Raw genomic sequence first — 83,004 nt, 5'->3', positions numbered from 1 at the left:
CGATGCTGCGAGCTTGGCAGAGTACCCCGATGCTGCGAGCTTGGCATAGTGTCCCGATGCTGCGAGCTGGGCAGAGTCTCCCGATGCTGCGAGCTGGGCAGAGTACCCCGATGCTGCCTGACTATTTCCGCCTTTTCCGCACTTTTCTTTCACATACTCCACGGCGAGCTTCACGAAATCGGCGAACTTCAGCTCCGCCTTGATGCGGATTTTAGAGGATGCTTGCTTGTGTCCGCCGTCCTCAATGTCGATTTTACCGGATTGCTCTACCTCGCAGAAGCGGGCAATGCTTCCGTCGCCATTGATAAAGTAATGGTTGAGGACATCCAACGGGTTCTCGCATGCGTGGAAGCCGCGGTTGCATACGGATATTTCACCGTCCATTTCATACTCCTTGCCTACTTCGTACTGGAAGTCTCTGCATTTCATTTCTTTGTCAAAAGCCTTGTAGGCTCTGATTGTTTTCTCGTTGCTCATGTCGTTGATTTGGTTGTTTTGTTATTTTTTTTTTTCGATTTTCTTTCTTTCTCTTTCAGATAAATCTATAATAATCGCCTTCTCCGCTGCCGCCTTCTCCGCTGCCGCCTTCTCCGCTGCCGCCTTCTCCGCTGCCGCCTTCTCCGCTGCCGCCTTCTCCGTGAGCAAAAAGCCACCTCCGAAGAGGCTCTTACCAATGGCCTTCAGGGCATCGAGATTCCGCACATAGAGACATTCGTCCTTTCTTATGGCAAAACGCTGGTTCTTAGTCAGCCTTCCAAGTAACGCTGAGGTCGTGATGTTGTCCGAGTACTGGTATTTCGGCAGTCTCTTTTTCTGCGACCTGTCCTTTTTGTCTTTCTTGCTCGCAGCTTCCAAGGCCTTGCGGAAATCGGCATCCACTACGATGCGGTTTCCGCTCGGAATATTTGTTACGAAAGATGTCTTTACCGTTGCGCCGTTTTCATAGACAACATCCGCGCCTATTACATAGAAGGTACAGTCCATGTCGTTGAAGAGCGTCAGGTGCGGGGCGAACAGGAAGAACTCGATGCCGACTCTGAGATAGTACCTGACTATTTCAGAGTAGATTGAAAACGGCGGGTTGTCTATGACGATGGCGTTGTCCGGATAGTCGAATCTTTTGTAGTCGCCGCCCGGATAGAACGGGCGGACGACAGCCCTACCGGAGAGGTCGGTAAGCCGCGACACATAGTCCACGACGCACCGATACACGGATTCCGGAGTATAGCAGTCGTCGGTGGTCTTCTTAGGCTTGAATTTTTCGACGAAACTATCATAGTCGGCGAAGATGGATGCTTTACGCACCCTGACCCTGTCCTGAATCTCGTCGGACGGGAAAAGATTGAGTTCTCTTGATTCCATTTTCTTTACTTTCAAACATATTGCACACCCTCGGAGCCTCGGCGACCTCGCGCTCGTAGCGGTAGGGGAGGAAGATGCCGTCCTCCCAGCGGCCGTCGGTGGTGGGGTGCACGGTGCAGAGGGCAACCGCGGGGTCGCTGCCATGGCGGACGATGTCCGCATGGGTGCAGCCCGCACAGCATACGACGGCGGCCCTCCTCCTCATACGCCCTCCTCCCTGAGCTCGAGCTCTATGCGCGGGTCGGCCTTGTCGATGAACTTCCGCGCCACGATCTTCACACACCGGTTGTCGTTCTTAATGACCCGGCAGGCCTGAAGGCAGTCGAGGACAATCTTCAGGGTGTTGTCGAGGTCGTGCGACTGGCTCGTGAAGTATACGTCGATGTGCATCTCGAAGTACCCCTGTATCATGCGGTCGCGCAGCGGGCACTGGATGAAGAATGCACGCTCGTACTCCTTGAGTACCTTCCTCTTGGCGAGGCTGCCATGCCCGTGCAGGGTAACTACATGGTAGGAGTTGCTCTTGCTCGGGCACTGGCCGTGTATAACCATCCTGTCCATGGTCAGAATGGTAGTCCGTCGCTCTCCACCGGCTGAGGCGCGCCGGTGGCCACCGTGTTACTACCGTCGGCCTGTGCCTCGTGCAGCTTGACGGAGCTGCCGTGGATGGTGGAGAACCACCTCTCCGCACCCTGCTGGGGCTGCCACGACCGGCTGTCGCACCATATCGTCATGTCGACGCGGCGACCGACGGCAAGCCCTTTGAGCTGGTCGATTTTCTGCTGCGAGAACTCGACGGCGTAGGTACGGGTACCCCATTCCTCGCCCGTCTCGGGGTCGTAGCGGTGCTGTTCCACCACGACCGTCTGCTTGTTAAACACTCCGTTCCTCCCCTGCAGCGTCTCCATGGGGAGGATGTCCTTGATGATTCCTGTTATAGTTTCCATTTTTGATGATCTTTATTTTTTTTTGTTTCTGAACCATTGAAAATCACACGCTATCCAGCCTGCCACGAAGGCATCGTAGAGTGCCTTGTTGCCGCGGGCATACCGCCGTGCGGCCTCGCTCATACTGACTGCCTCACCAGCGCGTTCCATACATCGTCTTTTTGTTTTGCCCAGTCGATAAATTCGCCGAGCAGCTCAACATTGTCCGCGTGCATGCGGTCGTAGCGCAGGCACTCGATGGCAGGGGTGTGCCGGTACAGGGTCAGCCCCCGCGCATCGTAGCCATGCTTGTCTATCTTATATCCGTCAAAGATGAACAGGTCGAAGAAGAACCTGTCGAGGCGGAAAAGGTCGAGGTAGAAACGCCACTGACAGCTGCCGGTGTAGTCGGCGTCGGAGAAGTAGCCGGAGAACTTGGTCTTGATGTCCCGGATGTCGAGGCCGTCCACCATGTCGGCGCAACCCGTTACAATAGCATCTCCGTAGTCCCCATAGGCACGCACCTCGTGCAGCGCATGGGGATGCTCGTCCCGGTACGCCAGAGCCGTGCGGCACTGCGCCGTGTCGAGGCGCACCAGGCATCCGTCGATGCTGAACTCGCGGCCGTCAGGAAGGACGCTGCATGTCGGCCTCCCCGTCTCCACGATGGCGTGGAAGGCGGTGCCGATACGGGTATAGGCGTTCCCATGGAACTCGCCCGTGATGGCGTCCACGACACCGTCCTCTGTCTCGAACTCGCTCACCGCGTCCATCCAACGGCGGAACTTCTCAAGCTGGGTTACCCTTACCGTCGGCCTCATCCTTCACGCCTTTCGTAAACTTACCGGACTTCTTGTCCCACTTGATTCCGAGCTTGTCGAACGCTGCCATCATCAGGCTGCTCATCGGAGCCTTCTCGCTCTCGGGCATGGTGGCGTACACCTCCTTGTAGAAGGCGTTCGCGTCCTTCTCGTCGGCAACCTCCTGAAGCCTGTCGCAGGCGGCCTGATATGCCACCATGGCGGTGGAATGCTGCTGGATGGCAAGCTTCGTGTCCGCGATGAGGCGCGACAGGAAGCCGCGGAAGGCGTCGTCGCCGACGGCGGGGACCTCCACCTCGCCGATGGCGGCGGTGTCCTTGCTGACCCAGTACTCGCCGGAGGCGAAGGTGATGACGCGGCGACCGCCGACGATGTGCATGTAGCCTTCCTGGTCCGCGATGCGGTTCAGCAGGTCGCGGCTCTGGCCGGTAACGCTCGGCGAGTGGGTAACATTACCGTTGTTGTCCATGCCCTCCTTGTCGTGGGCGATGAACACCACATCATGGCCGCCGTTGCGGAGGTCGGCGACGAACCTCTTGAACTCCTCGCCGACGGCACCGTAACGCTTCAGCTGGTTACGCTCGAGGCGCTTGTCCTGCTCTGCGACATACTGCCAGAGGTAGTCGTCGAGGACGCCCTTGGCGGTGTCCACGATAATCGTGGAGTAGCCGTTGAAGGTACCAACACTCAGCTCCTGCTGGATGTCCTCCCATTTCTCGGCGGTGATGACATCGCCGATATACCCGGCGCGGTCGAAGCCCTTGTCGGTGTCTATGAGCACCGCATTGTCGGCGCTGAACGCCATCGTAGTCTTGCCGCATCCCGGCACGCCGTACACGACCATCACGATAGGCCGTTGCGGGATGAACCCGCCTTTCTTAATCAATCCCATTTTCTTTCGTTTTTAAGTTTGTAAATATATTTTTTTTTATAAAGTCTCTTGCCGTAATATTCCTACGGGGGCTCGCTGAGCAGCAGGTCGCCCGTGCCCGGGTCGTAGCGTATCAGGTTCCCGGTGAAGTGCCGTATACAGGCGTCGGCCTTGCTCCTTCCCGTCCACCCGTAGTGCTGGTTGAGGAGGTATATCACCGTGGCGCGCGGCATGTTCCCGGTCTTGTTGTCGGCGAAGACGCCCCGGATGAACGCCGCGGCATCATGCTCCCGTTCGGCAGCCTCGGCACGCTCCTCCTCCCTGCCGTGCACGGTATAGCGTCCCATGGCACCGCCGTTCTCGATGGCGAAGGAGAAGTCCGCAATCTCGCTGTTGCGGCCGACATGCTTGACGGTGAAGCAGCGGTTTCCCTTGGCGACCTGAAATATGTCGTCGCACTTCTGGAGGAGGAAGGTGCCGAGGTGTCCGCGCATCTTCCCGTTGCCCTCGTTCTCGTGCAGCAGGGCGACGACGGTGATGCCGGCGGCCGACATGCGCATGAGCTCCGCGATGAGGCTCGCGCTGTCGGCGATGTCATTGAAGTCGTCCACCATGTCCACGATACCGTCTATGATGACGAGCTGCGGGCGCACCGTCTCCGCGGCGTACCCGAGGATGCCGCGACGCTCCTGGATCGTGGCGTCGCGCATGGAGTAGAGGTGGAGCCCGGTGTTGCGCAGCGGGGTGCGGATGTCGAGGCCTGCCGTGGCGAGCATGCGGCGGAACTTCAGCATGATGGCGTGCCTGGGCTGCTCGGTGTCGATGTACATGATGTTGTCAAGACGGCGCGTGGGGCGTATCGATGAGAATGTTCCCGGGGCTATCATCGACGAGAGCAGCAGCATCAGGAAGTTAGTCTTGCCCGCCTTGGCCTTGCCGGTAACGGCGACGATGGAACCCTCGGGGATTGTGCCCACACCGCCGATGGTGTACAGGTAGTCGGGCATCGCCACATCTTCCGAAGTATCGAACTCAAAACGGGAGTAGTCCGTGCCTGTCGCACGAGCGGACGGGTCGGCGATACGGGCGAGGCCATCCGTCCACGCCCGTATGTTGGCGATGGTCGCGGACACATCCTCGGACGGGTCCGCGAACGCCTCTACGGCACGCTGGCTGAGGACTGCTCCCTGACGATGGGCGTAGGCGTCCACGACATAGCGGCACAGCGTCTCCAGGGGTGCCGACGGGAGGAACCCCAGTATATCGACGAGTCTGTTAAAATCGAGGTCCGGCGTGGGATGCACGGAGAGGTACTGCTGCACATCGAACAGGGTGGCATGCCCACCGCGAGATGCATTGAGGAGCCCGATAACTCGGAACACACCGCGACAGGCCTTGTTATATAGCATCTCGGCCGTAACGCCACAGGCAAAGACACGGTCGACGGCCTCGCTACTGGACAGTACGGCACAGGTGAGCTCCTTCTCGACCCGCTCCGCAAAAGGCAGTATGCTGCGATCGTCCGTCTTCATCTGCCTACCTCACGAAAATAAAGGACTATCTCTCTTATACCCATAGCGATGCAGAAGACCGCCGAACAGAAGAATAATATCTCCATAGTTTATATTTTTTTTTGATTGTCAAATAACCTTTCCTCCGGCGATGAGCCGGTCGAGGTCTGCCTTGCGATAGAAGACGGCCTTGGCACCAACCTTGTAGAAGTGCAGCCGCCCGCTGTCCCGCATGTTCTTCAGGAACGCCTCGCCCATGCCGAGGTATGCACGCGCCTCCTTGGACGACAGCCATACCTTCTCCACCGCCGATACCCTGCCTCTCGTCATATCGCCTCCTTCATCATAGAGAGAAACTTGTTCACGAAGTAGACCTGTCCGCGTCCCGTTACCTTGGGCGTGATGGTGGTGTGGAGCACGCCGCCGCTGCCCGTTCGCACGCCCTTCTTCAGCTCGAAGAGCCCCATGTCGATGTACCGCTGGTTCGGGATGTTGTAACGCTCGCCGCGCGTCCCGAGGTAGCCGTTCTCGCGCAGCCACCGGAAGAGGCGTCGCTCGCCCATGGGATAGCCGTTCTGGTCGATGAGCTTCGCAAGCTCGCCTATCAGGCACGACGAGGCGGCACCCGTAACGGCTGCCGTGAAGGTCAGGGCGGGCTGCGCGGCCGTAAGGCGTTTTTCCTGCTCCTCGATGGTCTCCTGCTGCTTGGCTGCGAGCATCAATGCTTCTGAAAAAGACTGCGGAATCTGGAAGCCTCCGTTACGCTTCTGCGTCTCCAACTCTTCGAGACGATTGATAATCTTCTCACGCAATACAGGGTCGTAGCCACTTGCCAGAATCAAGCACCCCTTTGGAGTCAGATTGTAGCAAGGCACTTCCTTGTATCCGCCATTAGGTTGTGGCTGCTGATATGATGACAATCCAAAGTTGGATTGTGATACCCCTTGCTCTAAAAGACTACGGATATCACGCATCACATGAGCATGCTGTTTCCCGGTAACCTCCGCTATTTCCAGAGAGGTCATGCCGTCTTGATGATTGAATTTCTGAATCTCCTCCATACTGATACTTTTTTACTCGTTGACGAAGACAATGTCGTAAGTCTCCACGCCGCCGTACTCCTTCAGAGCCATCGAGCGGACGCGCTGCGCCGTCTCGGAATCCGAACGGTAGGCAAGGGCGTTCCATACCGTAGAGTCGGAACAGCCGAGCGCGCCCGCTATCATGCGGCGATGCTGGCCGTCCAGCTGAATTCTTTTCCTTTTCTTTGTTTTTTTCATATTTTCTTTTTATATTTGCCGGATAAACCGGTCATTAATGATGTTTAAAATTAATTTCAAAGGCAAAGATAGATAATTTATCGGTAAATTGCAAGGATTTTACAGAAAATTATCTGTGAAAGAGCGTTATTTATACACCGTCTAAATAAGAAAGTTATGGAACAGACTGTAAAACAGAGACTTATCTCATTTATGAAATACAAAGGGATTGGACAAGGAAAATTTGAACACGCCTGTGGGCTGTCCAATGGCTACATAAACAAGCTCCGACACGCCCCGGGTGCGGACAGGTTACAGAAGATACTCGGTACATATCCGGAAATCAACCGCACCTGGCTCCTGACGGGCACGGGGGAGATGCTCAACCAAGGACGGCAACCGGAGGAACCGGGAGACACCCCGGCGTCCGCCTACATGGTGCCGCTGCTCCCAGTCTCCGCACAGGCAGGGTCGCTGAACGACTTCGTCGTCTCCGTCAAGGCAAGCGACTGCGAGATGGTGGTGTCGCCCATCAAGGGCGCGGAGTGCGCCGTGCCCATAACGGGAGACAGCATGTCGCCGAACTACCCGCCCGGGGCACAGGTGATGGCGAAGCGCATCAACGAGAAGGCGTTCATAGAGTGGGGACGGGTGTATGTCCTCGACACATGCAACGGCATCGTCATCAAGCAGGTGTTCCCCGCCGACGACCCGGACAAGGTGCGGTGCGTGTCGATAAACACCACATACCCGCCGTTCGATGTCGCCTTCTCCGACATATACGGCATCTACAGGGTTCTGGCATGTATAGAGTTGATGTAGAAAAATATTATAATTCACTAAAAAACCAAACATTATGGACGATTACACTTTCTGGGCTCTCGTAGCGGTTTTCACCTTTGCCGGCCTCATGCTCGACATCATGTGGATGTACTGGATTTACATCTTCAATCAAAAGACAAGCCAGCACACCGAGGCGATACGGAAGATACTCGAGAGACTGGAGGAAGACCGGAAGAACTGCAAGCAGCCCCAGAGGCAGGACGGTAACACGCTGGAAACCAAGAAGTAAGGACTTCTACAAAACGGCTTCCCAAGCCTGGGAGGCGGGTTCGACTCCCGTATTCCGCTCACAAATTTAATGACGGGTCCTTTTCTTATATTTAAGAGGAGGGCTCGTTTTTTTGATGGGCGATTGCTTATTGCAGAATGTTTGACGGACAGGCAAATGAAATCTTTTAGCAGAAGTGTTGCCAGCGTAATTCTATTTCCTTTAACTCTTTTATATGTCCTTTTCATATTGATCCGCATAGCATATTCCGTATTTTAAAACAAATTGAAATATATCTCTGTCTGCGTTCTCTCAGGAATTCGAGCCTGGTTTGGCAGGCAAAAACAATACCAAATTTTAGCATGAAAAACTAAATTATCGTAAAATAAAGTGCATTTTTAAAAGAGAAATAGGGCAATATAAAAAAAATATTGTATCTTTGAAACTCGAAATGGGCTGATAGGTTTATATCGAAAATATACTCACGATATATGATATCGACGAGATTTTCAACCTATAGAACATTTCGGACAGGGCGCTATGTATACCCTGGGCAAGTAGAACAACAATAAACCTTTAAAACAAAATGAATATGAAGAAGTTAATGATCTTGGCTCTGATGATGCTTGGCACATCAGTAGCTTTTGCCGCTCAAAGTGATGCGTTGAAAGCCATTTTGAAGGCAAAAACCTTTGACGACGCTGAAGCCTTGGTTAAGTCAAGTCTCAATTCTCTTGTAGGCAACGAAGAGAAGGCCGCAGCCTATAATAAACTTGTCGACCTTGCCATGGAAAAGGTTTCAAAGGAGCAAGAGGCCATGCAGAATAACCAGATGGTTGAGCAGTTAAAGACGGGAAAGCTCGCTCCTGTTGATACCATCGGCTACGAGAAGGCTTGCTATGATGCGGTCTTGAATGGTCTTGAATGCGAGAAATACGATATTCTCCCAAATGTAAAGGGCAAGGTTAAGCCTAAGTTTCATGATGCGAATGCTAACCGCCTGTGGCCAATCCGCACACAGTTGATTATGTACGGTCAAGAGATTGGAGAAAAAGACAAAGACTTGGCATTAAAAGTCTTTAGTACATATGTGGATAGCAACAAGAGCAGCTTGTTCAGCGGTATCGATCGCTCGAAGCAGCCTGATGAGTATTTAGGCGAGGTGTCCCGTGTTGCGGCCGTTTATGCTTATCAGACAAAGAATATCGATTTGGCCAACAAGTATGTAGATATTGCGCTGGAGGACACTGCCACCTACAAACAGGCCCTGGACATGAAGATATTCTTTGCGTCTCAAGGCCTGAAAACCAAGGATGATTCATTGAAATTTGAGAAGACTTTGGAGGAGCTCTATGTGAAAAACCCTGGGAGTGATGTGGTATTTGGTCAACTGGCATCCCTCTACCAGTCTCTCGGTCAGCCGGAGCGGGGAGCGAAGATGATTGAAGATCGCCTTGCAAAAGACCCAAATAACTATACCGCACTGGCTCTGAAAGCCCAGACTGACATGAACGCCCAGAGGTATGACGAGGCTATTGCAGGGTTCAAGAAAGCCCTCTCCATAAAAGATGACGATCCACTCGTCTATGCGTATATGGGATTTTGTATAAACGCGAAGGCTGCTGCCAGCCAAAGCGTGCAGGATCAGAAGAAGTTATACACAGAAAGTCTGCCCTATTTGGAAAAATGCCGTCAGATAGATCCTGAGCGTCAGCATGCCAATTGGGCATATCCATTGCTTCAATGCTACTATTCCTTATATGGTGAAAACGATGCTCGCACAAAAGAGCTCGAGGCTTTAATTAAATAACTGGCATAAAGTGGTTTGATGGGGGAGCCTGTGTTCTTGGAATAAAGGCTTTCCCATTTTGAATTATAGGAAAGAAAAACGGTTTTCTGTCCGTATAATCTGAGTGCTGGGCAGAAAGTCATGTAGTTTGCCAATAAGGAGGCTCAAAAGTATCCCCAAGATAAAATTATATGGGAATTTAAGGGTAAGGTAGATATGCTTGAGACGGTAAGCGTTATCAGCCAAGCCATTAATAAAGCAATAGGAATCGAGAGATGAAGAGGATAATAAATATCGTTTTTTTACTTTTGACAGTATTGAGCATTACTGCCCAAAAAAAAGACATATCCAAGGCAAAAGACTATTTGAAGTCGGGCAAGAACTTTGAGCAGGCCGAGCAATTAATGCAAAAGCTATTAAACGATACCGCACATAGGGATAATAAGAAGATATGGGTAATACTTTTTGAGGCCCAGAGAAAACAGTATGAACAGGGAAATGAAAAACTTTACCTGAAGCAGCAATATGACACGGTGGCTTTGTTTACGATTGCAAGTAAGATGTTTGCGACTGCGGAAAGTTTGGACTCGCTCGAAATGAGACCTGACAAGAAAGGAAGAGTTGATATTGAGTATAGGAAAAAACATGCTGAATACTTAAATCAATATCGTCCGAATCTATATAATGGCGGAACCTTTTTTATAAACAAGCAGAAATACAAAGAAGCATACATGCTTTTTAACCAATATATAGAATGCGGGCGCGAGCCTCTTTTCAGTTCTTTCAAATATAACGAGACTGACACATTGATGCCAGTGGCTGCTTACTGGGCTGTCTATTGTGGCTATAAGATGCAGGACCCAAAACTTACCTTGCATCATACATATTTAGCATTGAAAGATGAGAAACATTATGAATTAATGCTGCAATACCTTGCCGAGACATATAAGCTTGAAAAGGATACGCTCCGCTATTTCCAGACCATCAAGGAAGGATTCCAAAAATATCCGAGATTCCCTTTCTTCTTTCCGCGTTTGATAGAATATTATTCAAACCATGGACAATGGGCTGAGGCGATGCAGGCATGTAATTATGCTTTGACGGCAGATTCTACAAGCCATCTGTTTCGTCTCGTGAAAAGTAGCATTTTACTTAACATGGGCAAATATGCAGAGTGTATTTCCATCTGCAACAAGCTTTTGGCAGAAGGAACCCATCTTGCCGATGTTCAACTCAATATGGGCCTGGCTTATTTCAATCAGGCCGTGGAATTGGACAAGACTACACAGCAGTCTCATTCACGAAGAATCAAGATAATAGAGCTTTACAAGAAATCGAAGCCATATTTAGAAGAATATCGCAAGAGAGCCCCTAATAAAAAAGAACGATGGGCAATTCCGCTATATACAATCTATTTAAACCTCAACATGGGAAAAGAGTTTGACGAAATCGACCACATGCTAAAGAAATGAAAGAAATAAGTGAAATATTAGAGAAGATGCATCTTGAGTCTCTCAATGAAATGCAACAAACTACATCTGATGTAATCCTCAATACCGACGATAATCTCATGATATTGTCGCCAACGGGTACAGGTAAGACTTTAGCATATCTCTTGCCTTTGTGTCAGAGACTGGATCCGGAGATAAATGCAGTACAGGTTATAGTTGTTGTTCCTGGGAGAGAGTTAGCCTTGCAGTCTTCTGCCGTCTTGAAAGATATGGGAACCGGACTTCGCAGCTGTGCTTGTTATGGGGGGCGTGCGACCATGGACGAGCATAGAGTTCTTCGCCAGGTGCAACCGCATATTATATTTGGAACGCCGGGAAGATTGAATGACCATTTGGATAAAGGCAATTTCCCGATAGACAATCTGGAGTATATCGTTATCGATGAATTTGACAAATGTCTGGAAATGGGCTTTCAGGTTGAAATGCAGAATCTTATATCTCGATTGCCTCAAGGCACTCGTCAGATACTTCTTTCGGCAACACCCGCAGAGGAGATGAAAGACCAGAGAATCTTCAATCCACGATTTACGACACTCAATTATATCTCCAACGCAGGGCAGATACCTAACAGGGTAGAGATTTATACTGTCCACAGCCCCGAGAAAGACAAGTTGACTACTCTGCGCAAACTACTGCTTCATCTTGGCGAAGCTCAGAGTATTGTGTTCTTGAATTACCGTGAAAGTGTAGAGCGGGTGTCCAAATATTTGCAAGAAGAGGGGTTTGGTATAAGTTGTTTCCATGGAGGATTAGAGCAAAGACAAAGAGAAGCTGCCCTATACAAGTTCTCAAATGGTTCTGCAAATATTCTTGTAAGCACCGATTTAGCTTCACGGGGTCTGGACATACCCAATATAGCTAATATCATTCACTATCATTTACCTGAGGCCGAAGAAAACTATATTCATCGGGTTGGCAGAAGTGCCCGCTGGGATGCTAAAGGGAACAGCTTCTTTATTTTAGGCCCAGAAGAGTCGCTTCCCGATTATGTGAATGCCGATGTAAGTCCGTTTGTAATCTTAGATAACAACAGGACGGTTCCTGTCCCCAAAATGTCTACATTATATATAGGTAAAGGGAAGAAAGACAAGCTGTCGAAAGGCGACATCGTTGGCTTTCTTTGTAAAAGGGCCAGACTGCAAGGAAGCGAGATCGGACATATAGATATAAAGGATTATTATAGTTATGTGGCTATTCCGAAAACTAAATTCAAGGAGGTCTTAAATCTGACAAATGGTCAGAAAATTAAGGGAATTAAGACGATTTTTGAGGAAGTTAGATAAATTTTTGCTTATAATTTTGTTTATTCAAATAAATAATGTAACTTAGCGGCATAGTTCTTAACATTTAAATTTTTAGCTATGAAGATGTATAATTTTAATGCAGGCCCCTCAATACTTCCGAGGGAAGTGATTGAAAACACGGCAAAACAGATTTTGGATTTTAATGGCACAGGGTTGTCCCTTATGGAAATCAGCCATCGCGCAAAGTATTTTCAGCCTGTAGTTGACGAAGCTGTTGCACTCATTAAGGAATTACTTGATGTTCCAGAGGGCTATTCTGTTATCTTCCTTGGTGGCGGTGCGTCATTGCAGTTTATGCAGATTCCTGCAAACTTCCTGATAAAGAAGGCTGCTTATCTTAACACGGGGACATGGGCTAAAAAGGCATTGAAAGAAGCAAAACTTTTTGGAGAAGTTATAGAAGTAGCTTCTTCTGCTGACGCAAACTATACTTTCTATCCACACGAGTATCATGTTCCAGGGGATGTGGATTATTTGCATATTACCACTAACAACACGATATATGGCACGGAGCTTCGTAAAGACCTTGATGTGAAAGTCCCAATAATAGCAGATATGTCCTCCGATATCATGTCGCGTCCGGTAGATGTCAGCAAATATACGGCAATTTATGCGGGTGCACAGAAAAACATGGCCATGGCAGGCGTAACGGTAGTAATCGTTAAAGATGATATGTTGGGAAAAGCTCCTCGTGAATTGCCTACAATGATAGACTATCGCACCCATGTAGACAAAGGTTCCATGTTTAACACTCCGCCTGTTGTGCCAATCTATAGCGTACTTGAAACTATGCGCTGGGTGAAGGCTCAGGGTGGTGTTAAGGAAATGGACCGCCGTGCATTGGAGCGTGCGAGGATACTTTATGATGAGATCGACCGTAACAAATTGTTCCATGGAACGGTAAAAGAAGAAGACCGATCTGTCATGAACATTTGCTTTGTAATGAATGATGAATACAAAGAACTGGAGAAGCCGTTCTTCGACTTTGCTACAGAGCGTGGCATGGTTGGCATCAAGGGTCATCGTTCAGTCGGCGGGTTCCGTGCTTCCTGCTACAATGCCCAGACTCTTGAAGGGGTAAACGCACTCGTTCAGGCCATGAAGGACTTTGAAGCTAAGTATTAATTTCCAACAATCATGGGGATGGACGCTCTCTGTCCCCATATAAATAAATAAGGTATGAAAGTTTTAGTTGCAACCGAAAAGCCTTTTGCTCCAAAGGCTGTGGAAGATATTAGGAAAGAGATAGAAGGGGCAGGCCATGAGTTAGTTCTGCTTGAGAAGTATACCGACAAGGCTCAACTGCTGGAAGCAGTACGAGACGCAGATGCTCTGATTGTCCGTTCAGACAAGGTTACTCCTGAAGTGCTTGATGCTGCAGAGAGCCTGAAAATCGTTGTTCGTGCAGGAGCTGGTTACGATTCCATAGATATTGCATATGCCAAGACGAAAGGCGTGGTCGTGGAGAATACTCCCGGCCAGAACTCAAATGCAGTTGCCGAATTGGTTTTCGGACTTTTGGTCTATGCTGTCCGTAATTTCTACAACGGCAAGAGCGGTACGGAGCTGAAGGGAAAGAAACTCGGTATCCTTGCTTTCGGTAATGTCGGGCGCAATGTTGCCCGGATAGCCAAAGGCTTTGGAATGGAAGTAAGTGCATACGACGCTTTTTGTCCCGCTGATGCTATAGAGACTGCCGGTGTGCATGCTTGCAACAGTCAGGACGAGCTGTTCCAGACCAACGACATCGTCTCCCTGCATATTCCTGCGACTCCAGAGACCATCCAGAGCATAGACTATCGCACTGTAAACCAGCTTGCCAAAGGCGGCATCTTGATTAATACAGCCCGAAAGGAAGTTATCAACGAACCAGAGCTGCTCAAGTTGCTTGCCGAACGCGAGGACTTGAAGTACATTACAGATATTAAACCTGATGCCGACGAAGACTTCAAGAAATTCGAAGGTCGCTATTTTTCCACTCCCAAGAAGATGGGGGCTCAGACTGCCGAGGCTAATATCAATGCAGGCATAGCTGCTGCCCGACAGATAAACGCTTTCTTTGCAGAAGGTTCAACCAAGTTTCAGGTAAATAAGTAGTTTCTTCTATGGCAACAATTAAACCGTTTAAGGGACTTCGCCCACCAAAGGAATTCGTGGAGGAAGTGGAGAGCCGCCCCTATGATGTCCTCGATTCTGACGAGGCACGGCAAGAGGCCGGTGATAACGAGAGAAGTCTTTATCATATCATAAAGCCTGAAATTAACTTTGCCCCCGGGACATCAGAGTATGACCCACGGGTCTACGAGTCTGCCGCCGAGCATTTCCAGATGTTCCAAGACAAAGGCTGGCTTGTACAGGATGCCGAAGACCACTATTATATCTACGCCCAGACCATGAACGGGAAGACCCAGTATGGCCTTGTCGTAGGTGCCTATGTGAATGACTATCTTACGGACGTGATCAAGAAGCACGAACTTACCCGCAGGGATAAGGAGGAAGACCGCATGAAGCATGTGCGTGTCTGCAATGCCAATATAGAGCCCGTTTTCTTTGCATACCCGGACAATGCCGTTCTCAACGAGCTTCTTCTGCGCTATGCCAGGACGGCTCCGGAATATGACTTCGTGGCTCCCATAGACGGTTTCCGTCATCAGTTCTGGGTTGTTTCCAATCAGAATGACATTGATACGATAACCGAAGAGTTCCGCAAGATGCCAAGCCTGTATATTGCTGACGGCCATCACCGCAGTGCGGCAGCCGCTCTGGTCGGGGCGGAGAAAGCCAAGCAGAATCCTAACCATACTGGGACGGAAGAATATAACTACTTCATGGCAGTCTGCTTCCAGGCTTCACAGTTGACAATACTTGACTATAACCGTGTGGTTAAAGATTTGCACGGCATGTCGTCTGAGGAATTTCTTTCCGCCTTGACTAAAAATTTCGTGGTCGAGCAGAAAGGGACAGCCAACTATAAGCCCGGCCACCTGCATGAATTCAGCCTCTATCTTGACGGCAAATGGTATAGTCTCACGGCCAAGGAAGGCACTTACGACGATGCAGATCCTATCGGGGTGTTGGATGTGGACATCTCCTCCCGCCTTATCCTGGACGAGCTTCTTGGAATCAAGGATTTGCGCTCAGACAAGCGGATAGACTTTGTGGGCGGACTCCGAGGCTTAGAGGAGCTCAAACGCAGGGTTGATTCCGGCGAGATGAGAATGGCCTTGGCTCTCTATCCTGTCAGCATGAAGCAGATAATGGACATAGCCGACAGCGGCAAGATTATGCCGCCCAAGGCTACATGGTTTGAGCCAAAGTTGCGTAGCGGATTGATAATTCACAAGTTGTCTTGACAGATTCATTTCAAACGATAACTAACAAAATAGGCGAAGGATTTTACTCCGAGAAGCGGAGTAAGTTCTTCGCCTTTGCGCATCATGTAACTTCTGTGGATGAAATAAAGACCATCATAGCCTCCTATCGCAGTAAATACTTTGATGCACGGCATGTCTGCTATGCTTACATGTTAGGCGCAGGGCGTCAGGATTTCCGCTCTAATGATGACGGTGAACCTTCCTCAACGGCGGGCAAGCCCATCCTCGGGCAGATCAATAGCCACGATCTTACCGACATTCTCATAGTGGTCGTCCGCTATTATGGGGGAGTAAACTTGGGAACAAGCGGCTTGATTGTTGCCTATAGGACTGCGGCGGCAGATGCGATAACGCATGCCCGGATAGTGGAGCAGGTGGTTGAAGAGCAGATTGTCTATGATTTCACCTATCCGATGATGAATGAAGTAATGCGAATAGTGAAAGATATGAATGCCCGAATCATAAGCCAGCATTTTGATAACACATGCTCGATAACGCTGGGTATCCGCGCGAGCGAGGCTGACAATCTTCGCCGCCGATTAGACAGGCTTTCTTTCTTATAGTAAAAGGCCGTCAGGAGCCTGACAAAATCACCGATTTTGTCGTACAATCTCGGCGACTTTGTCGGACGATTTCGCCGATTTTGTCAACCGGGAAGCAACCGACAGACAATCAAGGAGTATTCTGTTCTCTTACGATTTGCCTTTGTTAAATATTTAGAAAATAACCCTTGTTATTCTTTATTCTATCTGTTTTTCCTTATATTTGCAACATAAACAAACCATAAAAATACTTCGAAAAAATGAAAAAAGTCTCTATCCTTTTTGTATCTTCCTTGCTGATAGGCTTTGCTTCATGCAGCAATAAAGCGCCTAATACCGCAGAGAGCCAGGATTCAACGGCTGTATCTACGGCCATAGTAGATTCTACTTTCGCGAAAGTTGCTGCCGGCGACTACCTGAGCTATGACCTCCAGCGCACGATAACACTGAATGCCGACGGAACGATAACGACTAAAGGTGTAAGCCAGGAATATACGGGGTGGGAGCTTGCGTCGCAGCCCGCAGACAGCATGGCTGAAATCAGGGTTGACCGCAAGGGCATCGACGCTGTCGTAAAGGATCCCGGAGCCATTGACTTGAAGGACGGTCGGCTTCTCATAAAGGACGAAACCTACCGCAAACGAGTGCAAAAGAAAAAATGATAATCGTGCGGCATACCGGAAAGCAGCCGCAACCTCGAGGCCATAATATGCTCCCGTCTGATATTCCATATGCTGTAAGTTTACAGGGATAGGAGCTTTTTATCGCATTTTTCTTTGTCGTTATCAAAATAAGTATTACTTTTGCAGTACAAAAGTCAAGGAAGATTGGCAGAGTGACCGAATGCGCTGGACTCGAAATCCGGTATACCCTCTTTGGGTATCGGGGGTTTGAATCCCTCATCTTCCGCACAGACAGGGCTTCCCGACTATATGGGAAGCCCTGTCTTCTTTTTGTTTTTACATCCAGCACAGCTGATGGTAAGGACAGTTCTTACAGCGGTCTCGGTCATCGGTAGGCACGAATGCCGTCGTTGGATTGAATATTTCAGAGAGCAGCAGCTTCAGTTTAGCCATGAATTCATCCTTATATTCGGCGATGTTCTCTATCCTGTTTTTGCCTAAAGACAATGTCGGGTCTGCATTCTCACCCTGTGTGTGCTGAATATAGAGTAGGGAGGGTGCAACGGGAAGGTGCGTGGGATTCAATTCCTCATTGTCGTATACAAGCAGGGAGTACAGCATTGTCTGCAGGTGATAGTTGCTGTGGTTCTTGAGCAGGTTGGTACCGGCGAATATGTCCTCTATATTGTTGGTTTTCATGCTCGGTATATTTCCAGTCTTGTAATCGACTACGCGGATGCGGACACCTCCGTTTGCCGCAATCTGGTCAAGCCTGTCTATATTGCCCTTGACATATATGCTTCGATTTCCTTCGGCAGTAGGAAACCAGATTTCTTCTCTTATCGGCAATTCCAAACCTTTGATTTCAAAAGGAGTAAGCTGCTCGTCAATGCTCAACAGCTGTCTGAGATACCTGATGATGACGGAGCGGTTGATGAGTTGGATGCCGTTATACTCAGGCCTGAACGAGTCGCTCTCAATCTTGAAGACCTCTCTTTTGAAGGCTTTGTCTACGATGCGCTCTATTGTCTCCGGATGTTTCAGCAGTTCTTGCAGGTCGCTTGCGCGAATTACGGGATGGCCTTCCTTTAGTGCTTGATAGATGAGTTCTGCGCTGTAATGAAAGATATTGCCAAAAGTGCGGTTGTCCATCATGTCTTCATCATCCACATCCGGCTCCTTGATGCCCAGAATTATGTTGTAATAGAAATTGAGCTGGCAGCGGATATACCGATTCAGGGCAGTAGGAGAGATTTCCTCCATCGCCTTGAGTCTCCCTTGAATGAACTCGTTTCCCTTGTCTACTGCCGTAGGATATTTTACAGATGCAATCTGTCCCGGCTGGATCGAGAGACGCTTTATTTTGTGAGGACTCTCCACCATGAGCTGGAGCATGAAGCGGCTCATCTCTCCCGTGTGTCCCTCTTCCGTGGCATTGTTATACATGAGGGTTATATCCGTTGCCCTTTGTAACAGGGAATGGAAGTAATAGGCGTAGATGGCGACCTTATTGTCGATGGTCGTCAACCCAAAAGCCTTCCTTATGCTATAGGGGATGAACGAAGAATCACTAACTCCTTTAGGCATGTTTCCCTCATTGCAGGAAAGCACCAGCACATGGTCGAAGTCCAGATTGCGGGTCTCCAATACACCCATGATCTGTATTCCAACGGCAGGTTCACCATGAAAGGGAATGGAGGTAGACTGTATGAGCTGGTGAATTAACCTTTCAAGCGTAATCAGGTCGACCGAGAGATCTCCGTTTTGAGTCAGCTCATAGAGGCGGTTGAGCAGGGTATACATCCTGAAAAGGGATTCCTGGAATAACGGATCACTCTCTGATCTGGCATTGATGCCAATTCGCTTCAGTATGCTCAGCATCCACTGCAGCAGGTTGATATTAAAGTTCCTGTCGCCAGTTTCGATATTGCTGAACAATAATGTAAGTCCGTCGTCTATACATAGCCTTTCCCTCACAGGATAATATATTTTCTTATTTTGCAGCTCATTTAATAATGAAGGGCACTTTTCAGAGATATATCGGGCATACGGATGCGACAGAACTTGACTGACTTGGCGGAGCCGGAACTTCTCCGTGCCGGCAGGATGACCAATGGTCTGTAATTTGAACAGTAAGCTCACCAATGCGGCAAAAGGCGACTGCGATAATGGAGAGCCGGTCGTTATGTTAACTTTGTCCGCCTCAGGGGGCAGACAATGTATCACCGTCGGCAGAAGACTTTCGTCGCACATGACGATTGCGGTATTCTTTCCAGCCGCAATTCTGTTGTTTTCACGGAGCCATCGGGCTATATAACGCGCCTGAATATTCTCCGTGGTTGCGCTGATATAGCTGATTTCCTTGGGCTTGACAAAGTTTGCGTAGATATTGCCATCCGTTGAATCCAACTCGTTGGGAAAGTCCTGAAGGTACTGGCTGACATAATGGCCGGCTTCGTTGTCCCTCATATAATAGTCGTCAAAATCCCAATAGAAGAGAGCCTTGCCTTCCCGTTTCAGCCTCAGGAACAGTTCCCGTTCCACCCTCTGCAATACATTGAATCCCACGAAGAGATATTTATCGTGTCTAAAATCCGTATTTTCATTAACAAGTACCGACCGATACAAGGCACCCTCATAGGCCAAACCTTGTGCCGAAAGTCTTTCGTTATAGTCGTGATATATATTGCCTAAATGACTCCACAAGGCAAGAAATCTCTTCTTTATCTCTGTCTGGTGGTTATCCGTGAAGTTATGGAAGAATCTTTTCAAGACTTCCTTCTGGGCTTCGGTAAGAAAAGAGATGTCGTCAAGCTCATGGATGTCCTTCAAATTGCCAAACACTTTGTCAGCATCGGCCATATTCTTGTCGATGTCATCAAAGTCCGAGAGCAGCAGCTGGCCCCATCCATAGAAATGGTCGAGGGTCTCGTCTGCCCCGGTGCACTCGATGAATGATTTGTAAAGATCGCATATCAGCTTGATGGAATCGCCCACCTCCACCGTGGTTTGTTGCCGAAAAAGGTCGCTGATGGTTATATATGCCGGGCTCCATAACGGCTTGTCCGCAATACGGGCGAGGTGTTCGTTGATAAACAATGCGGCCCGCTTGTTGGGGAACACAACTACAATGTCAGCAAGATTTGTGCCGAACTTGTTGAGGATGTCCTCTGCTACATATTTAAGAAATCCCTTTTTCATGCCACTTCTTCTATTTTGTTGCTATAGACAAACCACAGATATCCCTTGACATTTTCGTGCCCCATATCTCTTAGCAGCTGCATATAAAGCTTGATCTGGTCTCTGTATTCGTCTCGAGAGTTGCCGAATTTGAAATCTACGACAATGGTTTCCTTTCCGTTTGTCATCACCCTGTCTGGCCGGTGTTCGACTACTGCATTCGTATTTGGGTCTACATGGAGAATGGTGCATTCATTGAATAACTGCCATTGGGGGGAGAACCAATCTCGGATGCGGGGAGATTCCAATCGCTTCTGCAGTAGTTCTTTCAGCTTTTCCGCATTCAGGTTCTCATCGTATAAGATGCCTTCTAACTCCAGTTTCCTCAAAGCGGATTCTATATCATCAGCTGTATGAATCATTGAAAATGTTGCATGCAAGATGCTACCCAGTTTTATGAATTGATTCTGTTCATCTTCTCCTCCTGCTTCTATGAAATTTTTGCTTTTATTGCTTTGACGGAACTCTGCGTTATTATGGAAGTTCTCGAGTTTCTCTATCGCAAGAATCTCCGGCTTTTGCATGAACACATTGCCCGAATTGTTTTTTTCTTCATTCTTCGATATGGAAATTGTACCATAGGAGAAGGATATGCTTGACTTTTTGTCCTTGATATCTCCTTCAAGTATACTTCCCTTTAAGGAAGCAGAGACGGGCTCTATGACTTTCTCGATAATGTCGGTGCGGGTTGCAGCCGTGCCTCTCTTGCCGGATATGAATAGATTTCGGGAGGCACGGGTAAACGCCACATAGAGCAAATTCATATTATCGACTACATTTTGCAGATGTTCATGCAGATAGTCTTTCTCATAGATGCTCCCCATTAACTGCTTGGAACTGAAGTCAATAGGGGCAAGGGGCAATTCGTCAAACGGACTTTCTCCCGGCTTGCACCATATCGTGGTGCCACTTTTCTCCAGTCTCCAGTCGCAGAACGGGATGAAAACATTGTCGAACTCAAGGCCTTTGCTCTTGTGGATGGTCAAGAGCCGAATTCCCTGTACATCCCCGCTCTGTATGGTTTTCTGGCAGATTGTTTCGTCCCATTCTTTCAGAAAAGCATCAATATCCGGGATATTTTCTTGCAGGAACTTATTGAGTTGGTCAAAAAACGCGCAAATGTATGCGCCCTGTTGCTCGAAATCTTCTCGATTGAAAGTTAAGAGCAGGAGCTCTGCAAGGTCATATAACGGCATGGATATCAGGTCGTCCCGATGGAGAAAGAAGTCTCTATTGCCCTCGATGTTTTCAAGAAAGGCTTGTTCCAGTTGGTTGTCTGGATGTATAAGAAATCTCAACGCACTTATCAAGGTGCACACGGCCCGAGAAGAATCTAATCTGAATGCCTCGTCGGAGACCAGCGGCACATCGGGACAAGTATGGCTGAAATAGTCTGCAAGTAGTTGGATGTCCTTATTGTTGCGGACTAAAATTGCCATCTTGTTATAGCCTATACCTAATGACCGCAATTCGTTGATATTCTTTGAAAGGTTTTCTAATATATCGTCCGTTTCAGTATACAGTTCTATGCGCACTAACCCTTCCGCCTCCTTGGCAGGGGATTTCTGACACACATCTGCATAGGCATGTTCCATTTGCAAAGCCTCGGCAGGATTATCCTCAGCCAGTTCCTTGTATTCTGCGGCTGAAGCCTTACTGAAAAACTCGTTATTGAATTCAACAATATTCCTCTGTGAGCGATAGTTTGTCTGCAGATTCCGTATATCCAATTGAAGCTGGGGTGACGGGAACTCCTTTTCTATCTCATTGAGCAGTCTCCAGTCTCCTGACCGCCACCTGTAAATGCTCTGCTTCACATCCCCCACGATGAGATTTTCTGCGTCAGTATGGCTCATACACTCAAGCAACAATACCTTGAAATTGCTCCATTGAACCACACTTGTATCCTGGAACTCATCAATCATGACATGCTCTAATTGAGATCCTATTTTCTCGAAAATGAAGGGGGAGTCGCTATCATCGATCAAAGCATGTAGGAGAGACTGGGTATCACTTAGCAGGAAGCGGTTGGCTTCGGCGTTCAGTTCTTGCACTTTCCGTTCTATACTGCTCAATAGGCGTAGTTGGTTCAGATGTCGCAGGGTGAGGTCTGCAGACTTATATATCTTCACCAATTGCGGTCTTTCGTACTCTGTCTCGTTGAGAAGCGGCATGAGGATCGTCTGAACGAGTCTGAACTTCTCATTCGTGGGATTGGCCTCAGCCTTGAGAACCCACTCCTCGGGAAGTTCCATTCCGCTGACGGCAGTCTTGGTAAGCAGTTCTTTGTCTGAGAATTTCCCATCTCTCAGCTTGACAAAGTATCCACATACTCCCGATGCCCCTTTTGAGAAGTCTTCTATCTCCAGCCCTTCTTTGTCTAAGATGTCAAAGAATCTCTTCGCGTGAAACTTCAGCTTTTCTTCTGATTCATGCTTGATACTACGCAGTTTCCTGGTATAGCTGCTGAAGAAATTATCTTTTTCGAGGACTTCGTTTAACTTCCGACTGTTCTCCTTGTAGAAATCCTTGAAGATGGTAGCACCAAATCTCTTGATTTTCCCAATCACATTCCATCCCTTGTCATCGGCGATATTCTGGTCTATATATTCAATAATCCATGTGAGAATCTTGTCGTGAGACTCCAAATTCTCTATAAGTTCGTCAACAGCCAGCTCCTCTACCTGATAGTCGTTTAGTCCAATTTTGAGATTTGCGGTTAAGTCAAGCTCCCTTGCAAGGTTCCTTAGCACACTCTGGAAAAAGGCATCTATCGTTTCAATGCGGAAGTAATTGTAGTTGTGTAATAGATTCCGTAAGGCGATATTGACATTCTGCTTTATCTTTTCCTCTCCAAGTCCGGTCTCTTCAACAAGCTTCTCCTTGTATTTTCTGGAGTCTTTGTCATCTTTAGATATTCCATATAATTGACTTAGAATCCTCATTTTCATTTCCTCTGTGGCCTTATTTGTAAATGTAACGGCAAGGATATTGCGATAGTTCTGTGGATTGAGTATCACAAGCTTCATGTATTCTACCGCGAGTGTAAAGGTCTTTCCAGATCCAGCACTGGCTTTGTAGATGGTTAAAGGTTTTGAGTTTTTCATATATTTACCATTGTCTAAATAGTTCCAAGCCGATTTTTGCTCCAAGACCGTCATACTTACCATTCCTAAATGCCGAGAAGATGGCCACAGACACCCATCTTGTCGTAAATCCATAGCCGAATTCCGTATAGGGGTGTAGATGGGGCACGATCAAGGCACTGCCATAAAGACGCTCTTTTTCTATGAAATGCCCGACAAGCGGCATCCAGCTTAAAAAGAGCAGGGGACACTCATAGGTTAGGTTGGAGCGAACATAATATCTTGAAAGATTATACTGATCACTGGACAGGAGTTCAAATTCACCAGTCCACTCATCGTTCCATCCACCCGGAATATTGTTGTCCCTGAAATTAGTATAGTCAAGAAAGTATTTGCTTCCGTCAATGAGTGTATATAGGCCGAAGCCACCTCTGAACGAGAGGTTTCTCAATCGGTGTATGCGGAAAATATACTGTAAGTCGGCCTCCCAGCGTTCATAAGCCATATCTGCATTCATGAATCCCTTAATTGAGCGTTCCCAATCGAGATTCAAGATAGGACCTTTCCAACCCATAGGACGCAGGCTAACTTCCAGCATGGGTGCAACAGATCTATATGAAACGGGCACTCCGGCTTTTCTATAAGCATATTTCTCTACCGCATCTCTATGGTGTGCAATGAGGCCAACTTGAAAACTTAGCTTATCGGAGACATCGTAGTTGTTCAATAGTTTCAGCTGGAAGTCTTTGAAAAACTCCATCCGCTCAATATTAAAACTTTCTGTTTCTTTAGACAAGTTGGCAAGAGCGTTTTCCCGTGCAGCAGCATTCTTTATCCAGTTCCCATTACCAATGAAGAGCTCTATGTATCCATGTTTCCTGCGATTGTAATGGTATTCAATGGGAATTTGATAATAGAACTGCTTCTGTTTGAAGGAATATCCAGCTTTGAATCTGGCAAACAGGAAACTGTTTTCAGAAAAGGAGAAGGTTGTTCGGATATCAAACTTGTAATAAAAACCTTTTCTCCTGCTATAACCCATATAGAGCGGGTTGAAGAGAGGATTTATCCTGACATAGCCTTGGTCGTTCGTTCCATAATAGCCAGTCGTCTTTTGCAGCAAATGCTCTCCAATGGTATCCCAGAATACGCGTTTGGCCCAGCTGCGTTCTTTCTTCGTTTCCTCAATATTTCTTTGTACAGAATCACCATAGAACTCTCTATATACTTCAATCTCTTCAGGCCTTAGCTCTTTCGTCCGCAGCCGAGACATCAGTTGCATGTCCTCTGCTTCGCTGGTGTGGTCGTCTATAACCTTTGTCAGATCATAAGAAGCTGAAAATCTTGCAGCAATCCTATTCCCGATGAACTCAAACTTAGCCATCAGGTCGCAGCTTACAGGATAGAATGATTTTGCGCCTTTATCACCCATCTTAAGCGTCAGATGAAATGATACCATGTCGTATTCCCCATTCATATATCCACTTATGATGCGACCGGAAACGGAGTCTACCACCACAGAGCCTTTGACTAACTGGGTATTCTCTATCCTTGGCTGAAAGTAGATGTTCACCTTGTTCTGGGGTAGAAAGATCACATTGTATTTATAAAAACGCTTGTTTGTGCGGCAGAAGGGGGACAGGATGTAATCTTCGATTATCGTCTCCGAATATATTTTGGGTCTCAGAAACTTGCCTATTGTAGGCAAGGCTATCTTGTGATGAGGAATCGTTGTGAGGAAAACCATTCTCTTCACCTCCTCGTTTTCCATATTGTGATGGATGGAGCGGTAATAGCTTTCGCTGATGTATTTCCGCCGGGGACCATGGGCTACGCGGTACATTGACGGAACGGGGAGGAGTGCGATGTTCCGTCTCTCCACCTCGAACTTGCTCTTTATATATGAGTAGGTGGTAGTGCCGTTCAATTCCGCAGTGTCGACAGTAGATATATAGTTGAACACACGGCTCAGCATGAGGGTGTCATTCTTTTCCTCATTGTCAGCTCTTACCACTTGAAACAAGCATGTAACGGCTAATAAAAATATGTATTTTGCCATGCGCATCATTTACAAAGGTAACAAAAATCCCCGTTCCTGCAACAGAAACGAGGAGATATTTTCGACTACCTATGAACTTATCCGAGGTATTTCATCAGAATCTTAGCATTGCCACTGTCGCGAAGCTTTGCTATGCTTTTCTCGCGAATCTGGCGCACTCGCTCACGAGTAAGCCCGAGTTGATCGCCAATTTCCTCCAAGCCCTTCTCGTGGCAGCCAATGCCGAAGCATTCGCGGATAATCGTTATCTCGCGATCTTTCAGCACCTTGACTAATACTTGATTCAGCTCCATGGCCATACTCTCATGGTCGACCTGTCTGTCCGTACGGCTGTCATCACCAGAAGGCATCACATCGAGCATGCAGTTGTCTTCCCCGTCTTGGAAAGGCGCATCAATACTTACATGGTGGCCGTCGGCCATCAGGCTCTGTCCAATCTTCTCTTCATCGATATTTGTAGCATCGGCAAGTTCACCGACTGAGGGATGGCGCTGGTTCTCTTGTTCAAACTTATTGATCTCGTGGTTGATTTTGTTCAGGGACCCTACCTGATTCAATGGCAGGCGAACGATGCGACTCTGCTCGGCAATGGCCTGGAGGATGCTCTGACGAATCCACCAAACAGCATAGGAGATAAACTTGAAACCGCGAGTTTCATCAAACTTCTGGGCAGCCTTTATCAAACCGATGTTTCCTTCGTCTATAAGGTCGGTGAGGGTAAGGCCTTGATGCTGATATTGTTTTGCCACGGAGACAACAAAGCGCAAGTTGGCCGTTACCAGCTTGTCTTTTGCCCGTTCGCCTTCCGGTCCTCCTTTCTTTATCTTTTGGGCTAATTCTATTTCTTCGTCAATTGAAATGAGAGGTGCTCGTCCTATCTCCACCAGATACTTATCCAGGGCTTCACTTGAACGATTCGTAATACTCTTTTGAATCTTTAATTGTCTCATCTTGTATAGCTTATCCTTTCTAACAACTTGATAATCAGTTTATTCTGGTTGACATTACCGAAAAACATTGCAAAATTACAAAAAATACCGATACATTGTTCGGCATATTGCATTTATTTTTGCATAAAAAATGTTAAGCGGCATCCCTTTTTCTCACACCTCAATTACAGCAAAAACCATGCCATAAGTTGGTGATAATGGTTCCAGAAACCATGCAAGCCTCAAAAGGCCTTTCTCCGAACAGACGGCAGAGGCGGCTGACAGTCTGACAATCTCGGCGATTTTGTCGAACAAAATCGCCGAAAACGAATGACAAAATCGCCGATTTTGTCATCCTCTTAACGGCTGTTAGCTGCAGGGAGAGGGCAAGACCTCATCGTGGCGACGGATTTCATAATATAAGCCATGGCCTTCCGCCATGTAAGTAGCCAATACTTAGCAGGACAAAAGGCCTTGACGGATGCCCGGTGGGGGCGCAGGCAGGCAGATTAATAGCTGCGGGCGATGATAACGCGCGCCTTGCTGGGCTTGCCTGTAACCATGTCTACTCCCGGTGTCTGTTCAAAGCCATAAGGGACGCAGCGGATAGTGGCTTGTGTTTCTTCTTTGATTTTCGCCTCGGTCTCAGCAGTCCCGTCCCAGTGGCAAAGGAAGAATCCACCATCTTGAATGCGCTCCTTGAATTCCTCATAGTCGTCGCATTCGTAGATGTGCGCATCACGATAGATGCGGGCCTTCTCGAATATATTCTGTTGAATGTCCTCAAGGAGATTCTCTACGCGCTCGACAATGCCTTCAAAAGGCACGCTTTCTTTCTCAAGGGTGTCGCGGCGCATAATCTCAATGGTATTGTTTTCGAGGTCGCGCCCACCCATTACGAGCCGGACGGGGACGCCTTTCAATTCGTAGTCTGCGAATTTAAAACCCGGTCGTTTATTGTCAGAGTCGTCATATTTCACGCTGATACCTGCTGCACGCAGGCCATCGATGACCGGAGCCAGCTTCTCGGTAATCGCCCTCAGCTGTTCCTCGCCCTTGGTGATAGGCACGATGACTACCTGAATCGGAGCCAACCGTGGAGGAAGCACCAGTCCGTTGTCGTCAGAATGGGTCATGATGAGGGCTCCGATGAGTCGTGTCGATACACCCCACGAGGTAGCCCACACATACTCAGGCTTGTTCTCCTTGTTCAGGAATGTTACATCAAAAGATTTTGCAAAGTTCTGGCCGAGGAAGTGGGATGTCCCGCTCTGGAGTGCCTTGCCGTCCTGCATCATGGCCTCGATGGTGTAAGTGTCAAGAGCTCCGGCAAATCTTTCGCTCTCACTTTTTACCCCCTGAATTACAGGAACGCCCATCCATTTCTCCGCAAAGTCGGCATATACGCGCAGCATCTTCTGTGCTTCAGCCTCTGCCTCTTCACGAGTGGCATGAGCTGTATGGCCTTCCTGCCAAAGGAACTCTGATGTGCGGAGGAAGGGACGGGTGCGCATCTCCCAGCGCATGACATTACACCACTGGTTGCACATGAGTGGAAGGTCGCGATAAGAGTGTATCCAGTTCCTATAAGTGTTCCAAATGATAGTCTCAGAGGTAGGTCGTACGATGAGTTCCTCTTCCAGCTTAGCCTCGGGATCGACCACGACGCCATTGCCGTTTTCATCAGCCTTGAGGCGATAGTGGGTTACCACGGCACACTCCTTGGCAAATCCTTTCACATGTTCAGCCTCTCGCGAGAGGAATGACTTGGGGATTAGCAATGGGAAATAGGCGTTCTGAACACCGGTTTCCTTAAACATCTTGTCAAGTTGCGCCTGCATTTTCTCCCAGATGGCATAGCCGTATGGCTTGATGACCATGCACCCGCGGACGGCAGACTGCTCGGCGAGGTCTGCCTTTACTACCAAGTCGTTATACCACTGGCTATAGTTGGCAGCACGCTTGGTAAGCTCTTTCAATTCTTTTGCCATAATTATTTTTAGTCGTTATTTTGCTGCTTTTAGGGAAATGCCTATCACTCTTTAGGCAAAATCCCTGCTCTGAGATTCCCAGAATCTCTAATTTTGCAGCAAAAGTACTAAAAAAAGTTGGTAAAACGGCCATTATGAGGAAAAAAGAATTATCTTTGCAAGAGATTCAAGTATGATTATATAAACATTTAAGATTAATAAATAGATTATGAGAAAATTAAAGTTAATGACATTGGGTCTGGCATTCCTGACCGTAATGAGTGGAGTTTCTTCTTGCGCAACAAAACAGGGTACGGGAACTCTTGCCGGTGCCGGAGGCGGTGCCGTTCTGGGTGGTATTCTCGGTAATATCATTGGTAAGGATTCTAAGGCTACGGCCATTGGCGCAGCTATCGGAGGCGCCTTGGGCGCAGGTGCGGGTACGCTGATCGGTCGCCACATGGACAAAGTGGCACAAGAGACTGCTGCTCAGGTCCAGAATGCCAAGGTGGAAGAGGTAACTGATGTAAACGGTTTGGCTGCCGTTAAAGTAACATTTGACAGCGGTATCTTGTTCGCTACTAACAAGGCAGCCTTGAACGCAAAGTCTAAAAACGATCTCGCTAAGTTCGCAGGAGTGCTGAAGAACAATACCGATTGCCATGTTGATATTTATGGACACACGGATTCTACGGGTAATGACGGCATTAACCTCCCATTGTCCAACAGTCGCGCTCAGAGTGTGGTAACCTATCTGAAGAGCTGTGGAGTTCCTTCTTCTCAGTTCAAGAATATTGAAGGCAAGGGCAGTTCAGAGCCTGTGGCAGACAATTCCACCTCGGCTGGCAGACAGCAGAATCGTCGTGTGGAAGTCTATATGTATGCTTCTCCGGCCATGGTCGAGGCCGCCAATGCCGGCACATTGAAATAAAGTGTTATAAAATTCATGAATTAAACCAAAACAGGGATGCATATCAGCCGGAGTATGCATCCCTCTTTCTGTAGAAATGAGGTTGATACGCAAGACCCTTCGTTGGATAATAGCTCTCTTCTTTGCTTCCACAATAGCAGCTGTGGTTGCCTACCGATTTATTCCCGTCTATCTAACTCCGCTGATGCTTATGCGATGTGTGGAAAACAGAAGCCTTACAATCCACCATCACTGGGTTTCCATGGATAAGATCTCGCAGCATATGCCTGTTGCCGTAATGGCAAGTGAAGACCAAAGGTTTCTATTGCATCATGGCTTTGACTATAATGCAATAGAAAAAGCTGCCGCGCATAATCTTAAGAGCACAGCCACTAAGATGCACGGGGCAAGTACGATTTCGCAACAGACGGCCAAGAATGTCTTTTTGTGGCCGGGTCGGAGTTGGGTCAGAAAAGGATTTGAGGTTTATTTCACGGCACTCATCGAGCTGATATGGAGCAAGCAACGCATTATGGAAGTTTATCTGAATTCCATAGAAATGGGGGATTGTATCTATGGAGTTGAGGCATGCGCAGCGCATCATTTCGGGAAAACAGCCAAAGAACTATCCAGGGCCGAATGTGCATTAATTGCCGCAACCCTTCCCAATCCACGAAAGTTCTCTTCTAAGTATCCAAGTGCATACATGAGGCAAAGGCAGCGTCGTATAGAACGGGAGATGAAATTCATACCCTCATTCCCCAAAGAGGGCGAAGACATAGATACCAAAACGGTATCTGGTGGTATATATCGTAATAAAAAATAAGTGAATAATGACGGAAAACATACTCGCCCAATTGAATGAAAGTCAGCGCAAGGCTGTGGAATACTGCGATGGGCCAGAGCTTGTGATTGCGGGCGCAGGCTCCGGGAAAACCCGTGTATTGACCTATAAGATAGCATACCTCCTGCAAAAAGGCATGAATCCTTGGAATATCCTTGCCCTCACTTTTACGAACAAGGCAGCAAATGAGATGAAAGAGCGTATAGGCAGCCTTGTGGGAAACAGCCAGGCACGCGAGTTGTGGATGGGCACCTTTCATTCGATTTTTTCCAGGATTCTCAGGCGGGAGGCAGGCTTGCTGGGCTATACGCCGGCGTTTACCATATATGACGAAACGGATAGCCGCTCACTCTTGAAGGCTATTATCAAAGAAATGCAGCTGGATGACAAGGCATATAAGCCGGCTTCGGTGCATCATCGCATTTCCATGGCAAAAAATCATCTGTGCCTTGCCCAACAATACGCTGACGACAGGGATATGCTGGAGCAGGACAAGCGGGCCAATATGTCGGAGATATATAGAATCTATTCAATATATCAAAATCGACTTCAGCAAGCCAACGCCATGGACTTTGATGATTTATTGACGAATACATTCACGCTTTTCCGGGAGCATCAATCCATCCGGGAGAAGTATGCGGAGCGATTCCAATATGTATTGGTTGATGAGTATCAGGATACCAACTATGTGCAGCAGCAAATAGTATGGCTTCTGACAAAAGAGAGTCAGAAGGTATGTGTTGTCGGAGATGACTATCAGAGTATCTATGGTTTTCGTGGTGCCAACATTGACAACATACTTGATTTCCAGAAAATATATAAAAATTCCCAACTCTTCAAACTGGAGCAAAACTATCGTTCGACCCAGAGAATCGTTCAGGCAGCCAATAGCCTGATGAAGCATAATCAACAGCAGATAGACAAGGATGTGTATAGTGAAAATGAAGAGGGGGAAAAACTTCTCCTAAAACCTGTCTATAGCGACCGTGAGGAAGCCGCCGTTGTCGTGAAGGACATCCAAAAGATTAAGAGACAGGAAGAATGTGAATACTCAGACTTTGCCATCTTGTACAGGACTAATGCACAGAGTCGACCTTTTGAAGAAGAAATGCGGAAGCATGGAATTCCTTATCGCATCTATGGAGGACTCAGCTTCTATCAACGGAAGGAAATAAAAGATATCGTTGCATACTTTCGCCTGATAGTAAATCCCAATGATGAAGAGGCCTTTAAACGAATTGTTAATTATCCTGCAAGAGGAATAGGCAATGCAACAATACAAAAAATTATTGAATCGGCTCAGCAAAATTCAATGAGTCTCTGGGGTATAATCAATTCCCCGTCAGTATATAAGTTGAATTTCAACAAGGGGACTCTGTCGAAAATCGACGGGTTCCGAGACATGATAACAACCTTTATCCAGAAGCTGGACATCAGCGATGCCTATGAGTTAGGGAAAGAGATTATTTCCGTAAGCGGTATCAACGCAGACATATATTCCAATTCAGATCCGGAGGGAGTATCCAGACAAGAGAATCTTGAGGAGTTCTTAAATGGGATGAATGACTTTGTTGAAGGGAGAAGAGAAGAGGGAAGGGAACACGAGGTGTATCTTCCCGATTTCCTGCAAGAAGTGGCATTGCTTTCCGACCTTGACAGCGATGATGGGGAAACAAGTAAGGTTACATTAATGACCATACACTCTGCAAAGGGTCTTGAGTTCCCTACGGTATTCATAGTAGGAATGGAGGAAAATATTTTCCCGAGCCCGATGGCGGCTAATAATCTCCGTGAATTAGAAGAAGAACGGAGGCTCCTCTATGTTGCCATAACGCGAGCCGAGCGACATTGCATCTTGACCTGTGCCAAAAACCGCTTTAGATATGGGAAAATGGAATTTGACACACCAAGTAGGTTCCTTAAAGACATTGATTCAAGGTTCATAAACATAGAGGGAGCTTCTGTTTCCGACAAGGATTCTAAGTGGGAAAGGCATAAAAGGATGCCTTGGAATGCAGATGACGAACTAAATGCACCCTATCCGAGAAGATCTGAAAGATGGCAAAATTCCAGACCTGTCGCAGGACAGTTTATGGCAGATCCCAAACAGAAAATCACATCCCCGCATCAACCAGAGGTAGCTATTGATCCTTTGTCAGAATCCTTTAAACAACGATTGTCCCGCAATGGCGGAAATTTAAAAAGGGTTACTGCCGCGATTTCTAACGGAGGCAGGAAAATAGAGGATGAGCCCTCGCTACCTAATATGACATCTTTGAGAGAAGGAATTATGATTGAGCACCAGCGTTTTGGGCTCGGAAGGATTATTAAAATTGAAGGGACGGGAGAAAACACAAAAGCTACCGTGGAATTCCAAAATACTGGAACCAAACAATTGTTGCTGAAATTTGCGAAGTTCAAGGTTATTTCTTGATTGAAAGCAACGATGGCATCCTCTTTATGTGAGGATGCCATCGTTGTCTATAAACTTTCATCTTCGGGTCTTTCCAATTTCCTTCTTGTTTTATAAGGACTTCTTTTTCGGAGTAACCATTTGGCTTTCCGGGCTTCATAGTCGTCCCTATGGCGTTCCAAAAAGTTATCTGCCATTTACTTGAATTTAGAGTAAATTATACCAATCTTTATTGGAGAGCCAGGATTATTAAGCCCGCCCACTAATTTCGTACTCGTAAGCGACATGTCATGCGTTACACTCGTAAGGATCGTCGATGAATTCACGGTCGTATATGCGGCATTCACAGGGATTAATACCGCTTTGTTCCAGTCGTCTCCCGTACGGTGTTTGTCCATATAGCTAATCATGCCCGAGATATTGTTAAAAGTATATGTATTGGTACTGCTTGTGTATGTGGCGAGAAACGATGACTTATAGTCAGGCAGGCTATTGCTCTCAAAGAAAGACTGGAGTTGCGCCTTGGGTATCATTAATATTGTCGACGGGGCATTGAGCGAATATTCATCATTCACAGAATTATTAATACGGTTTAGGACAATCTTGGCCGAATTGATGGAATCATTCTCGTGTCCCCTTACAATCTCGTCTATTGGAAGTGTCATTTCTGTGAAGATACCGGCAGGAGATTTGAGGTAGGAGCAAGTGTTATCAGCCACCAATTGGTCTATAACATGATTGTCATTTGTGAAATGTGTTGTCTGTAAAACTTCTTCTGTACCCGCAAACGATGCAATTCCTGTGTAAACGCTATCCTTGTAATTGTATCTGAAATACACATTCAATTGGCTTGCCGAAATATATGCCATGGAGTTAAGACCACTTTCGGTCTTGAAGTAGAAGCCTGGTACCACATTCTGTATGAATGTATATGCGTTCTTAAAATAAGACGGGGTCTTATAGTATGTACGCATAATATATGTTCCAAAGTTGTTATAGCTGTTACCTTCCTTGTCTGTATAGGGCTTGTCAAGGTTTATGCGAATGTTCTTTCGGTACGAGCTTTTTCCCCTGAGGCTTTCGGAAACATTGAGGTCTGCCAGCGTATAAGGCAGCTCTGCAGTCAGGCCATTCTTACGGAGATACCCCATTTCGTCTATATCATAGTCTGTATAATAATTCCCATCGACAAGAGGCTTGTCGAGTTCATGAACGCTCATTTTCATTGCCTCAAGAGAATCTCCATAGAAATTGTTATAATAGAGGCGGATTTCCACCGAGTCGGCAATGACCTCCCCATCTTTCAGACTCTGTATGCTCTCTTTCTTGGGGAACTCGTAATTCTCCAGATTATGGAACTGAATCATGCAGTCGCCTGTGATATAAGCTCCTGTCTCCGGGTCGCGAACCTTGCCAAGATAGGCAGTTGTCGTACGAGACAAAACAGCATTGGCTTTCAGGGAGCGTGTCGTTACCGTGAAAGTATCAGTCTTAATGGTCAGATTATCGGCTGTATCGGTTATAGAAATACCCAATGAATCTGTTGTTGTGTCGCAAGATGCGAAAACGAAAGAAGCAAGTACAAGACCTGCGAAAAACCTTGGTTTCATTAATTCGTGTATATCTAAAAGCAATCTTTCTATTTTTCTTCTCCTATGAGGCTCCTGTAAAACTCTGCATAGGCATCGGCGTTATCATAACCGGGGAACCCAAGCAGGGGAATTTCTTTGTTTTTTGCATAGCTGAGAAGTTCTGCATTGACATCCTTGCCACCCTCGATGACACCATCACTATAGTCAATTGCGAGTTTACCTAATTCTAAAAAGTCAAATTTATCTTTATAATTCTTTAGCAAGTTGGATTTGGCATCGCGGAATTCCAGGCTCTCCTTGAATTTGTCAGACAAGTTTTCCGCCAGTTGTTTCTCATAAAGAGTCATAACTACCTTGCTGTTAGCGAACGATGGCTCATCTTTATAGGCCGTCTTCAGATAGAAAGGAATAATGGCGGATATCCATCCGTGGCATACCACCAAGTCCGGAACCCAACGGAGTTTCTTCACGGTCTCCAACACGCCACGGGCATAGAAGATAGCACGCTCACCATTGTCGGAATATTCAACGCCAGCTTCATTCTTCTCCATTTGGCGTTTCGAGAAATAGTCTTCGTTGTCTATAAAATATACTTGAATGCGAGAGGTCGGGATAGAGGCCACTTTGATAATCAGCGTATGGTCGCTCTCATTGATAATAAGATTCATCCCGGAGAGACGGATAACCTCGTGCAACTGGTTGCGGCGCTCATTGATGGTTCCCCATTTGGGCATAAAGTTGCGAATCTCAAATCCCGCCTCTTGTGCCTTCTGGGGGAGCTCACGCCCCATAACCGACATTTCTGTTTCTGGTACAAAAGGGTTAATCTCCTGGTTGATGAATAATATTTTCTTTGCCATATCAATTATAATTGGTTATGCAAAGATACATTTTTTTTTTGAGAAAGCGCCCACTTTTGTTGTTTTTCAAACAAAAGAGAGCGCTTTATTATAGAATTTTTGTATTTTGCTTTTTATTTTTGCTTTTGTCGTAAATTTTAATCAATTACAACGAGAGCATCTTCCTCGAGGACTGATTGTCCCGGCTTTACACAGATAGCGGTAACCTTGCCGTCCTTGTCAGCTTCAATGTTGTTCGCCATTTTCATGGCTTCAAGAACCACTACTGTGTCGCCAGCCTTCACATCCTGACCCACACTGACCTCGATGCTTGTGATAGTGCCGGGAAGTGGGGCCTTTACAGCATTGGCTGTGTTTACATTTGCCGTGGAAGCAGAAGTTTCCCCGGTTTCTTCCGCAACAGGTTTGCCAAGCTCAACCTTCTTCTTCTCCGGCTCGGCAGTTTGCTCCATCTGCACCTTGTAGCTTTCTCCGTTCACGGTAACTTCGGCTATATTATTCTCGTCGATTTCACCAATGGCAACTTTATATTCCTCGCCACCGATAGTATATTTAAATTCTTTCATTCCTCTTTATGGTTTTGGTGTAACACTCAAGAACTTTGCATTCCAAAGAGTAGGGCGTTGTTTGATTGTGATGAACCCAGCTTCCTTGTCGTGCACATTATTTCCCTGATACTCGAATATAGCCATGGCAATGGCTGCATATATATTCTTATCCATAATTCTCAATTGATATTCATTCTTTCAGATTACATTGGCATGCAGCCATGCTTCTTTGCCGGCAGACTCTGCTTCTTCGTCGCAAGGTGAGCCAGGCCTCGGCAGATGCGGAAACGGGTATTGCGAGGCTCGATAACATCGTCTATATAACCGTATTGTGCTGCCTGATAGGGATTTGCAAAGAGCTCTGTATACTCTTCTTCCTTTTCAGCAAGGAAGGCATTGACATCTTCTCCGGCATCCTTCTTGGCCTTGGCTTCCTTGGCCGAGAGAACCGCAACAGCTCCAGACGCTCCCATCACGGCAATCTCAGAGGTCGGCCATGCAAAGTTCAAGTCGGCACGCAGCTGCTTGCATCCCATCACAATATGGCTTCCGCCATAGCTCTTGCGAAGCGTGATGGTAATCTTCGGCACGGTAGCCTCCCCATAGGCATAGAGCAGCTGGGCCCCGTGGAGGATGACGGCATTATACTCCTGACCCGTTCCAGGCAGGAAGCCCGGTACATCCACGAGACTTACGATTGGGATGTTGAACGCATCGCAGAAGCGTACGAAGCGTGCTCCCTTGCGAGATGCATTCGTGTCGAGAACGCCTGCATAGGCCGAAGGCTGGTTGGCAACGATGCCGACGCTTTGTCCGTTGAAGCGGGCAAAGCCGGTGATAATGTTTTTCGCGAACTTGGGCTGTACCTCAAAGAAATCACCGTTGTCCGTAATGGCGGTAATAACTTTATACATGTCGTAGGCCATATTCGGGTCATCAGGGATGATTTCGTTAAGTAAATCGTCCTTGCGGTCTATCGGGTCGTTGCATTCCACGCGTGGAGCTTCCTCCATATTGTTGGACGGAATATAAGAGAGCAAAGTCTTGATCATCTCCATACATTCCTCTTCGGTCTTCGCGGTAAAGGTGGTAACACCGCTTTTCGTGGCATGCACGGTTGCTCCGCCGAGATGCTCGGCGTCGATATCCTCTCCCGTTACGGTCTTTACGACCTTCGGTCCGGTGAGGAACATATATGAGGTCTGCTCTTTCATGAAGATGAAGTCGGTCAGGGCAGGGGAGTAAACGGCACCTCCAGCACACGGTCCGAGGATAGCGGAAATCTGGGGAACCACGCCGCTGGCAAGGATGTTGCGCTCGAAAATCTCACCATAGCCGGCAAGAGAATTGATGCCTTCCTGGATGCGGGCGCCTCCAGAGTCGTTCATACAGATGACCGGAGCCCCCATGGTCATGGCCATATCCATGATTTTACATATCTTCTGTGCCATGGTCTCTGACAGCGAGCCGCCGTTTACGGTAAAGTCCTGGGCATAAACATACACCAGACGACCGTCGATGGTTGCCGATCCAGCTACCACGCCGTCGCCGTAATATTGCTTCTTCTCCATGCCGAAGTTATGGCAGCGGTGCAGTTTGAACATGTCATATTCCTCGAAACTGCCGTCGTCGACCAGCATCTCGATTCTTTCCCGTGCAGTATATTTTCCACGGGCATGCTGTTTCTCGATGGCTTTCTCGCCGCCTCCAAGGCGGGCCTGTTCGCGTTTGGCAATCAGGTCCTTGATCTTTTCAACTTGTCTACTCATAATTGAATCTTATAGTTATTTCTTTGTTGTGTTCCAAAACGGGCTTTTGAATGCAGGACTCCCTGTGTCTAAAAAACATTGCAAAGGTACTAAGAATTCTTGATATATGAAAAAAGTTAGCTGCTTTTTAATAAAATAATGTAACCGGCTGCATCTTTTGTCTCTGTATTCTTGCTTATAGATAATAGGGGGAAACGCATATCTTCTGACTGCATCCTCCTTTTCTTGAGCCAAAAGACGGCTTTCTTCTTTACAAAATCGGCGATTTTATCTGGTGATTTCGGCGATTTTGTAGGACAATCTCGCCGATTTCGTGGAGCTGCCATCCGCATCCCTTGCCTTGCACAATCTCCGACATTGAACTTTCTCTTTGCAAGAGAAAACGCTAAATCAGGCCACTTACCCATACGGAATTTTTCACGATTTTAAGTTAAAGCGATAATTTTCATGAAAATATTTAAGTTTTTTAGCAAAAAGTTTGGAATAAAAAATATATTTTAGTATTTTTGCCTCTGTAAAAATAAAGATTGTTGGCATAAAGTGAAGAAGCTCTATACTATCATTCTCATGACCCTGTTTCTTTTCACGGCTTGTGAGCTTAAGCTAAAGCCGTATGAAGATGAAGATCAGAACGCCCGCATTGAAGTGCTGCGTTATGACCGTTTGGAGAGCCGCTATCTCACTACCGGTGATTTTTCAGCCTTGCAAAGGATGAATACCGAATTTCCTGTGGAGACCCGGACCTTGCTGGAAAAAGTTCTCCAGATTGGCGAAGTTAATGATCCCGAAATCAGTTCCAAGTTTCTTCGTTTCTATCAGGATTCAACATTGCTGGCTCTTATTTCCGACACGGAGGCCGAATATGCCAATATGGACGACTTGAATAAAGGACTGAATGCGGCATTCGACTATCTGAAAGAGCAGATTCCGAATCTTCCGATACCGCGGGTCTATGCACAGATAGGTGCCCTGGATCAGAGTATCATCATCGGCGACAAGAGCATCGGAATATGTCTCGACAAGTATATGGGCGAGAAATATCCGCTCTACGAGAAATATTACAGCTATCAACAGCGGGAATCTATGACGCGGTCGTACATCGTTCCAGACTGCGTAACATTCTATCTACTAAGTCTTTATCCGATTCAGGACTACGAGAAGCGCACCCAGCTTGAGCACGACCTTCATATGGCAAAGGTCATGTGGGTAGCCAACCAGGCTTTGGGCACGCCTTTTTTCAATACCGAATATACCCGTGTGATAGACAATTTCATGATTCTGCACAAGGGATTGTCGGTATCCGAGCTCCTCGCCTTGGACGATTATTCCAAGATTATGCCTTGATGGATATCGTTAGCCTTTAGGTAATTCATCAGTAAATTCGTAAATTCATAGTTCTTCAGACCCCATTTCGGGGCTATCAGAAGGTCGGGCGGTGATTGACTTACAAATCTTTCCAGCACTAAATCTTTTCTGAGAAACTGAATATACCGGGCTGTGAGTTCGATGTATTCTTCCACGGTATAAAGGTGGAAAGGCTGCTCGGCATACATTCTTGCCAACTGTGTTCCCCTGACGACCTGCATCTGATGAATCTTCAGGATGTCGAGTGGGAGAGAAGATATGATGGGGGCTTGTCTTAATGACTCATTGGCGTCTTCTCCGGGCAGGCCGAGGATGATGTGTCCGCCCGTAATGATACCCCGCTCGTGTGTCTTCCGGATGGCCTCCTCGCAGCATTTGAAGCTGTGTCCCCTGTTTATCAGCCTGAGAGTCTCATCGTTCGCGCTCTCTATACCATACTCGACAACCAGGAAAGTTCTATGGTTTAGTTCGGCCAGATAATCCAATAACTCATCGGAAATACAATCTGGGCGTGTACCAATCACAATCCCAACAACATCAGAATCTTGCAAGGCTTCCTCATAGAGGCGCTTTAAGTCGCCAACAGGAGCATAGGTATTCGTGAAGGCTTGGAAGTATGCGATGTACTTCATGTCGGGATATTTCCGTCCGAAGAAGGCCTTTCCCTCCCGAATCTGCTTCCTGACGCTTTTCCCGGGATTACAATATGGGGGATTGAAGGTGCGGTTGTCGCAGTAGATACACCCTCCCCGGGAGATTCTCCCATCCCTGTTGGGGCAGGAAAATCCCGCGTCGACGGCTATCTTCTGAACCTTGAACGGGAATTTAGAACGAATCCAGGAGCCGTAATCGTTGAAGTATTTCTGCATAATTCATCGCAAATTTACAAAAAAGAACTTAAAAGAATGCCTGTTTGGCAATCTTTTCGTATCTTTGCAACAAAACAAATTAAGGTATGATGAAGAAAGTTCTTTCGGCCATGGCCTTGCTTCTAACAGCCTTCTCCGTTACGGTAAGTGCGCAGAAAATGAGTATTAAAGACATTACCTCGGGTGCTTTTGCAGCCAAGACCATCAGCGGTATCACGCCCATCGAGGGCACAGATCAGTACGCCAGTATCTCTCGGGATGGCAAGCAGATTGTCCAGTATTCCTTCAAAACAGGCAAGCAGACGGCCGTCTTGTTCGATGCAGGCAACACGATGGGGGAGAAAATAAGCAGTTTCGACAACTATATGTTCTCGCCGAAGGGAGACAAGATGCTGATAGCCACCAATACCGAAAGGATTTACCGCCGTTCTTACAAGGCTGATTTCTATATTTACAATATCAAGACGACGAAGCTTGAACGGCTTTCTGACAATGGCAAGCAGCAGGTTCCCTTATGGTCGCCCGACGGAAACCAGATCGCATTCGTCCGCAATAACAACCTCTTCCTCGTAAAACTGCTGTATGATAATGCGGAAAGTCAAGTTACCAAGGACGGGAAATTCAATGAAATCATCAACGGGATACCGGATTGGGTAAACGAGGAGGAGTTCGGCTTCAACCGCGCGTTCTGCTTCAATGCGGACGGGACGATGCTCTGCTGGGTAAAATACGATGAGCAGAAAGTCAAGACCTACTCCTTACAGCTATTTAAAGGGTTGCAGCCTGAGCGGCAAGAGTTTGCCTCATACCCGGGAAGCTACTCCTACAAGTACCCCAAGGCGGGTGAAAACAATTCGCTTGTATCGGCCTGGAGCTACGACATAAAGAGCCATCAGACTTACAAGCTGCAGGTTCCCCTGGCGGCAGACGGCTACATTCCACGAATCAAAATGACGGATGATGCCTCGAAAATCATTGTCTACACGATGAACCGCCATCAGGACGAGCTCAACCTTTACACGGTCAACCCTCGGTCGACGGTAGCCCAGTTGTTGGTAAAGGAGGAGTCAAAGTGCTATGTCAAGGAAGAATCCATGGAAGGGGTGCTCGTCGGAAGCAGCACAATCCTGCTTCCCAGCGACCGCGACGGTTACATGCATCTTTACCTCTACAATATGGCAGGAACGCAAATCCGAAAGATCGGCGACGGGAACTATGACATAACGGATGTGTACGGGTATGATGAAGCCACGGGAGATGTATATTATCAGGCTGCGGCACTCAATCCGCATGACCGTCAGATCTATGTTTCCCATAAGAACGGAAAGACGGAAAGGCTCACCGACAAGGAAGGCTGGAACACGGCGATATTCTCTGGAGACTACAAATATTTCATCAACACCTGGAGCGATTACGACACGCCTTATTTGTATACGCTGCGCAGCCAGAACGGCAAGGTGCTTTCAACTCTTGAGGATAACCAGGCCTTGAAGTCAAAGGTGGCTCAATATGGATGGACGAAGAAGGAAACTTTCTCGTTTGTAACTTCCGAGGGGGTGAAGCTTGACGGGTGGATGATCAAGCCGGCAGACTTTAATGCGGCTAAGAAATATCCCGTAATCATGCACCAATATAGCGGACCGGGCAGCCAGCAGGTAGTGAACTCATGGAGTGCCGGCAGCATGGGGCAGGGTGGGGCCTTTGACTATTACCTTGCCGAGCACGGCTTCATCGTCGTGTCTGTTGACGGGCGAGGGACGGGAGGCCGTGGTTCGGACTTCGAGAAAGCCATCTATCTGAAGATGGGCGACCTGGAATCCAAGGACCAGGTGGAGACTGCCCTGTGGCTGGGCAAGCAAGGCTATGTGGACAAAGACCGCATCGGCATCTGGGGATGGAGCTTCGGAGGCTTCAACACCCTGATGAGCATGAGCGAGGGACGCGATGTGTTCCGCGCCGGAGTGGCGATAGCCCCCCCCACAAACTGGAAGTTCTACGACACGATTTATACCGAGCGATACATGCGGACTCCAAAGGAAAACCCCGAAGGCTATGCCACCAATCCCATAGAGCGTGCCTCGAAGCTGCATGGCTCCCTGCTGATATGTCATGGAGCGGCCGACGACAATGTTCATCCGCAGAACAGTTTTGAGTATTCTGAGGCCTTAGTGCAGGCTGACAAGGATTTCAGGGAACTGTTTTACACCAACCGCAATCACAGCATATATGGTGGCAACACTCGTAATCACTTGCTGCGTCAAGTGGCAAACTTCTTCATTAACGAGTTGAAATAAGGCGGTGAATATGCATTGAAGCTGCTACTGTTTCCGAAGCAGACCTTATAAGGTATTGTTACAAGCCGTGTGTAAACACATTACAGACAACCTGTAACAATGTTACACACGGCTTGTAACATTTGCGGAAGCGGCCTCAAGGCTGGCGGTCGGCCGTAGCGGGAAGTCCAGGACTCGGTTTCCGAGACCCGTCGGGGCTTAATTCTTCACGACGATGCCAGTGAGACTTAAGGCTAATGAGGTTGAAAGCTTTTTGATTCTGCCCGTATCCACCTTTCGAGCATAGCCTCTGTGGAGACATGCCGGAAAACAGATTCTACCGGCTCCCTCGGCTGAAACCAGTACTATGCCTACATAATAGGTGTGCCCTTTCTGGAAAACAATGTTTTCGGGGAATCTTTGCGTGCAGTCTGTATTCTGGTGATTTCTGTTGCAATAGATGTATGTTGGCTTGTATTGTATGGGGATGATCTTCGTTCCGGATACTTCATAGGCCGTTACGCGGAGGACGCAGGACTTGTAGGTGCACTCCTCTATGTGCAAGGAAAACTGCCTCAGGAGGTAATCCTTAGCGGGTTTTATGACCGGACCAAGCTCGTAATCGTAGAAATGGCTGCCGCCGTCTTTCGCACTTATCGTGAACACAACATCTCCCGGTGTCTTCATCCCCTGCCGTTTCACCTTGACCATCTTGGCCTTTGAGGTGGCTATGGCTACATCTTCAATCGCTTGAACATTCTCTTGAAGACATATGTGGAGGTTGCCCGACTTGTATCGTGCATAAGGTATTGCCAGGGTTTTGTAACTTAAGTGGCTGACGATAAGATCTGATTTGTGTCCTTTAGGAATGCGAAGCGTGAAGTTGCCGTCTTTGTCGGAGATGGTGTGCAGGCTGTCAACTCTAAGGTTGACATACTCTATTTGATGGCCCCCTGTGTCCTTGATGTCTCCGGAAACCGTTATCTAAGCTGATATTGGCAGGGAAAGCATAGTCGTAAGGATGGCGATAAGCGTCTTCTTTCTCATCTCTCGGAAGTTTAATCTCATGGCAGGAACTGATAATGAAAAAGCCACTTCTTGATTATTCTTCCACGATTCCCGCCTTTATCCATTGCTGGACGACGGCCTTTGCATCGGCGAGAGCCGTTTCTTCTTCAACTTCGTATTCCTCAAGAAGAAGTTGCTGGAGGGCTTCCGGCGTAAAATCCTTTCCCTGAATCATCTTCCAGAGATATGCGGAGCTCTCGTTCATGCTGATGATATTACTGAAATCTATATTCTCCTTGCCCTCGGCAACGATGATATTCTCTCCGCATACTTCACGGAGATTGAAACCTGGTTTTGCTTTCATATTCTTATATTGGTTTGAAAAATCTTAGCCATATCCTCCTATAGGCGGCGAGCAGGTAGCGACGGACAGGGTAGAGTGCTCCCCATACAAGCGAATAAAGTCTCCATTTGAGGCCGTTGGTCTTGTCTATCTTCTCCCGGCCTTTTCTGTAGAATCCTATGACAAACCCTCTCACATCTTCCTTCGTGCAATGCTCGACGCCAAGATTGCCATCCCCTCGTAAGGTTACACCATCTTCGCTAATCTTTATGACACGATGCAAGACGAAATGTTTTGGTTCAATTTCTGCCAGCACAACATCTCCCTTCTTTAAATCCTTTGCTTTTGCCATAAGGGCTTTATCTCTGTTGTCCTCAAGAAACGGCCGCATCGAGTAGCCTCTCAGCCGCAAAGTTACCGTATGCCCCTCATCCATCATCTTTACAATTTCCGGTAGGAGTTCTGCGTTGGAGAATTGAACCTCCTTTATTTCGTTATTGCCTTGTTGCATATTTCTGCTGCTTCACGGTTTGGCAGGCAATGTAATGTGTAAATGCCTGTTGTCTCAACCACTTTAGTAATGGTATCGCAGATTCTGTTATATATGTCAGAATCCCATTTCATGGCCGAGCAGGATGGGAGAAATGATGTAAATGCCTCTATCGGAGAGAGCTTTTCTATGCTGTTGGTTTCTGCCCGGTCAATCCGGGTTATAGCCCCCAGTCGAGCTTTTACATTGCGGTAGCATGGGGTCTTGCCGCTCCACGGACTACCATAAATGAATGGCTCATCATCAATAATTCGTATAATAGGATTATCATCATTCATTAAATCACAGCCAGGCAGGTATCGAAGCCACATGCTGACTTGCGTACTCTTGCCTGTTCCGCTTTTAGCAATGAACGCATATCCATACTCCTTCTGCCGGACCAGTGATGCGTGGACCAGCAATACCTGCTCCCTGCTTCCTGCAAAAGCAAAGATGAGCATCAGGGCATTGTTGAGTCCGAAAGCGCGCATGTTGTAGTTGCCATTCAAGGCACACTCGCATTTCCGAAAGTCCTTGTCGGTTTCCAACAGGCAGCAGTCTGCTCCATTGATGTTTTTGATTATATACTGGTAACCGCCATCATCTATCCTGTCCACGATAGTATCGCCATTGCCTGTATCAAAAGTTCGGATTCGTTCCCTTCGCCCTTTTGATATCGGCTTTAGAGAGTCGTCTATTGTCAGTTGGAAGAAAATATCCCCCTTAAGCTTATCCACTCGGAAAGGCTCAAAAGATGGGAGAAGGGTCATGGAATTAAGACCACCCTCTTTGAAGATAATCCTTATATTTAGTTCTGCTATTCTGAAATTGTTGACACTATCCATGAGACTTTGTTGGTGAGGGATATCAAACAGAATAAATTTCTAAATCCTTATTCTGAGTCGTCGGCAACAGGTCTGTTTCCTTCGGGAAGCTTTTTCTCTTTCTTTTTGTTCTCGTCAATTTTTGGAATTGGCAGTTCCGTTGCCAGCTCTTCATGGCTAATCACTCTGAATTTAAAATCGTTCCCTGCCAAATATTTTATCTTATAATGTCCCCCCTTGGAATATCTCTTGCGTAACTTCACAAGCTTTTTCTCTGCATCTTTCAGGGTCAAGCCGTATGAGATGATGCATGTCCGGTGCTCCAATCCTATTGAATTAAAATAATCACGAAACTGGTCTGCATATTCTGCACGATTCAACAAGAACTTACTTTTGGACTCTATCGTAGCATTATCTATTTGCTGAATATCCGTGAAATAAACGATAGAATCATTGAATGATGCCGAAAAGCCAAAAGCATATATGGTGGCTTTTTTATTAGCAGCTGATACATTTATTGCGGCCAATAGCATTATGACCGCAAATGTTACTTTTAGTTTCAAATCCAATTTATTTCCCATTTCCTTGATGTATTATTATCCTAAATATGATTTCAAGAGTTTGTTCTTTGTATTCTTTCTAAGCTTGCGAATGGCTTTCTCTTTTATTTGTCGAACTCGTTCCCGGGTTAACTGGAATTTATCGCCAATTTCCTCTAATGTCATTTCGGGCTGATTGATGCCGAAAAAGCATTCGATAATATTGCGCTCCCTCTCATTGAGAGCTGACAACGCTCTTGAGATTTCTTCTCTCAAGGAATCCATGACCAGTTCTTTATCTGCCAAAGGAGCATCATAATTAGGCAGGATATCCAACAGGCTGTTGTCTTCTCCATCCATGAATGGCGCATCGACGGATACATGGCGGTTGTTGTTCACCTTGAGGGCATCCTCTATCTTATCTTCTGGCAAATCTATGTTCTCTGCAATCTCGTCAATGCTTGGGCGGCGTTCATTCTCTTGTTCGAATTTGTTGAGCAGACGATTGATTTTATTGACAGACCCCACTTGGTTAAGGGGCAACCTTACAATACGACTTTGCTCTGCAATTGCCTGTAAAATGCTTTGACGAATCCACCATACAGCATAAGAGATGAATTTGAAGCCCCTAGTCTCGTCAAATTTCTCGGCAGCCTTAATCAGACCAAGGTTTCCCTCGTTGATCAAGTCTGGCAAACTCAATCCCTGATTCTGATATTGCTTGGCAACAGAAACCACAAATCTCAAATTGGCCTTCGTCAGTTTTTCAAGTGCCTTATGGTCGCCTTCCCTGATTTTCTGAGCCAATTCCACCTCTTCCTCAACGGTAATAAGTTCTTCCTGCCCTATTTCCTGCAAGTACTTATCAAGAGACTGACTCTCTCGATTGGTAATGGATTTTGTGATTTTTAGTTGTCTCATTGGGCTTTCGGTTTTATGCTTCAATGCAAATTTACTCAATTTGACTAATATGAGCAAATATTTCCCTATATTTTTACAAGAAGGGGAGCAATTATCCATTGCTCCCCTAAATATAGCAATTTGTCTTTTCAGATTATTATTCGTTCACTTGAACAGCAAAATAATCACGCTTTCCTGTAGGCCAAATGCCCTTAATATAGAGTACGGGATCTTTGCTTGTAGATGCCTTTCTGACTGCATCCTGCAAATCATTAATGGTCTTGATAGGCAAATCATTCGCACTCTGGATGATAAAGCCGGCATTGATGCCAGCATTCTTAAATGCGCCCTTTCCAACCTTCAATACTTGGAGGCCATAAGCAATCCCCAGTTGTTCTTTGATTTCGTTGCCAACAGGGGCAAAACTGCCGCCGAGCACATCGAGATCAGCCGTCTTAACGACTTTCGTATTGCCCTGAGCATTTTTTAAAGTTACGGTTTTGGTCATCTTTTTCTTGTTGCGGAGATAGGTTATGGTAACCTTATCTCCAGGACGCTTCTTTGCAAGCATCTCTTGCAGCTCCGCCATCTTCTTGACCTGCTTACCGTCAACGCTGGTGATGACATCACCCTTCTCAAGACCAGCTTCAGCTCCAGCTCCGTCCGCATCCACTTCACCTACATAAATTCCATCGTTTGTTCCGAGATCAGCCGTTATACCCTTTTCTTTCTGGGCATTGATATAGTTAAGCACATCGCCTCCGCTGATACCAAGGACTGCACGCTGGACCGTACCATATTTTTTCAGGTCGTCCACAACCTTGTTCATGATAGATGTCGGAATCGCGAAGCCATAGCCACTATAAGAACCCGTCTGTGAATAAAGCATGGCATTGATGCCGACAAGTTCCCCCTGCGTGTTGACCAAAGCGCCTCCAGAGTTGCCCGGGTTTATTGCCGCATCAGTCTGTATAAAGCTCTCGATTCCATTTGTACTGGCATATAGTGAGCGAGCCTTAGCACTGACAATACCTGCAGTTACGGTATTGTTTAGACCGTAAGGATTACCCACTGCAATAACCCATTCGCCAACCCTCAGCTTGTCGGAGTCTCCGATGGGAAGGGTGGGAAGTTCTTTGCCGTTGATTTTTATAAGTGCCAGGTCCGTCGAGGGATCGGTACCAATGATGCGGGCAGAGAACTCACGGTTGTCATTCAATGTTACCGTCAATTCATCAGCGCCACTTACTACATGGTTGTTGGTAACGATATAGCCATCTGAACTGATGAGCACCCCACTTCCAGTAGCCTCTCTTTTGGGAGTCTGAATCTGCTGTTTGCGCGTGCCCCCCTGTCCCTGGCCGAATCCGAAGAAATCACCGAAGAAATCGTCGAACGGACTTGACTGAACATCTACTGTCTGCGTCTTTGAGTTTTGAACATACTTAATATGTACGACAGCAGGCAGTGCCTTGTCCGTCGCGTATGTCAAGTCAACCGGTTGACCAGGAGCAGCAGATGGGCTCGATGACTCAGACGCATAAACCTTCATGAATGAACCTGCTGACAATCCCAAGGCTACGACGCACATAGCCGCAAGCAAATACTTTGAAATCTTTCTCATACCTTAAAATATTTAATTAGTTTTTATCTTTCTTTCTACAAGCCTGAGAGAAGATTCGTGTCTTTACAACACTCTTTATGTGTCAAGACACCAGAAATCCCTACTCATGTAATTTAATTGCAAAAATAGGCGCAAAGTTTGGTAAACTGCCATTATGTCCCTTATCTTTATTTCATTTTAACATTTCATTTTCTCTGATTAAGTTATCTTAATCCCGTTAATGCCTCATTTTACATTCATTTATAATCTTGTCAAGCCTTACAGTCCTGACGATTGACGCTTTCCTCTTGCCACGATAGGCACCCTGCATGTGTCTTGTTTTTATTTTTTGTCCTCATACTATTTGTTTTTTAGAAAAAAACACTATCTTTGCAACGGAATGGCAGACTCCCGGCTTTGTCGCTGGTCTTATGAAAGACGAGAGGAAAGTCCGGGCAACACAGAGCACTCCACTTCCGAAAATAGAAGCTATTGGTGACAGTAGGGTAAGGCAGAAGAAAATGACCGCCTGATACTATCTGAACTCTGCAAAGAGAGCAGACAAGTCGGGTAAGGGTGAGAAGGTGGCGTAAGAGACCACCGGACAGTAAGTGATTGCTGTGCCGTGCCGCTGGAGGTTGCAAGTTCATGTATACCATCGTCTGAGGGTTGCTCGCCCGAAGCTTTGCTGCGATGGAGGGTAGAATGCTTGAGGTGCAGGGCGACTTGCGCCGTAGATAAATGACGAAGCTCCTCTTCGGAGGATACAGAACCCGGCTTATCAGGAGTCTGCGTTCCTTTTTATGTATCATTATCAATTTGCTCATTATGAAAGATAGTATCCTGAACGATTTTGAACACAGCGTCTCCAACAAGATAAAGGAATTTGGAAAGACGGACGGCTTCCCTATACCGGAAGATTACGGCATCACGAAACAGCTGCTGGACGACTATCTCTTTGACAAGCAGGCGCTGATTGACAGCTTGGGGTCTGAGAAATCCCAATATACACAGGCTGGCATACTGATAGTCCTTCCTGTTATTATCGCCGCCGCATTCCCAGAGGAGAGCCTTCCCGGGGGTGCATTGGGCGGTTCACTCATCTCAATAGCAATCGGAATTCTGCTTGCCTTGCTGGTTGCCGGCATACAGCGTCTTGTTCGCAAGATTCGATTAAGGCGCCTTTACGATGCGAAGATAGAGAATTATATAGATAAAGTTCTTAATTACAAATAAGCTTACTATGGGATTACCTGATTTTATGAAATACAAGGACAAGTTCACACCCAAGGAATTTGTCGAGAAAATACAAAGAATAGCCAAGCGCGCCGGAGCCAAAATGGTCTACGGAGCACTCATCTTATTCTATACTCTTGACAGCGACAAAGTGTCAGTAAAGGACAAGGCCATCATTATTGGGGCACTTGGATATCTGATTTCTCCCCTGGACGCCATTCCCGATGCCATTCCCCTGGCAGGATTAAGCGATGACCTTGCCGTATTAATCTATGTGATTCATAAAGTGTGGGGCGAGGTTTCAGAGGAAGTTAAGCTGAAAGCGAAAGCCAAGCTGACCCAGTGGTTTGAAGAGGACGAAATCAAGGAAGCGGACAACCTTTTTCTTGAAGACCCTAATCAAGGCCCGGTCTAAGGAACCCACCCAGATGATAACTCCCTGTTTATTCACTAAAAACATAAAGTCATAACATGAAGATTAGAAACATATTGGCATTCATGCTATTGGTAGGAATTTTCAGCTCCTCCTGTTCCGATAAAAAGACGAGTCAGAATATTGGACAAGCAAGAGCGGAAAACATTTCCAACAAGAAACAAAACACAACGGAAATGACCTTGGAAATGTTTAATGAGCGGGTTATGGACATGAAGAATAATCCTAAGAAATGGGCCTATAAAGGAGCCCGCCCGGCCATTATAGACTTTTATGCCACATGGTGCGGTCCGTGCAAGATAACTGCGCCGATATTAGACTCCTTAGCTTTTGAGTATAAAGAGAAACTTGAAGTGTATAAAGTGGATGTCGACAAACAGCGCGAACTGGCTGCCATGTTCGGGATAGAATCCATCCCCAGCTTGCTCTTCATCCCAATGAAGGGACAACCCCTGATGCAAGTCGGAGCCATGGGAAGGGCAGACATGGAGAAGATAATCAAGGAGAAGCTTCTTGATTAATAAAAAAATCACATCCTTTTTTCCGTTCTTTTGGGCAGGGAACGCATTTGCGTTCTATGCCTCAAATTGCATTCCAGTGGATAGAAAGCAAGGAGTCTGTGTGCAAAATATAGACTACTGAGCTCTAAAAGGTAGCTGCCTATTTGACAAAATCGCCGAAATCATCGCACAAAATCGCCGAGATTGAGGAAAAAAATCGCCGAGATTGTCAGATAAAGTCGGCGATATTATTCCGGCTTGAGCTGCCATTCATTTGCCAAAGGGATGAAATGAGAGGAGGTAAATATCGCCGTTCCTCATTTCCAGGCTCGTGCCCCCGTACTCCGGTGCCAAACCAACCTTAATGCTGTTAGCATTATTTGATTTTTAAAGATTCGTTTTCATATTCCACTTTTTATAATTATCTTTGCAGCATGAAAGAAGTGAAGATTCAAGATTCCGTTCTCAAAGAGGCTGCCGAAGCCGGAATGGACGAATTCGTGGGAGTTTTCCTGAAAGCAATCCACGAGTCAATCGGCGGCAGCCTGAGTGCAGAGAACATGCGCGAGCTTAGCAGCGACCAGATCACCTTGCTCGCATGGGAGGCCCTGCACGACGAAGTCATGGACGGCGGATTTGTCCAACTGATTCATAATGGGTGGGGAGCGTTCATCTTCCGCAATCCTTTTGACAAGGCCATTCGCGAGTGGGGGTTAACAAAACTGTGCACCCTCATCCGGAGAGGACACAAACTCTACTTCGCTCACCATGAAGAAATAGAACGGGATTGCACAGACGAGGAATTCATGGCCCTGTTTGAGAAATATCCGGCTTTCGACGATCTCGACGACGAGTTTTTGGAACAAGAGGAGCACTTCGTTGCTGCCATCGCTCATTATATCGACGAGCACATAGAGAATTTTGCGATAATAGAACAATGAACAAGCAGGGACAAGACATAAGAAAGAAAAGTCCTGTACAGATACGCAATAAGAAGGCATCTTTCGAATACTACTTTGTAGACACCTATACTGCGGGGATGGTACTTACCGGAACGGAAATCAAGTCGATTCGCGCCGGCAAGGCTTCTCTCGTAGACTCCTATTGTGTTGTCGAGAAAGGGGAGATTTGGGTTCGGGGAATGAATATCAGTCCCTATTTTTATGGGTCGTTCAGCAACCACGAGGCCAAGGGCGACCGTAAGTTGCTGCTCAACAAACGCGAGATACGCCGGCTGGCAGAAGCAAGTAAAGATGTCGGCTATACCATCGTTCCCACTCTCATCTTTATCGACGAGCACGGAAGAGCCAAGATTGACATAGCCTTGGCCAAGGGCAAAAAGGAATTTGATAAGCGCCAGACCTTGAAAGAGAAGGAAGACCGGAGAGAGATGGACAGAGCTATAAAACATTATTAATGGTGGCGCAAGGCTGCTTCCACAATAAGCATGCAGGCCTGTTTCTCACTCTTATTTAAGTGGCCCGTCCTAAAAATATCGCACAGCATTTGGCGTTATGCCCGAATTAAAGTAATTTTGCATCAGAATAAAACACAAACGGATGTTTAAGAAAAAGAGAAGATGGCATTGTCTGCCGGGGCAGGAGCCCACGGAGCTTGATAAGACCATACTATATTGGGAGAATAAGGGTAAGGAGGTGCCGACGCGCGAGCTGGTGAAGACTCCTGAGCAAATAGAGGGTATCCGTATTGCCAGTGCGGTCAATACGGGCTGTTTAGACGCTGTCGCTGCCGAAATCCATGTAGGCATGACTACTCAGGAGATTGACGACATCTGCATGGAATATTGTAAAGAACACAACGCAATACCGGCATCCCTGAACTACGAGGGATTCCCGAAGAGCGTGTGTACAAGTATAAACGAGGTCGTTTGCCACGGAATCCCCAAGAAAGAAGATGTCCTCCAAGAGGGAGATATCGTCAATGTCGACATGACTTTGAGCGTCAACGGATATTTCGGAGATGCATCCCGCATGTTCATTATCGGCGGGAAGACGACTCCGGAGAAAGAGAAGCTTGTACGCGTGGCCAAGGAGTGCCTGGATATTGGCGCCGAGGCCGCAAAACCTTTTTGCTTCGTGGGCGATATCGGGCATGCCATTCAGAAACATGCAGAGAAAAACGGATTCAGCGTGGTCCGCGATTTGTGTGGACATGGGGTAGGCCTTGCCATGCATGAAGAACCTGATGTGGTGCATTATGGACACAGGGGGACAGGCATGCTGCTGGTTCCCGGCATGGTCTTTACCATCGAGCCAATGATCAACATGGGCACATGGAAAGTATTTATAGATGCCGACGACCCGTATGGCTGGGAAGTTATCACCGGGGACGAAATGCCGTCGGCACAGTGGGAGCACACTTTCCTTATGACCGATAATGGCGTTGAAATCTTGAGCTATTGATAAACTTATGGCTGACATATATATATTAGGTATAGAATCCTCGTGCGATGACACATCTGCAGCTGTGCTGAAGAACGGGGTAATATTGAGCAATGTTACCGCTTCGCAGGAAGTCCATCGTGCCTATGGCGGCGTCGTGCCGGAATTAGCCTCAAGGGCTCACCAGCAGAATGTGGTACCCGTGGTCGATCAAGCCCTGAAGAAGGCCGGGATAACCAAGGAGCAACTGAGCGCAATCGCATTTACGAGGGGACCGGGATTGATGGGATCGCTATTGGTAGGAGTGAATTTCGCAAAGGGGTTTGCCCGTTCGCTGGAGATTCCGCTGATTGATGTAAACCATTTGCAGGGGCATGTCATGGCACACTTCATCAAGGAAAACGAGGACGACAACCATATGCCGCCATTCCCTTTCATCTGCCTGCTGGTCAGCGGAGGAAATTCTCAGATCGTTAAGGTAAATGCCTATAATGACATGGAAGTCCTGGGACAGACCATAGACGATGCAGCCGGTGAGGCAATCGATAAGTGCGCAAAAGTCTTAGAGTGGGGGTATCCGGGCGGACCGGTCGTAGACAAGTATGCGCGACAAGGTAATCCACACGCCTTTAAGTTCTCTGAACCCCATATTGCAGGTTTTGACTACAGTTTCTCTGGCTTTAAGACATCGTTCCTTTATAGTCTCCGCAAATGGATTGCCGATGACCCGGAGTTTATCAAAAACAACAAATATGACTTGGCTGCAAGCATAGAATTTACAATTGTAGACATTCTCATGAAGAAGTTGCGATTGGCTGTTAAAGAAACGGGGATAACTCATGTTGCCATAGCGGGAGGCGTGTCAGCCAATAACGGGTTGCGCAACGCTTTCAAGGAGCACGCAGAGAGATACGGCTGGACAATTTACATTCCTAAATTCAGCTATACCACAGACAATGCTGCGATGATAGCCTGTGTAGGAACCTTTAAATACCGGGATCAGGATTTTGCGTCGATAGACCTTCCCGCCTTTTCAAAAGTAACATTTAAATAAGATGGATTTCGAAACAAAAATAATCAGCAAAGAGATATTGAACGCTCTTTACGACAGCGAGAAAACACTTGGGACGGCAGAAAGTTGCACCGGGGGGCGTATAGCAGAAGCTATTATTTCAGTACCTGGATCCTCTAATTATTTCAAGGGAGGAATTATTTCCTATGGCAACGAAGTGAAAGAACGCCTTCTGCATGTATCGCATGAGCTCATTGAAGCCAAGACTGCCGTTTGCGAAGAGGTTGCTGTGCAGATGGTAAAAGGGGCATGCTTGACTCTGAATTGTGATTACGCGATTTCCGTTACGGGTATTGCAGGCCCAGGAGGAGGCACTCCGGAAACTCCAGTCGGCACGATATGGATCGGCTATGGGTCAAAGGAAGATGTGAGAAGTTTTAAGCTGACAGAAGATTTCGGCCGCGATACCAACCTCGCAATAGCCACGAACAAGGCCCTCAAGTTGTTTTTGGATTACTACAAAGAGCAAAACCCACCGACCGAAGAGTCTGAAAAATAAAAAAATACTTAATAAAAAAGATTCTTTAAGGAAATATTTTGTTAATTCCGAAAATATTTGTAATTTTGCAACCTGTTTGGAATAAGTATCAAATTAGAAACAAAAAATTATAGATAGCAATGTCTAAGATTTGTCAGATTACAGGAAAGAAGGCACAGATAGGAAATAATGTGTCTCACTCAAAGCACCGCACAAAGCGGAGTTTTGATGTAAATCTCTTCAGCAAGAAGTTCTATTATGTAGAGGAGGAGTGCTGGATTAGCCTTAAGATCAGTGCAGCTGGTCTTCGTCTTATTAACAAAGTTGGTCTGGATGCCGCCCTCCAGCAGGCTGTTGCAAAGGGTTATGTAGACTGGAAGGACATTAAAGTTATAGGAGATTAATTACCATGGCAAAGAAAGCTAAAGGCAATAGGGTTCAGGTTATCCTCGAATGCACAGAGATGAAAAATAGTGGTCTGCCTGGGACAAGTCGTTATGTTACGACGAAGAACCGCAAGAACACTCCTGAACGCATGGAGTTGAAGAAGTATAATCCGATCCTTAAGAAGATGACTCTTCATAAGGAAATAAAGTAATAGAGGAGATTTTAAACTATGGCAAAGAAAGCGGTAGCTACCTTGCACGAAGGCTCAACCGACGGTCGTGCATACACGAAGGTAATCAAGATGGTTAAGAGTCCTAAGACCGGTGCTTATGTATTCGATGAGCAGATGGTTCCCAATGAAGCTGTCAAAGACTTCTTCAAGGATTAACAATAAGCCTATTATGTAGAACGAGGCTGCAGGTATTGCCTGCAGCCTCGTTTTTTTGTATGATAATGTATAGTAGTCAGCATGATTGTCAGATATCTGACGGAAGACGCGGAAGGATTTTTGACAAGTATTCTTGCTCAAAGTTTGGAGTAAAGATATTCTTTCCGATATTCTCAAGAATTTCTGTCTGGCTCCAAAAGCATCCTCCGGAAAGCTCTTTTGCACTGGGGTTGACAGGACCGTCATAGACACAACGGTTGACATATACCAACTCCTTTTCCTTCTTGCTTTCAAATATATAGCAACCCATTGCAACAGGTGTAAACTCCGTAATTCCCAGTTCTTCCATGACTTCGCGTCTTAGGGCAGACTCAATGTCTTCTCCCAAATCCACATGACCTCCTACGGCCGTGTCCCACTTGCCAGGCTGGATGTCCTTCCATGCCGGACGCCTTTGAAGATAGAGTTCTCCACGGCTATTGAATACATGGAGGTGAACGACGGGATGTAATATCTTGCACCCGTCATGAGCATGTCCTCGGGATATGGTTCCGACGAAATTCCCTTCTGCATTGAGTATTGGGAATAGCTCATAGCGATTATCTTTCATAGTTGGGCGGTAAAAGTAAAGCAGCCCTTGAAGTTCTCCGCAATATGCCGGGGAGGCTCTTTGAAAATACCGAAGAGGGCACTTCCGCTTCCAGACATCTGGGCATAACTTGCTCCCAAGTCATAGAGGCGTTCCTTAATGGCTTTTAACTCTGGATGCTGAGCAAAAGCCGGCTGCTCAAAATCATTAACAAGATCTTTTTTCCAGGTGTCGATAGGTTGTCGCACTATCATACGGCATTTCTTAGTGGGTTCTTTCGGGCTTATCATCTGATAGGCCTCCCGTGTCGATACGGCTATATCCGATTTAATGACGACAACATAGTATCCGTTGAGATTCCCCCGCGGACCGTCTACAGGCTCAAGTTCATCCCCTATACCTGTGGCAAAGGATGGCTCTGCTGTAATGAAGAAGGCGCAGTCGGCACCCAATCTGGCTGCATAACGCTCCATCTCTGCTATTCCAATGTTCAGGCGGAAGCACTCATCCAACAGCCTGATCATGAAAGCCCCGTCGCTTGATCCTCCGCCCAGTCCAGCCTGTAAGGGAATCCGTTTATATAGATGAGCATGCACGCGGGGAATCTCAAAGTCATTAGCTATCAACTCATAAGCTTTGACAACAAGGTTCTGGCGTTCATTACAATCGACGACATTTCCCGTAACCTTCAAATCGCATGACACATCCGAGGGGAACTCATCACTCATGTTCTTTATCTCAAGTACATCCGTCAGCGGAATAGGATAGAATACTGTTTCAAGATTATGGTACCCGTCGGAGCGTTCTGATATGATATTTAATCCAAGGTTAATCTTGGCACAGGGAAATGTAATCATAAGCAAAAGATTTGTTTTATTTCCTACAAAAATACAAAATTATCATGACTAATGATAAGAAACTCTAAACTTTTTAGTAATTTTGTGTCCTAAACATGAATGAAATGCCAGGCAACAATACGAATAATAGCAATCGCAGACATCCATCGACACCCATTGATTCTTCTTACGGACACCTTCAGCCACAGGCTTTAGACATAGAGAAACTGGTTTTAGGGGCTTTAATGATAGATCGGGATGCTTTTTCTATGGTCTCTGAGATCCTACATCCGGAAACTTTCTACGAGCCCCGACATCAAAGAATCTATCAAGCCATTCAGACTCTAAATCTTGAAGAGCACCCTGTTGACATTTCTACCGTTACGGAGCAATTAAAGAAGGACGGCACTTTAGAAGATGTCGGCGGCCCCATGTATGTTTTGGAACTATCGCATAATGTGGCATCTTCCGCACACATTGAATACCATTCACATATTCTTGCCCAGAAGTTCCTGGCCCGCCAGCTTATATCCTATGCTTCCCGCATCGAGACAGCAGCCTTTGACGAAACCGTTGATGTAGAGGAATTGATGCAGACTGCTGAAGGGCAGTTGTTTGAACTGTCGCAGAAAAACATGCGTCAAGATTATATCCAGATAGATCCTGTCGTAAAACAGGCCATCGATATTCTGACACAGGCATCGGCAAATGCTGGTGGGATGACGGGTATACCTTCCGGGTTTACGAAGCTTGATGAGATAACTTCAGGATGGCAGAAGTCTGACCTTGTCATTATTGCCGGCCGACCGGCCATGGGTAAAACCTCCTTTGCGCTGAGTATAGCAAAGAATATCGCCGTGGATTATAATCGCCCGATAGCATTCTTCTCTCTTGAAATGAACAATGTGCAGTTGGTGAACCGCTTGATATCCAATACCTGCGAGATTGCCGGAAATAAGATTTTGAATGGCCAATTGTCTCCCGACGAATGGGAGCGCCTCGACAAAAATCTTAATAAACTCACAGGTAAGCCTCTCTATATAGATGATACTCCCGCATTGTCAATCTTCGAACTTCGGACAAAAGCTCGGAGACTGGTTAGAGAGCAGGGGGTACAGATTATCATGATCGACTATCTACAGCTGATGAATGCCAATGGAGCAAGATTTGGTAATCGTCAGGAAGAAGTTTCTACAATCTCTCGTTCCTTAAAAGGACTTGCCAAAGAGTTGGATATACCTATCCTCGCCTTGTCTCAGCTGAATCGTACCGTAGAGAATCGTGAGGGGAATGAAGGCAAGCGCCCGCAGCTGAGCGACCTGCGAGAGTCTGGAGCCATCGAACAGGATGCCGACATGGTGCTCTTCGTGCACCGACCAGAGTATTATCATATTTTCGACGACGGCAATGGGCATGACCTCCATGGCATGGCACAAATTATTATCGCTAAGCACCGTAAGGGTGCTACGGGGGATGTATTGCTGAGCTTTAAAGGACAATATACTCGTTTTGACAATCCCGAACCTAATCAGTTTAACAGCAGGCCCGACCAGGGTGGTGAGATTTTAGGAAGTAAGATGAATGGAGAGGATGTTCCTTTGCCCCCGCCTTTGTCCCCAGAAGAAAGCATGCCATTCTAAGAAAAATACCCGATTTACAACAAAACTGCCCATAAAAGTTATAATTTATTTGTTTATTTCCGCAAAAAGAAGTAAATTTGTAAAATTCTTATTGTTAAAAGAAGATAACTTGGTTCACGAAAGGCCTTTTCCATAAATGAGAATATGGGCGGCTTTTCTTTTTATAAACAGATTATTAAACGAGAGAAGATGAGCGATAGGCTTTACATTTTTGATACGACATTGCGTGATGGTGAACAGGTTCCAGGCTGTCAGTTAAATACAGTAGAAAAAATTCAGATTGCCAAACAACTGGAACAATTAGGTGTTGATGTCATCGAGGCGGGATTCCCCGTATCATCTCCGGGTGATTTTAATTCCATCATTGAAATTAGCAAAGCTGTTACTTGGCCGACCATTTGTGCATTAACCCGTGCCGTGGAGAAGGATATCGATGTTGCCGCAGAGTCGCTGAAATATGCAAAGCGTAAGCGTATACACACCGGGATTGGCACCAGCGACAGCCATATTAAGTATAAATTCAATTCTACTCGCGAAGAAATCATAGAGACCGCAGTTCGTGCTGTTAAATATGCAAAACGCTATGTAGAGGATGTAGAGTTTTATGCAGAAGATGCCGGCAGGACTGATAATGAATATCTTGCAAGAGTTATAGAGGCTGTCATTAAAGCAGGTGCTACCGTTGTTAACATTCCAGATACAACAGGGTATTGCCTTCCCGAGGAATATGGAGCCAAGATCAGGTATCTCATGGAACATGTGGACGGTATTGAGAAGGCACAGATATCCACACACTGCCACAACGATCTTGGTATGGCAACAGCCAATACACTTCAAGGTGTATTAAATGGGGCTCGGCAAGTGGAAGTAACGATAAATGGAATAGGGGAGAGAGCTGGTAACACTTCACTTGAAGAGATAGCAATGATATTGAAGTGCCATAAGGGAATCAATGTTGAGACCAATATTAATACTACAAAGATTTACCCTACATCACGCATGGTGTCAAGTCTCATGAATATGCCCATACAGCCCAATAAGGCTATAGTCGGAAGAAATGCGTTTGCCCATTCCTCTGGCATACATCAAAACGGTGTTCTGAAAAATGCGCAGACATATGAGATTATGGATCCAAAGGATGTAGGGTTAGATGAAAACGCAATTGTATTAACGGCTCGAAGTGGCCGGGCTGCCTTAAAATATCGTCTACATGTAAACGGCATAGAGACTGATGAGGAAAAACTTGACAGAATCTATGAGCAGTTCTTGCAGTTTGCCGACAAGAAGAAAGAGGTTACCGACGACGACATCCTCATGCTTGCTGGTGCCGACACAGCTGACATTCATGCTGTCAAGCTTGACTATCTTCAGGTAACTACAGGTAAGGGTGTCAAGAGTGTGGCAAGTATCGGACTTGATATCAGCGGCCAGAAATTTGAAGAAGCATCATCTGGAAACGGGCCTGTCGATGCTGCAATCAAAGCCTTGAAACGGATTATAAGTAAGCAGATGACCTTAAAAGAATTTACTATTCAGGCAATCAGCAAGGGTTCAGATGATGTAGGAAAGGTGCACATGCAGGTAGAATACGGAGGGAGCGTTTACTATGGATTCGGAGCTAATACAGATATTGTTACGGCTTCGGTTGAGGCATATATTGATTGTATCAATAAATTCAGGGAGTAACATCTGTATGCGGGTTTTTATTATTATAGCGGTGCTGATGCTATTTCCTGTCTTCTCATCGGCACAATCGGAGTATAATGCTTTAGACAGTTTGGGAAAAGCAAGAAAGGCCTTGGCACTCCATCCAGACTCACTTGACTTGCGCTTGCAGAAGGCGGCATGGAACTTGGAGTTGCAGCAATGGAATGAAGCAAAAAACGAATATGACTATGTATTGAATATTAGTCCAAAGAATGTTGCAGGACTATACTATCGGGCATATGTGAATGAAAAACTTCATCGCTATAGTTTCGCACGCTTAGACTATGAGAGTCTTCTAACACTAATACCAAGAAACTTCGAAGCTCAATTGGGACTCGCATTATTAAACCAGAAAGACTTGCATTACACGGAAGCTTATGACCAGATTAATAATCTGATACAACAGTACCCTGACAGTGCTATTGCCTATGCGGCGCGAGGAGGCATGGAAAAGGAAAGAGGAATGTTAGACCTCGCAGCATTCGATTATTCAGAAGCTATAAAGCGTGATCATGCAAATCTGGATTATCGGCTGAGTTACATTGACTTGCTGATAACATTGGGGCGAGAAGAGGAAGCCCGCGAGGAACTGAGTTTGCTAGATAAACTTGGAGTCGCTCGCATGAATCTAATAGATTTTTACAAACGACTCCGTAAGAAATAGTTATTCCCTTATCTTGATTTGACAGTTGTTGAGAGAATCAATAATAGCGAGGCTCTCGCATCTGACACCTTCTCGTTCAATCACCTCACGCCCATGCTGGAAAGCCTTTTCTATAATGAAGCCCATGCCGACAAGTTCACATCCGGCCTGCCGGCATAAATCTATAATTCCCTTTGCAGCATTTCCGTAAGCCAGGAAATCGTCTATAAAGAGCACCTTGTCTTTGGGAGTCAAATACTCTTTAGAAATAACCACATTGTATTCACGCTGCTTTGTAAAAGAGAATACTGTGGTGGAAAGCATATCCGACATTGTCGACGGTTTCTTTTTCTTGGCAAACACAACCGGAAGATCGAGCAGAAAGCCCATCATTACTGCAGGAGCTATACCAGAGGCCTCTATTGTTATGATCTTATTGATTTCGGTTGATGCATACCTTCTTATAAACTCGACGGCAACCTGTTTCATCAAGTTCGGGTCCATCTGATGATTAATAAATTTATCAACCTTCAAAATGCCGCCTTCATAGCATCTACCATCTTTCTTTATGCGATCTATCAATAACTTCATTTTAGCCGAATATGAAATTGATGATGAAGAGTATAGACAGGATAATGAGTGTCGGGTTGAGTGCCTTGAACTGAGCCGTACAGATTTTTAAGATGACATAGCTGAGAATTCCCAGACAGATGCCGTCTGCAATGGAATAGCACAACACCATCGTGATCATGGTTATGAAGGAAGGGAATGCCTCACTCACATCGTTTAGATCCATCTTCTTAATACTGTCTATCATTAGCACGCCAACCATTACCAAGGCTCCACTCGTCGCAGCAGCGGGAATCAGGAGAAAAACAGGGGAGAGAAGCAGCGAGACAATGAACAGCATGCCCACGACAAAGGCGGTCATCCCGCTCTTTCCTCCTTCTGCGATTCCTGACGCACTTTCTACATAGGTTGTAAGTGTTGAAGAACCGAGCATGGCGCCACAGGTAGTGCCGATGGCATCACTCATCATTGCTTCTTTGACTCGTGGGATAGTCCCGTCTGGTTTTACAATGCCTGTCTTATAGGCTAACCCCACCAGAGTTCCTACAGTATCAAAAATATTAATTATAAGTAAAGAGAAAACAACCAAAAGGGTCTGTATGTTCAGGAAGTTTTCAAAATTAAACTGGCAGAATATGGGCGTTAAGGCATGAGGCGCAGAAACAGGTATCCAGCCTTGGGGAATTTGTGTTACCCCCATGGGGATCCCTGCAATGGTTGCGAAGATAATTCCATAAAACAAGGCTCCCTTTACTTTTTTAGCCATGAGTATGCCACTCAACAGAATAGCTATAATTCCCAGGATGCAATTAGGGGTAAATTCTCCCAGTCCGACAAATGTTCCTTCTTTCGCAACAATAATATCCGCATTCTTCAGACCGATAAACGCTATAAACATCCCAATGCCCGCGGAGATTGCAAAACGAAGGTTTTTAGGAATGCTTTCCAATATGAGTTCCCGTATATTGAAGAAGGTTATAATAAGAAAGACTATGCCCTCTATCAACATGATGGCAAGCGATTGCTGCCATGTGTATCCCATAGCCTGACACAGAGTATAGGCGAAAAAAGCATTTAGTCCCATGCTCGGAGCTTGGGCAAAAGGCAGCCTGGCCATAAAGGCGAGCAATAGTGTCGCAATTGCGGAGACAAGAGCAGTTGCCGTAAACAGGGCACCTTTGTCCATGCCCGTACTTGACAGAATTGCAGGGTTTACCGCAAGAATGTAACTCATGGTGAGGAATGTTGTCGCACCGGCAATTACCTCAGTTCTAATTCTCATAGTCTTGGAATCGAATCCAAGTGTCTTTTCTAAGAAGTTCATATGTTAAGATTAAATGTTTTTAGCCAGTTGTCAATTAACTGTCTGGCGATTGAAAGTTTCTCTGGTATTGCGGGGAGATTGTCGTATTTGAACCACGCCCCTTTGCTTAGTTCTTCCTTTTGTAAATGCACATCCCCGCTTTCATATTCTGCGTAAAACCCCACCATGAGTCCACAAGGGTAGGGCCATGGCTGTGATTTCCAATAAGAAAGGTTCTTAATAGTAAGGCCAGTTTCCTCTTTAACTTCTCTTCTCACAGCCTCCTCAAGGGTTTCGCCCGTTTCCACAAACCCTGCGACAAGCCCATAGAAATCACTCTTGAAATTCTTGGCATGGACAAGGAGAACTTCATCTCCCCGATAAATAAGGACTATGATTGCCGTAGCCAGCTGGGGCCATATTTCCTTTCCGCAAGAACTGCATTTCTTGGAAATATCCGTAGACATCTTCATTGGTGCGCCGCATATCCCACAGAATTGTGTGTTATAATCCCAATAAAGCAGCTCCTGACATTTGCCGGCCTTCAAATATAACTCTCGTGGAAGTTTATAGAACGATGCTCGCAGCCCGCACATTTCATATTTAGAATTATCCGTTATCGGATTGTCGATAGGGAATGCTTTCACCTCATATTCTCCTAATGGGGTGATATTCATGATGTGAGTCCATGGTTTTGTTTCTATGGGTGATTGGTCGGATAAGGGTATGGAATAGGTTCCGTCATCCTTTTTTTCGAGCATTAAATCACTCTTGCAAAATATAAACCAATATTTTTTGCCCATTTTACTTTTTATTAAAAAGTATCTCGCGATCTCTTTCCGCAGCAGGCCTTACCCATTCGTCCGGGATAAACCTCCAGTTGTTATTCGCTGCAGGAGCCATTGCCTTCGTTTTTTCTATTTCTTCCATGAGATAATATCGCTGATCTTTCTCGCTACTCCAGACAATTCTGTTCTTCAGTTCCTCTTGTGGAATGCCTGCACCTTTGGTCAATAGTTCCCCGCCGCCGTTTCCCCGGTAGCTGTTTATGGCTACTTTATAGTACTTGGCTTCGTCGAACGGCTGCCCGTTACTCATCCTGAGAATCCGCACTTTATGTCCGTCTGGTTTGGTTACATCCACTTCATAGTCTATCCCGGCTGCGCTATCGAAATTAAATGTATAGTTTTGGAAACCTAACCGCTGCTGATCGTCCCTTGTATCAGGGCTTAATAATAAAAGATGATCCTCTGGCGACTTCATGGTGTTAACCCATTGATCATAGCTCATCTCAAGATGTCTGCGTATTTCCTCGCCCGTCAGGGACATGACATAAAGCTGATTCTCAAACTTGTAAAGATTGAACATGTCTGCAACACGGACAGGACCTTTCTTTATCTCCGCATCGAAGGCAAGAGGAGCGTTGAAAGCAACATCGGCACCCGTAATCTTAAGACTCAAGTTTAATATCAAATCATTAAATGCACTGGAGCCAAAATAGCTGTCGCGAGTCGATATCGTGTTCTGGAACTTGCCGATTTTCTTATTGACAAACTTGTCTACCTCTCGGTATTCATGTTTGAATCGTTGCATAAAACCTTCGTCAATCGGCAGGTCCGAGACATTTGTCAACTTGGCATTGACTTTCGTTAAGGTTTTGTTGTTTTCTTGCGTAATCGTGATTTCGGTATCGGCTACATACATGGCATTGTTTGCCGGGTCGATTACAACGACTTCTTTTCCCTCGATATTCTTAAGAGTTTCCACACGGCGAATATGGTCATGGCCATAGAATATCACATCGAATCCTGGTACTTCCCTGGCAATTTGTGCCGTAGCATTCTCCCGGTAATCGTTAGTTGCAATTCCTCCGTCATATCCACTGTGGAATAAACCGATAACCACATCGGGCTTTTCATTCTCCTGAATATAGCTCATCCACTTGCGGGCGCAGCTGAGCATATCTTCAAATTTCAGTCCGTTCCACAGGTTTTCCGATAGCCAGTTGGGAATGGCAGGAGTCAAAAGGCCAAGTATGGCAATCTTTACGCCTTCCCGTTCCAATATAATATAAGGTTTCAGATAGGGTTTCCCAGTCTGCGCATCAACAACATTGGCTCCGAGAACAGGGCATTTGATTTCACTTATCCATTTGTCATATACATTATGCCCTGTCTCGAGGTCATGATTTCCGATGGTCTGCACATCATATTGCATGTAGTTTACGAGGTCTGCGGCAATATTTGTCGTCCCGGTATTTATATAATTATAGTAGTAACATGTAGGCTGACCTTGGAGGATGTCTCCATTTTCCAGCAGAATCAGGTTCCTGCCGTATTGCTGCCGCAACAGATTTACATGAGTACTAATTCTTGCCAGAGAGCCTTTCCGCGGTTTGCGATTTATAAAGTCGTAAGGGAAAAAGGAACCATGAATATCCGATGTCTCGATAATCCGGAGGTGTACGGTTTTGGTTTGAGCCATAATAGCATTGCTTGAAATAAACGCGAAGACAAGCGTCAAGATGAATTTTCTCATACCCTTATTCGTTATTTTCATGCAAAAATACGAAAAAATGACGAAATACGGCACGGTTTTTGCTTATATTTTACAAAAAAGGAGAGAGTGAAAATGGCATTTATAGATTACTATAAAATACTTGGAGTAGACAAGAATATCCCTCAGGACGAGATTCGCGAGGCTTATCGCAAGCGCGCCAAACAGTTTCATCCGGACCTGCATCCTAACGACCCGAAGGCCAAGGCTAAGTTTCAGGCTCTGAATGAGGCGTATGAAGTAATTGGAGACCCTCAGAAACGCAAGAAATACGATCAGTACGGAGAACATTGGAAGGAAGCCGAAGCCTATCAGAACCAGGATGGAAGAAGGCAGTATCATTGGGGAACGAGTGGGGGCGACTCACCGTTCAGCGGATTCGACTTTGAAAGTTTCTCGGGTGGGGGAGGCTTTTCGAGCTTTTTCCAAGACCTGTTTGGCAATATGGGGAGTGGGCGGACACGCACCCGTAACACCCGGATGAGTACTGGCGAAATGAATGCAAGCGTCAATATCGACCTGTATACAGCCTTGTTGGGCGGGGATGTCATCATCCAGTTGAGCGATGGCAAAAAGATTAAGCTTAAGATAAAGCCCGAGACCCAGAATGGGACAAAAGTCCGGTTAAGGGGAAAGGGCTATGACAGAGGAGACGGAACATACGGCGACTTGATTATTACATACAATGTCAAGCTGCCTACCAACCTCTCCGACAGGCAAAAGCAGTTGCTGCGGGAGATGCAGATGGGCTGACGAACTGCGTCTCCGTCCTAAGCCAGGATAGGCTTCTTCTACATCTGCAGACCGGGTTTCACAGTATACTTCCCACCGGTTCACATTCTTACACGCGGCTTGTAACGACATTACAAACTGTTTGTAACGACATTACCAGCCGCTGGTAATAGCATTACCAACGACTGGTAATATCATGAAAGACCGTTTGCTCCATCACCGTTTTTAGTTTGCGACACCTTATTGGACAATCTTTGACATGTCCATAGAACTGATCTTGCCTCCCTTGTCAACACGGGTCGTAATCCGAAAATGACTTTTCTGCATGGTGTCGTCCGTCTTCTCTATATCTTGCGTTGCGGAGAATCGAACCGAATACTCATATTCATCTTCACCGACAGCCTCTTTGTCTATTTTGTAATCGTTGTTCAGATGCCAGTTCATGTTACTGACATCCGATTTATATATTTTGTTCATATAGGTTACAACATCTTCCGGTGTCGCGTCAATCTTTCCCAGAAACGAAGAGAGATTGTCCGAAACTGTCTCCTTCAGCTCCCCCTCATTCTTGGAATTGATGCTTTGGAAGAATCTGCGAAGGAGCTTGACAATGGCAGTCCGTTCTTCCGGCTTCACCGTTGAGGCATCCAGCTGCTTCATGGCCATATTGGCATCGTCGACATGTTCTCCGTCAGGATGCTGGTTGAGATAGCGTTGCAACGCCCCCGAGGTGTTTTGGGAAAGGGCCTGTACCCAGTCGGCGGAATCTATCCGATGGAGGATTTCTGTCTTATGGCTTGTGCCCGGATACTTTTCCAAGTAAGCTTCAAGCTCGGCCTTCGACCCGCTGACAATGGCGTTCTGCCATTCCTGATCGCCTTGTCGTATCAACGAAAGATGCGTCTGGACAGAGTCTATGTGTGCCTGCTTGGCATCCTTGAAGTTGTCCAGATAGTTTTGGAGGACATCAGGATCCTGACTTTGCATGGCAAACTGATAGGCCTCAAGCTCCCGGGCATTCTTGGCATCCAGATAATAATAGCCGAAAACGCCACAAACTATCAATGCGATGAGGAATCCCGCCCAGAGTGCCCCATGCCCCTTTTTGCGTCTTGGAGACGGAGTAGGGGCCGTGTTCGTATGTTTTGGTTGCTCAACAGGCTCGTGGGGAGGCTGTGCCGCGGCCGATGCCATAACCGTCTGATGGTGGCAGTATGGACATTCTGGCAATGCCTTGAAATAAATATTGCCACACTGGGGACAGGCGGATACTTTTCCCGCTATCTCTACGCCACACGAAGGACACACGGGTGCTTTGTCAGAAACATTATGCCCGCACTCAGGACATTTGATAATTGCCATAATCTATATGCTTTAGCGATGTCTAAATCTAATTTCCCTCAACTGATGGTCGCGCATGAAACGACTCTTGTCGACATGTCCGTTTATGCCGTTGATATGGCCCTTCCCAGTATATTGCCATATAGTGATGTCTCGGCCGTCCCTAAGTACAGGCTCGCGAACCGTATATTGTGCTATCATGATTTTGTAGTCGTCCAGCTTGTGCTGGAAGTTTGCATCGTAGAAATTCGCCCCCGTATAGATGAGGGGTTTCTGTTTATACGCCTGCTCAACAAGGACAAGGAACTTGAAGATGCTGTCGGAAAACTCTTGTGCTCCCAGTCCGCTCCTTGTCTCAATGTCTATCATCGGAATTAAGTCCTGGTCTCCCGGACGACATTGTGCCATGAAGTTCCTGAGCTGAGTTTCCTGTGGGATGCGGGCACGATAGAAATGATAGCTGCCCACCTTCAAGCCATAGCGGTGAGCCAAGTCTATGTTTTCCTTGTATTTACTGTCTACATTGTCTCCGCCTTCCGTTGCCTTCAGGTAGACATATGCCATCTTGGAATTGTCGCCGACAGCCTCCCAGAACACATTGCCCTGATAGTGGCTGATGTCAATGCCATGGATGTGGGAACAGGTGTCCTCACATTCCACCTGGGCGCTCACGGCTACCACGGAAAACAGACTTATAATAAGTGATATAATTCTTTTCATCCATACAAAGATATACAAAAGGCATGATATAAGATGAAGCTCCTCGGAGAATTTTATAAAATTTAAGTCTTATTCTTCTATTTCCGACAAAGACCGGGCAAAGTTGTTCACAAAATTGCTGGCTGTCTCAAGCGGGGCATAACCTACATAGCGTATGCTGCGGCGGAGGTTTCTTCGGAGCACGGCAGAATTATTTCTGACAAATCCCGATTTGCTCTGCCTGAAATGCCACTCCTTTGCGGTGTCGATGGCCGTATGATTAATGGTGCGCATAGTCAGCTTGAAGGCTTCCGGCTCAAGTTTCCGGACAAACGGAACCTCGTCTTGCTCAAACTCAAGGACAGCCACCAATATGCTTCCTAACAATTGGGCGATATGCTGAAGATGAAGTTCCTGCAGCCAATCGTCGAGTTTCACGAAGTCCACTTTGTCGCCTTTTGTACGCAGATAGCGACCCAGTTCTATGATGCCGTTCAGGGAGATGCCCCGATTGAGCATATAGCCTACATTCCTGACGATGATATTCAGGATTTCAACCGTGTCCATTGAGGCATCCATTACATGAGGCTCGTTTTCACGGATGTGCTTCAGCCGTTTGTTCAGGAAGTGATTTGAGAGCTGGACGGGAAACTCCTGGGGAGCCCCGGTATCATTCTGGAGCTCTGCAATCTGCTCTTGCGGAATGTTCAACTCTATATCATACTGATGGTTTTTGATGCCCTTCAGCGCAATAGCCGAAACCTTTTGTGCCATCACCATCTGTACGAGCCGCTTCCATTTGAAAGCACTCATAGGCTCAAGGGTTATGAATTCATTCAAGGCTCCGGAGCGAAGCAATCGGAAGAAGTTGCGCTTAATGATGTCCATCAGCTATATTTTTTAGGATACCTGAAGATGATTGCACAGAAGGCAGCTACGCCAATTGCCAGTGGATAATAAAGATAGGGTATGATTTCGACGGGATTTAACCGGGCAAGTCCTGATGCCAGCAACATTTGGGCACCATAGGGTATCAGACCTTGAACAGCACATGAGAATGTGTCCAGTATACTTGCCGCCTTGCGGTTATCGACACCGAATCGATCACCGATTTTCTTTGAGATTCCGCCCACCGTGAGAATTGCGACCGTGTTATTGGCCGTGCAGACATTTACGAGACTCACCAATGCTGCAATGGATAGTTCGGCTCCCCGTTTGGAAGAAACATGGGCTGTGAGTTTCTCAATAAGATAGTCGATGCCCCCTTTCTCGCGGATGACTTCCAGCATACCTCCCGCAAGCATTGCAACAATGACAAGCTCGCCCATACCGGTGATTCCCTTGCCCATTGCGCCAAACCAGCCATAAAGATCGTAGGTTCCGTCGAGCATTCCAATGCACCCGCACAGGAGGGTTCCCAAGGTAAGAACCGCCATGACATTCATTCCCGCAAGAGCCACAAGCAACACGACGACATAAGGGAGTATTTTCCACATACTAAAAGGCTGAATTCGGGTGGGGGCGGCAAGCCCTTGTCCCATTATCGCATAGATGACAAGAACCCCAAGGGCAACAGGAACGACAATCATGGAATTCACACGAAACTTGTCGCTCATCTTGCAACCCTGCGTCTGCGTGGCTACGACGGTTGTATCTGATATGAATGAAAGATTGTCGCCAAAGTAAGCTCCACCCACTATAACGGCCGTCATTAAAGGAATGGAAGACTCCGTCATGTGCGCAATGCCAGCAGCGATAGGCACGAGGGCAACGATAGTTCCCACACTTGTTCCTATCGATATGGAAATGAAACAAGCTGCGAAGAAAAGACCGGGAAGAAGCATGTCGGGAGGCAGGTATGACAATGCACAGTTCACGGTAGCATTAATGCTGCCTATTTCTTTTGCCGATTCAGCGAAAGCTCCTGCCAAAACATAAATCCACAGCATAAGCAGTAAGTTGCTTGAGCCTGCTCCCCGGCTGAAAATATCTACCCGCTTTGCAAGGGGAGATCCGCTCGATATGGCAATGGCATAGATGCTCGCCGTAGCGAATGACACCGTTATCGGAACTTTATAGAAATCGCCGGCGATAATTGACAGCGTGAGATAAAACAGAACAAACACTATCAACGGCGATAATGCCAACAGTCCTTGCTTATTGTTTAACCTCTTGTTTTCCATCTTTTGTTTCTGTGCGCATAGTAAAAAGTGTCTGGAAGTGCCACTTTTAACAATAATCCATCTTCCTCACAATAACTCTTTCTTCATGGAAAGCCAATTTCCAGCAATTTCCTATATTTGATCACGGCGATAGAAGTCTACATTTTCTTTCAGCAAAAGCTCAATAGGCATGTAGTTCACGGTTTTCACCTCTTTCTTCAACACGATAGCCCGAAAGAGGGTCTCCACACAATTATATCCCTGCATATAGGCATGCTGCGCAATCAGAAACGAGATACTTCCGTCCTTCAGACATTCGGCATTCTTGTTTACCATGTCGTATCCCATGATTTGTATGTCTCTGCGATTCGTCTTAAGCAGGAATTCCCCGACGATATAAGCCTTCGAGTTGAAAGTTATACAATGGTGTATTTGCGGGTGTAGACTGAAAAACTCTTCCAGAATCTCTGCATAGCTTTCACGCGTTCCTTCCATCGGAAGATTTAAGTCAAGGATCTTGATATTGGGAAAATGATCGTGCATATAGTGCCGGAAACCCGTTTCTCGGTTATCTTGCTGCTTACTCATCAGCTTGCTATCTTTTGTTTGGCGCATCAACATAATTTCCTTCTCCTTGGAAGCTACCATCATGAGCACCTTCGCCGCAAAGAAACCACTAGCCATGGAATCTTGTCCGAAGAATGCCAGAGGTTTAAGGTCGGGCATATAGCTGTCAAGCAATACGAACGGAATATTCTTTTCGTGAAGAATATCCGTAAACTTGCGGGTTATGTCAAGATCGCTGGGCACGATGATTACCCCGTCCGGATTAGTAGAGATGCATTTCTTGCACTGCTCGGAAAATGATTTGTTGACAAACCTTTCATAGTACATGATTTGCAGATTTACCTGGAAGTCGCGCCTCATCTCAACTCCCTTGATCGCACCGAGCTCAATCTCATCCCAATAGGCTTCCTGCTCATGCTTCGGAATGAGCAGGTAGAATGTATATGACTTGTTGTAAGCCAAGGCACTGGCATACATATTAGGCTGATAATTTAATTCCTTGAGCACTTTTTCTATCTTGTCGCGGGCAGTCTTGGATACATTGGGGCGATTGTGCAGGACCCTGTCTACGGTTCCCACAGATATGCCCGCTCTTTCGGCAATATCTTTGATGCGGATTTTCTCTAACATGTTATGCTGTTTAAAATATTTTGCAAAAATAACAAAAATATCCGAATTGTGTAAACACACAATCTCTTAATTTAGTAAAAAATACGATTATTTTTGGCAAATCGTTTCCTGATTAACGAAATAATAATTATTTTTGTATTTGCAAGAATGATTCAACGAACCATCATAAAGAGCCCAAACAGACTTCTGGAAGCATTGTTTATACTGCTGTTAGCCATGGCTGTTTTAATGATTTCCGGTTGTTCGGATGCCAATGAGCGGCAGGTCGACAACCTGAATGAGTTTTCATATGCCTGGCATTACCGCAACCTTGACTCGACAAAACTTTATGCCGACAGTGCATTAGCTCTGGCCGGAAACTATGACGACGGAAGAGCAGAAGCCTTGAACAACCTTGCCTTTGTCGCAACGGCAAAGATGGACTATGACAAGGTGAAGAAATATATCAGTGAGCTGGATAAGGTTACGGATAACCAGATTGAGCTTGCCATTGCCGATGTGCAGTTGATGCGGCTATGCCAGCGGGAATCTCATAATAAAGACTTTTATGATTATCGTGAAAGGGCACAGCGGAGGCTTCGCCGGATAAAAGAAGAAAGAAATGTGCTCAACAACCATCAGCGGCGCCGTCTGATATATGCCAACACGGAATTCCAGATAGTATCCTCCACTTATTTCTATTATGTAGGTATCGCCGACCAGTCAATAGCAGCTATTGACGCAATTGATCCCAATGGAGAAATCCTGCGTGATACTGCCCAGATATTGAATTACTATTATAATATCGGATCCGGAGGTATTATCACCGACGGCACGAAGGATGAGGTCAGCCAGACGGAATTTGACTATCTTATGCGTTGTTATATGCTGGCTATCAACTCCGGCTATCCCTATTTTGAGGCTCAGTCCATGCAAGGACTGAGTGAACACTTGCAGTCATCAGCACCTCAGAACAAGCTCTTTGCAGAAAATCAGGCAGCGATTTCCTATCTGAATGCAGACGATATGCCCGACTCACTACTTGCAGGAAACCTGGCATTAAGGGCGCACGCCATCTTCAATGCTTATGGCGATGTCTACCAGATAGCCGGCTCCTATCGAACCCTCGCTGAATGCTATTGGGTATTGAAAGACTATCGCTCCGCCCTGATCTGCCTACAAGATGCTCTATATAAAGACACGATAATCCAGAGGGCACCGGATTTGGTCGCTTCTATTCGGGAGCAGCTTTCCATCGTATATTCTGCTGTAGATGACAAACCAAATAGCGATATAAACCGCAATGTCTATTTAGACATGCAGGAGAAGACAAGGCAAGACCGCCTGTTGGAAGCTCGTGCCGACCAACTTCAGAAATCATCATCTCAGCTCAATTGGATGATTATAGCTGTTATTGTGATGATAGGCTTGGTTATCATCTTGTTGTGGATATTCGATACCATGAGGAGAAAAAACGACAGCCAGTATAGTGAAGATAAATTGCTGCAACCCTTAAAGCAATGGAAGGAGGTAAACGACAAGGAACATACAGAAAAAGAAAGTGAGCGAGAGGAAATAGAGGAACAGACGCAACTGTCGCAAATCCACATTCAGCAAAGCAAACGCCTTAATCTGGAACAAAGGGCCAAGATTTCTCTTGTAAACAGCATTACCCCGTTGATAGACCGCATTATTCATGAGATAAAATCCTTGCGGAACAATGAAGAATCGGAGGAGTTGAAGAGCGAAAGACTTGTCTATATTACCGAGCTCACAGATGAGATCAATGCCTACAATGCTGTTCTGACAAACTGGATTCAACTCCGGCAAGGGGAACTAAGTCTGCATATCGAAAGCTTTCCCATAAAAGATCTTTTCAACATCATCGATAAAAACCATGTCGGATTTCAGCTGAAAGGGGTGGAATTAGAAATAGAAGACACGGATGCTATTGTAAAAGCCGATAAGACTCTCACGCTTTTCATGATTAACACCCTTGCTGATAATGCCCGGAAGTTTACGCCCCGAGGAGGTAAAGTTATCATATCTGCAGAAGAGAAGGAAAGTTTTGTCGAGATAAGCGTCAAGGATACGGGGATAGGCATGACTCCCGAACAACTGAATCATCTTTTTGACCATAAGCCAATTACTGATGAGCATGGTGAGTTGAAGGAAGAAAAGAGCCACGGATTTGGTTTGATGAATTGCAAGGGAATAATTGATAAATACCGGAAGATCAGCCAAGTATTGTCCGTCTGCTCTATTGGAGCAGAAAGTGAAGGCATAGGGAGCCGACTGTGGTTCCGTTTACCCAAAGGCGTTGCACGATTGATAGTTATCCTCTTCATGATGTCTGGCCTTCATGCCAATGCCCAGACGGCGATGCAAACGGCATCGGCGTTTGCTGATTCAACTTATTTTAGCAATCTTGCAGGAACTTATGAGAAGACCCTGGCATATGCAGACAGTTGCATCCAGTATCTCAATCTAAACTATCATTTGAGAAATCGGCATGGAAAGAAAACCATGGTATTAGCCGGCGGCGAAGTTTATGAGCCAGCTGAATTGCAATGGTTTCAGGACAGCCTGAATGTAGACTATAATGTGATTCTCAACATGCGAAACGAAGTTGCGGTAGCAGCCTTGGCATTGCATAAATGGGATTTATACTCTTATAATAATAAGGTGTACACCCAGCTATTCCGGAACAAGAGTGCCGACAAGACTCTCAGCAATTATGTCTATGTCATGCAGAAATCGGAGTCTAATAAAAATGTCGCCATTATCATCCTTGTCTTGCTTCTTATTCTTATCATTCCTGCATATTATTTGCTTTACTATCGATTTCAGCTTTATTACCGTTTCAACATCGAACGAATCAATAAGATTAACGGTGTCTTGCTAAGTGAAGCTGCGCCTGAGGAAAAAATCCAGAAGATAGATTTTCTTTGGAAAGGCAAGAAATTGATGCTCAATGGCAGGTTTGCGCCACTTGACAACTTAGTCCTTCAGATCAAGGATGCCTTGCAGAAAGAAATAGATGTGAACAAGAAACAGAGGACCGACCTGGAATTGGCCAAGGATGAGCTTAATCGTTCACATTACGAAAATGCGAAGCTTCATGTCAGTAATAGCGTCTTGGACAATTGTCTGTCTACCTTAAAGCACGAGACGATGTATTATCCTTCCCGCATTCGCCAGCTTATCGAGACTCCGCCATTAGATATGCGTGCCTTGGGAGAAGTCGCAGACTATTACAAAGCAATTTACAGCATGCTGAGTGCACAGGCAATGCGACAAATAGAAGGAATGCTCCGCGTGGACAAGGACATGACAAACTACCTCTTTGATATCCTGAAAAAGCAAAGTGGAGAGCAGGAACTGTCTGTCAAGGAGCAGGAACGCGATGAAAAATATACAATCCTAACCGTTCCTATGAAAAAGCTTAGCCTCACAGAGGAGCAATGTCAACAACTGTTTACCCCGCTCACACTAAATATTCAGTATTTGCTCTGCCGGCAGATCGTGCGCGACATAGGGGAAGTTACCAATGCGCGGGCTTGCGGCATCTCTGCCGAAAAGGCTGAGGTCGGAATCATTATGAAAATAGTATTACCAAAAGAAATATGGAAAAATTCAAGGTCATAATCGTAGAAGATGTGCCATTAGAGTTGAAAGGCACAGAGGGTATCTTCCGTAACGAGATACCCGAAGCGGAAATTATCGGTACTGCTGATAGCGAGCAGTCCTACTTCAAGAAAATCAAGGAACAGTTGCCCGACCTCGTCTTGCTGGATCTCGGTCTCGGAGGCTCCACTACTGTAGGAGTGGAAATCTGCCGATATACCAAGGAGCGCTATCCCAAAGTCAAGGTTCTTATCTTCACGGGGGAGATTCTTAATGAGAAACTCTGGGTTGATGTGCTCGACGCCGGGTGCGACGGTATTATCCTGAAGAGTGGGGAACTTCTCACGCGAGGCGACGTCGCCTCATGCATGGCTGGCAAGAAGCTCGTGTTCAATCAACCGATTCTGGAGCGAATCGTCAACCGCTTCAAGGATAGCGTCAACAACCAGTTACTTCGTCAGGAAGCTATCGTAGACTATGAGATAGACGAATACGACGAGCGTTTCCTCCGCCATCTGGCACTCGGATACACTAAGGAACAGATTACGAACCTTCGGAGCATGCCTTTTGGAGTTAAAAGCCTGGAGAAGCGGCAAAACGAACTCGCACAAAAACTCTTTCCCAACGGAAATGGAGGTATGGGGGTGAATGCCACGAGGCTGGTGGTGCGTGCCCTCGAATTAAGAATTCTCGACATAGACAACTTGCACCCTGATGAAGAATAGCCTTCCATATATCGCCTTGGGACTTGGCGTCGCCATGGTCATACTTGTGTTACTGTCGTGGATTATCACGGCGGCAATGCCAGGTTGTGCCATGCGCTCGCTTTTAAGTTCCGAGGGGATAAGATGGTTCTTTGGGCATTTCGTAGAAAACCTTGCGACTCCGCTTTTGGTATGGCTTGTTCTTGGAACCATTGCCTATGGCGCTATTAAAGAGAGCGGACTGCTTTTCACCCTGACGCATTACAAAGAGCGGATGAAGGAATACACAGCGCGTGCCGGCATGAGAACGGTCTTGGGCGAACTCGTCATATTTCTCATCGTCATCTCGTTGCTTACTCTTGTCCCGCAGGCTGTGCTCTTGAGTGTAACTGGCGGATTGTTTCCGAGCAGCTTCAGCCAGAGCATTATTCCGATATTGGCCTTTGTCGCTACCGTTATGGGCACCAGCTATGGATTGGTAAGCGGGCGGCAGCACTCTTTGGCAGATATTTTCCGCTGTCTCGTCAGCGGATTTCCGGATGCAGGAAAGTGGTTCCTGATCTATACATTAGTGGTAGAGCTGTATTTTTCCATCGGTTTTGTATTTCAAATCTGATAATTTCCCGCATTTCCTTTCCTATTTAGAAATGATTTATTAACTTTGCAACAGAACAAGAATTAAAATCTATAAATAGAATGACAGCATTAATTGGTTTTATCGTATTGGTGGCTATAGCCCTCATCGGATGGGGGGGCGCCGTATTAAAGTATAAGAACCTTGACTACAAGGTCAATCAGGAAGAGGCAGAAGGAGTGGCACACGAACTTGTTCACCATGCACCCACGGACAAGGAAATGGGAATCAAGGATGTCATCAAGACGATTAGTGCCAAGGGCTATAAGGCCATTTAGCCAGCCTTAGGATTCAATCTCGCTTAATTCCAGCCAACGCATACTCTTCTCGTCAAGTTCCTTCTTGAGACAGGGTAGGCGTTTGCTTTTTTCCGTAAGGTCCTCAACGCTGAGCTTGCCACTACATAATTCTTCTTCCAGCAGCTTCTGTTCCGCCTCGAGGGCATTGACTTCTTTCTCCAGACGCTCGAATTCCTGCTTTTCCTTGAAACTCATTTTTCGTCGCGTCTCGTGGTGGTAGTCCTTCTTCGGGGCAGTAGTCTTATTGTTTCCTGTGCCGTCTCTGGGCTGGAGAGCCTGCCATTCACGATACTGAGTGTAGTTTCCCGGGAAATCCTTAACCACTCCTTCCCCCTTGAAAACAAGAAGATGGTCTACCACTTTGTCCATGAAATAGCGGTCGTGGCTCACAACGATAACACAGCCCGGGAAGTCTTGGAGGTATTCTTCCAGCACCTGGAGGGTCTGAATGTCAAGATCGTTGGTCGGTTCATCAAGCACCAGGAAGTTCGGATTCTTCATCAGCACCGTACATAGATACAGTTTGCGCCGCTCTCCGCCGCTGAGCTTGTAGACATAGTTATGCTGTTGCTCCGGGGTAAACAGAAAGTATTGCAGGAATTGCGATGCTGTCATGTGCCGACCGCTACCTAAATCTATATAGTCGGCTATTTCCGTAATAACATCTATCACCCTCTGGTCGTCTCGAAATTTCAGCCCTTCCTGTGAGAAATAGCCGAACCTCACGGTTTCTCCGATATCAAACTTTCCGCCATCAGGTTGTATCTCTCCTAAAAGCAGACGGACAAATGTGGTCTTACCCGTTCCATTGTTTCCCACGATTCCCATTTTCTCGAATCGGGAGAAGTTATAATAAAAGTCCTTCAGTATTGTCTTTCCGCCAAAACTCTTGCTCACATACTGTGATTCGAAGATTTTAGAACCGATATATACATTTGAGGCCTTCAGGCGCATCTGTCTTTCCTCAATAGAGCGTTTGGCCTTAGCTTCCAGCTCATAGAACGTGTCTTCCCTGTATTTTGCCTTATGTCCTCGTGCCTGGGGCATTCGTCGCATCCATTCCAGTTCCTTACGATAGAGGTTGTTGGCTCGCGCAAGTTCAGCTCTTTGATTATCAATGCGTTCTTGATGTTTATTCAAGTAATAGCTGTAGTTTCCCCGATAAGTATAGATGGTTTCATTGTCGAGTTCAAGTATCAAGTTGCATACCCGGTCAAGGAAGAACCGGTCGTGAGTTACCATCAGGAGGGTCTTGTTTCCTCGCCTTAAGAAGTCTTCAAGCCATTCTATCATCACGAGATCAAGATGGTTGGTGGGCTCGTCGAGTATCAGCATATCCGGCTCGGTAATGAGAACATTGGCGAGAGCCACGCGCTTCTGCTGTCCCCCGCTGAGCTGTCCCATGGGCTGGTTGAGGTCGTCTATGTGCAGCTGAGTCAGGATTTGTTTTGCCTTGAGCACCTTCTCCGGGTCTCCCTCATGGTTGAAGCAGGCATCAAGCACGGAGTCTTCGGGACTAAATACGGGCGATTGTTCCAGATAGCCCACACGGATGTCATTGCGATAAATGATTTCGCCGGAATCCCGCCCTTCCATTCCGACGAGAATTGAGAGCAGCGTGGATTTCCCCGTGCCGTTCCGCGCGATGAGCCCGACTTTCTGTCCTTCGGCAATGGAGAAACTCAGATTGCGGAAAAGCACTTGTGCGCCGAAGCTCTTGTTTAGGTTCTGTACATCCAGATAAGGGGTCATGGCCATGGGCTTACGGGCTTAAAGCGTCTTGTTGATTTCTTCTATGTAGTTTAAAATTTCCTCGCGCCCCGTTTTTTTCTCGCTGCTCGAGATGAAGTAGGGGGGCAGCGTCTCCCATGTATCCTTCAAAGCCCCCAACCATTTTTCGGCATATTGGCCGGCTTTGGTTTGCGCCACCTTGTCGGCTTTGGTAAAAATGATGGCAAAGGGAATGCCGCTTACTCCGAGCCAGTCTATGAATTCGAGGTCAGCCTTCATGGCTTCGTGGCGGATATCCACCAGCACGAAGACATTGACGAGTTGCTCTCTTTGCAGGATATAGCTGCGAATCATCCGGTCAAGTTTCTCCTGCACGCTCTTGGAACGCTTGGCATAGCCATAGCCCGGCAGGTCTACGAGATACCAGTCATTATTGATAATGAAGTGATTGATGAGCAGCGTCTTTCCCGGTGTGGAACTTGTCTTCGCCAAACCCTTATGATTGCACAGCAGATTAATGAGGCTTGACTTTCCCACATTACTCCTTCCGATAAAGGCATACTCGGGTTTCGTGTCGTTAGGACACATGCTCACCCTTGGCGCAGATATGACGAATTCCGACTTCTTGATTTCCATACTTCTTTATTTTGTGTGCAAAGATAAGCAAAAACACGCTAATAATTGCAGGAAAACCAGAGTTTTAATATCTCCTAGAATAATTATCGGCGGGAAGGAGAACGGATGGAGATGCAAATGTGGTGGTTATTACTCGATTCTATTTGCCGTATGCGACAGCCTCCTATACTTTGACAAATAGTTTCGAAAGAGGGCGGCCCGCCATCTGCTGACAGCGTCCGGCAAGCACAGAAATGCAATTTGGCACGGTCGTAAATCGCATTTAGCGGGCTTACAAATAGCATCTAAGCACTATTTCAGTGGCAGAAACAAGGTGTTTCAGCCGTTGAAACACGATGTTTCAGTTATAGAAACACATGCAAAATGCCATGTTTAGGCATGCTCAAAGGGACTTCTATTGCTGTTGCAAGGGGTTATCAGTTGGAAGAAGATTGGCGAATGCGCCCGGCGAGGCATGCTGATGCTTTTCCGACAAGCTATTTGTAGCATGGAAAACCATCAGATAAAAAGAACTCCGAAATCTTTCCGAATTTCTTCAAAAACTATCCGTTTTTCACGCATTATTCTGAGTTTTTTGTATCTTTGCATACAAAAGAGAATTCGAGCTTTGGCGGCCGTTCCTTCGGGAATGGGCGGCCGAAGCGGATAAAACCTGTTGATATGAAGGAAATTAATTGGGGATTCATCGGATGCGGCGAGGTTACCGAGAAGAAGTCGGGGCCGGCCTTCAGCCTTGTCGACGGCTCGCATGTAACGGCCGTGATGAGCAAAAACCCCAAGAATGCTGCATCCTATGCCGCACGGCACCATATCAAGAAATGGTATACGGATGCCCAGGAACTTATCGACGACCCGGAAATCAATGCCATTTATATCGCGACGCCGCCGTCGAGCCATGCCACCTTTGCCATAATGGCCATGCGCTCGGGCAAGCCCGTCTATGTAGAGAAGCCTCTCGCGGCAAGCTATGAAGACTGCGTGCGCATCAATCGCATCAGCGAACAGACCGGCATACCCTGCTTCGTAGCTTATTACCGGCGCTATCTGCCTTACTTCAGGAGGGTAAAGAGCATCGTGAATAACGGCGTCCTGGGAAATATCATCAATGTGCAGATTCGTTTCTCGGCTCCTCCGCGCGACCTCGACTACAATTCCAATGAACTTCCATGGCGGCTCCAGCCTGATATTTCCGGGGGCGGATATTTCTATGATCTCGCCCCGCATCAGATAGATTTGCTTCAGGACATCTTCGGCGTCATCGTCAAGGCTCACGGGTATACGGCCAACCGAGCCCACCTTTATCAACCAGAAGACACAATCAGTGCCTGTTTCCGTTTCGAAAACGGGCTTGTCGGCTCCGGTTCATGGTGCTTTGTGGGACACAAGAGTGCCAGTGAAGACTGCATTGAAATCATCGGCGACCGTGGCACGCTCTCTTTCTCGGTATACAACTACGACCCGATCAGGCTTGTTACCAGCGACGGCATTACCAATATCGTGGTCAAGAACCCAGACTATGTGCAGCTCCCAATTATCAAGAATGTGATAGAAGACCTGCAGGGCAGTGATATCTGCCGGAGTACAAGCGTGAGTGCAACCCCCACCAACTGGGTGATGGACCGTATCCTTGGCAAGATGTAAGATGAGAAGAGTGGCGTTGATCATAGCTCTGGCCGTTCCGGCAGTCATGGCCGCGGCAGAGGGAAACATCCAAAGTCGGGACACCCTTCCTCGTCCGCAGGAAGGCGAAGTGGCGACTTCTGCTCCCAGGCAGGAGAAAAAAGGCATATTCAATGCGCTCTACCAATTCGTGAAGAAGTTCAGCCAGGTGGACACCAATTATGTGGAGCCTCAGAAATATAACTTTGAGGTGATGCTGCAGAACACCAATACATACGAGGCCTATACAATATCAACTTCCAACGGGCAACATATTCGTTTTGCTCCGGATGTGAGTATAAAGGCCGGGCCGTATGTAGGATGGAGGTGGATATTCCTGGGATATACCATTGATCTTACCCATCTTAACGGCGGCAGCAACAAGCAAGACTTCAACATGAGTCTCTACAGCTCGCAAATCGGATTAGACCTGTTCTATCGCAAAACCGGAAACGACTACAAGATACGCGAGATGAACCTTGGAGAGGGGGTTGACACGAGCCCTCTGAAAAATGTCAGCTTCGACGGAATAGAGGCAAGCATCAAAGGCTTCAATGCCTATTACATCTTCAACCACCGAAAGTTCTCCTACCCGGCAGCTTACAGCCAGAGTACTATCCAGCGCAGGAGCGCCGGCTCATTCCTTGCGGGATTCGGGTACACGACGCACAGCCTGAAGGTGGACTGGCAGAAATTAGGCCAGATTATAGAAGACCGCCTCGGCTCAACACTTGCAACTCAAGTGATAGACGACAACCTGGTGCACGAGCGTATCCACTATGCAGATGTATCCCTGTCCGCCGGATATGCCTACAACTGGGTGTTTGCACACAACTGGCTGTTTGACATGTCCCTGTCGCTCGCACTGGCCTACAAGCATTCCACCGGCGACATGGAGCGCAGCCGGTTTAAGTTTCGCGACTTCAGCTTTGCCAACTTCAATCTCGACGGTGTGCTCCGCACAGGCTTAGTATGGAACAACAGCAAGTGGTATGCGGGGGCCAACGCCATTTTTCATTCCTATAACTACCACAAGAGTCAGTTTTCAACGAATACATACTTTGGCAATATCAACATTTATGTCGGATTCAATTTCGGAAGAAAGAAATAACCCCGAAGACAATTTAGTAAATTTATGAAACACTACATCAACAAATACTATAAGAAAAGCATTGTAAGCCTGCTGCTAATTATTTCCTCCTCGTCTCTTTTCGGGCAAGCCCAATTTGGCAAACAGGACAGTATCAAGGTGGTAACGATGTTGCAAAAAGCTAACGCCTTGAAGGAGGACACCAATCTGATGCTCTATTTCGGACGACAGCTCATAGGCATGCCTTATGTGGCAAAGACCCTTGAGAAGAATCCACGGGAAAGGCTTGTGGTGAATCTGCGGCAATTTGACTGTACGACATTCGTAGAAAACACGCTCGCATTGACATTATGTGCCAAGAATCATCTGACTCGCTTTGCCGACTTTCTTACATTCTTGCGCCTTATCCGCTACCGTAACGGCGAAGTTGCCTATGTCAACCGCCTGCATTATTTTACCGAATGGATTGCGGACAATGCCCGCATGGGATATGTAGAAGAAGTTTCAGAGCCTAATCCCCCCTTCACGAAAACTCAAAAAATTGAGATAAACTTCATGTCGACCCATGTTTCACTTTATCCCATGCTGGCAAGAAATCCATCTTGGATTCCCAGCATTCAGAGCATGGAACGGGAATTGGAGGGCAGGGAGTTCCCGTATATCCCCAAGGAGGAAATTGCGAATACAGCCGTATGCCGCGCGGCGATACATGATGGCGACATTATTGCAATCCTCACATCAAAGCCGGGACTGGACACATCTCACATAGGAATAGCCGTTTGGCATGCAGACGGCCTCCATCTGCTCAATGCTTCACAAGTCCGCAAAAAGATAGTTGAAGAACCAATGACGCTCCATGCCTATATGAAGAAGCACCCCTCACAAACGGGCATTCGCATTATAAGAGTGAACCAATGGCAATAATCGGGCCCTCATTTTATCCGTTTGTCTGTGTTTTATAACCAATATTACAGTTTAATTAAAAACTTTGTTAAAATATTTGATATTTCCGAAATCTATACATACCTTTGTTAGTAGTTTAGAGATAAACATATAGATTCGAAAAAGTAAACACTATAACATCATTATAATATGTCGAAGTATAATATTACAGAGCTCAAAGAGAAAGAAGCCACTTACCGCACATTGGTCAGTCCCCACTTGATGGATGAATTAAAAGAAAAAATTCTGGAGGTCATCCTTATCCAAAAAAAATACAAAGACAAGAACTATTCTGCGAAAAAGCTTGCAGAAGACCTTGGTACAAACACCCGCTATATTTCGGCTGTGGTAAATGTAAAGTTCCACATGAACTATACCTCCTTCGTTAACAAATATCGTATAGAGGAAGCTATGGCCTTGTTGGTCGACAAGCGCTATCAGGATTTGAACATGGAGGAAATTTCTGATATGGTTGGATTCTCCAATCGCCAGTCTTTCTATGCCTCGTTCTTTAAAGTAAATGGCTGCACCCCCCGGGATTACAAGTTGAAGCACCTCTCACAGCATCCGGCTTTAGTGGAAAAACCGAAAAAAAGAGGTCGCAGGCCAGGCTCAAAAAACAAAAAAACACAGAAAGATTAAGAACATGCAAGATGATTTCAAATATTCAGACGAACGGTTTGCTGATCTGCAATTGCTCCGCTATCGTCTGAATGGTTTTGAAAGTCTCTCCGCCAAACAGAAGGCTCTAATCTATTATCTGGCCAAGGCCACATTGGCCGGTCGCGATATCACCACAGACCAATTTGGGAAATACAACCTCCGAATAAGAAAAGTTTTGGAGGCTGTATTTTGCGGATATAAGGGGAACCGGCAGGGCAAGGACTTCAAGGCCTTAGAGATTTACCTTAAAAGGATATGGTTCTCTAACGGTATCTATCACCACTATGGGTGCGAGAAGTTCACTCCGGGATTTACGGAGGACTTTCTCAGAAAAGCCATATATGGGGTGCAACCAGAAAAATTGCCCTTGAGAGAGGGTGAGGACATTGACGGATTGTGTAATGAACTGTTTCCTGTAATCTTTGATCCACAGGTCCTACCGAAACGCGTCAACCAAGCTGACGGTGAGGACCTTGTGCTTACCTCAGCCTGCAATTTCTATGAGGGCGTAACGCAAGAAGAAGTTGAAGCCTACTATAACGAGAAGAGACTCGCATGGACATCCGCAACGGCGGTTCCATCATTTGGATTAAACTCTCGGCTGGTAAAAAAGGACGGCGCTATAAAAGAAGAGACTTATACAACCGATGGTCGTTATGCCAAGGCTATCCGGCAAATTGTTTATTGGTTAGAAAAAGCTGTAGGAGTTTCAGAAAACGAACAGCAAAAGAAAGTTATCAAACTCCTGATCA

The 83,004-nt window shown here is 46.5% G+C and carries 83 protein-coding genes, 1 tRNA gene, 1 other RNA gene and 2 pseudogenes (1 of these 87 cut by a window edge); 41 read left to right on the top strand and 46 right to left on the bottom strand.

Annotated features, from left to right (window positions below; all coding sequences use genetic code 11):
* From BM114_RS14310 to BM114_RS05590, 12 genes and pseudogenes are all read right to left on the bottom strand, one after another.
* Window positions 1–477 (bottom strand): annotated as a pseudogene (locus BM114_RS14310) (hypothetical protein); the annotation flags it as partial.
* 21 nt (window positions 478–498) lie between these two features.
* A complete protein-coding gene (locus BM114_RS14305) occupies window positions 499–1,362 on the bottom strand; it encodes a hypothetical protein (RefSeq protein WP_092111273.1) in 864 nt (287 codons plus the stop codon).
* The gene (locus tag BM114_RS14085) at window positions 1,298–1,567 is read right to left on the bottom strand and encodes a hypothetical protein (RefSeq protein WP_143089257.1); all 270 of its coding nucleotides are present in this window, start codon (window positions 1,565–1,567) and stop codon (window positions 1,298–1,300) included. The genes BM114_RS14305 and BM114_RS14085 overlap by 65 nt, the downstream gene beginning before the upstream one ends.
* Window positions 1,564–1,923: a RusA family crossover junction endodeoxyribonuclease gene (locus tag BM114_RS05625; RefSeq protein WP_092111272.1), complete on the bottom strand. Its 360-nt coding sequence runs from the start codon at window positions 1,921–1,923 to the stop codon at window positions 1,564–1,566. Before BM114_RS05625 ends, BM114_RS14085 begins: the two co-directional genes overlap by 4 nt.
* A 2-nt stretch (window positions 1,924–1,925) precedes the next feature.
* On the bottom strand, window positions 1,926–2,309 hold the full coding sequence (locus BM114_RS05620; protein ID WP_092111270.1) for a DUF3127 domain-containing protein: 384 nt from the start codon (window positions 2,307–2,309) through the stop codon (window positions 1,926–1,928).
* Between the two features lie 12 nt (window positions 2,310–2,321).
* On the bottom strand, window positions 2,322–2,459 hold the full coding sequence (locus BM114_RS14300) for a hypothetical protein (protein ID WP_177207053.1): 138 nt from the start codon (window positions 2,457–2,459) through the stop codon (window positions 2,322–2,324).
* Complete coding sequence (locus tag BM114_RS05615) at window positions 2,429–3,109, bottom strand: hypothetical protein (RefSeq protein ID WP_092111268.1); 681 nt, start codon at window positions 3,107–3,109, stop codon at window positions 2,429–2,431. The genes BM114_RS14300 and BM114_RS05615 overlap by 31 nt, the downstream gene beginning before the upstream one ends.
* Window positions 3,078–4,001 carry an ATP-binding protein gene (locus tag BM114_RS05610; protein WP_092111266.1) on the bottom strand — a complete coding sequence of 308 codons (924 nt, stop codon included), beginning with the start codon at window positions 3,999–4,001 and terminating at the stop codon, window positions 3,078–3,080. Before BM114_RS05610 ends, BM114_RS05615 begins: the two co-directional genes overlap by 32 nt.
* A gap of 62 nt (window positions 4,002–4,063) precedes the next feature.
* On the bottom strand, window positions 4,064–5,512 hold the full coding sequence (locus BM114_RS05605) for an RAD55 family ATPase (RefSeq protein WP_092111264.1): 1,449 nt from the start codon (window positions 5,510–5,512) through the stop codon (window positions 4,064–4,066).
* A 108-nt stretch (window positions 5,513–5,620) separates the two neighbouring features.
* Window positions 5,621–5,821 (bottom strand): helix-turn-helix domain-containing protein, encoded by a 201-nt coding sequence (locus BM114_RS05600; RefSeq protein ID WP_092111262.1) that lies wholly within the window; start codon window positions 5,819–5,821, stop codon window positions 5,621–5,623.
* Window positions 5,818–6,552 carry a Rha family transcriptional regulator gene (locus BM114_RS05595; protein ID WP_092111260.1) on the bottom strand — a complete coding sequence of 245 codons (735 nt, stop codon included), beginning with the start codon at window positions 6,550–6,552 and terminating at the stop codon, window positions 5,818–5,820. The genes BM114_RS05600 and BM114_RS05595 overlap by 4 nt, the downstream gene beginning before the upstream one ends.
* Before the next feature lie 12 nt (window positions 6,553–6,564).
* Complete coding sequence (locus tag BM114_RS05590; RefSeq protein WP_092111258.1) at window positions 6,565–6,771, bottom strand: hypothetical protein; 207 nt, start codon at window positions 6,769–6,771, stop codon at window positions 6,565–6,567.
* Window positions 6,772–6,927: 156 nt separating this feature from the next.
* Between BM114_RS05590 and BM114_RS05585 the strand changes: the two genes are divergently transcribed.
* From BM114_RS05585 to BM114_RS05535, 11 genes are all read left to right on the top strand, one after another.
* Window positions 6,928–7,572, top strand: coding sequence for a S24 family peptidase (locus BM114_RS05585; protein WP_092111256.1), 645 nt, complete (start codon window positions 6,928–6,930; stop codon window positions 7,570–7,572).
* 34 nt (window positions 7,573–7,606) lie between these two features.
* Entirely contained in the window at window positions 7,607–7,822 is a 216-nt protein-coding gene (locus BM114_RS05580; protein WP_092111254.1) for a hypothetical protein, read from the top strand.
* A gap of 571 nt (window positions 7,823–8,393) precedes the next feature.
* Complete coding sequence (locus BM114_RS05575) at window positions 8,394–9,611, top strand: tetratricopeptide repeat protein (protein WP_092111304.1); 1,218 nt, start codon at window positions 8,394–8,396, stop codon at window positions 9,609–9,611.
* 254 nt (window positions 9,612–9,865) lie between these two features.
* Complete coding sequence (locus BM114_RS05570) at window positions 9,866–11,062, top strand: tetratricopeptide repeat protein (protein ID WP_092111252.1); 1,197 nt, start codon at window positions 9,866–9,868, stop codon at window positions 11,060–11,062.
* On the top strand, window positions 11,059–12,384 hold the full coding sequence (locus tag BM114_RS05565) for a DEAD/DEAH box helicase (RefSeq protein ID WP_092111250.1): 1,326 nt from the start codon (window positions 11,059–11,061) through the stop codon (window positions 12,382–12,384). The genes BM114_RS05570 and BM114_RS05565 overlap by 4 nt, the downstream gene beginning before the upstream one ends.
* Before the next feature lie 78 nt (window positions 12,385–12,462).
* Window positions 12,463–13,530 (top strand): 3-phosphoserine/phosphohydroxythreonine transaminase, encoded by a 1,068-nt coding sequence (serC, locus tag BM114_RS05560; protein WP_092111247.1) that lies wholly within the window; start codon window positions 12,463–12,465, stop codon window positions 13,528–13,530.
* A gap of 54 nt (window positions 13,531–13,584) precedes the next feature.
* A complete protein-coding gene (locus BM114_RS05555) occupies window positions 13,585–14,502 on the top strand; it encodes an NAD(P)-dependent oxidoreductase (RefSeq protein WP_092111245.1) in 918 nt (305 codons plus the stop codon).
* An 8-nt stretch (window positions 14,503–14,510) separates the two neighbouring features.
* The gene (locus BM114_RS05550) at window positions 14,511–15,758 is read left to right on the top strand and encodes a DUF1015 domain-containing protein (protein ID WP_092111242.1); all 1,248 of its coding nucleotides are present in this window, start codon (window positions 14,511–14,513) and stop codon (window positions 15,756–15,758) included.
* Entirely contained in the window at window positions 15,755–16,342 is a 588-nt protein-coding gene (locus tag BM114_RS05545; RefSeq protein WP_092111240.1) for an IMPACT family protein, read from the top strand. The genes BM114_RS05550 and BM114_RS05545 overlap by 4 nt, the downstream gene beginning before the upstream one ends.
* A gap of 239 nt (window positions 16,343–16,581) precedes the next feature.
* Window positions 16,582–16,983 (top strand): hypothetical protein, encoded by a 402-nt coding sequence (locus tag BM114_RS05540; RefSeq protein ID WP_092111238.1) that lies wholly within the window; start codon window positions 16,582–16,584, stop codon window positions 16,981–16,983.
* A 159-nt stretch (window positions 16,984–17,142) separates the two neighbouring features.
* Window positions 17,143–17,230, top strand: a tRNA-Ser gene (locus BM114_RS05535).
* Window positions 17,231–17,280: 50 nt separating this feature from the next.
* Here the strand turns inward: BM114_RS05535 and BM114_RS05530 are convergent.
* The 5 genes from BM114_RS05530 to proS form a co-directional block, all read right to left on the bottom strand.
* Complete coding sequence (locus BM114_RS05530) at window positions 17,281–20,145, bottom strand: PD-(D/E)XK nuclease family protein (RefSeq protein ID WP_092111236.1); 2,865 nt, start codon at window positions 20,143–20,145, stop codon at window positions 17,281–17,283.
* Complete coding sequence (locus BM114_RS05525; RefSeq protein ID WP_092111302.1) at window positions 20,142–23,291, bottom strand: UvrD-helicase domain-containing protein; 3,150 nt, start codon at window positions 23,289–23,291, stop codon at window positions 20,142–20,144. Before BM114_RS05525 ends, BM114_RS05530 begins: the two co-directional genes overlap by 4 nt.
* A gap of 4 nt (window positions 23,292–23,295) precedes the next feature.
* Complete coding sequence (locus BM114_RS05520) at window positions 23,296–25,329, bottom strand: DUF5686 family protein (protein ID WP_143089256.1); 2,034 nt, start codon at window positions 25,327–25,329, stop codon at window positions 23,296–23,298.
* A gap of 77 nt (window positions 25,330–25,406) precedes the next feature.
* The gene (locus tag BM114_RS05515) at window positions 25,407–26,279 is read right to left on the bottom strand and encodes a sigma-70 family RNA polymerase sigma factor (RefSeq protein ID WP_092111232.1); all 873 of its coding nucleotides are present in this window, start codon (window positions 26,277–26,279) and stop codon (window positions 25,407–25,409) included.
* 488 nt (window positions 26,280–26,767) lie between these two features.
* Entirely contained in the window at window positions 26,768–28,249 is a 1,482-nt protein-coding gene (proS, locus tag BM114_RS05510) for a proline--tRNA ligase (RefSeq protein WP_092111230.1), read from the bottom strand.
* A gap of 208 nt (window positions 28,250–28,457) precedes the next feature.
* On the opposite strand from proS, the gene BM114_RS05505 reads away from it, so the two are divergent.
* The 3 genes from BM114_RS05505 to BM114_RS05495 all read left to right on the top strand — a co-directional run bounded on the left by BM114_RS05505 (window position 28,458) and on the right by BM114_RS05495 (window position 32,416).
* Window positions 28,458–29,159, top strand: a complete 702-nt coding sequence (locus BM114_RS05505) for a YiaD family glycine zipper/OmpA-like lipoprotein (protein ID WP_092111228.1) — start codon at window positions 28,458–28,460, stop codon at window positions 29,157–29,159.
* A 76-nt stretch (window positions 29,160–29,235) separates the two neighbouring features.
* On the top strand, window positions 29,236–29,964 hold the full coding sequence (gene mtgA / locus BM114_RS05500; protein WP_092111226.1) for a monofunctional biosynthetic peptidoglycan transglycosylase: 729 nt from the start codon (window positions 29,236–29,238) through the stop codon (window positions 29,962–29,964).
* A 7-nt stretch (window positions 29,965–29,971) separates the two neighbouring features.
* Window positions 29,972–32,416, top strand: coding sequence for an ATP-dependent helicase (locus BM114_RS05495; RefSeq protein WP_092111224.1), 2,445 nt, complete (start codon window positions 29,972–29,974; stop codon window positions 32,414–32,416).
* A gap of 47 nt (window positions 32,417–32,463) precedes the next feature.
* On the opposite strand, the gene BM114_RS14600 is transcribed toward BM114_RS05495, so the two are convergent.
* The 7 genes from BM114_RS14600 to BM114_RS05465 form a co-directional block, all read right to left on the bottom strand.
* Window positions 32,464–32,592, bottom strand: a complete 129-nt coding sequence (locus BM114_RS14600; RefSeq protein WP_092111222.1) for a dehydrogenase — start codon at window positions 32,590–32,592, stop codon at window positions 32,464–32,466.
* Window positions 32,593–33,930, bottom strand: a complete 1,338-nt coding sequence (locus BM114_RS05485) for a DUF4270 domain-containing protein (RefSeq protein ID WP_369808398.1) — start codon at window positions 33,928–33,930, stop codon at window positions 32,593–32,595.
* A gap of 104 nt (window positions 33,931–34,034) precedes the next feature.
* Window positions 34,035–34,847, bottom strand: coding sequence for a glycogen/starch synthase (locus tag BM114_RS05480; RefSeq protein WP_092111218.1), 813 nt, complete (start codon window positions 34,845–34,847; stop codon window positions 34,035–34,037).
* A gap of 137 nt (window positions 34,848–34,984) precedes the next feature.
* A complete protein-coding gene (locus BM114_RS05475; RefSeq protein WP_092111216.1) occupies window positions 34,985–35,413 on the bottom strand; it encodes a biotin/lipoyl-containing protein in 429 nt (142 codons plus the stop codon).
* Between the two features lie 6 nt (window positions 35,414–35,419).
* Window positions 35,420–35,569 carry a hypothetical protein gene (locus BM114_RS14295; protein ID WP_177207052.1) on the bottom strand — a complete coding sequence of 50 codons (150 nt, stop codon included), beginning with the start codon at window positions 35,567–35,569 and terminating at the stop codon, window positions 35,420–35,422.
* 29 nt (window positions 35,570–35,598) lie between these two features.
* Window positions 35,599–37,164: an acyl-CoA carboxylase subunit beta gene (locus BM114_RS05470; RefSeq protein ID WP_092111214.1), complete on the bottom strand. Its 1,566-nt coding sequence runs from the start codon at window positions 37,162–37,164 to the stop codon at window positions 35,599–35,601.
* 116 nt (window positions 37,165–37,280) lie between these two features.
* Entirely contained in the window at window positions 37,281–37,571 is a 291-nt protein-coding gene (locus tag BM114_RS05465; protein ID WP_092111212.1) for a hypothetical protein, read from the bottom strand.
* 133 nt (window positions 37,572–37,704) lie between these two features.
* On the opposite strand from BM114_RS05465, the gene BM114_RS05460 reads away from it, so the two are divergent.
* Window positions 37,705–38,508 carry a gliding motility protein GldB-related protein gene (locus BM114_RS05460; RefSeq protein WP_092111210.1) on the top strand — a complete coding sequence of 268 codons (804 nt, stop codon included), beginning with the start codon at window positions 37,705–37,707 and terminating at the stop codon, window positions 38,506–38,508.
* Here the strand turns inward: BM114_RS05460 and BM114_RS05455 are convergent.
* Window positions 38,487–39,398: a tRNA modification radical SAM protein MnmL/YtqA gene (locus BM114_RS05455; RefSeq protein ID WP_092111208.1), complete on the bottom strand. Its 912-nt coding sequence runs from the start codon at window positions 39,396–39,398 to the stop codon at window positions 38,487–38,489. The genes BM114_RS05460 and BM114_RS05455 overlap by 22 nt on opposite strands.
* A gap of 110 nt (window positions 39,399–39,508) precedes the next feature.
* On the opposite strand from BM114_RS05455, the gene BM114_RS05450 reads away from it, so the two are divergent.
* On the top strand, window positions 39,509–41,692 hold the full coding sequence (locus tag BM114_RS05450) for a DPP IV N-terminal domain-containing protein (RefSeq protein WP_369808400.1): 2,184 nt from the start codon (window positions 39,509–39,511) through the stop codon (window positions 41,690–41,692).
* A 198-nt stretch (window positions 41,693–41,890) separates the two neighbouring features.
* On the opposite strand, the gene BM114_RS14595 is transcribed toward BM114_RS05450, so the two are convergent.
* The 8 genes and pseudogenes from BM114_RS14595 to BM114_RS05415 form a co-directional block, all read right to left on the bottom strand.
* A complete protein-coding gene (locus BM114_RS14595; RefSeq protein WP_092111204.1) occupies window positions 41,891–42,382 on the bottom strand; it encodes a hypothetical protein in 492 nt (163 codons plus the stop codon).
* Window positions 42,383–42,415: 33 nt separating this feature from the next.
* Window positions 42,416–42,637 (bottom strand): annotated as a pseudogene (locus BM114_RS14710) (carboxypeptidase-like regulatory domain-containing protein); the annotation flags it as partial.
* Window positions 42,638–42,773: 136 nt separating this feature from the next.
* Window positions 42,774–43,043, bottom strand: coding sequence for a PqqD family protein (locus BM114_RS05440; RefSeq protein ID WP_092111202.1), 270 nt, complete (start codon window positions 43,041–43,043; stop codon window positions 42,774–42,776).
* 4 nt (window positions 43,044–43,047) lie between these two features.
* The gene (locus tag BM114_RS05435; RefSeq protein ID WP_092111200.1) at window positions 43,048–43,533 is read right to left on the bottom strand and encodes a S24/S26 family peptidase; all 486 of its coding nucleotides are present in this window, start codon (window positions 43,531–43,533) and stop codon (window positions 43,048–43,050) included.
* Window positions 43,509–44,396 (bottom strand): hypothetical protein, encoded by an 888-nt coding sequence (locus BM114_RS05430; RefSeq protein WP_092111198.1) that lies wholly within the window; start codon window positions 44,394–44,396, stop codon window positions 43,509–43,511. The genes BM114_RS05435 and BM114_RS05430 overlap by 25 nt, the downstream gene beginning before the upstream one ends.
* A 47-nt stretch (window positions 44,397–44,443) precedes the next feature.
* On the bottom strand, window positions 44,444–44,956 hold the full coding sequence (locus BM114_RS05425) for a hypothetical protein (protein ID WP_177207051.1): 513 nt from the start codon (window positions 44,954–44,956) through the stop codon (window positions 44,444–44,446).
* A gap of 15 nt (window positions 44,957–44,971) precedes the next feature.
* Entirely contained in the window at window positions 44,972–45,835 is an 864-nt protein-coding gene (locus BM114_RS05420; protein WP_092111196.1) for a sigma-70 family RNA polymerase sigma factor, read from the bottom strand.
* Between the two features lie 136 nt (window positions 45,836–45,971).
* Window positions 45,972–47,438 carry a Do family serine endopeptidase gene (locus BM114_RS05415; protein ID WP_092111194.1) on the bottom strand — a complete coding sequence of 489 codons (1,467 nt, stop codon included), beginning with the start codon at window positions 47,436–47,438 and terminating at the stop codon, window positions 45,972–45,974.
* Between the two features lie 382 nt (window positions 47,439–47,820).
* Here BM114_RS05415 and rnpB point away from each other — a divergent pair.
* From rnpB to BM114_RS05355, 12 genes are all read left to right on the top strand, one after another.
* An RNA gene (gene rnpB / locus BM114_RS05410) (RNase P RNA component class A) lies at window positions 47,821–48,214 on the top strand.
* A 31-nt stretch (window positions 48,215–48,245) separates the two neighbouring features.
* Window positions 48,246–48,653 (top strand): hypothetical protein, encoded by a 408-nt coding sequence (locus BM114_RS05405; RefSeq protein WP_092111192.1) that lies wholly within the window; start codon window positions 48,246–48,248, stop codon window positions 48,651–48,653.
* 7 nt (window positions 48,654–48,660) lie between these two features.
* The gene (locus BM114_RS05400; protein ID WP_092111190.1) at window positions 48,661–49,068 is read left to right on the top strand and encodes a YkvA family protein; all 408 of its coding nucleotides are present in this window, start codon (window positions 48,661–48,663) and stop codon (window positions 49,066–49,068) included.
* Between the two features lie 194 nt (window positions 49,069–49,262).
* Window positions 49,263–49,607, top strand: coding sequence for a thioredoxin (trxA, locus tag BM114_RS05395; RefSeq protein ID WP_369808397.1), 345 nt, complete (start codon window positions 49,263–49,265; stop codon window positions 49,605–49,607).
* A 413-nt stretch (window positions 49,608–50,020) separates the two neighbouring features.
* Window positions 50,021–50,527, top strand: coding sequence for a DMP19 family protein (locus BM114_RS05390; RefSeq protein ID WP_092111186.1), 507 nt, complete (start codon window positions 50,021–50,023; stop codon window positions 50,525–50,527).
* A complete protein-coding gene (gene smpB / locus BM114_RS05385; protein ID WP_092111184.1) occupies window positions 50,524–51,003 on the top strand; it encodes an SsrA-binding protein SmpB in 480 nt (159 codons plus the stop codon). The genes BM114_RS05390 and smpB overlap by 4 nt, the downstream gene beginning before the upstream one ends.
* Before the next feature lie 142 nt (window positions 51,004–51,145).
* Window positions 51,146–52,009, top strand: coding sequence for a type I methionyl aminopeptidase (gene map / locus BM114_RS05380; RefSeq protein ID WP_092111181.1), 864 nt, complete (start codon window positions 51,146–51,148; stop codon window positions 52,007–52,009).
* Between the two features lie 7 nt (window positions 52,010–52,016).
* Window positions 52,017–53,042, top strand: a complete 1,026-nt coding sequence (gene tsaD, locus BM114_RS05375) for a tRNA (adenosine(37)-N6)-threonylcarbamoyltransferase complex transferase subunit TsaD (protein WP_092111179.1) — start codon at window positions 52,017–52,019, stop codon at window positions 53,040–53,042.
* Between the two features lies 1 nt (window position 53,043).
* A complete protein-coding gene (locus BM114_RS05370; RefSeq protein WP_092111177.1) occupies window positions 53,044–53,559 on the top strand; it encodes a CinA family protein in 516 nt (171 codons plus the stop codon).
* A 119-nt stretch (window positions 53,560–53,678) separates the two neighbouring features.
* Window positions 53,679–53,942, top strand: a complete 264-nt coding sequence (gene rpmB, locus BM114_RS05365) for a 50S ribosomal protein L28 (protein WP_092111175.1) — start codon at window positions 53,679–53,681, stop codon at window positions 53,940–53,942.
* Between the two features lie 5 nt (window positions 53,943–53,947).
* The gene (rpmG, locus tag BM114_RS05360; protein ID WP_092111173.1) at window positions 53,948–54,136 is read left to right on the top strand and encodes a 50S ribosomal protein L33; all 189 of its coding nucleotides are present in this window, start codon (window positions 53,948–53,950) and stop codon (window positions 54,134–54,136) included.
* An 18-nt stretch (window positions 54,137–54,154) separates the two neighbouring features.
* Window positions 54,155–54,313 (top strand): DUF4295 domain-containing protein, encoded by a 159-nt coding sequence (locus BM114_RS05355; protein WP_092111172.1) that lies wholly within the window; start codon window positions 54,155–54,157, stop codon window positions 54,311–54,313.
* An 88-nt stretch (window positions 54,314–54,401) separates the two neighbouring features.
* Here the strand turns inward: BM114_RS05355 and BM114_RS05350 are convergent, their stop codons facing one another.
* Together BM114_RS05350 and ispE are read right to left on the bottom strand one after the other, a co-directional pair.
* Entirely contained in the window at window positions 54,402–54,923 is a 522-nt protein-coding gene (locus tag BM114_RS05350; protein ID WP_092111170.1) for an NUDIX hydrolase, read from the bottom strand.
* Window positions 54,920–55,759: a 4-(cytidine 5'-diphospho)-2-C-methyl-D-erythritol kinase gene (ispE, locus tag BM114_RS05345; RefSeq protein ID WP_092111168.1), complete on the bottom strand. Its 840-nt coding sequence runs from the start codon at window positions 55,757–55,759 to the stop codon at window positions 54,920–54,922. Before ispE ends, BM114_RS05350 begins: the two co-directional genes overlap by 4 nt.
* A 104-nt stretch (window positions 55,760–55,863) precedes the next feature.
* Between ispE and dnaB the strand changes: the two genes are divergently transcribed.
* From dnaB to BM114_RS05330, 3 genes are all read left to right on the top strand, one after another.
* Complete coding sequence (gene dnaB, locus BM114_RS05340; RefSeq protein WP_092111300.1) at window positions 55,864–57,378, top strand: replicative DNA helicase; 1,515 nt, start codon at window positions 55,864–55,866, stop codon at window positions 57,376–57,378.
* Between the two features lie 189 nt (window positions 57,379–57,567).
* Entirely contained in the window at window positions 57,568–59,064 is a 1,497-nt protein-coding gene (locus BM114_RS05335) for a 2-isopropylmalate synthase (protein WP_092111298.1), read from the top strand.
* A gap of 91 nt (window positions 59,065–59,155) precedes the next feature.
* Window positions 59,156–59,749, top strand: coding sequence for a tetratricopeptide repeat protein (locus BM114_RS05330; protein WP_369808396.1), 594 nt, complete (start codon window positions 59,156–59,158; stop codon window positions 59,747–59,749).
* On the opposite strand, the gene xpt is transcribed toward BM114_RS05330, so the two are convergent.
* Genes xpt through BM114_RS05310 form a run of 4 tightly spaced genes read right to left on the bottom strand, consistent with a single transcriptional unit; the run spans window position 59,750 to window position 64,139 of the window.
* Entirely contained in the window at window positions 59,750–60,319 is a 570-nt protein-coding gene (xpt, locus tag BM114_RS05325) for a xanthine phosphoribosyltransferase (RefSeq protein ID WP_092111164.1), read from the bottom strand.
* A 1-nt stretch (window position 60,320) separates the two neighbouring features.
* A complete protein-coding gene (locus tag BM114_RS05320; protein WP_092111162.1) occupies window positions 60,321–61,622 on the bottom strand; it encodes an NCS2 family permease in 1,302 nt (433 codons plus the stop codon).
* Window positions 61,619–62,404, bottom strand: a complete 786-nt coding sequence (gene nudC, locus BM114_RS05315) for an NAD(+) diphosphatase (protein ID WP_092111160.1) — start codon at window positions 62,402–62,404, stop codon at window positions 61,619–61,621. The genes BM114_RS05320 and nudC overlap by 4 nt, the downstream gene beginning before the upstream one ends.
* A 1-nt stretch (window position 62,405) precedes the next feature.
* Entirely contained in the window at window positions 62,406–64,139 is a 1,734-nt protein-coding gene (locus tag BM114_RS05310; protein ID WP_092111158.1) for a bifunctional metallophosphatase/5'-nucleotidase, read from the bottom strand.
* Window positions 64,140–64,232: 93 nt separating this feature from the next.
* On the opposite strand from BM114_RS05310, the gene BM114_RS05305 reads away from it, so the two are divergent.
* Window positions 64,233–64,910, top strand: coding sequence for a DnaJ domain-containing protein (locus tag BM114_RS05305; RefSeq protein WP_092111156.1), 678 nt, complete (start codon window positions 64,233–64,235; stop codon window positions 64,908–64,910).
* Between the two features lie 219 nt (window positions 64,911–65,129).
* Here BM114_RS05305 and BM114_RS05300 read toward each other — a convergent pair whose 3' ends face one another.
* The 5 genes from BM114_RS05300 to BM114_RS05280 form a co-directional block, all read right to left on the bottom strand.
* A complete protein-coding gene (locus tag BM114_RS05300; RefSeq protein WP_092111154.1) occupies window positions 65,130–66,251 on the bottom strand; it encodes a zinc ribbon domain-containing protein in 1,122 nt (373 codons plus the stop codon).
* A 12-nt stretch (window positions 66,252–66,263) separates the two neighbouring features.
* Window positions 66,264–66,950, bottom strand: a complete 687-nt coding sequence (locus BM114_RS05295; protein WP_092111152.1) for a glycoside hydrolase family 25 protein — start codon at window positions 66,948–66,950, stop codon at window positions 66,264–66,266.
* A gap of 69 nt (window positions 66,951–67,019) precedes the next feature.
* Window positions 67,020–67,817, bottom strand: a complete 798-nt coding sequence (locus BM114_RS05290) for a hypothetical protein (protein ID WP_092111150.1) — start codon at window positions 67,815–67,817, stop codon at window positions 67,020–67,022.
* Complete coding sequence (locus BM114_RS05285) at window positions 67,817–69,112, bottom strand: Na+/H+ antiporter NhaC family protein (RefSeq protein WP_092111148.1); 1,296 nt, start codon at window positions 69,110–69,112, stop codon at window positions 67,817–67,819. Before BM114_RS05285 ends, BM114_RS05290 begins: the two co-directional genes overlap by 1 nt.
* A gap of 111 nt (window positions 69,113–69,223) precedes the next feature.
* Window positions 69,224–70,288, bottom strand: coding sequence for a LacI family DNA-binding transcriptional regulator (locus tag BM114_RS05280; protein ID WP_092111146.1), 1,065 nt, complete (start codon window positions 70,286–70,288; stop codon window positions 69,224–69,226).
* Window positions 70,289–70,504: 216 nt separating this feature from the next.
* On the opposite strand from BM114_RS05280, the gene BM114_RS05275 reads away from it, so the two are divergent.
* From BM114_RS05275 to BM114_RS05260, 4 genes are all read left to right on the top strand, one after another.
* Window positions 70,505–73,915, top strand: coding sequence for a sensor histidine kinase (locus tag BM114_RS05275; protein ID WP_255406436.1), 3,411 nt, complete (start codon window positions 70,505–70,507; stop codon window positions 73,913–73,915).
* Window positions 73,894–74,619 carry a DUF5932 domain-containing protein gene (locus tag BM114_RS05270; RefSeq protein ID WP_092111142.1) on the top strand — a complete coding sequence of 242 codons (726 nt, stop codon included), beginning with the start codon at window positions 73,894–73,896 and terminating at the stop codon, window positions 74,617–74,619. The genes BM114_RS05275 and BM114_RS05270 overlap by 22 nt, the downstream gene beginning before the upstream one ends.
* Window positions 74,609–75,214: an AbgT family transporter gene (locus tag BM114_RS05265; protein WP_092111140.1), complete on the top strand. Its 606-nt coding sequence runs from the start codon at window positions 74,609–74,611 to the stop codon at window positions 75,212–75,214. Before BM114_RS05270 ends, BM114_RS05265 begins: the two co-directional genes overlap by 11 nt.
* Window positions 75,215–75,294: 80 nt before the next feature.
* Window positions 75,295–75,510, top strand: a complete 216-nt coding sequence (locus BM114_RS05260) for a hypothetical protein (RefSeq protein WP_092111138.1) — start codon at window positions 75,295–75,297, stop codon at window positions 75,508–75,510.
* A gap of 6 nt (window positions 75,511–75,516) precedes the next feature.
* On the opposite strand, the gene abc-f is transcribed toward BM114_RS05260, so the two are convergent.
* Both abc-f and yihA read right to left on the bottom strand, forming a co-directional pair.
* Window positions 75,517–77,289, bottom strand: a complete 1,773-nt coding sequence (gene abc-f, locus BM114_RS05255) for a ribosomal protection-like ABC-F family protein (RefSeq protein WP_092111136.1) — start codon at window positions 77,287–77,289, stop codon at window positions 75,517–75,519.
* 12 nt (window positions 77,290–77,301) lie between these two features.
* Complete coding sequence (gene yihA, locus BM114_RS05250; protein ID WP_092111134.1) at window positions 77,302–77,898, bottom strand: ribosome biogenesis GTP-binding protein YihA/YsxC; 597 nt, start codon at window positions 77,896–77,898, stop codon at window positions 77,302–77,304.
* Between the two features lie 660 nt (window positions 77,899–78,558).
* Between yihA and BM114_RS05245 the strand changes: the two genes are divergently transcribed.
* The 5 genes from BM114_RS05245 to BM114_RS05225 all read left to right on the top strand — a co-directional run.
* Complete coding sequence (locus BM114_RS05245) at window positions 78,559–79,539, top strand: Gfo/Idh/MocA family protein (protein WP_092111296.1); 981 nt, start codon at window positions 78,559–78,561, stop codon at window positions 79,537–79,539.
* A gap of 1 nt (window position 79,540) precedes the next feature.
* Window positions 79,541–80,668, top strand: a complete 1,128-nt coding sequence (locus tag BM114_RS05240; protein ID WP_255406435.1) for a DUF4421 domain-containing protein — start codon at window positions 79,541–79,543, stop codon at window positions 80,666–80,668.
* 24 nt (window positions 80,669–80,692) lie between these two features.
* Complete coding sequence (locus BM114_RS05235; RefSeq protein WP_092111132.1) at window positions 80,693–81,571, top strand: N-acetylmuramoyl-L-alanine amidase-like domain-containing protein; 879 nt, start codon at window positions 80,693–80,695, stop codon at window positions 81,569–81,571.
* A gap of 168 nt (window positions 81,572–81,739) precedes the next feature.
* Window positions 81,740–82,231, top strand: a complete 492-nt coding sequence (locus tag BM114_RS05230; RefSeq protein ID WP_092111130.1) for a helix-turn-helix domain-containing protein — start codon at window positions 81,740–81,742, stop codon at window positions 82,229–82,231.
* 4 nt (window positions 82,232–82,235) lie between these two features.
* Window positions 82,236–83,004, top strand: partial view of a dipeptidyl-peptidase 3 family protein gene (locus tag BM114_RS05225; protein ID WP_092111128.1) — the start only. It continues 1,190 nt past the right edge of the window; 769 of the gene's 1,959 nt are visible here — the first part of the coding sequence; it begins with the start codon at window positions 82,236–82,238; its stop codon lies beyond the right edge, outside the window.

The sequence above is a fragment of the Prevotella sp. KH2C16 genome (assembly GCF_900113305.1).
GTDB lineage: Bacteria > Bacteroidota > Bacteroidia > Bacteroidales > Bacteroidaceae > Prevotella.
Note: the sequence above shows the minus strand (reverse complement) of the source record. Positions and strands in the feature narration are given on the sequence as shown.

Bases quoted from the DNA above. Each gene is read 5' to 3' on its own strand.
- BM114_RS14305 (WP_092111273.1), bottom strand. From the start codon at position 1,362: ATGGAATCAAGAGAACTCAATCTTTTCCCGTCCGACGAGATTCAGGAC.
- BM114_RS14085 (WP_143089257.1), bottom strand. From the start codon at position 1,567: ATGAGGAGGAGGGCCGCCGTCGTATGCTGTGCGGGCTGCACCCATGCG.
- BM114_RS05625 (WP_092111272.1), bottom strand. From the start codon at position 1,923: ATGGACAGGATGGTTATACACGGCCAGTGCCCGAGCAAGAGCAACTCC.
- BM114_RS05620 (WP_092111270.1), bottom strand. From the start codon at position 2,309: ATGGAAACTATAACAGGAATCATCAAGGACATCCTCCCCATGGAGACG.
- BM114_RS14300 (WP_177207053.1), bottom strand. From the start codon at position 2,459: ATGGAACGCGCTGGTGAGGCAGTCAGTATGAGCGAGGCCGCACGGCGG.
- BM114_RS05615 (WP_092111268.1), bottom strand. From the start codon at position 3,109: ATGAGGCCGACGGTAAGGGTAACCCAGCTTGAGAAGTTCCGCCGTTGG.
- BM114_RS05610 (WP_092111266.1), bottom strand. From the start codon at position 4,001: ATGGGATTGATTAAGAAAGGCGGGTTCATCCCGCAACGGCCTATCGTG.
- BM114_RS05605 (WP_092111264.1), bottom strand. From the start codon at position 5,512: ATGAAGACGGACGATCGCAGCATACTGCCTTTTGCGGAGCGGGTCGAG.
- BM114_RS05600 (WP_092111262.1), bottom strand. From the start codon at position 5,821: ATGACGAGAGGCAGGGTATCGGCGGTGGAGAAGGTATGGCTGTCGTCC.
- BM114_RS05595 (WP_092111260.1), bottom strand. From the start codon at position 6,552: ATGGAGGAGATTCAGAAATTCAATCATCAAGACGGCATGACCTCTCTG.
- BM114_RS05590 (WP_092111258.1), bottom strand. From the start codon at position 6,771: ATGAAAAAAACAAAGAAAAGGAAAAGAATTCAGCTGGACGGCCAGCAT.
- BM114_RS05585 (WP_092111256.1), top strand. From the start codon at position 6,928: ATGGAACAGACTGTAAAACAGAGACTTATCTCATTTATGAAATACAAA.
- BM114_RS05580 (WP_092111254.1), top strand. From the start codon at position 7,607: ATGGACGATTACACTTTCTGGGCTCTCGTAGCGGTTTTCACCTTTGCC.
- BM114_RS05575 (WP_092111304.1), top strand. From the start codon at position 8,394: ATGAAGAAGTTAATGATCTTGGCTCTGATGATGCTTGGCACATCAGTA.
- BM114_RS05570 (WP_092111252.1), top strand. From the start codon at position 9,866: ATGAAGAGGATAATAAATATCGTTTTTTTACTTTTGACAGTATTGAGC.
- BM114_RS05565 (WP_092111250.1), top strand. From the start codon at position 11,059: ATGAAAGAAATAAGTGAAATATTAGAGAAGATGCATCTTGAGTCTCTC.
- serC (WP_092111247.1), top strand. From the start codon at position 12,463: ATGAAGATGTATAATTTTAATGCAGGCCCCTCAATACTTCCGAGGGAA.
- BM114_RS05555 (WP_092111245.1), top strand. From the start codon at position 13,585: ATGAAAGTTTTAGTTGCAACCGAAAAGCCTTTTGCTCCAAAGGCTGTG.
- BM114_RS05550 (WP_092111242.1), top strand. From the start codon at position 14,511: ATGGCAACAATTAAACCGTTTAAGGGACTTCGCCCACCAAAGGAATTC.
- BM114_RS05540 (WP_092111238.1), top strand. From the start codon at position 16,582: ATGAAAAAAGTCTCTATCCTTTTTGTATCTTCCTTGCTGATAGGCTTT.
- BM114_RS05530 (WP_092111236.1), bottom strand. From the start codon at position 20,145: ATGAAAAAGGGATTTCTTAAATATGTAGCAGAGGACATCCTCAACAAG.
- BM114_RS05525 (WP_092111302.1), bottom strand. From the start codon at position 23,291: ATGAAAAACTCAAAACCTTTAACCATCTACAAAGCCAGTGCTGGATCT.
- BM114_RS05520 (WP_143089256.1), bottom strand. From the start codon at position 25,329: ATGGCAAAATACATATTTTTATTAGCCGTTACATGCTTGTTTCAAGTG.
- BM114_RS05515 (WP_092111232.1), bottom strand. From the start codon at position 26,279: ATGAGACAATTAAAGATTCAAAAGAGTATTACGAATCGTTCAAGTGAA.
- proS (WP_092111230.1), bottom strand. From the start codon at position 28,249: ATGGCAAAAGAATTGAAAGAGCTTACCAAGCGTGCTGCCAACTATAGC.
- BM114_RS05505 (WP_092111228.1), top strand. From the start codon at position 28,458: ATGAGAAAATTAAAGTTAATGACATTGGGTCTGGCATTCCTGACCGTA.
- mtgA (WP_092111226.1), top strand. From the start codon at position 29,236: ATGAGGTTGATACGCAAGACCCTTCGTTGGATAATAGCTCTCTTCTTT.
- BM114_RS05495 (WP_092111224.1), top strand. From the start codon at position 29,972: ATGACGGAAAACATACTCGCCCAATTGAATGAAAGTCAGCGCAAGGCT.
- BM114_RS14600 (WP_092111222.1), bottom strand. From the start codon at position 32,592: ATGGCAGATAACTTTTTGGAACGCCATAGGGACGACTATGAAGCCCGG.
- BM114_RS05480 (WP_092111218.1), bottom strand. From the start codon at position 34,847: ATGGCAAAGAAAATATTATTCATCAACCAGGAGATTAACCCTTTTGTA.
- BM114_RS05475 (WP_092111216.1), bottom strand. From the start codon at position 35,413: ATGAAAGAATTTAAATATACTATCGGTGGCGAGGAATATAAAGTTGCC.
- BM114_RS14295 (WP_177207052.1), bottom strand. From the start codon at position 35,569: ATGGATAAGAATATATATGCAGCCATTGCCATGGCTATATTCGAGTAT.
- BM114_RS05470 (WP_092111214.1), bottom strand. From the start codon at position 37,164: ATGAGTAGACAAGTTGAAAAGATCAAGGACCTGATTGCCAAACGCGAA.
- BM114_RS05465 (WP_092111212.1), bottom strand. From the start codon at position 37,571: ATGGGTAAGTGGCCTGATTTAGCGTTTTCTCTTGCAAAGAGAAAGTTC.
- BM114_RS05455 (WP_092111208.1), bottom strand. From the start codon at position 39,398: ATGCAGAAATACTTCAACGATTACGGCTCCTGGATTCGTTCTAAATTC.
- BM114_RS05450 (WP_369808400.1), top strand. From the start codon at position 39,509: ATGGCCTTGCTTCTAACAGCCTTCTCCGTTACGGTAAGTGCGCAGAAA.
- BM114_RS14595 (WP_092111204.1), bottom strand. From the start codon at position 42,382: ATGGTCAAGGTGAAACGGCAGGGGATGAAGACACCGGGAGATGTTGTG.
- BM114_RS05440 (WP_092111202.1), bottom strand. From the start codon at position 43,043: ATGAAAGCAAAACCAGGTTTCAATCTCCGTGAAGTATGCGGAGAGAAT.
- BM114_RS05435 (WP_092111200.1), bottom strand. From the start codon at position 43,533: ATGCAACAAGGCAATAACGAAATAAAGGAGGTTCAATTCTCCAACGCA.
- BM114_RS05430 (WP_092111198.1), bottom strand. From the start codon at position 44,396: ATGGATAGTGTCAACAATTTCAGAATAGCAGAACTAAATATAAGGATT.
- BM114_RS05425 (WP_177207051.1), bottom strand. From the start codon at position 44,956: ATGGGAAATAAATTGGATTTGAAACTAAAAGTAACATTTGCGGTCATA.
- BM114_RS05420 (WP_092111196.1), bottom strand. From the start codon at position 45,835: ATGAGACAACTAAAAATCACAAAATCCATTACCAATCGAGAGAGTCAG.
- BM114_RS05415 (WP_092111194.1), bottom strand. From the start codon at position 47,438: ATGAGAAAGATTTCAAAGTATTTGCTTGCGGCTATGTGCGTCGTAGCC.
- BM114_RS05405 (WP_092111192.1), top strand. From the start codon at position 48,246: ATGAAAGATAGTATCCTGAACGATTTTGAACACAGCGTCTCCAACAAG.
- BM114_RS05400 (WP_092111190.1), top strand. From the start codon at position 48,661: ATGGGATTACCTGATTTTATGAAATACAAGGACAAGTTCACACCCAAG.
- trxA (WP_369808397.1), top strand. From the start codon at position 49,263: ATGACCTTGGAAATGTTTAATGAGCGGGTTATGGACATGAAGAATAAT.
- BM114_RS05390 (WP_092111186.1), top strand. From the start codon at position 50,021: ATGAAAGAAGTGAAGATTCAAGATTCCGTTCTCAAAGAGGCTGCCGAA.
- smpB (WP_092111184.1), top strand. From the start codon at position 50,524: ATGAACAAGCAGGGACAAGACATAAGAAAGAAAAGTCCTGTACAGATA.
- map (WP_092111181.1), top strand. From the start codon at position 51,146: ATGTTTAAGAAAAAGAGAAGATGGCATTGTCTGCCGGGGCAGGAGCCC.
- tsaD (WP_092111179.1), top strand. From the start codon at position 52,017: ATGGCTGACATATATATATTAGGTATAGAATCCTCGTGCGATGACACA.
- BM114_RS05370 (WP_092111177.1), top strand. From the start codon at position 53,044: ATGGATTTCGAAACAAAAATAATCAGCAAAGAGATATTGAACGCTCTT.
- rpmB (WP_092111175.1), top strand. From the start codon at position 53,679: ATGTCTAAGATTTGTCAGATTACAGGAAAGAAGGCACAGATAGGAAAT.
- rpmG (WP_092111173.1), top strand. From the start codon at position 53,948: ATGGCAAAGAAAGCTAAAGGCAATAGGGTTCAGGTTATCCTCGAATGC.
- BM114_RS05355 (WP_092111172.1), top strand. From the start codon at position 54,155: ATGGCAAAGAAAGCGGTAGCTACCTTGCACGAAGGCTCAACCGACGGT.
- BM114_RS05350 (WP_092111170.1), bottom strand. From the start codon at position 54,923: ATGAAAGATAATCGCTATGAGCTATTCCCAATACTCAATGCAGAAGGG.
- ispE (WP_092111168.1), bottom strand. From the start codon at position 55,759: ATGATTACATTTCCCTGTGCCAAGATTAACCTTGGATTAAATATCATA.
- dnaB (WP_092111300.1), top strand. From the start codon at position 55,864: ATGCCAGGCAACAATACGAATAATAGCAATCGCAGACATCCATCGACA.
- BM114_RS05335 (WP_092111298.1), top strand. From the start codon at position 57,568: ATGAGCGATAGGCTTTACATTTTTGATACGACATTGCGTGATGGTGAA.
- xpt (WP_092111164.1), bottom strand. From the start codon at position 60,319: ATGAAGTTATTGATAGATCGCATAAAGAAAGATGGTAGATGCTATGAA.
- BM114_RS05320 (WP_092111162.1), bottom strand. From the start codon at position 61,622: ATGAACTTCTTAGAAAAGACACTTGGATTCGATTCCAAGACTATGAGA.
- nudC (WP_092111160.1), bottom strand. From the start codon at position 62,404: ATGGGCAAAAAATATTGGTTTATATTTTGCAAGAGTGATTTAATGCTC.
- BM114_RS05310 (WP_092111158.1), bottom strand. From the start codon at position 64,139: ATGAGAAAATTCATCTTGACGCTTGTCTTCGCGTTTATTTCAAGCAAT.
- BM114_RS05305 (WP_092111156.1), top strand. From the start codon at position 64,233: ATGGCATTTATAGATTACTATAAAATACTTGGAGTAGACAAGAATATC.
- BM114_RS05300 (WP_092111154.1), bottom strand. From the start codon at position 66,251: ATGGCAATTATCAAATGTCCTGAGTGCGGGCATAATGTTTCTGACAAA.
- BM114_RS05295 (WP_092111152.1), bottom strand. From the start codon at position 66,950: ATGAAAAGAATTATATCACTTATTATAAGTCTGTTTTCCGTGGTAGCC.
- BM114_RS05290 (WP_092111150.1), bottom strand. From the start codon at position 67,817: ATGGACATCATTAAGCGCAACTTCTTCCGATTGCTTCGCTCCGGAGCC.
- BM114_RS05285 (WP_092111148.1), bottom strand. From the start codon at position 69,112: ATGGAAAACAAGAGGTTAAACAATAAGCAAGGACTGTTGGCATTATCG.
- BM114_RS05280 (WP_092111146.1), bottom strand. From the start codon at position 70,288: ATGTTAGAGAAAATCCGCATCAAAGATATTGCCGAAAGAGCGGGCATA.
- BM114_RS05275 (WP_255406436.1), top strand. From the start codon at position 70,505: ATGGCTGTTTTAATGATTTCCGGTTGTTCGGATGCCAATGAGCGGCAG.
- BM114_RS05270 (WP_092111142.1), top strand. From the start codon at position 73,894: ATGGAAAAATTCAAGGTCATAATCGTAGAAGATGTGCCATTAGAGTTG.
- BM114_RS05265 (WP_092111140.1), top strand. From the start codon at position 74,609: ATGAAGAATAGCCTTCCATATATCGCCTTGGGACTTGGCGTCGCCATG.
- BM114_RS05260 (WP_092111138.1), top strand. From the start codon at position 75,295: ATGACAGCATTAATTGGTTTTATCGTATTGGTGGCTATAGCCCTCATC.
- abc-f (WP_092111136.1), bottom strand. From the start codon at position 77,289: ATGGCCATGACCCCTTATCTGGATGTACAGAACCTAAACAAGAGCTTC.
- yihA (WP_092111134.1), bottom strand. From the start codon at position 77,898: ATGGAAATCAAGAAGTCGGAATTCGTCATATCTGCGCCAAGGGTGAGC.
- BM114_RS05245 (WP_092111296.1), top strand. From the start codon at position 78,559: ATGAAGGAAATTAATTGGGGATTCATCGGATGCGGCGAGGTTACCGAG.
- BM114_RS05240 (WP_255406435.1), top strand. From the start codon at position 79,541: ATGAGAAGAGTGGCGTTGATCATAGCTCTGGCCGTTCCGGCAGTCATG.
- BM114_RS05235 (WP_092111132.1), top strand. From the start codon at position 80,693: ATGAAACACTACATCAACAAATACTATAAGAAAAGCATTGTAAGCCTG.
- BM114_RS05230 (WP_092111130.1), top strand. From the start codon at position 81,740: ATGTCGAAGTATAATATTACAGAGCTCAAAGAGAAAGAAGCCACTTAC.